The organism is Streptomyces sp. WM4235 (genome assembly GCF_001279725.1).
Taxonomy (GTDB): Bacteria; Actinomycetota; Actinomycetes; order Streptomycetales; family Streptomycetaceae; genus Streptomyces.
The window spans coordinates 1-101,114 of record NZ_LGDE01000101.1 but is presented as its reverse complement, the minus strand read 5'-3'; the positions used below and the strand labels follow the sequence as shown (position 1 = coordinate 101,114).

The window sequence follows — 101,114 nt, the reverse complement described above, 5'->3', positions numbered from 1 at the left end:
GGGCGGGCCCCCCCCCGGAAAGCCCGCCGGGGGGGGGGGGGGGGGGGCGGGGCCCCCCCCCCCCGGGCCCCGCCTGCGGGCCGGGCCACCCCGCCCCGAGCCCGCCTGTCGCGGCCGCCCGGCCCCGCCCCGAGCCCGCCGCCCGGCCCGGCCTGTCAGTCCTCGGCCGCGACCCGGAAGCGGATGCCCGCCTTCTGGAGCCGGTCCAGGAGCGCGTCGCCCATGGCCACCGCCGTGGTGAGCTGGCCCGAGGTGTCCGGCAGGGCGTCGTGGGCCAGGCAGAGCGCGGACTCCGCGAGCATCTTCGCCGTCTCTCCGTAGCCGGGGTCGCCGCCCGAGACCTCCGTGAACACCCGGCGGCCACCGCCCGTACCGACGAAGCGCACCGTGAACCAGCTGCGGGCGCGTCGTTCGGCGTCGGGTCCGCGGCCCGGTTCCCAGCGGCTCATCAGCCAGCGTCGGGCCGCCGGTACCTGGGCCAGGGCCGCCGTCGCGCCCACCGCCACCGATCCGCCCACCGCGACGGGCAGATGCTTGACCGAGGCGTGGTGCCGGTAGCGGAAGTCCGGCCCGTACCGTTCCAGGGCGGCCGCCGACCGGGCCACGATCGCCACGTCCAGGGTCGGCAGGGGCAGCGCCCAGGTGCCGGTCTCGCGGCTGTAGTGCGGGTGGCCGCCCGTGCCCCGTACCCGGCGCTCGGGCCGCCGCGGTTCGTGCAGCCGCCGCTCGCGGGCCGCGGCCAGGGTCTGCGGGCCCCGGCTCATGGCGGTGAGCGCGGAGGCCAGGGTGCCGCCGGACAGCATCGCGTTGGAGCGCATGAACCCGTCCACGCGCAGCGGCACCCCGGCCGGCAGTCGACCCACCGTGAAGTACGCGCCGAGGTCGGCCGGGATCGAGTCGAAGCCGCACGCGTGCACCAGCCGGGCGCCCGTCTCCCGGGCCCGCGCGTCGTGCTCGACGTACATCCGGTCGACGAACTCCGGCTCGCCCGTGAGGTCGACGTAGTCGGTGCCCGCCTCGGCGCACGCCGCGACCAGTTCCGCCCCGTACCAGACGTACGGCCCGACGGTGCTGGCCAGGACCCGGGTGGAGGACGCCAACTCCCGCAGGGTGTCGGGGTCGCCCGAGTCGGCGCGGATCAGTGGCAGGGCCGCGCAGGCCGGGTCGAGCGCGGCGAGCCGTTCGCGCAGCCGCTCCAGTTTGCCGAGGTCCCGCCCCGCCAGGGCCCACCGGCAGTCGGCCGGGGCGTTCGCCGCCAGGTACTCGGCGGTGAGTGCCCCGACGAACCCGGTGGCCCCGAAAAGCACGACGTCGTAAGCCCGTTCCGGATCGTGGTGCCGAACCCGCTCGTTCATGGACCGCTCCTCCCAGCTGGTGTCGGTGGCTGAGGCTAGCGTGAGGGACGGCTGTCCGTACGGGCAGGTACGCGCCGGGCGCGCATCGCGCGGATGCCCGGGGCCGCCTGCGGTGAGTGGAGGTGTCGGTGAAGGCTGCGGTGCGCAAGTGGGAGGCGGTGCGAGGGTTCGCCCTCGGGTTGCCGGAGGCCGTCGAGGAGTTCCCCTGGGGGCCCGAGGACGCCGTGCTGAAGGTCAACAAGAAGATCTTCGTCTTCATGGGCAACACGGACGGTCCGCCGGGCATCTCCGTGAAACTGAAGGACGAGGCGCTCCACGGGCACGCCATGACCGCTCCCGGGGCCGAGCCGACCGGGTACGGCCTGGGCCGGTCGGGATGGGTGTCCGTGCCGCTGGGGGAGAAGGGCGCGCCCTCGGTGGAGGTGCTGTGCGAGTGGGTGGAGGAGAGCTACCGGACCGTCGCCCTCAAACGGCACGTGAAGGAGCTGGACGCGCGAATCGAGGCAGATGGCTAAGCGCTTGCTCTTGTGCTGAGTGGAACGCGTTCCTAGCATCGCTGGTGTTACATCAGTTGTGTCACACCACGCACCAGGATGCTGGGGGCTCGATGGCAGCGACAGGTACCGGGCACGGGAGCGCCGAGGGGACCGGCGACGGTGGCCGGAACGGCCCGCTCGCGGGCGTGCGCGTCGTCGAGCTCGCCGGCATCGGGCCGGGGCCGTTCGCCGCGATGGTCCTCGCGGACCTCGGGGCGGACGTCGTCCGGGTGGACCGGCCCGGAGGCGGCGGACTCGCCGTCGACCCGGCGTACGACATCACCAACCGCAACAAGCGCTCCGTCCTGCTCGACCTGAAGTCCGCCGAGGGCCCGGCCCGTGTCCTGGACCTGGTCGAGCGGGCCGACGTGCTCATCGAGGGGTTCCGGCCCGGGGTCGCCGAGCGCCTCGGCGTCGGCCCCGACGCGTGCCTCGCCCGCAACCCGAGACTGGTCTACGGCCGGATGACCGGCTGGGGCCAGGACGGGCCGCTCGCGCACACGGCCGGGCACGACATCGCGTACATCGCCGTCACCGGCGCGCTCGGCATGATCGGGAACCCGGGCGAGCCCCCGGCCGTCCCCGCCAACCTCGTGGGGGACTACGCCGGCGGCTCCCTGTACCTGGTCATCGGGATCCTCGCCGCCCTCCGCCACGCGGGCACCCCCGACGGCACCGGACAGGTCGTCGACGCGGCCATCGTGGACGGCACCGCCCACCTCACCTCGATGATCCACGGGATGATGGCCGCCGGCGGCTGGCAGGACCGGCGCGGGGCCAACCTGCTCGACGGCGGCTGCCCCTTCTACGGCACCTACGAGACCTCCGACGGGCAGTACATGGCCGTCGGCGCGCTGGAGCAGCAGTTCTACGACACATTCGTCGACCTGCTCGGCATCGAGGACCGGGCCCCGGCCCGCAAGGACCTGGCCCGCTGGGGCGAACTCCGCGAGACGGTCGCCGCCCGCTTCAAGTCCCGTACCCGGCAGGAGTGGACGGCCGTCTTCGAGGGCAGCGACGCCTGCGTGGCGCCGGTCCTGTCCCTGGGCGAGGCGCCCGCGCACCCGCACCTCGCCGCCCGCGGCACCTTCACCGACGTCGGCGGGATCACCCAGCCCGCGCCCGCACCCCGCTTCTCCGCGACCGCCACGGCCGTCACCGGCGGGCCCGCCCTGCCGGGCGCGCACACCGAGTCCGTGGCGGCGGACTGGGACCTGCCGGCCCTGCTCGGGAAGGACGCCTGATGGAACTGTCCATGATGCTCGACTACGCGGGCGACCCGCGCCGGGCCGCCGACGAGGCGGCCGCGCTGGAGGCGGCCGGACTCGACGCCGTCTGGGTCGCGGAGGCCTGGGGCTTCGACTCGCCCACGATCATGGGGTACCTGGCCGCCCGCACCGAGCGGATGAGAATCGGCTCGGCGATCCTCAACGTCTACTCCCGCACCCCCGCGCTCATCGCCCAGACCGCGGCCGGTCTCGACGCGATCTCCGGCGGCCGGGCCCTGCTGGGCCTCGGCGCCTCGGGCCCGCAGGTGGTCGAGGGGTGGCACGGGAAGTCGTACGACAAGCCGATCGGCCGGACGCGCGAGACCGTCGAACTGTGCCGCCGCATCTGGCGCCGCGAGACGATCGACCACCACGGGATCACCGACATGCCGCTGCCGCCCGAGAAGGGCGGCCGACACGGCAAACCGCTGAAGATCCTCACCCGACCAAGGGGTACGTGCGCGAGCGCGTCGAGGCCTTCCGCGCCGCCGGCGTCACCATGCTCAACGTGACGCCCGTCGGACCCGAGCCGGCCCGGCTCATCGAGACCGTCAAGAACTGGCTGTGAGGAGCCCATCCATGAAGCGCCGGATCTTCGACGCCGACCACGAGGCGTTCCGCGACACCGTGCGCACCTTCCTGAACAAGGAGGTGCTGCCGCACTACGACGCCTGGGAGAAGGACGGCATCGTCAGCCGGGAGGCCTGGCTCGCGGCCGGCCGGCAGGGCCTGCTGGGCCTCGCCGTCCCGGAGGAGTACGGCGGCGGCGGCAACACCGACTTCCGCTACGCCGCCGTGATCGCCGAGGAGTTCACCCGGGCGGGCGCCGCCGGACTCGCGATCGGCCTGCACAACGACATCATCGGCCCGTACCTGACCTCGCTGGCCACCGAGGAGCAGAAACGCCGGTGGCTGCCGGGCTTCTGCAGCGGCGAGATCATCACCGCCATCGCGATGACCGAACCGGGCGCCGGCTCCGACCTCCAGGGGATCCGGACCACGGCCGAGGACGCCGGCGACCACTGGGTGCTCAACGGCTCCAAGACGTTCATCTCCAACGGGATCCTCGCCGACCTCGTGATCGTGGTCGCCAAGACCACCCCCGAGGGCGGGGCGCACGGCATGTCCCTGCTGGTCGTCGAACGGGGCGCGGAGGGCTTCGAGCGCGGCCGCAACCTCGACAAGATCGGCCAGAAGGCCCAGGACACCGCCGAACTGTTCTTCCACGACGTCCGGGTCCCGAAGGAGAACCTCCTCGGGGAACTCGACGGCGCGTTCGTCCACCTGATGACCAACCTCGCCCAGGAGCGGATGGGCATCGCGATGGCCGGCATAGCCGCCGCCGAATACCTGCTGGAGATCACCACCGCGTACGTCAAGGAACGCGAGGCCTTCGGCCGGCCGCTGTCCAAGCTCCAGCACATCCGGTTCGAGATCGCCGAGATGGCCACCGAGTGCGCCGTCACCCGTACCTTCCTCGACCGCTGCATCACCGACCACTCCAACGGGGAACTGGACCACGTCCACGCCTCGATGGCCAAGTGGTGGGCCACCGAACTGCAGAAGCGGGTCGCCGACCGCTGCCTGCAACTGCACGGCGGCTACGGATACATGACCGAGTACCGGGTGGCGCGGGCCTTCGTCGACGGCCGCATCCAGACCATCTACGGCGGCACCACCGAGATCATGAAGGAGATCATCGGCCGCTCCCTGCTGGGCTGACGCTCCCTTCCGACCGACCTCCCCGACCCACCCCTCCAGATCCTCGAAAGGCTTGACCAGTGAGCACCGAAGCGTACGTATACGACGCGATCCGCACGCCGCGCGGCCGCGGCAAGGCCAACGGCTCCCTGCACGGCACCAAGCCGATCGACCTGGTCGTCGGCCTCATCCACGCCCTGCGCGAGCGCAACCCCGGCCTGGACCCGGGCACCATCGACGACATCGTCCTCGGTGTCGTCGGCCCGGTCGGCGACCAGGGATCCGACATCGCCCGCATCGCGGCCATCGCCGCCGGGCTGCCGGACACCGTGGCGGGCGTCCAGGAGAACCGCTTCTGCGCCTCCGGCCTCGAAGCCGTCAACATGGCCGCCGCCAAGGTCCGTTCCGGCTGGGAGGACCTGGTCCTCGCCGGCGGCGTGGAATCCATGTCCCGCGTCCCGATGGCCTCCGACGGCGGCGCCTGGTTCGCCGACCCGATGACCAACTGGGACACCGGCTTCGTCCCGCAGGGCATCGGCGCCGACCTGATCGCCACCATCGAGGGCTTCTCCCGCCGCGACGTCGACGAGTACGCGGCCCTGTCCCAGGAGCGCGCCGCCGCCGCCATCAAGGACGGCCGCTTCGCCAAGTCGGTCGTGCCCGTCACCGACCGCAACGGCCTGGTCGTCCTGGACCACGACGAGTTCGTCCGCCCCGGCACCACGGCCGACACCCTCGCCAAGCTGAAGCCGTCCTTCGCGGACATCGGCGACCTCGGCGGCTTCGACGCCGTGGCCCTGCAGAAGTACCACTGGATCGAGAAGATCGACCACGTCCACCACGCCGGCAACTCCTCCGGCATCGTCGACGGCGCCTCCCTCGTCGCCATCGGCTCCCGCGAGGCCGGCGAGCGCAACGGACTCGCCCCCCGCGCCCGGATCGTCTCCGCGGCGGTGTCCGGATCCGAGCCCACCATCATGCTCACGGGCCCCGCCCCCGCCACCCGCAAGGCCCTCGCCAAGGCCGGGCTGAGCATCGACGACATCGACCTCATCGAGATCAACGAGGCCTTCGCCGGCGTCGTGCTGCGCTTCGTCAAGGACATGGGCGTCTCCCTCGACAAGGTCAACGTCAACGGCGGCGCCATCGCGCTCGGCCACCCGCTGGGCGCCACCGGCGCGATGATCCTCGGCACGATCGTCGACGAGCTGGAGCGCCAGGACAAGCGCTACGGCCTCGTGACCCTCTGCGTGGGCGGCGGCATGGGCGTCGCCACCATCGTCGAACGTCTCTGAACCGTCCCTGTATCCCAGACCCCGCCCCTGACACGGCCGACACGGAAGTAGCGAACATGAGCGAGTCCACCACGATCCGCTGGGAACAGGACGAGACCGGCGTCGTCACCCTCGTCCTCGACGACCCCGACCAGTCCGCCAACACGATGAACCAGGCCTTCAAGGACTCCATCGCGGCCATCGCCGACCGCGCCGAGGCCGAGAAGGACTCCATCCGCGGCATCGTCTTCACCTCCGCCAAGAAGACCTTCTTCGCCGGCGGCGACCTCAAGGACATGATCCGGCTCCGCCCCGAGGACGCCGGCCTGGCCTTCGACACCGGCACCGAGATCAAGCGCTCGCTGCGCCGCATCGAAACCCTCGGCAAGCCCGTCGTCGCCGCCATCAACGGCGCCGCCCTGGGCGGCGGTTACGAGATCTGTCTGGCCTCCCACCACCGCATCGCCCTCGACGCCCCCGGCTCCAAGATCGGCCTGCCCGAGGTCACCCTCGGCCTGCTCCCCGCCGGCGGCGGCGTCACCCGCACCGTGCGGCTGATGGGCATCGCCGACGCGCTCCTCAAGGTGCTGCTCCAGGGCACCCAGTACAACCCGCGGCGCGCCCTGGAGAACGGCCTCGTCCACGAACTGGCCGCCACCCCCGAGGAGATGCTCGTCAAGGCGCGCGCCTTCATCGACGCGAACCCCGAGTCGAAGCAGCCCTGGGACGTACCCGGCTACAAGATCCCGGGCGGCACGCCGTCCAACCCGCGCTTCGCCGCCAACCTCCCGGCGTTCCCCGCGAACCTCAAGAAGCAGCTGGGCGGCGCCCCCTACCCGGCGCCGCGCAACATCCTGGCCTGCGCCGTCGAGGGCTCCCAGGTCGACTTCGACACCGCGCTGACCATCGAGGCCCGGTACTTCACCGAGCTGGTCACCGGACAGACCGCCAAGAACATGATCCAGGCGTTCTTCTTCGACCTCCAGGCCGTCAACGCGGGCCGCAGCCGCCCGCAGGGCGTCGGGCCGCGCACGGTCCGCAAGGTCGCCGTCCTCGGGGCCGGGATGATGGGCGCGGGCATCGCCTACTCCTGCGCCCGCGCGGGCATCGACGTGGTCCTCAAGGACGTCACCGTCGAGGCCGCCGCCAAGGGCAAGGAGTACTCGCGCAAGCTGCTGGACAAGGCGGTCTCCCGGGGCCGGACCACCGAGGACCAGCGCGCCGAGCTGCTGGCCCGGATCACCCCGACCGGCGACGCCGCCGACCTCGCCGGCTGTGACGCCGTGATCGAGGCCGTCTTCGAGGACACCTCCCTCAAGCACAAGGTGTTCCAGGAGATCCAGGACGTCGTCGAGCCCGACGCGCTGCTCTGCTCCAACACCTCCACCCTGCCCATCACGGGCCTGGCGGAAGGGGTCTCGCGCCCCGTCGACTTCATCGGCCTGCACTTCTTCTCGCCCGTCGACAAGATGCCGCTGGTCGAGATCATCAAGGGCGCGCAGACCGGCGACGAGGCCATCGCCCGCGCCTTCGACCTGGTCCGCCAGATCAACAAGACCCCGATCGTGGTCAACGACTCGCGCGGCTTCTTCACCTCGCGCGTCATCGGCCAGTTCATCAACGAGGGCGTGGCGATGGTCGGCGAGGGCATCGAGCCCGCCTCCGTCGAACAGGCCGCCGCCCAGGCCGGTTACCCGGCCAAGGTGCTCTCCCTCATGGACGAGCTGACCCTGACCCTGCCCCGCAAGATCCGCAACGAGACCCGCAAGGCCTTCGAGGCCGAGGGCCGCGCCTGGGCCGAGCACCCGGCGGACACGGTCATCGACCGGATGGTCGACGAGTTCGACCGCCCCGGGCGCAGCGGCGGCGGCGGCTTCTACGAGTACGACGAGGCGGGCAAGCGGACCCGCATCTGGCCCGGCCTGCGCGAGCACTTCACCAAGCCCGGCGCCGAGATCCCCTTCGAGGACATGAAGGAGCGGATGCTCTTCTCCGAGGCGCTGGACACCGTCCGCTGCCTCGACGAGGGGGTGCTGACCTCGATCGCCGACGCCAACATCGGCTCCATCATGGGCATCGGTTTCCCGGCCTGGACCGGCGGCGTGATCCAGTACGTCAACGGCTACGAGGGCGGGCTGCCGGGCTTCGTCGCCCGCGCGCGGGAACTCGCGGAGAAGTACGGCGAGCGCTTCACCCCGCCGGCGTCGCTGGTGGCGAAGGCCGAGCGCGGCGAGACGTACGCCGACTGATCGGCCGCCGCGCGGCCCCGGGGCGACACCCCGGGGCCGCGCGGCGCGGACGTCCGCGGCGGCGCGTCGGGCATCCGCTCCGGGCGCCGCTCGCGTCAGGCGTCCCCGTGCGCGTCCTCGGATGCGTCCTCGGGTGCGGGGGAGTACAGGGAGGCGAACACGCCCCGGTGCGCGGCGCCGTCCGGCGCCGTCCACCCCGCGGTGACCCCTCCGGCGGCCTCGGCCGGTCCGGCGTCCGGCGCCAGTGGCGTCAGGACCCGCGCGACGGCGAGCCGGGTCCGCCCCGGGCCCGTCACCCGTACCTCCGTGTCCCGCGCGGAGTCGGACACCTCGGGGCGTTCCGCCGGGAGCAGCGCCGGGAGGCCCGGGCCGTCGAACCGGGCGGTGACGGACGGGTCGGGAGTGTCGGACTCGCTCTGCCGCTGCGGTACCGCCCGGCCCTGGAACAGGGCCAGCAACTCGCCGACGAGCACCGGGTCATGGGCCCCGTCGTACACCCAGCGGGTCCCGAGCACGCCGTGCTCGGAGGTGCCGATCAGGGCCGCGTCGGCGCCGTCGAGCGGCGCTCCCCGGTAGGTGAGGGGCACGTGGTACGCGATCGGGCGCTCGCCCGAGTCGTCGGTGACCACCATGAACTCGATGCCCACCTCGCCCGCGGGATCGTCGAGTCGGAAACCGCCGGCCCGTGCCAGGTCGGGTGCGGCGCCGGTGGGGAGGTACCACGGTCGGTCCGGCAGCCAGGCAGCCAGGAGCTCCAGTTTGCCGGGGCTCATCGTGGTCTTGTGGATGATCGCCATGCGTCCGAACCTACCCTTCCGGTTCGAACGCCGCCCGAAGTTCTTGCTTCAGTGAGCGTTGGAAGGCCGTCACCAGTGCCTGGACGACCATGGGTTGCATGTGCGCGGACAGCGCCTTCATGGACTCCACCCGTTCCGGATCGCTCTCGCCCTCGGTGAACGGACCCCACACCTCGTCCCGGAACAGCGCCGTCAACTCGTGGGCCGCGGTCCGCGCGTGCTCCAGCAACACGGTGCGGGCGGCCAGGATCGTCTCGTACGCGATCGGCACGTCCAGCAGCGCCACCCCGAGCCGCAACAGCCCCACGTCCACCCGGAAGCCCGCCGCGGTCGGCGCCAGCACGTTCATGGCGGTCAACCGGCGCAGGTCGCCGTCCGTCAGCGGCCTCCCGGCCCGCTTCTCCAGCTCCTCCCGCGAGGACTCCAACGGCGCGTCGGGCGCCCAGGTGGCCACCAACGCCCGGTGGATCGCCAGGTCGTGGGCGCTGAGGTCGTCCGGCAGCGCGTCCAGGTACCGCTCGATGGCCGACAGGGTCATGCCCTGGTGCTGCAACTCCTCGATCAGGGCCAACCGGGACAGGTGCTCCGGCCCGTAGTGGCCCACCCGACGGGGGCCGATCACGGGAGGGGGCAAAAGTCCGCGCGTGCTGTAGAAACGTACGGTGCGGACGGTCACACCCGCCCGGGAGGCCAGCTCGTCGACGGTGAGCGTGGGTTCCGGTGCCTGGGTGGTCATGGTCGCCGCCTCGCTCTCTGATCGGCACGGCCTGTTCGGCACGACCCGTTCATGCACAGCCTGCTTTCGGCACAGCCCTTTCGGTACCGAGGTTCAACAGTATTGCTGTCGCACCAACGATGTGAAACGGCCAGGAGCTGCCCATGACCACGAACCTGCGACTGCCCGGACGACCCGAGGAACTCACCCTCCCCGCCCTGCTGGCCCGCAACGCGGCCGAGCTCGGCGACCTGCCGGCCCTCTCGTGGCGCGAGGGACCCGGCTGGAAGACCCTCGACTGGAGCGAGGTCCGCCGCGAGGTCGCCGTCCTCGCCGCCGGCTACGCCGCCCTCGGCGTCGAGCGCGGCGAACACGTCCTGCTCATGATGGGCAACCGCCCCGAGCACTGGCTCACCGACCTGGCGCTCGTCCACCTCGGCGCGGTCCCCGTCACCGTGTACGGCACCTCCGCGCCCGAACAGACAGCCCACATCGCCCGGCACAGCCGGGCGCGGGTCGCCGTCGTCGAGGGCGCCCGCGAACTCGCCCGCTGGGAACCCCTCCTCGCCGACGACACCGTCCCCCTGGAGCGGCTCGTCGTCGCCGAGGCCGCGGACGCCGGCCCCCACCACACCTACGCCTCCCTGTACGCGGGCGGCGCCCGGCTGCACCGCGCCGACGCCTTCGAGAAGGCCTGGCGGGAGACCCGCCCCGAGGACCCGCTGACCGTCGTCTACACCTCGGGCACCACCGGCGACCCCAAGGGGGTCCGGCTCACCCACCGCAACATCGTGCTTCAGGCCGTGCGCCTGGACGGCAACGTGGACCTGCCCGAACACGCCGAGCACATCTGTTACCTCCCCTTCGCGCACATCGCCGAACGCGTCCTCGGCATCTACCTCCCCCTCCTGCGCGCCGCGCACGTGCGGCTCTGCGCCGACCCCACCGCCGTCGCCGCGGCCGTGCGCGAGCTGCGCCCCGTGCAGTTCTTCGGGGTGCCCCGGGTGTGGGAGAAGCTCGCCGCCTCCGTACGGGCCGTCCTCGCACAGCTCCCCGAGGAGCAGCGCCGCGCCATCGAGGCCGCCAACGACCTGGCCCGGGAGCGCGCCGGCCACCGCGAGCGCGGCGAGGAGGTACCGGCGGCGCTCGAAGCCTCGTACGCCGCCGCCAAGGAACGGGTCCTGGACCCGCTGCTGGGGATGGCCGGGATGGACCGGCTCGTCTGGACGGCCAGCGCCACCGCACCGATGCCGATCGACGTCGTCCGCTTCTGGGCCGGCTGGGGCATCACCATCATGGACGCCTGGGGACTCACCGAGACCGCCGGCGTGTGCACCGTCAACCGCCCGGACCACTTCCGGCTCGGCTCCGTCGGCCGTCCGATCGACGGCCTGGAACTCAGGCTCGCCGAGGACGGCGAGATCCTCACCCGCGGCGCCACGGTCTTCGACGGCTACCTGCGGCCCGACGGGACGGTGGAGAGCGCCGCCGACCCCGAGGGCTGGTTCCCGACAGGGGACATCGGCCGGCTCGACGAGGACGGGTTCCTCTGGCTGACCGACCGCAAGAAGGAACTGATCATCACCTCGAACGGCAAGAACGTCTCGCCCGCCCTGGTGGAGAACACCGTCAAGGAGCACCCGCTGATCGGCCAGGCCCTGGTCCACGGCGACGGCCGCTCCTACCTGGTCGCCCTGCTGGTCCTGGACCCCGAACTGACACCCGTCTGGGCGGCGGCCCGGGGCATCGAGGCCCCCACGCTCGGCGCGCTCGCCGAGCACCCCGCCGTCGTCGAGGAGATCGCCCGCGCGGTGACGGCGGCCAACGCCCGGCTCAACCGCACCGAGCAGATCAAGCGCTACCGGCTGCTGACCGGGGAGTGGGGCCCCGAGACCGGGGAGCTCACGCCCTCCCTGAAACTGCGCCGCCGGGTGATCCGCGAGAAGTACGGAGAGCTGATCGAGGGGCTGTACGAGGCCCCGTACGACACGCCCTGACCCGTACGGCCCGGCCCTGACCGGTGGGCGACCCCGCGCCCACGCCCACCGGACAGGGCGGGGATCGCCGGCCGGGGCCGCGGTCAGCGGCGGACCAACCGCCGCGGTTCGTCCAGCCACGCACGTTGGCCGTCGCCGTCCACGGTCACGCCGAAGCGAGTGATGTGCGGCCGGCCGCTGACCTCGTACCAGGTGTACGCCGCTGTCACCTCGGCCCACAGATCGCGCGGCCCCCACGAGGTGACCGCGTCGTCCTCCCACCAGTCGCCGTACCGGACGATGGTGGCCGACGTGCCGGCCTCGTCGACGAACTGGACCCGCCGCTCGTCGTCGTCGCCGCGGTGCGAGGAGGAGACGTCCGGGACGAGGAGACCCATGGCGAAGTCCTGGAGGTACCCGCCCGTCAAGGCCTGCGCGGGGTCGATCGGGGACCGCCGCCTCGTCGACTCCTCGGGGACGCGGAGGACGACGGCGGGCCGCTCGGAGCGGATCCACATGTACGCGGCCTCGCCGACGAACGCGCCCTGCGCCTTCGTGCCCGTACCGTCCACGCGGAGCCGCAGAAGCCCCGCGTTGCTGTAGGCCGTGCCGAACGGCGTCAGGATCACCCCGTCGGGCTTCGACTGCTCGATCCAGGCGTACGGCACCCGCCGTACGGCCGCCGTGTTGACGACCCGATCGAACGGCTCCCCGCCCGGGGCACCCTTCAGGCCGTCTCCGACGATCAGCTTCGGGTGATACCCGGCCGCCTTCAGGTTGGAGGCACCCGTGCGGGCGAGTACCTCGTCGACCTCGATGGCGACCACCCGGTCCGATCCGACCCGCTCGCACAGCAGGGCCGTGTGATAGCCGGAGCCGTATCCGATCTCCAACACCCTTGATCCAGAGTCGAGTTCGAGGTGGCCGAGCTTGCGCATGACGATGTCGAGGGCCGACACGGAAGAGGTGAAATCGCCCGCGGCCGACGCCGGCAGCCGTGCGCCGTCGTCCAACTGCGTGACCACGGACCGGTACGGGTCCCAGACCGCGCGATGCCAGGCCCGCGGATCCTCGTCGCGGTCGACGAACTGCCAGAGCCCCTCGGCGTCCCGCACGGGAAGCCACACGGCCGAGGGGACGAAGGCCTCCCGGTCCACGTTGTCGAAGGCTTGTGCCAGCCAGGGCTCACGCAACAACCCGCCGGTCGCCAGGGCCTCGCGGCAGGTCGCGCGGTTCACTTCTTGTCCGGGGGCGGAGAGGAGGGCTGGGGCGAAGGGCGGCCCCCGTCCGGGCTCGCCGGAGTGGGCGGGGGTGTCCACGGCTTGTCCGCCGGCGGACCGTTGTGCTTGCCCATGTTCTTCTCCCATCGTGGGGTGAAAGGTGCGAGGATGCCCGCCCGGTTGGGCGGGGCTCAGCGGATGCCGAGAAGGATCGCGGCGAGGAGACCGGCGACGATCGCGACGGACACGACCTGCCGCAGCCGCTCCGTCACCGGACCCCGCTCGACCGCCGCATGGCGAGGGCCGCGGCGAGGACGCGTGCGATGCGGGCCAGGTTCCGGGCGTGGTTCCAGTTCGCGTGGTCGGTGTCGCCACCCAGCGGGCCGACGTCGATGAAGTACGTCCACTCGACCAGGGCCGCTCCCACCCGCTCCGTTCGCTGATCGGCGGGCAGCGCCGTCACCGTGGCATGGAGGGTCTGCCCCGCGGTGATCAGATCGTCGACGAGACGGGCCACGCTCACGGCGTCGGGCCGATCCTCGTAGGAGGTCAGGGCCCTCGCGGCGAGTTCCTCGAAGTGCTGCGTGTCGTCGGGTGTCATGGGAGTGCTCCCTACCGTCGTCAGTGGGTGGTAGGACGACGGTAGGGCCGGCACCGGGAGAGCAGGGACACAGATTGTGCCCCCTTGATTACGCAGTCAACACGCCCAACCGGACGGCGAGTTCGGAGGCCCGTCGACGGCGCTGCGGAGACTTCGCCTCCGCCTCTTCCAGGATGATGCGGCGAGCATGCCCGTTGTACTGAATCGTCTCGGGCGCGGCCTCGTGGGCCTGCGCGAGCGTGGCCAGCGCCACGTCAGGCTGGCCGTCAAGGTGGTAGGCGCGTGCCTGCTCGATCCGGTGCCGGGCCCGGCGCGGTCGGGACGGGATTGTCTCCGCCTCCGCGCGAGCAGCCTGCCGCGCCGACTCCCCGCCCGCGTGCAACTCGACGGCCACGGTCACCGCGTGAGCGCCGATGACCGACCGGGAGAAGCTCGTCACGGGGTGGAAGTAGTCGAAGGGTAGGGACTCGGCAAGGGCGCGCGCGCTGTCCCAGTACCTCCATGCCGTGCCCGTCTCGCCCCGACGCGCGGCAGTGAGGCCGGCCTCGACGGTCAGCGCCCCCGCCACGGCCCGCACGTCCGCACCGGCGTCGGGAAGGAGAGGCGTCAGGTAGCGGAGCGTCTCCAGGGTGACGGCGTCGGCAGCGTCCAGGTGCGTGCTCTCGCGGTGGGCCTGCGTGGTCAGCCACGCGGCGAGACCGATGGCGTGCGGGTCCTCGGAGTCCTGGGCGGCCATCATGCCGCGCTCGGCCACACGCCAGACGAGAGGGGCATCGGGCTGGTAGGCGCAGAAGAACTGTGCAAGGAAGTAGACCTGTGCCAGCGAAGCCTGAGCGGCCTTCCTGTCGGCGACCGTGTCCGCCGCTCGGACCGTGGCCTGCGCGTCCTGGATGAGGTCCGGCAGCAGTGACCCGATGACGTCGCGGTGGTTCGGTGCGGAGTGCCGGGCCTGCCACGCTCGGGACAGGCGCGCGGACAGGTGCTCGGCAGACGGAGCCTCGCGAGTACCACCGAGCTGCAGTGTGTTGAGGGCCTCGCGGACGGCGGCGAACCGCGGGTGTCCGGGCCCGGTGAACAGTGCGATGTGGATGGACTGATCCCCCGTGAGGTCGGAGAGGTTTCCGACACGGAGTACTTCGGCGACGCGAAGGATGATCGGCAGAGCCGGAGTCTTCAGTCGGCCGGTCTCAAGGGCCTTGACCCACGATCCGGACCGGCCGACGAGGCCACCGAGTTGATCGCGGGTGAGCCCACGGCGGTTGCGGAGGATCTGCAGTCTCTGGCCGAAGGCCAACTGTTCGCGGTACGGGTCCGGAGTAGCATCGGTGGACATGGGCCTTGCCCCTCTCCTTGCAGCTCGACACTGACAGGGTAGGGGGCAGGGCAGCTCTCGTGTGATCCAGAATGCGCGAAAGCGCCCTGCCCGCCCGAAGGCGAGAGGGCGCATCGCCGGGCCCTGAATGCGCGGTTGCCGTGAGCCGGAGCCCACACCGCCGGACCGGAGCCTTGGGCCACCGCGCCTATCGGCCGATCGTCGGGTAGTGGTCCGACAGGTTGGTGTACGTGTACGACGTGCCCCAGCTGGAGACGGTCCAGGGCGCCGACTGCTCCTTCACCACGTTGTTCTCCCAGGCCGCCGGGCGGGCGTTGCCCTTGCGGTAGAGCACGTAGTCCAGGTCCTCGCGGGGGTCCGCCGGGTAGCGGTAGTTCGCGATGGAGTTCTGCGCCGTGTCGAAGGAGTACGGGTGGCCCGTGCGCGAGTCGGCGCCGGCCAGGTCCGCGTCCGCGAGCATCGAGTTGTACTCGGGGGTGTGGGAGTCGACGTTCATGTCGCCCGCGACGATGACCTGTTCGTTCGCCGGAATGTTCTTGCCGTCGAGGAACGCGTCGATGTTCTTGAACTGCCGGCTGCGCATCTGCGCCGCCTCGCCCGCGCCGCACCCCGGGTCGGTGGACTGGGCGTGGGTGCCTATCACGTGCACCCTCGCGCCGTTCACGTTCAGCACGGCGTACGCGAAGCCCTTGTTGGACCACCAGTCGGCGCCGCAGGCGTCCTTGTAGACGACCTGCTCCTTGCGGACGATCGGCCACTTGCTCAGGATCGTGACGCCCCCGTCCTCCGGGGTGGTGGCGGAGTAGGCGCCGCCCGTGGCGTCCCAGCCGCTCTTGCTCCGGCCCACGACCGGGGTCTGGTAGGGGTACCGCGCGGCCGAGTTGGCCTTCAGCGCGTCCGAGGCGCCGTTGTCGAAGGCCTCCTGGAGCACGACCACGTCGTGGCCCTGGTAGAAGGACGCCTTGGGGATCTCCGCCGCCCGGTGGTCCTGGCCCCAGTTCGGGTACAGGTTCTTGCTCATCAGGAACACGTTGTAGGTCAGAACGTCGAGCCGGGGGGTCGCGGCGCTCTCCGCGGCCGTGGCGGCCGGCGCGGTGGTGACGGCCAGCGCGCCGGCGGCGACCGCGGCGACGGCCGTGGCGACGGCGCGACGAGAGCGGGGCGAGATCTGCAGCATGGAGGTCTCCATCATTCCTGCGGGGGAAGATCGACGCCGTCATACAAGCAGCACCAGTTACCTCTGGGTAACACCCATGCAGAGACTTTCTGTCCGGGGGACGGCCGTCCGGTGCTCGCATACTTGTGTCATGAAGCAGACGGACCCCGCATCCCCCATCGGACCGACGGCCGCGCGCCGCCCCGACCCCGAGCCACCCGCGCCCGGCGGAGTGCTGTGGACCATCGCCGGAGACGTCCGCGCGCTGCTCATGCTCCCCGCCGCCTTCACGATGCAGGTCGCCCACCCGGCCATCGGCGCCGGCGTCGACCAGTACTCGGTCTTCCGCACCGACCCCTGGGGGCGGGGCGAACGCTCGCTGCGCTCGGTCCAGCTCTGGGTGTACGGCGGCGACGAGGCCGCCGCCGAGGGCCGTCGGGTGCGCCGCCTCCACAAGGAGATCCAGGGCACCGACACCCGGGGCCGGCGCTACCACTCGCTCGACCCGGCCTGCTACTCCTGGGTCCACGCCACCGGCTTCCCGGTCTACCTGTACGCCGGGCGGTACCTGCTGCGCCGCTTCACCCCCGCCCAGGAGCGGCAGCTCTACCGCGAGTGGCTCCAGGTCGGCCGGATCCTCGGCATCCACGACCGGGACATGCCCCGGACCATCGAGGAGTACTGGGTCTACTACCGCCGGATGCTGGCCGAGGAGATCGAGTCCACCCCGGTGGCCCGCGAACTGGTCGCCACCGACGTGCCCCTGCCCCGCCCCGAGGGCGGCTCGCCGGCGGTCCGGCTCCTGCTGCGCCTGACCTGGCCGCTCCTGCGGACGGTGTTCCTGCGCTTCCGTGCCTTCGTCACCGCCGGCTACATGCCGCCCGAGGCCCGCGCGGCCGTCGGGCTGGAGTGGACCCCGGCCCAGGAGCGCCGGCTGCGACGGTTCAGCACGGCCGTGCGGATCCTCGTACCGCTGCTCCCGGAGCGGCTGCGCTACCTGCCCATCGCCCGGGAGGCCCGGGCACGCCGACGCGCCGGCGCCCACTGAGGGACGCCGGCGCGAGCGGTCGACCGATCCCCGGGGATCGGTCGAGCGGGATCCCCGGGATCGGTCGAGCAGGACCCGGGGACAGCCGGGCCCGGCCCCGGGATCGACGGGATGTGGCTCAGTGGTCGTGGATCGAGTTCGTCGCGGCGATCTTCTTCCAGGACTTCGGCTCCACCGGCTCGACGGCCGGCGCCTTGAGCGAGCGGGCCGACGGGGAGGCGGCGGCCGGCGGGGAGGCGGCGGCCGGCGGGGCGAAGGCCGGCTTGCCGGGGGTGTACAGCCAGGTCTCGAAGAGCTGGGCGAGGGGCTTCTTGGAGATCTTCTCGGCGTAGCGGACGAAGTCCCCGACCTTCGCGTTGCCGTAGGCGCGCTCGGTCGGCCACCCCTTGAGGATCTGGAAGAACTTCTCGTCGCCGATCTCGTTGCGCAGCGCCTGGATGGCGATTGCGCCACGGTCGTACACGGCGCCGTGGAACTGGTTCTCCGCGCCCGGGTCTCCCGGCTTGACCTGCCAGAACGGGTCCTCGGCGGCGCGGGAGGCATACGTCCACTCGGCCAGCTCCTGCGCCGTGCCCTCGCCCTCCTTCTCCGACCACAGCCACTGGCTGTACCGGGCGAAGCCCTCGTTGACCCAGATGTCCTTCCAGTTGTCCACGGACACGCTGTCGCCGTACCACTGGTGCGCCAGCTCGTGGACGACCACCGAGACGTTCGAGCCGTTGGCGAACTGCCTCGGGCTGTAGAAGGGCCGCGTCTGGGTCTCCAGCGCGAATCCGCTGGGCACGTTCGGGACGTAGCCTCCCAGCGCGTTGAACGGGTACGGGCCGAAGACCCCCTCCAACCACTCCGCGACCTCGCCGGTCCGCTCCACGCTGGCGCGCGCCGCGCCGTCGTTGTCGCCGAGGTCCTTGCTGTACGCGTTCAGGATCGGCAGGCCGCTCGACGTCTTGTCGGTGGTGATGTCGAACTTGCCGATGGCGAGGGTGGCGAGGTAGGTGGCCTGCGGCTTGTTCGAGCGCCAGTTGTAGCGGGTCCAGCCGAGCTTCGACGTCTGCGACTGGAGCACGCCGTTGCTGATGGCCTGGGTGCCGTCCGGGACGTTGACGGACACGTCGAAGGTGGCCTTGTCGAGCGGGTGGTCGTTGCTGGGGAACCACCAGATCGCCGAGTCGGGCTCCTGGGCCGCCACGCCGCCGTCCGGGGTGCGCTGCCACGCCGACCAGCCGTCGACCTTGAACTCCGATGGCTTTCCGGCGTACTTGACGACGACACTGGCCTGCTTGTTCCGCTGGAGCGGCTGGGCCGGCGTCACCTCCAGCTCCTGGGTGCCGGAGGTGGCGAACTTCGCCTTCACGCCGTTGACCCGGATCTCGCTCACCTTGAGGCCGAAGTCGAGGTTGAAGCGGGACAGGTCCTGGCGGGCCGTCGCCAGGAGGGTGGCGGTGCCCTCCAGGAGGTCCGTCTTCGGCTGGTACTGAAGGCGCAGGTCGTAGTGCGAGATGTCGTACCCGCCGTTGCCGCTCGCCGGGTAGTAGGTGTCGCCGATACCCGCGGCGCCCGGGACGGAACTCGCCGCGGACGCCGGGATCACCAGCAGGAGGGAGGCGGCGAGCACGCTCGGGGCGATGACTTTCCGATGCACGAAGAGCTCCAAGGGGTAGGGGAGACAGTTCCGTTCAGGGGTCTCGTCGTTCGACCGTATTCACGCGCGGTGCCCCACGTCATGTCCATGGCCCCTGCTGTCACATGATCGCCATTCGGCCGTCACAGGTCGTCGATCGCGGACTCCGGCGTGTCGGGCGCCGCCCACCCGGCGGCGTCCACCCGGCGGCGTCCGGCCCGGCTCGGCCCGCTCACCCCGCCGGGGCGGTGCGAGCGCCTCGGCCCGCGGCCCCGCCGGCCCGCCGCGCGAGAAAGTCCGGAAAGGGTCGGGGCGCCACGGGACGGGGGAGCACCCGTGAGGCGGGCGGGGAGGAATCCGTTGGCGGGCGCCCCACCCACCACCTTGCGCCATACTAAGCAGTCGGTAATCTGCCGGGTATGACTCTTCCCCCACGCGCCGCCCGACACTGCTGGCATGCGGTGGTCAACCCCTTGCACGCCCTCATCTACTTCTCCCCGGACCTCGCGAAGGAGTTCGCCGCCCTCGGGGTCACCGACCGCGTCGCCGTCAACCTCGCCGGCCGGTCGGCCGCCATGGGCGCCGTCGGCCCCGGCACCGTGACCGCGACCTTCTACAACTACCGCCACGACCTCGTCGCCCGGCACCTGCCCGCCGTCTGGGACACCCTCACCCCCGAGCAGGCCCTCGCCGCCCGGCTCCGCGCCGCCGACTCCACCCTGCGCCGCCTCCTCGGCACCGAGACCATCGAGTCCGCGGAACTCGCGGAGACCGCCGACCTCGCCCTGTACGCCGCCGAGGGCTGCACCCGACACGCGCGCGTCCTGTACTCCGCACACGCCGACCTGCCCGTCCCCGAGGAACCGCACCTGCGCCTGTGGCACGCGGCGACCCTGCTGCGCGAACACCGCGGCGACGGCCACCTCGCCGCCCTGCTGCTCGCCGGCCTCGACCCCGTCGAGGCGCTGATCAGCCACACCGCGACCGGCCGCGGCATGACCCCGAAGTGGCTCAGGGCCACGCGCGGCTGGGAACCGGCCGACCTGGAGGCGGCGGCCGACCGGCTGCGGGCCCGCGACGTCCTCGACGCGGACAACGAACTCACCGCACACGGCAAGGCCGTACGGGAGGCACTGGAGGCCGACACCGACCGACTCGACGCCGCCCCGTACGAACACCTCGGCGCGAGCGGCCTGGCCCGCCTGGGCGAGCTCGGCGGAGCCCTCGCCGCGAAGGCCTTCGCGGCCGGCGCCTTCCCCCCGGACCTCATCGGCAAGGCCTGAGAGGAGAGGCGGCGACCGGCGCGGGACACGGCTCCCGGCGTCCGTCACCGGCACCTGCCACAATTGGCAGCCTTCCACGCATCCCATGCAGACGTACGAAGGCAGGCAGGACCGCACCGTGACGATGTCCATCGAAGGCAGGATCGCCGAGGAGCTCGGCGTACGGGAGCGGCAGGTCAAGGCCGCCGTCGAGCTGCTCGACGGCGGTTCGACCGTGCCGTTCATCGCTCGCTACCGCAAGGAGGCGACCGAGATGCTCGACGACGCCCAGTTGCGCACCCTGGAGGAGCGACTGCGGTACCTGCGCGAGCTGGAGGACCGCCGCGCGGCCATCCTCGATTCCGTGCGGGAACAGGGCAAGCTCGACGCCGAGCTGGAGGCCCGGATCAACGCGGCCGACACCAAGGCCCGGCTGGAGGACATCTACCTGCCCTTCAAGCCCAAGCGGCGCACCAAGGCGCAGATCGCCCGCGAGGCCGGCCTGGCGCCGCTCGCCGAGGGGCTGCTGGCCGACCCCTCCGTCGAACCGGCCGTCGCCGCCGCCGCGTTCGTGGACGCCGACAAGGGCGTCGCCGACCCGGCCGCCGCCCTGGAGGGCGCCCGCGCCATCCTCACCGAGACGTTCGCCGAGGACGCCGACCTCATCGGCGAGCTGCGCGAACGCATGTGGGGACGCGGCCGGCTCGCCTCGAAGGTCCGCGAGGGCAAGGAGGAGGCGGGCGCCAAGTTCGCCGATTACTTCGACTTCGCGGAACCCCTCACCGCTCTGCCCTCGCACCGGGTCCTGGCCATGCTCCGCGGCGAGAAGGAGGACGTCCTCAGCCTCGACCTGGAGCCGGAGGAGCCGAGCGACACGCCCGGCCCCTCCACGTACGAGGGCATGGTCGCGCGCCGCTTCGGCGTGGGCGACCGGGGCCGCCCGGGCGACAAGTGGCTCGCCGACACCGTCCGCTGGGCCTGGCGCACGAAGATCCAGGTCCACCTGGGCATCGACCTGCGGACGCGGCTGCGGGCCGCCGCCGAGGACGAGGCCGTACGGGTCTTCGCGGCCAACCTGCGCGACCTGCTGCTCGCCGCGCCCGCCGGCACCCGCGCGACGCTCGGCCTGGACCCCGGCTTCCGTACCGGCGTCAAGGTGGCCGTCGTGGACGCGACCGGCAAGGTCGTGGCCACGGACGTGATCCACCCGCACGTCCCCGCCAACAGGTGGGACGAGTCCCTGGCGAAGCTGGCCCGGCTGGCCAAGGAGCACGCGGTCGACCTGATCGCCATCGGCAACGGCACGGCCTCCCGCGAGACCGACAAGCTGGCCGGCGACCTCATCACCCGCCACCCCGAGCTGGGGCTGACCAAGGTGATGGTGTCGGAGGCCGGCGCGTCCGTGTACTCCGCGTCCGCGTTCGCCTCGCAGGAACTCCCGGACATGGACGTGTCGTTGCGCGGTGCGGTCTCCATCGCCCGCCGCCTCCAGGACCCGCTGGCCGAACTCGTCAAGATCGACCCGAAGTCGATCGGCGTCGGCCAGTACCAGCACGACCTGTCCGAGGTGAAGCTCTCCCGTTCCCTCGACGCCGTGGTCGAGGACTGCGTGAACGGCGTCGGCGTCGACGTCAACACCGCCTCCGCGCCGCTGCTCTCACGGGTTTCGGGCATCAGCGGCGGCCTCGCCGAGAACATCGTGGCCCACCGCGACGCCAACGGCCCCTTCCGCAACCGCAAGGGCCTCAAGGACGTGGCCCGGCTGGGCCCGAAGGCCTACGAGCAGTGCGCGGGCTTCCTTCGGATCCGCGGCGGGGACGACCCGCTGGACTCCTCCAGCGTGCACCCCGAGGCGTACCCGGTGGTCCGTGCGATGGGTAAGACGGCGGGCGGCGAGGTGGCGTCCCTCATCGGCAACGGCACGGTCCTGAAGTCTCTGCGGCCCGAGCAGTTCGTCACCGAGACCTTCGGGCTGCCGACCGTCACGGACATCCTGCGCGAGCTGGAGAAGCCCGGTCGCGACCCCCGGCCCGCCTTCAAGACGGCGACCTTCAAGGAGGGCGTCGAGAAGATCGGCGACCTGGCCCCCGGGATGATCCTGGAGGGCGTCGTCACCAATGTGGCCGCCTTCGGGGCGTTCATCGACATCGGTGTCCACCAGGACGGGTTGGCGCACGTCTCCGCGCTGTCGAAGACCTTCGTCAAGGACCCGCGGGACGTGGTCAAGCCGGGCGACATCGTCCGCGTGAAGGTCATGGACGTGGACATCCCGCGCAAGCGGATCTCGCTGACGCTGCGCCTGGAGGACGAGGCCGGGGCGGACCGTCCCGCCGGGGCGCCCCGGGACCGGGAGGAGCGCCGGGGCGGCGGCCGGCCCCCGCAGCAGCGGGGCGCGGCCCCGCAGGGCGGCCAAGGCGGCCAGAGCCGACGGGGCCAGGGTGGTCAGAGCGGTCAGGCGGGCCAGGGCGGTCAGGCGAACCAGGCCGGTCAGCGCCAAGGCGGCGGTCAGGGCCGGGGCGGTCAGGGCGGTCAGCGCCAGGGCGGCGGCCAGGGATCCGGAGCCCCGGCGCCCGCCAACAGCGCGATGGCCGACGCCCTGCGTCGGGCCGGCCTCACCGGCAAGGAGGAGCGCCGAGGCCGCTGACCGGGGCAGCGCGTGAGATCACGCGGAGGATGGCCGAATAGGTTCTCCACACGGGGACATACCTTGCCAAGCACCTCAACTGATCTGTAGGGATGGTGGAACGCCCGTTCGTGACGCGCGGACGGGCTTCCGCTTTTCCCCTCAGGGGCCGAACTCCTCGGGGCCGTCCCATGGCACAGGATGTAATGCCCATGCCCACGCACACCTATGAACGCTGCCCGAGAAAGGGTCCGAAGAGGGAAGACATGCCCTATCGGAATCTCAGCCTGCGCAAACGGTGCGAGAACATTCTCGGCCATCTGGATCTGACGCATCCTTTTTCACTCGACAGCCTGTGCGCCCGGATGGAGGAGCAGCGCGGCCGCCCGATCCGACTGCACCCGCTGCCCAAGGAAGCGGCCGAGTCCGGGGTCTGCGGACTGTGGGTGGGCACCGCCCGCGTCGACTACGTCTTCTACGAGGCCCAGACCACCCCCCTGCACCGCGAGCACATCGTGCTCCACGAACTGGGGCACATCCTCTTCGGTCACCACTCGCTGGAAGGCGAGGAGACCGACGGGCACGCCCCCGTGGTCCTGGGCCGCACCAACTACACCACGCGCCAGGAGCGGGAGGCCGAGATGCTCGCCAGCATGATCCGCATGCGCGCCGTCGGCCCCGGCCCGCGGCCCGGCACGGCCCACCGCGGCCCCCTCGCCCGGCTGGAGTCCGCCATGGGCTACGAACAGGGTGTGCGCGATGGCGGCTGAACTGACCGCCATCGGCGACTGGCTCGCCGTCCCCAGCGTGGTGATCCTGTGGCTCGCCGTCCTGCTGCGAGCCCCCGGCGCCCTGCGCTCCCCGCAACAGCGCGGCCTGTGGCTCGCCGTCGCCACCGCCGCCGCGGCGATGACCCTGAACCTCCCCGCGGTCGTCGCCTACGCGACGAGCCGCGACACCGCATACGCCCACACCATCGGCCTGGTGCGCAACCTCATCGGTGTCCTCTCCGCGGGAGCGGTCCTTTACTTCGTGGCAGCCGCCACCCGCGGCCGCAGGCTCCAACTCGCCGCCTGGATCGGCACGTCGGCCTGGCTCGCCACCCTGGTCGCACTCGACGTCGCCGCGCCCGAACACGGCACCCACGCCATGCCGCCGGTCGGGGATCCCGTACCGTCCCTCGCCTACTGGCTGGTGCTGATCTCCGCCCACCTCGTGGCCAACACCGTCTGCGTGTACGTCTGCCGGCGCTACAGCCGTCGGACCGAGAGCCGTGGACTCGCCCTGGGCCTGCGGCTGTTCGGCCTGGGTACCGCGCTGGCCGGCCTGTTCTGGTTCGCGTACCTCCTCAAGGCCCTGTTCGCCAACACCTGGGCCATGCCCGCCCTGCCGCTCATGATGAACCTGCACGGACTGCTGCGCGCCGCCGCGATCCTGGTGCCGACCCTCTTCGCGCTGCGCCGCACCACCGCCGACATCGCCACCGCCTGGCGACTGTGGCCCCTGTGGCGGGACCTGGTCCAGGCCGTGCCGCACGTGGTGCTCTCGGCCTCGCGGGCCGGGCGGGTCATGGAACTGCTGTGGCCGCCCATGCCGCGCCACCTGCTCGTGTACCGGAAGGTCATCGAGACGCGCGACGCCATCCTGATCCTCGGGGAGTACGTGGCCCCGGGCATACCGGAACTCGCCCGCAGCCACGTCGCCGAGAGCGGAATCCCCGAACAGCGGCGCACCGCGGCCGCGTTGGCGTGCGTACTCAAGGAAGCCCGACAGACCAAACTCGCGGGACTGCCCGGCCGGCAGCCGGGGGACACGGCGGTCCTGGAACTGCCGCCCGCGATCCAGACCTCCGCCGAGGCGGGCGACCTGGAGGAGGAGGCCCGCTTCCTCGTCGACGTCGCGGAGGCCTACGCCTCACCCTCCACCACCGGCTTCACCCCCTGACCCGAGCCGACCCGACCCGCCCCACCGACCGTTCGACGACACGGAAGTGACGCTCTCTTGACCACCGTTCTGATCACCGGGGCCAACGCCGGCCTCGGCGCGGCCTTCGCGCGCGGATTCGCCGCCAAGGGCTGCGACCTGGTGCTCGTCGCCCGCGACAAGGACAGGCTCGACGCCGTCGCCGCGGAACTCGGCCGGGAGTTCGGCGTGACCTGCGAGGTACTGCCCGCCGACCTGCTCGACGCCGAGGAACGCGCGACGGTCGAGGACCGCCTCGCGGACCGGGACCACCCCGTGGACATCCTGGTCAACAACGCCGGCTTCGGGCTGCCCGCACCCTTCCCGTACAGCCCGATCGCGGACGAGGAGCGCATGCTGGACCTCCTCGTCAAGGTCCCGCTGCGCCTCACCCACGCCCTCCTGCCCGGACTGCGCGAACGCCGCCGGGGCGCGGTGCTCAACGTCTCCTCCGTCGCGGGACTGCTGCCGACCGGGACGTACGGGGCGGCCAAGGCCTGGGTCACCGCGTTCAGCGAGTCCCTGCGCGTCGACATGGAGCCGTACGGCGTCCGGGTGCTGGCGGTGGTCCCGGGCTTCACCCGCACCGAGTTCCAACAGCGCGCCGGGATGGACGTCAGCGCCCTGCGCGAGGCCGTGTGGCTGGAGCCGGACGCGGTGGTCGCCAAGGCCCTGCGGGACCTGGCCCGCCGCCGTCCGGTCAGCATCACGGGCCGGCGCTACCAGGCGTACGCGCTCGCCGTACGCCACCTCCCGCGCGGGTTCGTCGCGCGGAAGATGGCCCGCGAACGGCGCGCCCCCGGGCAGGGCGCCGCGCGGTGAGACCCGCGGCCGGGGGGCCGGGCCGCGACCGGGCGCCCGGCCCCACCGGCGGGACGGCCCGGCGGACTACAGCTCGGTGACCCTGCCGTCCGCGACCTCCAGGCGGCGGGTCACCTGGACCGCCTCCAGCATCCGCCGGTCGTGGGTGACCAGCAGCAGGGTCCCCTCGTACGACTCCAACGCGGCCTCCAACTGCTCGATGGCCGCGAGGTCGAGGTGGTTGGTGGGCTCGTCGAGCACCAGCAGGTTCACCCCGCGACCCTGGAGCAGCGCCAGGGCCGCCCGGGTCCGCTCACCGGGGGAGAGGGTGGCGGCCGGACGCAGCACGTGCACCGCCTTCAGCCCGAACTTGGCGAGCAGGGTGCGGACTTCGGCGGGCTCGGTCTCCGGGACCGCCGCGCAGAAGGCCTCCAACAGCGGCTCGTCGCCCAGGAACAGTCCGCGGGCCTGATCGACCTCGCCGACCAGGACACCCGAACCGAGCGTGGCCGAGCCCGAGTCGGGAGTGAGCCGGCCCAGCAGCAGGGCGAGCAGGGTGGACTTCCCGGCGCCGTTGGCCCCCGTGATCGCGACCCGGTCCGCCCAGTCGATCTGCAGGTGCGCCGGACCGAAGGTGAAGTCCCCCCGCCGGACGCTCGCCTCGCGCAGGGTGGCGACCACCGAGCCGGAGCGCGGCGCCGCGGCGATCTCCATCCGCAGTTCCCACTCCTTGCGGGGCTCGTCCACCACCTCAAGCCGCTCGATCGCGCGCTGCGTCTGGCGGGCCTTGGAGGCCTGCTTCTCGCTGGCCTCGCTGCGGAACTTCTTGCCGATCTTGTCGTTGTCCGTGGCCTTGCGGCGGGCGTTCTTGACGCCCTTGTCCATCCAGCCGCGCTGCATCGCGGCCCGGCCCTCCAGCGCGGAGCGCTTGTCGGCGTACTCGTCGAACTCCTCGCGGGCGTGGCCGCGGGCCCGCTCGCGCTCCTCCAGGTAGGCGTCGTAGCCGCCGCCGTACAGGTTGACCTGCTGCTGTGCCAGGTCGAGCTCCAGCACCTTGGTGACGGTGCGGGTGAGGAACTCGCGGTCGTGGCTGATGACGACCGTGCCCGCGCGCAGGCCCTTCACGAACCGCTCCAGCCGCTCCAGGCCGTCGAGGTCCAGGTCGTTGGTGGGCTCGTCCAGCAGGAACACGTCGTAGCGGGACAGGAGCAGGGACGCCAGACCGGCGCGGGCCGCCTGCCCGCCGGACAACGCCGTCATCGGAAGGTCCAGGCCGACGGAGAGCCCGAGGTCGTCGGCGACCTCCTGGGCCCGCTCGTCGAGGTCGGCGCCGCCGAGGTTCAGCCACCGGTCGAGGGCCTCCGCGTACGCGTCGTCCGCGCCGGGCGTGCCGTCCACGAGCCCCTGCGTGGCCGCGTCCAGCTCGGCCTGCGCGTCGGCGACACCGGTGCGGCGGGCGAGGAACTCCCGGATCGACTCGCCGTCGCGACGCTCGGGCTCCTGCGGGAGGTGCCCCACGGCGGCGGCGGGCGGCGACAGCCGCAGCTCGCCCGTCTCGGGTGTGTCCAGACCGGCGAGCAGGCGCAGCAGGGTGGACTTTCCGGCGCCGTTGACGCCGACGAGGCCGATGACGTCCCCGGGGGCGACGACGAGGTCGAGATCGGCGAACAGCGTGCGCTCACCGTGCGCGGCGGTGAGCTTCTTGGCGACGAGGGTTGCAGTCATGATCTGCCGATCCTATCGGCGCCCGTACCCCGGCCGGCCGCTCGGTGGCCCGCCGGGTCAGGTACCCAGCACCCGCAGGCCCGCCCACAGCGCGGTGACCGCCGCCACGATCGCCGTCGGGGTGGTCAGCAGGCCCAGGCGGGTGAAGTCGCCCAGGGCCACCCGGTCCCCGTGCACGTGCAGCAGGCGCCGCCACAGCAGGGTGGCCAGCGAGCCCGCGTAGGTCAGGTTCGGCCCGATGTTGACGCCGATCAGGACCGCCAGCACCGGGCCCGCCCCGCCCGGGGCGGCCAGCGGGAGCAGGGCCAGCACGGCGGGCAGATTGTTGATCAGGTTCGCCAGCACCGCGGCCACGGCCGCGACCGCGAGCAGCGCCGGCAGGGAGTCGCCGGCGGGCAGCACCGCGGCCAGGCCGTCGCCGAGGCCGTGGTCCACCACCCCCACGACCACCACCCCCAGCGCGAGGACGAACAGGCAGAACGCGGGCGCGGCGGAGACCACGACCCGCCGGGGGGTCGTCTCCCGACGCCACAGCGCCCGTACGGCCAGGACCAGCGTGCCGGCCAGCGCCGCCCAGACCGGGCTCGCCCCCGCGAAGGAGGCCACGGCGAAGCCGGCCAGGGTCAGCGCGAGCACCACCAGCGCGAAGCGGGGCATCGGTGCCTCCTCGGCCGCCTCCGGCACGTGCTCCGGCGGGGCGCTCAGGTCGGCGCGGAAGTAGCGCCGGAACACCGCGTACTCCACGCCGATGGCCACCAGCCACGGCAGGGTCATCAGCGCTGCGAACCGGGTGAAGCTGAGGCCGCTCGCCGCGAAGGCGAGCAGATTGGTCAGGTTCGACACGGGCAGCAGCAGGGATGCCGTGTTCGCGAGGTGCGCGGTCGCGAAGACGTGGGGCCGGGGCCGTGCGCCGAGCCGGGCCGCCGTCGCCAGCACCACCGGGGTCAGCAGCACCACCGTCGCGTCCAGGCTCAGTGAGGCCGTGACCACGGAGGCGATGACGAAGACCCCGCCGAGCAGGGTCACCGGTCCGCGCCCGGCGGACCGGCGGGCCACGGCCGCGCCGGCGGCCCGGAAGAGCCCCTCGTCGGCGCACAACTGTGCGAGGGCCAGGATCACCGCGAGGAAGCCGACCACGGGCAGCAGTTCCCGGACCTGGGTCCACGCGTCGGCCGGCGGCACCACCCCGAGGGCGATGAGCAGGCCGGCCGCCGGCACGGCGGCCGTGGCCTCGGGCAGTCCGCGGGGGCGGACCACGGCGAAGGCCAGCACGGCGAGCAGCAGCGCGATCGAGAGGGATTCGGCGAGGACGGTGTTCAGGAGACTGCTCCGGGCGGTTCGGATGGTTCGGGCGGTTCGGATGGTTCGGGCCGGCGGGCGCGGCCGGCCATGACAACCCGGACAGGATCGCATCATCGCCGGCGGTGTCCGGATAGGTGGGATGCCCGTCATTGCGGCCATCACTCGCCGCGTCACACCATGGAGGCATGTCGTCGCGAAACGTGTTGGTCGTCCTCTACGACGGCGTGCAGAGCCTGGACGTGACCGGTCCGGTGGAGGTGTTCGCCGCCGTCGCCCGCTTCCCGGGCCGCCGCGGGTACGCCATCCGTACCGTCTCCCCGGGCGGGTCGGCGGTCCGCACGAGCAGCGGCCTGACGCTCGTGCCGGACGGGGACCTGGAGAGTGCCCGGCCCGACGAGGACACCACGCTGCTGGTGCCCGGAGGGCGGTACACGGGGGACTTCGAACCCCGGATCACCGAGTGGCTGCGCGTGCACGGGGGTCACGCGGGGCGCCTGGTGTCGGTGTGCACGGGGGGACTGCTGCTGGCCGAGGCGGGCCTGCTGGACGGGCGCCGCGCGACCACGCACTGGATGGTGTGCGAGCAGCTGGCCAGGGACCATCCGGCCGTCACGGTGGAGCCGGACCCGATCTACGTGCGGGACGGACGGGTCACCACCTCGGCCGGGGTCACCGCCGGGATCGACCTCGCGCTCGCGCTGGTCGAGGAGGACCACGGGCGGGACACGGCGCTCGTGATCGCCCGGCACCTGGTGGTGTTCCTGCGCCGCCCCGGCAACCAGGCCCAGTTCAGCGCCCAACTCGCGGCGCAGACCGCACGACGGGAGCCGTTGCGGGACGTACAGCAGTGGATCACCGAGCATCCGGACGAGGACCTCGGAGTGGAGGCGCTCGCGGCCCGCGCGGCCCTCTCGCCGCGGCACTTCGCGCGGGCCTTCCGGGCCGAGACCGGGGTGACGCCCGGACGGTACGTCGAGCGGGTGCGGGTGGAGCACGCGCGGCGTTTGCTGGAGGAGGGCGTGGAGGGCGTGGCGCAGATCTCGCGGGCCTGCGGATACGGCACGCCCGAGGCGCTGCGCAGAGCCTTCGTGAAGACCCTGGGCCAGTCCCCGGCCGAGTACCGACGCCGCTTCGGCGGAGCCCCGGCGTGACCGCGCGCCGCCGGGTCGACCACGAGTTTGCCGGGTGCGGGATCCCGCACCCGGACGATCACCGCTCAGGAGGAACCATGCAGATCGCCGTACTGCTCTACGACGGGTTCACCGCCCTCGACGCCATCGGACCCTTCGACACCCTCGGTCGCCTCCAGGGCGCCGAGACCGTCTTCGTCTCCGAGCGTCCGGGGCCCGTGCGCACCGACAACGGGAGCCTCGCGCTCGTCGCCGACAAGTCGCTGGGCGAGGTGACCCGCCCGGACGTCATCGTCGTGCCCGGCGGCCCGCACCCCGAGAAGCAGATGGGCAACCCCGCCGTGCTCGACTGGCTGCGCGCGGTCGACGCCGGCACCACGTGGACCACCTCCGTGTGCACGGGCTCGCTCCTGCTGGCCGCCGCCGGCCTGCTCGACGGGCGGCGGGCCGCCGGCCACTGGCTGTACCTGGACCGACTGCCGGCGTTCGGCGCCGAACCCACCGGGGAACGGGTGGTCTTCGACGGCAAGTACGTGACGGCCGCCGGGGTGTCCTCCGGCATCGACATGGGGCTCACGCTGCTCGGCCGGATCGCGGGCGACGAGTTCGCGCAGATCGTCCAGCTGATGACCGAGTATGATCCGCAGCCGCCCTACGACGCCGGTTCCCCCGAGAAGGCCCCGGCCGAGATCGTCGCGATGCTGCGCGGGCTCAACGCGTCGGAGGCGTCCAGGTGAAGACGGGGGTCCGGCGTTCCAGGAACGCGGCCACGCCCTCCGCGGTGTCCCCGCTGCCGGCCGCCTGCGCCGACCAGTGGGCGTCCCGGTCCTCGCGGCCGTTCGCGAACTCCTTCGCGGCGGCCTGGGTGAGCGGGGAGCGTGACGTCAGGATCCGGGTGAACTCGGCGACGCGCTTGTCCAGTTCACCGGCCGGCAACAGCTCGTCGAGGAAGCCGGTGCGCAGCGCCCGATCGGCGTCGATCAACTCGGCTGAGAAGAGCAGGTACTTGGCCGTCGCCGGTCCCACGAGAGCGGCCAACCTCCGTGTCGAGGAAGCCGGGTAGACGATGCCGAGCTTCGCCGGGGTCACCCCGTACGAGGAGCCCTCCTCGGCGAACCGCAGGTCGCACGCGGCCGCCAGTTGACTGCCGCCGCCCACGCAGAAGCCCCGGATGGCGGCGAGCGTGGGTTTGGGGAAGGCGGCCAGCGCCTCCTCGGCCGCGACGGCCAGCGCCTGCGGATCGTCGGATCCCGTCAGCGAGGAGATGTCGGCGCCCGCGCAGAAGGTGGCCCCGGCGCCGGTCAGCACGAGGACCCGTACGGCCGGGTCGGTCGCCAGGCCGGACAGCAGGCCCGGCAGGGCCCGCCACATGTCGGCCGTCATGGCGTTGCGCTTCGCGGGATGGGAGACGACGACGGTGGCGACCCCGCCGGCCACGCTGTGAAGGAGGGCTGCGTCCATGCGCCGGATGCTATCCCGGACCGTCGATCCCATGATCGGGGGAGTCGGTCCGGGCCACCCGGCCTGGTCGGGGAGGACGGGACGGCGGCGGGGCCGGGCGCGGCGGGCGGGACGAGGCGGGCGGGACGCGCGAGACGTCCGAGAAGAGCGCATCGGGAGATCAGGAACGGTCGCACAACTGACTCCGTCATACGCCATCGGTCAGAAAGCGTCCGATTGGCGCTGACTTATGGTCAGTGATGCGGTCCGGACCAGGCCGGTGCCCACTCTTGACGCGTGGAGACGATCGAGCGCGAAGACGGGGGTCGGAAGATGGACGACAGCGGGAACACCCCGCCGGCAGAGGGGGGTGAGCCGGAGGCTCCGGCCGACCCCCTCGCGTACGAGGGCGTGTGGCGATTCACCGCTCCCGCGGTAGAAGAATCCGTTCCTCAGGCTCGCCGGGCGGTCCGTGACCTGCTCGGCCGGCAGGGGGTGCCGGCCCATCAGGACCTGGTGTACTCCCTGCTGCTGATCGTCTCCGAACTGGTGACGAACTCCGTCCGGCACGCGGCCCTGCTCTCGCCCGAGGTCGCGGTCGAGGTCGCGGTGGGCCGCGCATGGGTACGGGTGGCCGTCGAGGACAACCACCCGTACCGCCCCAAAGCCCTTGAGGCCGATTTCGGCCAGACCGGCGGACGGGGCCTGCTGCTCGTCCGGGAGATCACGCTGGAGGCCGGCGGGGTCTGCGACGTCGAGCACACCTCGACGGGCGGCAAGGTGATCTGGGCGGCGCTGCCGCTGACCGTCCCCACCGGGCCGTCGACCCCCGCCCCGCACGTGTGACCCACTCGCGCGGCAGGCGCCCGCGCCCGTGCGCCGGCGAGGGGACTACCAGCCCGCGGCGTCCCCGGTCAGCTCGCGGATCGCGGGCCGGGCAGCGTCGAGCACGGTCATGAACCACGCCGAGAACGGCGCCTCGGCATGCCGCTTCACCAACTCGTCGGCGGTGACGAACGCCGTCTCCCCGACCTCTTCCGGATCGGGCCGCAGCTCAGCCTGGGCGAGTCCCACGAACAGGTGGTTGTACTCCTGCTCCACCAGACCCGACGCGGGGTCGGGGTGGTTGTAGCGCACCGTTCCCGCCTCGGCGAGCAGCGAGGGCGACAGCCCCAACTCCTCGTGGGTGCGCCGGGCGGCGGCCGCGAACGGCGACTCCCCGGGGTAGGGATGACCGCAGCAGGTGTTCGACCAGACGCCGGGGGAGTGGTACTTCCCCAGGGCCCGCCGCTGCAGCAGCAGCCGCCCCTGCTCGTCGAAGAGGAACACCGAGAACGCGCGGTGCAACAGACCGGGGGCCTGGTGGGCGGAGAGCTTCTCCGCCGTGCCGATGGTGTTGCCGGACTCGTCGACCAGTTCGAGCATGATCGCTTCTTGGATCCCGGTGCCGGTGGACGCGCTGTTCGCGGCGGTGGCTGGTGTGGTCGGCATACCCATCCTTCGCTTCGGACTTCGGCCTTCAAGTCTGCCGTACAAAAGCGGCTTGTCCCCACTTCGAACATCAGCGCACGTCCGCCCCCCGTCGCATGCTAGGCGGGCGACGGGGGGCGGATCGCTCGGGCCCCGGCCGGACCGGGCCGGGCCGCCGCGTCAGACGCCGAACGGCGCCGGATAGGCGATCGTGCCCGCGGGGATCGGCACGGTGTCGTCCAGCACGAGCGCCATCATCGCCTCGTCGGGCACCTCGAAGGGCGCCCGGATCCCGAACCGGGACGCCGGCACGAAACCGAAGCGCGCGTAATACGCCGGATGCCCGAGGACGAGCACCAACGACTCCCCGCGCCCGCGGGCGTCCGCGAGGAGCGCCCGTACGACCGCGCTGCCCGCGCCCGAGCGGTGGACCGCGGGGTCGGCCGCCACGGGTGCGAGCGCGAGCGCCGGTGCGCCGGACACCTTGCAGCGGGTCAGCAGGGCGTGCGCCGCCGGCGATCCGTCCGGGCGCTCGGCCACGTACGACAGCCCCGGCAGCCAGGAGACGTCCGCGCGGAGGGCGTCGACCAGATCCGCCTCCAGGGGGGTCTCGAACGCCGCCAGGTTGACTTCGCGCACCCCCGGGACATCGGCGGCGGTCTCCGGGCGGGCCGGCCAGGCACCGCCGTCCCCGGCGGTCACCGGGCGCAGGACGTAGCCCGTGTACCCGTACTCGTGCCCGTGCCGTTCCCGTACGTCGAGCTCCTCGCGCACCCGCTCGCCGAGCGGACCGTAGTACTCGGCCCAGTCGGAGTCGGGCTGGTGGTGGACGCCCGACACCCGGTACCCGGCGACCTGGACGGCCGCGAGGTTGCGGGCGGTGGAGCGCAGCGGGTACTGGGGGTCCCAGAAGGCGCGTGCCCCCGCGGACGGCTCCTCGACGGTCCACTCGCACTCCGTCACCACGAGGGCGCCGCCGGGTGCGAGCAGGCGCTTCCACGACGCGAGCGCGCGGTCGAAGCCGACGATGTAGGCCGAACCCTCGGCCCAGACGAGGTCGAAGGAGCCGTCCTCGCAGGTCAGCGCGCCCATGTCCGCGTTGACGGCATGGACACGGTCGCCGAGCCCGCGGGCCTCGGCCGCCTCGCGGAGCTCGTCGAGGAAGCCCTCGTACAGATCGACCGCGGTCACCTCGGCGCCCGCCTCGGCGGCGAGCAGCAGCGCGCTGCGGCCCGGACCGCAGCCCAGGTCCAGGACCCGGGGGCGCTCGGGCAGCGGCCCGCACAGGGACAGCAGGTGCCGGGTGGTCGCGTCGGAACCGGGGGACTGCCGGGGCAGGCCGCGGTGGAGCGTGAGGAAGGCCTCACGGAAAGCGGGGTCGCCGAAGTCGGCATCGCCGAAGTCGGGTGTGGAAGAGGAGGAGCCGGAAGGAATGGAACCGGTGTGGTCGGTCAACGTGAACCCTCGGAACGGGGGCTCCGGCTGACGGGGCCGATCGGGGTGATCAGGCCTGGCCGGACGCCCGGAGGAAGACGGGGATGTGTCGGAGCGCGTCGCTGCCCTCGGCGGCGACCTCTGCGACGGTCATCAACCCACCTCTTTCTCGTCCGGTTCCGGTGCGGGACGTGTGCGCGAAGGTCGTACACGTCTGCGAGAAGCCTAACAGTCACGCGGTTTGTGATCCCCGAGCGTTCTCGTCGATGATGATCGCCACGGGGCCTCCCAGCCCGGGAACATTCGGCTTGTCGGAGCGCAAACGGGTGGTGAACCCCCGCTTCCATTCATCCGATAGCCTCTGCCGACGTGCCGCCGCCCCACGCGGCGGCCGTCCCGTGTTCGCTGCAAGGAGTGGGTTCGACTGCCGACCGTCATCCTCACCGGCCTGCCGGTCCCCGGATCGCCGCTCGCCGACGAGCTGCGCACGTTGGGCTTCGACGTCCGCTCCGTCACCAGGCCCGAGGACACCGCCACCGCGCTGGCCGACGTGCCGACCGAACAGCGGGTGGCCGTCGTCGACAGCGCGTTCGTCGGCCACGTGCACGCCCTGCGGCTCGCGCTCACCGACCCGCGCTTCGACGCCTGCGCCGTGACCGGCGCCTTCGCCGTCCAGGCCGCTGCCCGCGCCGCCCTGGACCTGGCCGCGGCCCTCCCCGAGAACGGCGCCGGCCCCTACCCCGACCGGCTCGCCGCCGCCGTCGAGGCCGCCGGGATCCCCGTGCAGCGGCCCGAGCTCGGCACCCTGGTCGCCGCCGTCCCCGCCGCCGGCCCGGAGCGCGCGAGCGCCGTCGCCGCCGTCGCCGCCGTGGACGACGAGGCCGTGCGGCTGCGGACCGCCGTGAAGTCCCGCGACGGGTTCTTCACCACCTTCTTCATCAGCCCGTACTCGCGCTACGTCGCCCGCTGGTGCGCGCGCCGCGGCCTGACCCCCAACCAGGTCACCACCGCCTCGCTGCTCACCGCGCTCGTCGCGGCCGGCTGCGCGGCCACCGGTGACCGCTGGGGCTACGTCGCGGCCGGTGTTCTCCTCCTCCTCTCCTTCGTACTGGACTGCGCCGACGGGCAGCTCGCCCGCTACTCCCTGCAGTACTCGACGCTGGGCGCCTGGCTCGACGCGACCTTCGACCGCGCGAAGGAGTACTCCTTCTACGCGGGCCTCGCGCTCGGCGCGGCCAGGAACGGCGACGACGTCTGGGCCCTGGCCCTCGGCGCGATGATCCTCATGACCTGTCGGCACATCGTCGACTTCTCCTTCAACGAGGCGAACCACGACGCCACGGCGAACACGAGCCCCACCGCCGCCCTCTCCGACCGGCTCGACAGCGTCGGCTGGACGGTCTGGGTCCGCCGGATGATCATCCTGCCGATCGGCGAACGGTGGGCGATGATCGCCGTGCTGACCGCCGTCACCACCCCCCGGATCGTCTTCTACGCCCTGCTCATCGGCTGCGCCTTCGGCGCGCTGTACACCACCGCGGGCCGCGTGCTGCGCTCGCTGACCCGCAAGGCGAAGCGCACCGACCGCGCCGCCCAGGCGCTGGCCGACCTCGCCGACTCGGGCCCGATCGCGACCCTCACCGGCCGGATCGTCGGCCGGATGGCGCCCGGCGCCGGCATCGCCGCCGCCCTCGTCGGCTCGGTCGCGCTGCTGTGGACGGCCTGGGCGTACGAGTTCGGTGCCCGCCAGGTCGTCATCGCCGCCGTCTTCTACGCGGTCCTCGCCGGCGCCGCCGTCGCCCGCCCCCTCAAGGGCGCCCTCGACTGGCTCGTCCCGCCCGTCTTCCGGGCCGCCGAGTACACCACCGTCTTGATCCTCGCGGCCAAGGCGGACGTCCCGGGAGCCCTCCCGGCGGCATTCGGACTGGTCGCGGCGGTCGCCTACCATCACTACGACACGGTCTACCGCATCCGCGGTGGCACCGGGGCGCCCCCGCACTGGCTGGTGCGGACGATCGGCGGGCACGAGGGCCGGGTGCTGCTCACCGCGGCACTGGCCGCCGTCCTGGCCGAGCGCCCCGCGGACTTCCCCGTCGCGCTCACGGTCACGGCCGTGTTCGTGGCACTCGTGGTGCTCTCGGAGAGCATCCGGTTCTGGGTCTCCTCCGGAGCACCCGCCGTACATGACGAAGGAGAACCAGCATGATCGGCCTTGTACTCGCTGCCGGTGCCGGACGCCGTCTGCGTCCCTACACCGACACCCTGCCCAAGGCCCTCGTGCCCGTCGGTCCCGAGGGGGACGAGGAGAGCCTGACCGTCCTCGACCTCACCCTCGGCAACTTCGCCGAGGTCGGACTGACCGAGGTCGCGATCGTCGTCGGCTACCGCAAGGAAGCCGTGTACGAGCGCCGCGAGGCCCTGGAGGCCAAGTACGGCGTCAAGATCACGCTGATCGACAACGACAAGGCCGAGGAGTGGAACAACGCCTACTCCCTGTGGTGCGCGCGTGACGTCCTCAAGCGCGGCGTGATCCTCGCCAACGGCGACACCGTCCACCCGGTCTCCGTCGAGAAGACCCTGCTGGCCGCCCGAGGCCAGGGCCAGAAGATCATCCTCGCCCTCGACACGGTCAAGCAGCTGGCCGACGAGGAGATGAAGGTCATCACCGCCGACGGCCAGGGCGTGCGCAGGATCACCAAGCTGATGGAGCCGTCGGAGGCGACCGGCGAGTACATCGGCGTCACCCTGATCGAGCCGGAAGCCGCCGAGGAACTGGCGCGGGCGCTCCAGACCACCTTCGAGCGCGACCCCGACCTCTACTACGAGGACGGCTACCAGCAGCTCGTCAACGACGGCTTCACCATCGACGTGGCCCCCATCGGCGACGTCAAGTGGGTCGAGATCGACAACCACGACGACCTCGCCAAGGGCCGGACCATCGCATGCCAGTACTGACGCGGCTGATCCCCTCGCCCGTCGTCGTCGACATCAGCTGCGGCGCGATGGACGACCTGGCCGGCCTCCTGGCCGACCAGCGCGTCTCCGCGTCCGGCAAGCTCGCGATCGCGATCAGCGGGGGATCCGGCCAGGTGCTGCGCGCCAAGCTGGAGCCCGTCCTGCCGCACGCCGACTGGTACCCGGTCGTCGACGGCACCATCGACTCGGCGGTCAAGCTGGCCGACGACATAAAGGGCCGCCGCTACGACGCGGTCGTCGGACTGGGCGGCGGCAAGATCATCGACGTGGCGAAGTACGCCGCGGCGCGGGTCGGGCTGCCCATGGTGGCCGTCGCCACCAACCTCTCCCACGACGGCATCTGCTCGCCGGTGTCCATCCTGGACAACGACAACGGCCGCGGTTCCTACGGCGTCCCCATGCCGATCGCGATGGTCATCGACCTCGACGTGATCAAGGACGCCCCGGCCCGCTTCGTCCGCGCGGGCATCGGCGACGCGATCTCCAACATCTCGGCCGTCGCCGACTGGGAGCTCTCGCACCGCCTCAACGGCGAGCCCGTCGACGGCCTGGCCGCCGCCATGGCCCGCACCGCCGGCGAGTCCGTGCTGCGCCACCCCGGCACGGTGGGCGACGACGAGTTCCTGACCGTGCTCTCGGAGGCCCTCGTGCTCTCCGGCATCGCCATGTCGATCAGCGGGGACACCCGCCCGTCGTCCGGCGCCTGCCACGAGATCAGCCACGCCTTCGACCTGCTCTACCCGGGACGCTCCGCGCTCCACGGCGAGCAGGTCGGCATCGGGGCGGCCTTCGCCATGCACCTGCGGGGAGCCAAGGAGCACTCCGCGCTCTTCGTCGAGGTGCTGCGCCGCCACGAGCTGCCCGTGCTGCCCGAGGAGATCGGGTTCAGCGTGGACGAGTTCGTCGCGGCCGTCGAGTACGCCCCCCAGACCCGACCGGGACGCTTCACCATCCTGGAGCACCTCAACCTGTCCGCAGCCGAGATCAGGGATGCTTACGCCGACTATGTCCAAACCATCCGTAGCTGAACTCCGGCCCGTCGTTCACCCGCCGGGCGTCAAGGATCGACGCAGCGGCGAGCACTGGGGCGGACGCCTCTACATGCGCGAGATCTCCCTGCGCATCACCCGCGTCCTGGTCTCCACCAAGGTCACGCCCAACCAGCTGACCTACGTGATGACCGTGGCCGGAGTCCTCGCGGCCCCGGCCCTGCTGATCCCGGGCATCTGGGGCGCCGTCCTCGGCGTGATCATGGTCCAGCTCTACCTGCTGCTCGACTGCGTCGACGGCGAGGTCGCCCGCTGGAAGAAGCAGTTCTCGCTCTCCGGGGTGTACCTGGACCGCGTCGGCGCCTACCTGTGCGACGCCGCGGTGCTGGTCGGCTTCGGCCTGCGCGCCTCGGACCTGTGGGGCAGCGGGCGGATCGACTGGCTGTGGGCGTTCCTGGGCACCCTGGCGGCGCTCGGCGCGATCCTGATCAAGGCCGAGACCGATCTGGTCGGCGTCGCCCGGCACCAGGTCGGCAAGGCGCCCGTCAAGGAGGAGGCGTCGGAACCGCGCTCGTCCGGCATGGCGCTCGCGCGCCGGGCCGCCGCCGCGCTCAAGTTCCACCGGCTGATCCTGGGCATCGAGGCCTCGCTGCTCATCCTGCTGCTGGCCGTCGTCGACCAGGTCCGCGGCGACCTGTTCTACACCCGGCTCGGCGTCGCCGTGCTGGCCGGCATCGCCCTGCTGCAGACCCTGCTGCACCTGGTGTCGGTCCTGGCCTCCAGCAGGCTCAAGTGACGACGCCGATGCGGCTGGGCGCCGTGATCATCACCATGGGCAACCGTCCCGACGAGCTCAAGGCGCTCCTCGACTCGGTGGCGCGCCAGGACGGCGCCCCCGTCGAGGTCGTCGTCGTCGGCCAGGGCGTCAAGGTCACCGGCCTGCCCGAGGGGGTCCGTACGGTCGACCTGCCCGAGAACCTGGGCATCCCCGGCGGCCGCAACGTCGGCATCGAGGCCTTCGGCCCCGGTGGCACCGACGTGGACGCCCTGCTCTTCCTGGACGACGACGGGCTGCTGGAACGCACCGACACCGCCGAACTGTGCCGGCAGGCCTTCGCCGAGGACCCCTCGCTCGGGATCGTCAGCTTCCGGATCGCCGATCCGGACACCGGCGAGACCCAGCGGCGCCACGTGCCGCGGCTGCGCGCCTCCGACCCCATGCGTTCCTCCCGCGTGACCACCTTCCTGGGCGGCGCCAACGCCGTCCGCACGAGGGTGTTCGAGCAGGTCGGAGCGCTGCCGGGGGAGTTCTTCTACGCCCACGAGGAGACCGACCTGGCCTGGCGGGCACTCGACGCCGGGTGGCGGATCGACTACCGCGCGGACATGGTGCTGCTGCACCCGACGACGGCTCCGTCCCGGCACGCGGTCTACCACCGTATGGTGGCTCGTAACCGGGTGTGGCTGGCCCGCCGGAATCTGCCCGCCCTCCTGGTACCGCTCTACCTGGGCGTCTGGATGGCCCTGACGCTCCTGCGCAAGCCGTCGGGACCGGCCCTCAAGGCCTGGTTCGGCGGGTTCAAGGAGGGCTGGACCACCCCGTGTGGTTCCAGACGCCCCATGAAGTGGCGTACGGTCTGGCGGCTGACCCGGCTCGGCCGACCACCTGTCATCTGACAAGCTCGCGTCTGGGAGCATGGGGCCTGATCAAGGGCCCCGTACTCCGGGTCCGATCCCCCCTTCTGCCGCATCTTGAAGACGGAAAGTTTCAACTTGTGAGTGACACAACCCACGACGGCGCCCTCGCCACGAGCAAGCCGCCGTCCGAAGACGCGGGGCTCGCCCCCGCGGAGCTCGCCAGGAAGTACGGCCTGTCCGTCAGCGGAGCCCGGCCCGGCCTGGGCGAGTACGTGCGGCAGCTCTGGGGCCGACGTCACTTCATCATGGCCTTCTCCCGGGCCAAGCTGGTGGCGCAGTACAGCCAGGCGAAGCTCGGGCAGATCTGGCAGGTGGCGACCCCGCTGCTGAACGCCCTGGTCTACTACCTGATTTTCGGCCTGATCCTGAACGCGGGCCGGGGCATGGAGAAGGGCGTTTACATCCCCTTCCTGGTGATGGGCATCTTCGTCTTCACCTTCACCCAGAACTCGGTGATGGCGGGTGTCCGCGCGATCCCCGGCAACCTCGGTCTGGTCCGCGCCCTGCACTTCCCGCGCGCCTCGCTCCCCATCTCCTTCTCGATGCAGCAGCTCCAGCAGCTGATGTACTCGATGATCGTGGTGGTCATCGTCGCGGTGGCCTTCGGCAACTACCCGCAGTTGTCGTGGCTGCTGGTCATCCCGGCGCTGGCGCTGCAGTTCGTCTTCAACACCGGGCTGGCGCTGGTCTTCGCGCGGATGGGGTCCAAGACCCCCGACCTCGCGCAGCTGATGCCGTTCATCACGCGCACGTGGATGTACGCCTCGGGTGTCATGTTCTCGATCAACGAGATGCTGAAGGACAAGCCGGCCTGGATCGCGGACGTCCTCCAGTGGAACCCCGCGGCCATCTACATGGACCTCGTCCGCTTCGCGCTGATCGACGGCTACGGCCCGGAAAACCTGCCGCCGCACGTCTGGGGCTTCGCGGTCGGCTGGGCCGTTCTCACCGGCATCGGCGGCTTCGTGTACTTCTGGAAGGCTGAGGAGCGTTACGGCCGTGGCTGAGATCAAGAAGGGGCACGTCCCCACCGTCATCGCCGACGAGGTCCACATCGTCTACCGGGTCAACACCGGCAGCTCCGGCAGGGGCAGCGCCACGGCGGCGCTGAGCAAGATACTCCGCCGGGGCAAGGGCGACTCCCCGGGCGTGCGCCGGGTCCACGCCGTACGCGGCGTCTCCTTCACCGCGTACCGCGGCGAGGCCATCGGGGTCATCGGCTCCAACGGTTCCGGCAAGTCCACCCTGCTGCGCGCCATCGCGGGGCTGCTGCCCTGCGAGTCCGGCAAGGTCTACACGGACGGCCAGCCCTCGCTGCTGGGCGTCAACGCCGCACTCATGAACGACCTGACCGGCGAACGCAACGTCGTCCTCGGCGGTCTGGCGATGGGCATGACGCGCGAGCAGATCAGGGAGCGCTACGACGACATCGTCGACTTCTCCGGGATCAACGAGAAGGGCGACTTCATCTCCCTGCCGATGCGCACGTACTCCTCGGGCATGGCGGCACGCCTGCGTTTCTCCATCGCCGCGGCCAAGGACCACGACGTCCTGATGATCGACGAGGCGCTGGCGACCGGTGACCGCAAGTTCCAGGTCCGCTCGGAAGCCCGTATTCGCGAGCTGCGCGAGACGGCCGGAACGGTGTTCCTGGTGAGTCACAACAACAAGTCCATCCGCGACACCTGCGACCGCGTGCTGTGGTTGGAGAAGGGTGAGCTGCTGATGGACGGGCCCACCGAGGAAGTCGTCTCGGCATATGAGAAGGCCACCAGTCACTGACAGGACGAGGTGCCTGTCAATGCCCGGTAATACCGCAGGCCCCTGCCGCTCCGTGCGGCGGGGGCCTTGGTGTGACGGCGATTATTTCCGCCCTCCGACATTTGCTCGCGAAGCGAATACCCGATAGGCCTCCGCGACGTTGTACAGCGTAAGCTGGGGCAGTTCTCGATCACATCAAGAGGGGACGTTTCCCCACAGCCGAATGGCCGGGGGTACCCCGGGTAAAGTCCGGCGGCGTGTCCGAAATAGGATGCCTTGGGTCGGCAGTGTAGAACGGGAGATGTGACGGCAATGGCTACGGGAATTCTCCGGCCCCCAAACACTGTGGCCGTCCCCGCCCCGGGCGGCGGGCGGTGAGCCCCGGGCACGGTATCCGTGGTCGACGGCACCCGGTCCCCGCGACGTCCGACGCCCACACGAGCCTCACGCTCGACAAGGCCCGGACGGAGAACTTCCCCGTCGCCCCCGCCTTCCTGCCCCGCGCCTGGCGCGACGGGCTGACGGCGGTGTACGGCTACGCCCGACTCGTCGACGACATCGGCGACGGCGACCTCGCCCCCGGCGGCCACGACGCCGTCCTGCTCGGCCTCGACCCGGAGGCCTCGGACGACCGGCTCGCCATGCTCGACGCCTTCGAGGCCGACCTGAAGCGCGTCTTCGCGGGCGCCGACGGCCCCCCGCGGCACCCCCTGCTGCGGGCCCTGCGGCCCGTGGTCCGCGCGCACGACCTCACCCCCGAGCCCTTCCTCGGTCTGATCGAGGCCAACCGTCAGGACCAACGGGTCGCCCGCTACGAGACGTACGGGGACCTGCTCGCCTACTGCGAGCTGTCCGCGAACCCCGTCGGCCGCCTCGTGCTCGCCCTCACCGGGACGGCGACCCCCGAGCGGATCCGACGCTCCGACGCCGTCTGCACCGCACTCCAGATCGCCGAGCACCTCCAGGACGTCGCCGAGGACCTCGGCCGCGACCGGATCTACCTCCCGGCCGAGGACATGCGCCGCTTCCACGTGTCCGAGGTCGACCTCAAGGCCCCCACCGCAGGAGCGTCCGTACGCTCCCTCATCGCATTCGAAACCGTGCGCGCCCGGGACCTCCTGAATGAAGGCACCCCCCTCGTGGGTAGCGTCCACGGCAGGCTCCGACTGCTGCTCGCGGGGTTCGTGGGGGGCGGGCGCGCCGCCCTGCGAGCCGTCACCGACGCCGGTTTCGACGTACTTCCCGGCCCGCCCAAGCCCACCGGGAGCGGCCTGCTCCGCGAGGTGGCCGCCGTCCTGCGCACAGCGCCGAGAAAGGGGTGAGCCCCAACGTGGAGGGCCCCACACACGCGTCCACACCGTCCGCGCCGGTCCAGGCCGCCTACGGCTACTGCGAGGCAGTCACCGGCTCGCAGGCCCGCAACTTCGCGTACGGCATCAGGCTGCTGCCCAACGACAAGCGGCAGGCCATGTCCGCGCTGTACGCGTTCTCGCGCCGCGTCGACGACATCGGCGACGGCACGCTGGCGCCCGACGCCAAGCTGGTCCGGTTGGAGGAGACCCGCGCCCTCCTGGGCCGGATCCGCGCCGAGGAGATCGACGAGGACGACACCGACCCCGTCGCCGTCGCCCTCGCCCACGCCGCGCGCCGCTTCCCGATCCCCCTGGGCGGACTCGACGAACTCATCGACGGCGTCCTGATGGACGTGCGCGGCGAGAGCTACGAGACCTGGGACGACCTCAAGGTCTACTGCCGCTGCGTCGCGGGCGCCATCGGACGCCTCTCGCTCGGCGTGTTCGGCACCGCCCCCGGCGCGCACGACGCCGAGCGGGCCGGCGAGTACGCCGACACCCTCGGCCTCGCCCTGCAACTCACCAACATCCTCAGGGACGTTCGCGAGGACGCCGGCAACGGACGCACCTACCTCCCGGCCGAGGACCTCGCCAAGTTCGGCTGCTCCGAGGGCTTCCGCAGCGAGCGGATGTCCGCCGGCGCCGACTTCGCCGGCCTCGTCCACCACGAAGTCCGGCGCGCCCGCGCCCTGTTCGTCGAGGGCTACCGACTGCTGCCCATGCTCGACCGGCGCAGCGGTGCCTGCGTCGCCGCCATGGCCGGCATCTACCGCCGCCTCCTCGACCGCATCGAGCGCGAGCCCGACGCCGTGCTGCGCGGACGCGTCTCGCTGCCCACGCACGAGAAGGCGTACGTCGCCGTACGCGGCCTCTCCGGCCTCGACGCCCGGACCGTCTCCCGGCAGAGCACCAGGAGGCGGCCTTGACGGCGCGGGCCGGCCTCGACCGCGACGGCCGCGCCCGGACCGGGGCAACCCCGCCGCCGGCCGGGGCGTCTGACGAGGTAATGGACCGGACCAATGGGGCCCCGAAGGTCGACGAGGAGGACGCATGACCGCCAACCACGCGGTGGTCGTCGGCGGAGGCCTGGCCGGTGTCACCACCGCCCTGGAACTCGCCGACGCCGGCATGCGGGTGACCCTCCTGGAGAGCCGCCCCCGACTCGGCGGACTCGCCTTCTCCTTCAAGCGCGGCGAGCTGACCGTGGACAACGGCCAGCACGTCTACCTGCGTTGCTGCACCGCCTACCGGTGGTTCCTCGACCGCGTCGACGGCGCCGCCCTCGCCCCCCTCCAGAACCGGCTCGACGTACCCGTACTGGACGTCGCGCACCCCCGGGGGCCGCGCCTGGGCAGGCTGCGCCGCAGCGCCCTGCCCGTGCCCCTGCACCTGGCCTCCTCCCTGGCCCGCTACCCGCACCTCACCCTCGCCGAACGGGCGAGCGTCGGACGCGCCGCCCTCGCGCTGCGCCGCCTCGACCCCGCCGACCCGGCGCTCGACGGCGTGGACTTCGCGACCTGGCTCGGCCGTCACGGCCAATCCCCGCGCACCATCGAGGCGTTGTGGGACCTCGTCGGCATCGCCACCCTCAACGCCACCGCCGACCAGTCGTCGTTGGGGCTGGCCGCCAAGGTCTTCAAGACCGGCCTGCTGTCTGAGAACGGCGCCGCCGACATCGGCTGGGCCCGCGTCCCGCTCGGCGACCTCCACGACGTCCTCGCCCGCAAGGCGCTCGACGCGGCCGGCGTGCGCACCGAGCTGCGGACCCGCGTCACCTGCCTGTCGCGGCTGGAGTCCGGCAGTTGGCGGGTCGACACCGAGAGCGAATCGCTCGACGCGGACACCGTGGTCCTGGCCGTCCCCCAACGCGAGGCGCACGCGTTGTTGCCGCCCGGGGCCCTCGCCGACCCCGACAAGCTCCTCGACATCGCCACGGCCCCCATCCTCAACGTCCACGTCGTCTACGACCGCAAGGTCCTCAGGCAGCCCTTCTTCGCCGCGCTCGGCACCCCGGTCCAATGGGTCTTCGACCGCACCGACGCCTCCGGGCTCACCGACGGCGGCCAGTACCTCGCCCTGTCCCAGTCGGTGGCCCAGGACGACATCGACGAACCCGTCTCGGTCCTGCGGGCCAAGTACCTGCCCGAGTTGGAGCGACTGCTGCCCGCCGCACGCGGCGCGAAGGTACGGGACTTCTTCGTCACCCGGGAGCGGACCGCGACCTTCGCCCCCACCCCCGGAGTCGGCCGGCTGCGACCCGGTGCCCGGACCGACACGCCGGGACTCTTTCTCGCCGGTGCGTGGACCGCCACCGGTTGGCCCGCGACCATGGAGAGCGCCGTCCGAAGCGGACTGGCCGCGGCACACGCCGCGCTCGCCGGTCTCGACCGCCGGCGTGAACACCCGCTGCGGGAGGCGGTATGACGAGCATCGACACCACCGCCGCAGCGCGCGCAGCACGTACACGTACAGGAACCAGAGGAGAGCCAGTGAACCCGGGGAATCCGGCTGTCGAGAACGCGGATGCCAGTGTGGGCACGGCCGGTGGGGAGAAGGCGGACACCGTCGCCCTGCTGGAGCGTGGCCGCGCACTGTCCACGCCCGTGCTCCGCGCCGCCGTGGAACGGCTCGCATCGCCCATGGACACCGTCGCCGCCTACCACTTCGGCTGGATCGACGCCCACGGCAACCCGGCGGACGGCGACGGGGGCAAGGCGATCCGCCCCGCCCTCGCCCTGCTCTCCGCGGAGGCCGCGGGCGCCGCGCCCGAGGTCGGCGTCCCGGGAGCCGTGGCCGTCGAACTCGTCCACAACTTCTCGCTGCTGCACGACGACCTGATGGACGGCGACGAGCAGCGCCGCCACCGCGACACCGTGTGGAAGGTGCACGGCCCGGCCCTCGCGATCCTGGTCGGCGATGCCCTCTTCGCCCTCGCCAACGAGGTCCTGCTGGAACTGGGCACCGTCGAGGCCGGACGCGCCACCCGCCGGTTGACCACCGCCAGCCGCAAGCTCATCGACGGCCAGGCCCAGGACATCTCGTACGAGCACCGCGAGCGCGTCAGCGTCGAGGAGTGCCTGGAGATGGAGGGCAACAAGACCGGCGCCCTGCTCGCCTGCGCGGTCTCGATCGGCGCGGTGCTCGGCGGCGCGGACGACCGCACCGCCGACAAGCTGGAGGAGTACGGCTACCACCTCGGCCTCGCCTTCCAGGCCGTCGACGACCTGCTCGGCATCTGGGGAGACCCGGAGACCACCGGCAAGCAGACGTGGAGCGACCTGCGTCAGCGCAAGAAGTCCCTGCCGGTGGTCGCCGCCCTCGCGGCAGGTGGCCCGGCGGCCGAGGAACTCGGCGAGTTGCTCGCCGCCGACGCCAAGAGCAACGACTTCGAGAACTTCTCGGAGGAGGAGTTCGCGGCGCGCGCCGCCCTGATCGACGCGGCCGGCGGCCGTGAGTGGACCGCCGAGGAGGCGCGCCGCCAGCACACGATCGCCATCCGCGCGCTCGATGACGTCGACATGCCGCAGCGGGTACGCGAACAGCTCGTCGCCCTCGCCGACTTCGTCGTCGTGCGCAAGAGGTGATCGCCACCCGTACGTGGATATGAATCGCGAGTCGCCGGCCGGCGCCGCCAACCGACGGGCATCACGCCCGGGCGCGCACCGGCCGACGGCAGACCCCAGCACAGCAGAGGACACTGCAACGTAAGGGGAAGCCATGACAGCGACGACCGACGGTGGTGCGGGTTCCCGCGGCACCGAAGCGGACCACGGCACCGCGACACACATCGCGGCCGCCACCACGGGGCCGCCTGGCCCTGCACCGGCCGGGGTCCGGGAACGGCCGGGCCCCGGGACACACCCCGGCCCGACGCCGACCGGATCCGCGCCAACGACCGGATCCGCGCCAACGACCGGGTCCCCGAAGCCGGGTGGGGCCGAGGACGCACGGGAAGCCGTGGCGCGCGCCGTCCACCACCTGCTGGGCCGCCAGGATCCGGCCGGCTGGTGGAAGGGCGACCTGGAGACCAACGTCACCATGGACGCGGAGGACCTGCTGCTGCGGCAGTTCCTCGGCATCCGGGACGAGGCCACCACCCGGGCCGCGGCACTCTTCATCCGCGGCGAACAGGAGAGCGACGGCACCTGGGCCACCTTCCACGGGGGCCCGTCCGACCTCTCCGCCACCATCGAGGCGTACGTGGCCCTGCGCCTCGCGGGGGACGACCCGGACGCCCCGCACATGGCCCGCGCCTCCGCCTGGATCCGGGGCCACGGAGGCATCGCGGCCGCCCGGGTCTTCACCCGGATCTGGCTGGCGCTCTTCGGTTGGTGGAGCTGGGACCACCTCCCCGAACTCCCGCCGGAGCTGGTCTTCCTCCCGTCCTGGATGCCGCTGAACATCTACGACTTCGGCTGCTGGGCCCGCCAGACCATCGTTCCGCTCACCGTGGTATCCGCACTGCGGCCGGTGCGCCCGGCGCCGTTCGCGTTGGACGAACTGCACGCCGACGCGCGGGCGCCCTTCCCCGCGGTGAAGCTCGCCGCGTTGGCGAGTTGGGACGGGCTGTTCCAGCGGATGGACAAGGCCCTGCACGTCTACCGGCGTTTCGCACCGCGCCGGTTGCGCGAGGCGGCGATGGCCGCCGCCGGCCGGTGGATCGTCGACCGTCAGGAGAGCGACGGCTGTTGGGGCGGCATCCAGCCCCCCGCCGTGTACTCCGTGATCGCCCTGCACCTGCTCGGCCACGACCTACGGCACCCGGTGATGCGGGCGGGGCTGGAGTCCCTCGACCGGTTCGCCGTGTGGCGCGAGGACGGCGCCAGGATGATCGAGGCCTGCCAGTCACCTGTCTGGGACACCTGTCTCGCCGCCATCGCGCTGGCCGACGCGGGCGTCGCACCCGACCATCCGGCCCTCGTCAAGGCGGCCGACTGGATGCTCGGCGAGGAGATCACCCGGACCGGTGACTGGTCGGTCCGACGCCCCGGACTCGCCCCCGGTGGCTGGGCGTTCGAGTTCCACAACGACAACTACCCCGACATCGACGACACGGCCGAGGTGGTCCTGGCCCTGCGCCGGATCCGCCACCCCGAGCCCGCGCGCGTCGAGGCCGCCATCGCCCGGGGGGTGGCCTGGACGCTCGGCATGCAGTCCCGCAACGGGGCCTGGGGCGCCTTCGACGCCGACAACACCAGCCCGTACCCGAACAAGTTGCCCTTCTGCGACTTCGGCGAGGTGACCGACCCCCCGTCGGCCGACGTCACGGCCCACGTCGTGGAGATGCTCGCCGTCGAGGGGAAGTCCGCCGAGCCGCGGACCCGTCGCGGCATCGCCTGGCTGCTGGCCGAACAGGAGCCGGAGGGAGGCTGGTTCGGCCGCTGGGGCACCAACTACGTGTACGGCACCGGATCGGTGGTCCCCGCCCTGACGGCCGCCGGGATGCCCCTCTCGCACCCCGCGATCAGGCGGGCGGCGGGCTGGCTGGAGACCGTACAGAACGAGGACGGGGGCTGGGGCGAGGACCAGCGGTCCTACCACGACCCGTCATGGGCCGGGAAGGGCGCCTCCACTCCCTCGCAGACCGCCTGGGCGCTCATGGCGCTGCTGTCGGCCGGCGAGCGCGACGGCGCGGCCGTGGAGCGGGGCATCGCCTACCTGGTCCGCACCCAGGAGGAGGACGGCTCCTGGGACGAGCCGTACTTCACCGGCACCGGCTTTCCCTGGGACTTCTCCATCAACTACCACCTGTACCGGCAGGTCTTCCCGCTCACCGCCCTCGGACGCTACCTGTACGGCGAACCCTTCGGCCCCGACGGCCGGTCGGGCGGACCGACCGGGGCCCTCGCGCGGGAGGCCCGATGACCGCGGCCCGGTCGCCCCGGGCCGATCCCGCGCTGCTGGTCGCCTGCGCCCTGCGCATCGAACGCCTGGCCCTGCGCGGCGGCGGCGAACGCGGCTCGCCCGCCCCGTACACCGTCCTGCGGACCGGCATGGGCCCGCGCGCCGCCGACGCCGCCGTCGGCCGGGCGCTCGCCGGCCCGGGGATGGAGCGGGCCGCCGTGCTCGCCACCGGCTTCTGCGCCGGGCTGGTACCCGGCATGAACCCGGGCGACCTGGTCGTCGCCGAGGAGACCCGGGACTCCCGCGGCACCGTCGCCTGCGACGGCACCGCCCTGCTCGCCGAGGCACTGGCCCGGGCCGTTCCCGGCCGGACCGTGCACCTCGGCGCGTTGACCGGATCCGACCACGTGGTCCGCGGCCAGGAGCGCGCGCACCTGCGCGCCACCGGCGCCGTCGCGGTCGACATGGAATCGGCGGCCACCCTGTGGACCGCAGCCCGCGGCCCCACCGCCGAACCCGGCGCGAACCGCCCGGTTGCGGCCGTCCGGGTGATCGTGGACGCTCCGGAGCACGAGCTCGTCCGTATCGGCACGGTACGCGGAGGAATATCGGCTTTCCGCGTGTTGCGTGCCGTACTGCCCGCGTTTCATGACTGGCACCGTTCTTTGCTGCTCCCCAGGAGGTGAGCCAGATGGCCATGCCGTTGCGACAGTCCATCAGGGTCGGGACCTATCTTCTCGAACAGAAGCTCCGCAAGGTCGAGAAGTTCCCTTTGATCGTCGAACTGGAGCCGCTCTACGCCTGCAACCTGGCCTGCGAGGGGTGCGGGAAGATCCAGCACCCGGCGGGCGTCCTCAAGCAGCGCATGCCGGTCGCCCAGGCGGTCGGCGCCGTCCTGGAGTCCGGGGCGCCCATGGTCTCCATCGCCGGTGGCGAGCCCTTGATGCATCCGCAGATCGACGAGATCGTCCGTCAATTGGTGGCCAAGCGGAAGTACGTCTTCCTCTGCACCAACGCGGTGCTCCTCCGCAAGAAGATCGAGAAGTTCACCCCGTCCCCCTATTTCGCCTTCGCCGTGCACATCGACGGCCTGCGCGAGCGACACGACGAGTCGGTGGCCAAGGAAGGCGTCTTCGACGAGGCCGTGGCGGCCATCAAGGAGGCGAAGAAGCGCGGATTCCGGGTCACCACGAACTCCACCTTCTTCAACACCGACACCCCCCAGACCATCATCGAGGTGCTGAACTACCTCAATGACGACCTGGAGGTGGACGAGATGATGATCTCGCCCGCCTACGCGTACGAAAAGGCGCCCGACCAGGAACACTTCCTCGGAGTGGAACAGACCCGCGAACTCTTCAAGAAGGCCTTCGCGGGCGGAAACCGGCGCCGCTGGCGGCTCAACCACTCACCGCTCTTCCTGGACTTCCTGGAAGGCAAGGCCGATTTCCCCTGCACCGCGTGGGCCATTCCGAATTACTCCCTCTTCGGTTGGCAGCGCCCCTGCTATCTGATGAGCGACGGATACGTCCCCACGTACCGGGAGCTGATCGAGGACACCGACTGGAGCAAGTACGGCCGGGGCAAGGACCCGCGCTGCGCGAACTGCATGGCGCACTGCGGCTACGAACCCACCGCCGTCCTCGCCACCATGGGCTCCCTCAAGGAATCCCTGCGCGCGGCCCGGGAGACCATCGGCGGCAGCCGGGGCACGTCGGCATGAGCGCCGGCCACGTGGGGGAGGGCGGCCGGGGCACGGGCTTCGACCTCGGCGCCCTGCTGGCCGAACGCGGTGGAGAGCGGTACGAGCTGCACAGCCGTTACCTCAACCACCAGTTGCCCCGGATGCTGCGCACCATCGGCTTCGACAAGGTCTACGAGCGGGCCGAGGGAGCCCACTTCTTCGACGCCGAGGGCAACGACTACCTGGACATGCTCGCCGGGTTCGGGGTGATGGGGCTGGGCCGCCACCACCCCGTGGTCCGGCGCGCCCTGCACGACGTGCTGGACGCGCAGCTCGCCGACCTCACCCGCTTCGACTGCCAGCCGCTGCCCGGACTGCTCGCGGAGAAGCTGCTGTCGTACAGTCCGCACCTGGACCGGGTCTTCTTCGGCAACAGCGGCACCGAGGCGGTGGAGACGGCCCTGAAGTTCGCCCGGTACGCCACCGGGCGGCCCAGGGTCCTCTACTGCGACCACGCCTTCCACGGCCTCACCACCGGCTCGCTCTCGGTCAACGGGGAGGACGGCTTCCGGGACGGGTTCGCCCCGCTGCTGCCCGACACGAGGATCGCGCTGGGAGACCTCGCCGCGCTGGAGCGCGAACTGCGGCGGGGCGACGTGGCCGCCCTCGTCGTCGAACCGATCCAGGGCAAGGGCGTGCTGGCCGCCCCGCCCGGGTTCCTGCTCGCCGCACAGGAACTGCTGCACCGGCACAAGGCGCTGCTGATCGCGGACGAGGTGCAGACCGGCCTCGGACGTACCGGTGACTTCTACGCCTATCAGCACGAACCCGGCGTGGAACCGGACCTGGTGTGCGTCGCCAAGGCCCTGTCCGGGGGGTACGTGCCCGTCGGCGCCACCCTCGGCAAGGACTGGATCTTCAAGAAGGTCTACTCCTCGATGGACCGGGTCCTGGTGCACTCCGCCAGCTTCGGATCCAACGCACAGGCGATGGCGGCCGGACTGGCGGTGCTCTCCGTCATGGACGACGAGGCACTGGTGGCCCGCGCGCGAACGACGGGCGACCTGCTGCGCGGGCGGCTCGCCGCGCTGGTGGACGAGTACGAGCTGCTGCACGAGGTGCGCGGTCGCGGCCTGATGATCGGCATCGAGTTCGGGCGACCGTCCTCGCTGGGGCTGCGCAGCCGTTGGACGATGCTCCAGGCGGCCCGCAAGGGGCTCTTCGCGCAGATGGTCGTGGTGCCGCTGCTCCAGAAACACCGGATCCTCACCCAGGTCTCCGGGGATCATCTGGAGGTCATCAAGCTCATTCCGCCGCTGATCGTGGACGAGCGGGACGTCGACCGGTTCGTCGGCGCCTTCCGTGAGGTCATGGACGAGGCGCACGGCGGGGGCGGGCTGATGTGGGAGTTCGGCCGGACACTGGTGAAGCAGGCCGTCGGCAACCGCTGACGGCCCGCTTCCACCCGGCGGTGTCCGCCGTCGACGGAATCAGACCGGCTCTTCCAGGAGCCGGTCACGCAGCCGGTCGAGGGTCTCGGGCGTCAGCCCGAGACCCTCCGTCAGATAGCCGTCCACCCCGCCCCAGGTCTCGTCGACGACCTCGAACGCGGCGCCCAGGTACTCGGCGCGGGCGTCGAAGAGCGGGGCGAGCAGGGCCATGACCTCGGGCGAACGGGCCTCGGGCGCGTCGCTGCCGCGGCGGACCCGGTAGCGGTTGTGCGGGGCGTTCGACTCCAGGTAGTCCGCCACGATCACCTCGCGTTCCACCCCGAGCGCGAGCAGGGTGACGGCGATCGACAGGCCGGCCCGGTCCTTGCCCGCCGCGCAGTGCATCAGGGCGGGGAGGCTCTCCTCGGCGAGGGAGCGGACGACCCGACCGTGTTCGACGGTCCGGTTCCGGATGATGCCGCGGTAGGAGTTCTCCATCCGGGCGACGGCCTTTCCGTCACCCAGTACGGCATTCAGCTGGTCGAGGTCGCCGTCGCGGACCATCGTCCAGAACTCCCGACCGTCGGCGGGGTCCGAGAGGGGGATGTTCACGTTCCGGACTCCGGGCAGCTCCACGTCCTGCCCTTCCAGCGCGTGATCGGCGTCGTTGCGGAAGTCGAAGACCGTGTGCAGTCCGAGCGATACGAGGAACTGTGCATCGGTTTCGGTGGCATGTGCGAGATGTCCGCTTCGGAAGAGTCGTCCTGACCTGACCCTCCGTCCGTCGGTGGTCGTCAGCCCGCCCACGTCACGGAAGTTGCGCACTCCGGACAGTTCGGGCGTCGCGGACGGGGTTCGGGGTATCTGCCGGGTCAAGGGGGTTCCTCCGCGTCGTCGTGAGGTGTCCGAATTACACTACTTGGGAACAACTTGCCATAAGCGGCGGCGAGATCGCGCCAGGCTCCGTGAGCCAGATCATACGGTGACCGTGCGTGCCTGATCACGAAACTCGAATTGCCATGTGGCGAGGGTTGTTGATGGCTCGGAATGGACAGAGGGTGACGGGAATTTCGTCGTCCCCCCATGTCTGGGATTCCGTCAGGAAATTCATGGCTTGTTGTGTACGGCAGGACTCGATTACCTTCGCGATCGATCCGGGTGGACCGCCTAATCCTGCCGCCGCCCGGGAACCCCACCCGACTATTCACGCGCGCGGCAGGAGCGGGGGAACCAGGTAAGCCGCCGTTCCGGGCCTCGTCTCCGGGACGGCTAGGGGTGAAGCAGCGCTTCGGCCGTCGTCACCGACGCCGATGCGCGGCCGGACATCTCCAGTCCGAACCCGACAGCTCACCTCGCAGGCGTCGGAGAGGAATTCGCCATGCCCGCAAAGGGTAAGCACCGCCGTCCGAAGACCAGTTCCCTGTCCCGCGGGTTCGCCGTCGCGGGAACCGGTGGTGCGGCTCTCGCCCTGCCGCTGATCGGAGCCGCCGGTGCCCACGCGGCCGGCGCGCCCGCGGCGGCCCCCGCCGCCGCGCCCGTGTCGGCCCCGGACGCGGCGCCCGTGTCGGCCCCGCAGTCCCCGGAGTCCTTCCAGGCCCCCCAGGCCGCTCCCGTCGCCGCGAAGGCCTCCCCGACCGTCTACACCGTCGTGTCGGGCGACTACCTCTCGAAGATCGCCGCCGACCGCCGGATCTCCGGTGGCTGGGAGCGGCTGTACGCCGACAACCGGCAGGCCGTCGGCTCCGACCCCTCGATGATCCACCCCGGCCTGAAGCTGACCCTCGGCGCGGCCGCACCCGCCGCCGAGTCGGCCCCCGCCCCGGCCCGCCCGTCGCAGTCGCAGTCGCGCTCCGGCAAGGCCGCCGCCGCCCCCGCTCCGAAGTCGCCCGACCGGTCCTCCGGCGCCGCTCAGGCCGGCTCCGACGACGGCTCCGCGACCAAGACCCCCGCCAAGCGGCCCGCGGCCTCCGGCGGTCAGGGCGGTGACACCTCCGGCGACACCTCCGCGAACGCCGGTACGGGCACCGGCTTCGTCGCCCCGGTCGGCGGCGGGATCTCCACCCAGTACCGCGCCTCCGGCGCCATGTGGTCCTCCGGTTACCACACCGGCGTGGACTTCATCGCGAGCTCCGGCACCACCGTCAAGGCCGTCGGCGCGGGCACCGTCGTCTCCGCCGGATGGGGCGGCGCGTACGGCAACGAGGTCGTGATCCGGCACGCGGACGGCAAGTACTCGCAGTACGGCCACATGTCCTCGCTGTCCGTCTCGACCGGCCAGAGCGTCACGCCCGGACAGCGGATCGGGCTCTCCGGCTCCACCGGCAACTCCTCCGGCCCGCACCTCCACTTCGAGATCCGCACCGGTCCGTCCTACGGCTCGGACGTCGACCCGCTGGCCTACCTCCGCTCGAAGGGCGTCAGCATCTGACGCACGACCCGCAGGAGCACGGACACGCGTGAGGCCGGGACCCGAGGGGGTCCCGGCCTCACGCGATTCTTATTCCGCGTATGCATGGTGGGATAGATCACGGTCCGTCAACCCCTCATTACGTTGGCGTAGGTCGGCCGCGGGGGTGAAGGATGTCGAGCTGTGGCAGCGACGAAGACGACACTCAAGACCATCGGCTCGTACGCGGCGATCGGGGACAGCTTCACCGAGGGCGTGGGGGACCCGGGACCCGGGGATTCACATCTCGGCTGGGCCGACCGGCTGGCCGTACTCCTGGCCGATCGGCGCGAAGAACACGATTTCCGGTACGCCAACCTGGCCGTGCGCGGAAAGCTCCTCGACCAGATCGTGGCCGACCAGGTACCCAGGGCCAAAGCCCTCGCGCCGGACCTGGTCACCTTCTGTGCGGGCGGCAACGACATCATCCGGCCGGGCAGCGACCCGGACGCCACGGCTGAGCGATTCGAGGCGGCCGTGGCCGACCTCGTGGGCTCCGTCGGGCAGGTCATGATCACGACCGGATTCGACACCCGGGGCGTACCGGTCCTGCGGTACATGCGGGGCAAGATCGCCACGTACAACGCACACGTGCGGGCCGTGGCGGACAAGTACGACTGCCCGGTCCTCGACCTGTGGTCCCTGAAGTCCGTACAGGACCGACGGGCCTGGGACGGCGACCGACTGCACCTCTCGCCCGAGGGCCACACCCGCGTCGCGCTGCGCGCCGCGCAGGTGCTCGGCCTGGACGTGCCGACCGACCCGGACCAGCCGTGGCCGCCGGAGCGACCGCGCGGATCGGTGGACGTGACGCGGGACAACATCCAGTGGGCGCGCGAGCACCTGGTCCCCTGGATCGGCCGAAGGCTGCGCGGGGAGTCCTCCGGGGACCACGTCGAGGCCAAGCGCCCCGACCTGCTGCCCCTGTAGGACCAGGGCTGGAGGACCAGGCCCGTGGGAACCGAGCCTGTAGGACCGAGGGGGATCCGCCGGCCGGGTCGCGGGAGGGCGGGCCCGGGGAGCCGGTCGGTGCCGAGCGGAATCCTTCGGGGTCGGTGCGCGTTGGGATGGTCGTAGACGTACGACCGTCCCGCCCCGATCCACCCTGGAGGCGCCTTGACCGGCTCCCGTCCCCTGCGTCCCCGGCTGCGCGCCCTGCGGCCCGAAGCCTTCGGCGCGGATCCGTCAGGCGCGCGCCTGGAGCGGATCCGCCGCTCGCCGAACTTCGCCGACGGCGTCTTCCAGAACCCGGTCGGCGCCCGGACCAGGCCCTCCGGCTCGATGGCGGAGTTCGCCAAGATCTACTTCCACAAGGAACAGCGGATCAGGCGAAGCCCCTCCGGCGCCGTCCCGGTCTATCCGACGACCCTCGCCGAACTGGCGAAGCCGCCGCTCAGCGGGTTGCGCCTGACCTGGATGGGGCACTCCAGCGTGCTCGCCGAGATCGACGGCCGCAGGGTGCTCTTCGATCCGGTGTGGGGCGAGCGGTGCTCCCCCTTCCCCTTCGCCGGACCCAAGCGGCTGCACCCCGTGCCCGTACCGCTGGCCTCCCTGGGCGAGGTGGACGTGGTCGTGATCTCGCACGACCACTACGACCACCTCGACCTTCCGACGATCAAGGCCCTGGCCGGTCGGGACATCGTCTTCGCCGTCCCGCTGGGCGTCGGAGCCCACCTGGAGCGCTGGGGAGTCCCCGCCGACCGGATCCGCGAGCTCGACTGGAACGAGACCACCGAGGTCGCCGGGCTCTCGCTGACGGCCACCCCGGCCCGGCACTTCTGCGGTCGGGGGCTGCGCAACCAGCAGTTCACCCTGTGGGCCTCCTGGGTCGTCGCGGGGGAGCGGCACCGGATCTACCACAGCGGTGACACCGGCTACTTCCCCGGCTTCAAGGAGATCGGCGCGACGCACGGTCCCTTCGACGCCACGATGATCCAGATCGGCGCGTACTCCGAGTACTGGAGCGAGATCCACATGACGCCGCAGGAGGGCATGCAGGCCCACCTGGACCTCCAGGGCGGCATCCCGCACGGCACGATGCTGCCCATCCACTGGGGCACGTTCAACCTGGCCCTGCACCCCTGGGACGAACCCGGCGAGGGCACGGTGACCGCCTCCCGGGAGACCGGCTCCGCCATCGCCCTGCCGGTACCGGGCCAGCCGTTCGAACCGGGCGCCTCCGACGCGCCGGTCGAACCGTGGTGGCGGCCCTTCGTCGCCGCCGAACCCGCCCCCGCCCCCGCGACGACGGCCGCGCCGGCGGCCCCCGCGCGAACCGCGTCGGCCCCGGCCGTCACCGGCCGGGAGGAGTCGGAGGCCGTCGGGTCGTAGCTCTTTCGCCACCCGGGGCCCGGGGCGGCCCCGGTCCTCGCCGGGAGCGCGGGCGCGCGCTCGGACGGCGTACGCCCCGTCCTGCCCGGGCGTATGCGCTCCCGGCGGATTCGGGCTGTCGTACGAGCGCTCCGTCGCAAGCGGGAAGCACCCCCGCCAAGTTCCCCGACTGACGGTCCCGGGCGGGAGAGTGCGGTCTAGCGTGGGTATCCGGTGATCAACGCCGGGCCTCGGCACATCCGGGGGCCCGGGCCCCACGTACCGAGGACGCCGATGTCCGGACTTCGCGCCGCCCGCCACTCCCCGTCGAGACACGCCGCCACCGGTCCCGGCCGGCAGATACGCCCCCAGATGCTCCGCGCCACCGTCCTGCCCACCCTCGCCGCGGGACTCAGCGGCGCGGCCGCGGTGATCTTCACGCTCCAGCTCGGCGGAGGCGCCGGCGACCGGGACGTTCGTCTGTGGCCGGTCCTCGGCGGCTGCGCCCTGCTCGTGGTCGGTGCCCTCGCCGCGGCCCTGCTGGGCGGGCAACGCGCGGCGAAAGCCGTCCGCGACCGATGCGAGGCCCTGCGCCGCTCCAGCGTGCGCGGCCGGCAGGAACTGCGGACGGCCGCCGAACGGCTGGAACGGGGCGAGGCCGCGGCCCGCCCGGTACGCGGCGGACCGAGCGGGCCGCCGCCGCACACCGACCCGGCGGGGGTGGACGAGTTCTGGCTGCTCTCCCAGGAGCTCCGGGGCGCCCGGGAACAGGCGCACACGACCCTCGTCCGGCTGGCCGGCCCGGTCACCCCGTCCGACAGCGACCGCAAGGTCGAGGTCTTCGTCAACCTCGCGCGCCGCCTCCAGTCCCTGGTGCACCGCGAGATCGCCCTCCTCGACGACCTGGAGGACACCGTCGAGGACCCCGACCTGCTCAAGGAGCTCTTCCACGTCGATCACCTCGCCACCCGGATCCGCCGCCACGCCGAGAACCTCGCCGTGCTCGGCGGCGCCCCCTCCCGGCGCCAGTGGACCCGCCCCATCGATCTGGGCGAGGTGCTGCGCTCCTCCGTCGCGGAGGTCGAGCAGTACACGCGGGTGAAGGTGGTGCCCCCGGCGGGCGGCACCGTCCGGGGGCACGCCGTCGCGGACGTGGTGCACCTGCTGGCCGAACTCGTCGAGAACGCCACCGTCTTCTCCGCCCCCGACACCGACGTGACGGTGCGCGCCGAGCGCGTGACCGCCGGGGTCGCGGTCGAGGTGGAGGACCGGGGACTGGGCATGCCGGTCGAGGAACAGCACCGGATGAACGCCTTGCTGGGCGATCCCGACCAGGTCAACGTCCGGCACCTGCTGGCGGACGGTCGGATCGGCCTGTTCGTGGTCGCGGCGCTGGCCCGGCGGCACGGGATCGCCGTCGAGCTCAAGTCCAACATCTACGGCGGGGTGCTCGCCGTGCTCGTGTTGCCGCAGGAGCTGTTGGGCGCGCAGGCCCCGAGCGCCGCCGACGTGCTGGGGGGCGGCTCCCGGGCCGGCTCATGGGGATCCGGCGACATGGACCCGATGTTGCCGCCGGCGCCCGTACGGGTGTCCGCCCAGCCGTACCCGTCCGAGAGCCTCGCGTCCGAGGGCCAGGGGGCCGAGAGGTACGCGTCCGAGGGCCACCGGTCCGAGTCCGTCGGCCCGCGTCCGGCCGTGTCGACGTGGGACCCGTCCCTGCCGGGGTACTCGGCTCCTCCCGTCCCAGCGGGCGATCCTGAACCGACGCGGGCGGAGTTCGTGCCGACCGGGGTCGTGTCGACGGGGGCGGTGCCGCCCGAGTACGCGGCCGAGGCCGCCGGGGTGTTCCTCGGCACGGTCGTCCCCGCCACCGGGATCGGCGCGGACACGGATCCGCCGCCACTGCCCCGACGCCACGCCCGCCCCCATCCCGTCCCCGAGCCCGGCGAGGCCGCCGGCCCCGGTCGTGCGCCCGATGCCGAACCGCCCGTTCACGACCCCGGGTTGATGGCGGCCTTCCAGCGGGGCTTCGGTCTCGCCCGATCGGAGGGGCCCGCATGACCGCGATCCCCACCCCTCGCACCACCCCCACCCCACACCTCGGCAAGGAGCACACCCCCATGGGCGGCGAAGTGGCGACGAAGACAGTCAGGCTCTCCGATCTCGACTGGCTGCTCAGCGGGCTGGTCCAGCGGGTGCCGTACACCCGCGGCGCCGTCCTGCTCACCGCGGACGGACTCGTCACCTGCGCGTACGGACTGGACGCCGACGACGCCGACCACATGGCGGCGCTGGCCTGCGGGATCTACTCCCTCGGGCGCGGGGCAGGTGCCCGGTTCGCGGGCGGCGCGGAGGTCCGGCAGGTGGTGGTCGAACTGGACACGGCCCTCGTCTTCGTGTCGGCAGCCGGCTCCGGAACCTGTCTGGCGGTGCTCGCGGACGGGGAGGCCGACGCCGGGGTCCTCGGCTACGAGATGGCGATGATGGTCAAGAGCGTCCGTCCGTACCTGTCGGCGACGCCGAGGCGGCCCGTCGCCGCCGACGCGGAGCGATGAGGACCCGCATCGGGGGGACGCTGATCGGGGGGACGCGCACCATCGGCGCGGGACGGGACACCCCGTGGCTCGACGACACGGCGGGCCGGGTGACGCGCCCGTACACCGCGAGCGGCGGGCGGACCCGACCGGCCGTCGCACTCGATCTGCTCTCGCTGGTGACGGCGACCGGCGTACGCCCGCGTGCGCCGCTCGGACCAGAACACACCCTCGTCCTGCGCCTGTGCGCGGGCGTGGCGGCGGTCACGGTCGCCGAGATGGCGGGACACCTGCGGCTCCCGACGGCGGTGGTGAAGGTACTGCTCGGCGACCTGCTCGAACACGGGGCCGTCACGGCGCAGGCGCCGCGGCACCTGGACGGCGCCGCACTGATCGCCGACGACCAGACCCTGCTGCGGGCGGTCCTCGAAGGACTGCACCGCTGCCTGTGACGACCGACCCGGCCCCGCCCGCTCCGCCGTCAGGCGGTCACGGCCGGGGCCGGGTCGGGCAGCGCCACCCGCGCCGCCCGACCCATCACGCTCTCGGATCCGGGGGAACCGCATGACCCTGTACGCATCGACCGGCCGGCCGCTCCTCACCCCCGTGGACCGGGAGGCGCCCGCGCGCACCCCGCGCCTGCGTGAACTGGGCCTGGGGGAAAGGGCGGACCGGGAACTGGACGCCTTCGCGCAACGCGTCGCCGAGACACTGGAGACGCCCTACGCGGGCGTCAACTTCATGGGGGAGGAGCGGCAGTTCTTCGCCGGACTGCACCGCAGGCCCGACGCCCCGCGGCGCGGCTATCCGGCGCGCTCCCTGCCCCGGGACCACGGGTACTGCCCGCACGTGGTCGTCCGGCGGCGGGCGCTGGCCCTGGAGGACGTACGGGACTTCGCACGCTTCGCCGGGAACGCCGTCGTGGACGGCAGCGGCGTACGGTCCTACCTGGGAGCCCCGTTGACGGACCGTCGGGGGTTCGTCCTGGGGACGGTGTGCGCCGTGGACCTGGTGCCGAGAGGCTGGGGACTGGAGGGACTGGCGACGCTGAAGGGCCTCGCGGCGGAACTGATCGAGCTGGTGCACACGCGCGAGGACCGACAAGGCACCCCCTAGGCTCCCGGCCTCAGGCGCGGGGGTCGAGGAAGGCCGCGATCCGCTTCCGCAGTCCGGCGGGATCCAGCCCGTGCGCCGAGGTGTGTTCGTCGATGGTGCCGTAGCGGCGGAGTTCGGCCCGCGAGACGCCGAGGCCCAGGACGCGGTGGGGGAGATCGGCGAGGGCGTCGTTGGCGGCGGCCGTGGACGTGCCGGCCAGGTACGGCTCGACGAGCACGACGTCGGCCGGCCCGGAGCCGACGGCCGCGCGCAGCGCCGCGTCGTCGAAGGGCCGCACGGTCGTCGCGTAGAGGACCGTGACGTCCATGTCCCGCGTCGCGGCCAACACGTTGTCCAACAGCGGTCCGACGGCGAGCACCACGCCGCCGCTGCCCTGGCGCACCGTCTGGAAGCCCAGGCCGGAGAAGGGGCGCGACCGGCTGTTCTCCTGTGCGGAGAGCCGGACGTACACCCGGTCGTCGCCGGCGGCGTAGGCGTGGCGCAGGAGTGCCTCGGCCTCGTCGGGATGGCCGGGCACGTGGATCGTCCAGCCTTCGAGCGTGTCCATCAGGGCGACATCGCCCGGTGACATGTGGGTGAAGCCGCCGGCGGGCCAGTCGTAGCTCGCACTCGCGCTGACCAGCACACCACCGGTGCCCTGATGCCCGAAGTCCAACTTGACCTGCTCGAACGGCCGCTCCACGAGGAAACTCGCGAAAGTGTGCATGATCGGGCGCATCCCGGTGAGGGCCAAACCTCCACCGACGCCCACGAGCAACTGCTCACGGATCCCCACGTTGACGACCCGGTCCGGGTGACGTACCCGGGCCGGACGGAATCCGTCCATGGTGATCTCGGCGAGTACGAGGGCCAGCCGGGGATCCTCGTCGAGCAGCCGTGACGTGACCGCGATGAACCGTTCCCGCATGGTGTCCATGTTCTTCCCTGCCCCTTGGTTTCTGCTTCTCACAGGACGTCCGATCCGGATGTCTGGTCAGAACTTCTTCTCGACGCGTGCGACGACGGCATGCGGTCGACCCGGATGCGGCAGGGTGAAGGCCGCGTGCAGGGCCTCGTGGTCCCGTCCGTCGACGGTGACCGCCGACCAACCCGCCGCCTCGAAGCGAGAGGCGATCCCGCCCGGCCATCCGTGGGTCGCGGAGTCGTTGTCGATCACCACCGTGTGCAGCCGGTCCAGGCCGGCCGAACCCGCGTGGGCGAGCGCCTCGTGGTTGCTGCCCTCATCGAGCTCGGCGTCCCCGATCAGCACCCAGACCGCCTGTTCGTCCAAGCCCTGCGCCCGCAGCCCGAGCGCGCTGCCGACCGCCAGGGGCAGGCCGTGCCCGAGCGAACCGCTGCCGATCTCCACGCCCGGAATCAGGGTGCGGTCCGGGTGGTGGCCGAGTGGAGAGTCGTACGAGCCGAACCCGCTCAGCCACTCGACGGGGAAGAACCCCTTGGCGGCGAGCACCGCGTAGTAGGCCATGGGTCCGTGTCCCTTGGAGAGCAGGAACCGGTCCCGCTCGGGATCCCGGGCGGATGCGGGCCCCACCCGCAACACCCGGTCGTAGAGCACCCACAACACGTCGAGCGTGGACGTGGCGGCGGGTCCGTGCTTCTCTGCCCCGGTCATGAGGGCGATGAGCCGGCCCAGGTCTTCGTGGCGGAGCCCGGTGTCCGCGGTTGCCTGTGTCATGCGTCCAACCGTGCAACCTCAAGTCGACTTGAGGTCAAGCGGTCGTCACGGCAACCGTCCTGCCGGCTGTCGGGCGTCCGTGCGGCGTCCGGGGGTCGGGCCCGGGGGTCGGTCCGTGGATCGGGTCCGGGAAAGGTGCGCGCGACCACCCTCCGAAGTGCGGTATTGTTCTCGTGCCAGTTCAACCAGGGGAAACCCCCAGGTCAGCGGGCATCGGGACGTGGCGCAGCTTGGTAGCGCACTTGACTGGGGGTCAAGGGGTCGCAGGTTCAAATCCTGTCGTCCCGACTAGAGGTTCGCCTCGTGGTCGTAGATCAGAGCCCTGCCTCACTTCGGTGAGGCAGGGCTCTTGTCGTTCCCTGGGGGTGGCGTCACATTTCGACGGCGCAGGGCGGCGAGGGCTCCTCGACTTCGTCCGGACTCGCATTCAAGCGGGCGAATGCATGGGCGCGTTACATGCATTTGCGTTCGGGGGAGGGGAGGATAGGTCTTCCCGCTTCGGCGCACTAGCCGACGTAGTGTCCCATAGGGCAATGGGTTTCTTCTGGATCCATGGAGCGATTGCATGTCGGGCATATTTTGACGCGACCCGAACTCGTCCCATGGAGCACGCCAAAGAACTCCTTGAGTGATCGGCCTGCTTTTCGTTGGGCCTTGGGTATGGTTTCAAAAGGACTTCGCTTCACCGGTGCACTGTCGACTTCTGGCGGAGGAGGCCTCTTGCCGAGGAGCAGGTCCCTGAGTCCCATTTCTTCCTCCTGGAGTCGCCGTAAGGGCGCCAAGCGTCGAATGGCTACCGGCGAATGCTTGGTCATACCCGGGGTTGTGACCCCATGGGCAAATCCATCACGATGCCAAGTTCGCCTTCGCCCTTTGCGTCCCGCTCATCACCTGGTTCGCTCCCCTCCCTTCCACAGGGTGCAGTGGGGAGCCTTCTCTCCGCCTCGGAAGTCGTCGGGATCTTCGTTCGTGACGATGACCGTGTCGAGCTTCTTCTTGTCGATGCCTTCGGGCCAGCAAGTGTGCCCGTCCACCTTCGCTCCCTTGAACGAGGTTTTATCGCCGTTGACAACTGCGAGGGTGAGATTGGCGCTCCTCAGATCGGCCCTGTCGAGGTTGGTGCCTATCAGGCTTGCTTCGTAGAGGTTGGCCCCGATCAGGTTCGCGCCCTGCAGATCGGCGCCCTCGAAGTGAGATCGCTCCAGGTATGTATCCTGAAATTGACCGTTCTGTACTTTGACCCCCCTGAAATCCGCGTTGTGCATCAGCTTGCCGCTGAAATTGATCCCCTCGATATTGCGATTGCCGGGGGTGAACCCTGGCATGGCCTCGACGATTTCAACGTTCGCGCGCCACGTCGCATACTTCTGGCTCTCCTCGATCTGCTTGTCCAGAAAGAGAGCCGACACTCCGATCGCGATGCCGGTAATCAACCCGCCCCCGATGCCGGCCAGCACTTCAATCCTGGGTTCACGCTCCGGCTCCCTGACGGCCATACGCCAAGCAAAGACCGCACCCGCCGCGCCGAGAATACCGAGCAGAATCAGAAATCCGAGCAGAGCCCACGCTATGCCAGGCATGAGGTCATCCCCAATACGATGGATCGGGCGAAAACGCCTCACTTCCTCTGTACCCCTGCTCCCGAGAGATCGCAAGCGCTACGCCCCGAGTGGAGCGATTGTTGAATCTTCCTGGTTTACCCACGTGCCGGGGAATGGTTGAAGACGGCAGTTAATTTGCTGTCATCCCGAGCCGGGCCCAGTGAACAGAATGGGGATTCGGTGCCGCGCTTCGCGGAACTGTGGCGGGCTGTCCAGAATGGATCCGGGGTGCCACACCACCCCGCGGGTGGGCCTGGGGTAGGCGCTGCCCGTCCGAGGGTGCCTGGTGGCCTCGCGTGATGATCGGCATGCGGCAGGGCCCTGGTGCGCGCCCACCACTCACGGTCATCGGCCGGTAACGGCAACGCTCAACGGCTGATGGTCCCTTCGTCCCGCCCGAGGGGCCGCGTGTGCCGGTCATCGGTACGCCATGGGTGGGGGTGATGACGGGCGACGGGCGAGGCGCTCGCCACATTCGAGCCACCTGCCATCGGTGATGTGTACCAGCTCCGTTAACATGTTCGAGCAGACAATGATCACAGGTCTTATTTATATAAATCGGCTGAAAATTGATATCTAGGGTGTCGCGATCCGTTTCGCGAAGAGGTGACGGAATCGGGTTCGCCGGGTGGCGTCGGCCGCGGGTCCTGTTGTGGACCGCGGTGAGTGTGATCGCCCTCGGTTTCCTCGTGGCGCTGGAGATCGCCGCGCGCCACTACGGCGTGCCCGGTCCGGTGACCGTTCAGGCGCGCGAGGTGATCTTCGCGCCCCAGTCGGGGACAGTGCTGTACGCCAGCATGACCTTGATGCTGGTGGTGCTCACCTGGCGGCAACGGTTCATCGCGGTCGGCACGGCGATCGGCATCGACCTGGTGTTCTGGCTCGTGCGGTGGCTGGTCGGCGCCCACATGATGTTCGGCAACGGTGCGCTGTGGGTGACCCTCGGCTGCGCCGTCATCGCCGTCACGCGCCGCACGGGTCGCGAGCGTGCCCTGCTGCTCAAGGGCGTCGGGCTGGCCCTGCTGCTCGTGGCCGGTCGCAAGACCGGGTACACCTGGCTGCTGATCACGTCCAAGACCCGCCCGATGGTCCTCGACCAGTACGTGGCGACCGCCGATCACGCGCTGGGCAACCCGTCCTGGGTCGTGGGCCGTCTGGTCGAGGCCACCGGCGCGGTCGGCGCCCACGTCCTCGACTGGGTCTACATCCAGCTCGCGGTCGCCGCGGTCGCCGTCGCCCTGTACCAACTGCGCAACGTGCGGATCGAGCGGCGCTTCCCGAGCCACCACCTGGTGCGCACGTTCCTGGTCATCGGCCTGCTCGGGCCGGGCATATACATGATCTTCCCCGTGGTCGGGCCCATCTTCGCCTACGGCGCCGACGGCGGTCAGTGGGCGTTGGCCGACCTGTGGCCGAACACCCCGCCGCCGCTGGGCGTCCCGCAGGAGATGCCCTTCGACGAGTTCACCCCGCGCAATTGCATGCCCAGCCTGCACACGGCATGGGCCACCGCGATCTTCATTCATTCCCGCAAGGCCCCGCGGGCCCTGCGGTTCGCGGGCACGTTCTGGCTGATCGCGACGCTCGGCGCCACGCTGGGCTTCGGTTACCACTACGGCGCGGACATCATCGCCGGCGTGGTGTTCACGCTCACGATCGAGGCGGGGCTGCGTTCGCTCGCCCGCGGCTGGGACCGGTCCGGAGCCCTCCTGGTCGCCCACGGTGGCGCGGTGTTCGTCGCGCTCCTGGTGTCGTACCGCTACCTGTCGACGGAGATGGCCGGACACCCCTGGGTGTTCGGACCGTTGCTCCTCCTCGCGACGGGCTCGGTGATCTACGCCTACGTGCGCACCACCAGGTCGTGGGAACGGACGACCCCGTCGGCGCGCATCCCGGAACAGCGACGCGAACCCCAGCCCGAACTGGTCTGACGCGTCTCGGGGCGGCTCTGCCGATGCCCGGGGCCGCGTCCGGATCCCGCCGCGCTCCCGGCCGCCGCGCGTGCCGGTTCAGGACGCCGGTTCGGGCCGCCGGCCCAGGTACCGGTTCAGGTACCGGTTCAGGTACCGGTTCGGGCCGTGGCGAGGCCGCCGGGCAGGGGTTCCCGCCGCGCCCACCAGGTCTCGGGGACGCCGGCGGTACCGGTGCGCGCGGCGACCGTGCCGCCGCTGATCGCGCAGTTGGTGTCGATGTCGCCGAGACCCTCCGCGGTGGTCCACAGCGCGTCGAGGAGGCTGTCCAGGTGCCGGGCCGCGGACCACAGGGCGAAGGGCACCGTGTCGCTCGCGCGGATCAATCGGCCGTTGCCGAGCACGTCGGCGGCCTCGGCCGGTGCGGTGCCGGCGGGCAGCCCGGCGGCTCGGCGCAGGCCCGCCGCCACCTGACCGGCGGGTGTGAGCGCGGCCACCTCGCGGAGGAAGGTCGACGCCTCGGGAGCGGGCCGGTCCCGGCCGCGCGCGGCCAGGGCGGCGGCCACGGCCACCGCCACGGCGCCCGCGATGGCCTCCGGGTGGGCGTGGGTGACCTCGGCCGACAGGACGGCCTGATCCATCACCTCGTCCAGGTCCTCGTGGAACCATGCGCCCAGGGGCGCCACCCGCATCGCCGCGCCGTTGCCGAGGCTGCCCTGACCGTTGAAGAGGTTCCTCGCCTCGGTGCGCCAACTCTCCGGCCGTTTCGCGAGTTCCGGGAGGAGTCGGCGCATGCCGTTGCCGTAGCCGCGGTGGGCGTCGGCCACGTAGGCCGCGCCGAACGCCTCCGCCAACCGGTCCTGCCGCACCGTGCCGTGCTCCCTCAGGACCCGCAGCACCGACACCGCCATCGCCGTGTCGTCGGTCCAGCGCCAGGTCGGCTCCTGTGGAGTGCGTCGCGCCCGGATTCCCTCGATCGCCGAATCGCCGGGTCGGAACCACGGAAACCACAGTTCCCCGAAGGCGTCACCGAGGGCCAGGCCGTCGAGGGCGTCACGAGCGGCGTCCGCGGGTGTCGTCATGACGTGCATGCTGCCGGTACGACCGCCCCGCGCGCAGGAGTTTTACCCGTCCCGGCCCCGCCCCCTGCCCGGGCCGTGTTCCCCGGGGCTGTCCGGGGCTCAGGTGCCGGCCAGGAGGAGCCCGCCCATGGTGACCATCGTCGCCGCGACCAGGCCGTCCAGGACCCGCCAGGCCGAAGGCCGGGCGAGGAGACCGCTGAGCAGCCGTGATCCGTAGCCGAGCGCGCTGAACCACGCCAGGCTGGCCAGGACGGCGCCGCCACCGAACGCCCAGCGCAGATCGCCCCGGTCCGCCGCGAGGGAGCCCACGAGCAGGACGGTGTCCAGGTAGACGTGCGGGTTGAGCCAGGTCATCGCCAGGCAGGTCAGCACGGCCGTGCGGGCGGATCCGGGGGCCGTGCCCGAAGTGGAGAGCGCGGCCCCCGGATCGGGTCGCAGCACCCGGCGGGCCGCGAGGATCCCGTAGCAGATCAGGAAGGTGCCACCGGCGATCCCGACGGCGGTCAGCGCGGCCGGCCAGGCGTTGACGAAGGCCCCGACCCCCGCGACGCCGAGCAGGATGAGGAGCGCGTCGGACAAGGCACAGATGGCCACCACCGCGAGGACCGATTGGCGGCGTGCTCCCTGGCGCAGGACGAACGCGTTCTGGGCGCCGATGGCGACGATGAGGGAGAGACCGGTGCCGAAGCCCGCGAGACCCGCCGTGGTGATGCCGTGTGTCATGGCTTCGACCGTATGCAGGCGCGTCGGTTCAGTACAGCTAAAGTTTTTTACGTACCCTTAGCGCTCGTGATGGAAGAACTTCCCCTGGAGCAGGTGCGGACCCTGCTCGCCGTGGTCGACGAGGGCACCTTCGACGCCGCGGCCGCCGCCCTGCACGTGACCCCCTCCGCGATCAGTCAGCGCGTGAAGGCCCTGGAACAGCGCACGGGCCGGGTGTTGCTGATGCGCACCAAACCCGTACGGGCGACGGAGTCCGGGCAGGTGGTGATCCGGTTCGCCCGCCAACTGGCCCGGCTGGAACGGGACGCCCGCGCCGAACTCGGTCTGGGCGCGGACGAGGAGCGGGAGCCGGTCCGCCTGCCCATGGCGGTCAACGCCGACTCGCTGGCCACCTGGCTGCTGCCGGCGCTGACCCGCGTGCCCCGGGATCCGCCCGTCTGCTTCGAGCTGCACCGCGAGGACGAGGGTCACACCACGGCGCTGCTCCGGGAGGGCCAGGTGATGGCGGCGGTCACCTCCACGCCGGACCCGGTGGCCGGGTGCACGGTCCGGGCGCTCGGGCTGGCGCGCTACCTGCCGGTGGCCCGGCCCGATTTCGCCGCCCGTTACCTGACCGGGCCGTTGGAGCGGGACCTGCGGGAGGCGCCGGTGATCGTCTTCGACCGGCGCGACGAGCTCCAGGACCGGTTCGTGCGGACCCTGGCGCGCGGCGCCGGCTCGGGGGCGGGGGCGAGTTCGGTCCGGCACCACGTGCCGACCTCGGAGGGATTCCGCGACGCCGTGGCCGCCGGCCTGGGGTGGGGGCTGGTCCCGCAGGCGCAGGCCGACCCGCTCCTGCGGGCCGGGGAACTGGTGCTGTTGACGCCGAAGCGGACGATGGACGTGCCGTTGTACTGGCAGCAGTGGAAGTTGGACTCGCCCGCGCTCGCGGTGGTCGCGGAGGTGATCGCGGAGGCCGCGAGGGAGGCACTGTTGCCTCCGGCGCGCTGAGTCGGGCAGGTCCTACGCTGTCGACATGGAGTCCTACACGATCGGCCAGGCGGCGCGATTGCTCGGGGTGAGCGTCGACACGGCGCGCCGCTGGGCCGACGCCGAACGCTTTCCCACCCGTCGGGAGGGCTCGCGGCGCATGGTCCAGGGCCCGGACCTGGCGGCCTTCTGCGTGCGGGTGGCGCAGGAGGGTGACGAAGACGAGGGGGCCGCGTACACCTCCGCCCGCAATGCCTTTCCGGGCATCGTCACCGCCGTGAAGCTCGGCACGGTGGACGCGCAGGTGGAGATCCAGGCCGGACCGCACCGGGTCGTGTCCCTGCTGACGCGGGAGGCGGTGGAGGAACTGGGACTGGAGGTCGGCGCGAGGGCGGTCGCCCGGGTGAAGTCGACCAGCGTGTTCGTCGACCGGGGTTGAACCGCGCGGCCGGGTCGGGGCGCGCCCGGTGGTCGGTCGGCGGGGCACCGGGGGTGAGGGTGTGTCACCCACGCCTGGTAACTTCTACAGTGTTGTAGAAACAAGCCGACGTATGGAGCTCTCATGGCCCTGTGGGACCGCATCAAGGAGTCCGCATCGACGATGCAGACCCAGCTCGTGGCGACCAAGAACGACCTCAAGAGCGGCGCGTTCCGCGACGCGAGCATGGCGATGTGCGCGTTGGTCGCCGCCGCCGACGGGACCATCGATCCCGACGAGCGCAGGCGCGTGGCGCAGTTGATCGCCGGCAACGAGGTGCTGCGGAACTTCGACGCCGACGACCTGCGCCGCCGGTTCGAGGCGAACCTGACCAAGCTCACCACCGACTTCGACTTCGGCAAGGTCAGCGTGCTCCAGGAGATCGCCAAGGCGAAGAAGAAGCCGACCGAGGCGCGCGCCGTGGTGCAGATAGGCATCGTCATCGGCGGGGCCGACGGGGACTTCGACAAGACCGAGCAGGCCGTGGTGCGCGAGGCCTGCTACGCGCTGGACCTGCCCCCGCACGAGTTCGACCTCTGAGTCGCCCCGCGCCCTTCTCCGGCGCGCCCGCGCCCCGCCGGTGACCTCAGAGTGCCGTGGCGGTTCGCAGGACGCAGATCAGGGTCACCGCCGAGTTCGCGGAGGAGAGCGCCGAGACCGTCGTGCCCGCCGCCGCGCTCCAAGTGGCCAGCCCGGCCGCCGTGCGCAACGGGGGCCAGACGAGCGCAGGCGGGGCCGGGGACAGCAGTGCCGCCACACGGCGCGGCACCGGCCCGGCCGTCGCGGCGGGGAGCCCCGGGGGAGTGGTCGGGTGAGCAGGGCGGCCTTGCCGATGGCCGTGGCGACCGTACGGCGATTGCCCACCCGGGCCGCCGCGGCCTCGTCCGCCCAGCGCTCGGCCGTGTACGCGACGGCCGAACACAACGGCCGCAGGAAGGGGTTGGCGCAGGCGGCGAGCCGCACCACGGTCAGGAACCGGTGGTGACGACCGGCGAGGTGCGCCCGCTCGTGGGCGAACAGCGCCCGCCGCTCGGCGGGGTCGAGTGCCGACAGCAGGCCCGTCGTCACCACGACGCGGCCACCGTGCCGGCCCGGGCCGGGCAACGCGTAGGCGTACGGTTCGGCGGCCGGCAGCACCACCACCGGCCCGTCGGCCAGTCCCGCGAGCGCGCGCCGACAGTCGCGCCGGACCCGGCGAGCGCGCCACACGGCGGCCGCGGCGGAGCCGAGCACGGCCGCCAGCGCGGGGATCGCCGCGGGGCCGGCCACCTCGTCGTAGGGGAGCGCCGCGCGCACCTCGGGGTCCGACCAGGCGTCGGGCAGCGGATTGCCCGGCAGTTGGGCGGTGCCCACCACCATGAGCAGGGCCAGGCACAGGGTGCTGCACAGGGCCAGCGCGCCGGCCGCGCCGGTCAGCAGCCAGGTGGCGGTGCGCGGGTGCAGGTGCTGCGCGGCCGGCTGGGCGAGCGGCCAGGCGGTCAGGGGTAGGACCAGGGGAAGGAAGACGAGCAGGCCCATCGGTGTCCCGTCCCGTCAAGCCCGGGTCGGGTCGGAGCCGGGGGATCCGCCGCCCGGCACCTCACCCCCGAGCAACTCGCGCAACAACCGTTCGTCGTGGGGCGACAGCGCGGTGACGAAACTGGCCAGCACCGCGTCACGGTCCGCTTCCCCGTCCAGGACCTTGCGCATCCGCAGCGCGGCCAGCCCCGCGCCGTCCGCGACGGGCGTCCAACGGAACGACCGGCCCGACCGCTCCCGCTCGACCGCGCCCTTGTCGTGCAGGCGGGTCAGGATGGTGATCACCGTCGTGTAGGCGATGCCCCCGCCGATCCGCTCCTGCACCCAGCCCGCGGTGGCGGCCTCCGGGGACTCGCCGAGCGCGGCCAGCACCTGGGCCTCCAACTGCCCCTGGGCCCGACGCCGGGACGGGTGCGGGCCGGCGGAGCCACCCTCGTCGTGGTCGTTCATGCCCTCCGCCTTCCGGTCCGCGTCCCGACTGTCGCGGGGAGGTCATCGTACTGACGCCCCGAGGCGGCCACGGTCGCCCCGGCGGGGTTCGCCGTGCCGCGCCGGGGCACCCGCGGTGTCACACGGCGTCGCCGGCCCGGTCCGGTGGCCTCCGTCGCGGGTGATGTCCCGGTGCGGTGGTGTCCTGGATCGGGCACCGGCACGGCGGTGGCAGACTGGCGGCTGATCCGCCGAAGGGGAGTACGTCCTTGTCCATGTTCAGCAACCTGCGCCGGGCCGTGCGCCGCGGCTATCGGCGGGCCGTCGACCTCAGCCACCCGGCCCGCTCCCCTCTCGGCAGCGCGGTCGTCAACTGCCTCGTCTACCGCGACGGCCTCCGCCAGGAGGACTGCGGGGAGGTCGACGAGGCGCTGCGCCGGGTCCGCAAGAACGGCGAGGGCTTCGTGTGGGTCGGCCTGCACGAGCCGAGCCAGGAGGAGATCACCGGGCTCGCCGGGCTGTTCGACCTGCACCCGCTCGCCGTCGAGGACGCCGTCAACGCCCACCAGCGGCCCAAGGTGGAGCGGTACGACGACACCCTCTTCGCCGTGTTCAAGACTGTTCGCTACGTCGAACACGAGGAGTTGACCGCGACCAGCGAGGTCGTGGAGACCGGCGAGTTGATGGCCTTCGTCGGCGAGGACTTCGTCCTCACCATCCGGCACGGCGGCCGCGGCACCCTCGGCCCGGTCCGTGAGGCCCTGGAAGCCGCCCCGGACCAACTTGCCAAGGGCCCGGCGGCCGTGCTGCACGCCATCGCCGACCATGTGGTCGACGACTACGTGGCCGTCACCGACGCCGTGCAGAACGACATGGACGCCGTCGAGACCGCGGTGTTCAGCGAGTACGGCGGTCGTGGCGACGCCGGGCGGATCTACCAGCTCAAGCGCGAACTCCTCGAACTGCGCAGGGCGGTGGCGCCCCTCGGTCGACCGCTGCACCTGCTGGCCACGGAGCCGATACCGCTCATCCCGCCCGACGTTCGCGCGTACTTCCGCGACGTGGCCGATCACCTCACCCGCGCCACCGAACAGATCGGCGCCTACGACGGACTCCTCGACTCCGTCCTCCAGGCCCACCTCGCGCAGGTGACCGTGGCCCAGAACGAGGACATGCGCAAGATCACGGCCTGGGCGGCGATCGTCGCCGTGCCGACCATGGTCTGCGGGGTGTACGGCATGAACTTCGACCACATGCCGGAGCTGCACTGGACGTATGGATATCCGCTGGTGCTCGCGGTCATGGCGATTGCCTGCCTCGTGATCCACCGGGGGTTCCGGCGCAACGGCTGGCTCTGACCCGGCGGGACGGCCCGACGGCGGTTCGCGGGCGGGCCGTGTACCGGGGCCAGGGGCCGTGCGCGGAGCCAGGCCCCCGCAGGTCAGGACCCCGCGCGCCGAACACCGCGATCGGTGCGCGGGGACTCCTCCCGACACCTCGGTGCCCGGCGCGGCGAAAGAGCCGCGGACACCGGGCCGGACCCCGTGGTGTCCGGCCAGTCAACCAGGCCGGCAGAGGTCGCCACGACTGGTGCCCGACACGGAAAAGCCGCCGGTGAAAGGCTCGCGACCTGGTCGATGATCCGAACCGGCCGGCCGCTCGCCGGCGTCAACCGGCCAGACTCATCAGCATCACCGGATCGGACGTCGGCCGGGGCGATCCGCCCGCCGGCTCCAGGGTGACCCCCACCGCGGTGGCCCGACCGACCGGCCCGGTCATCAGGGTGCTCCCGTCGCCGCCGAGCAGGCCCGCCGGTCGCATCCCCGGACCGTCCGCGAACCAGAGCTGGTACGTCTTGCCCGCCGGGGCGGGCGCCATCCCGGAGCCGACGAACGCGGCCCGGTTCCGCTCCGCGCTCACCACCACCGTGCCCTTCGCGCCGGACGCCGTGCGACCCACCACCGTCCGGGCGTCCGGGGCGGTGATCACGTCCGTCAGGTTCTGCAGTTCGCGCAGCTCCCGGCCGGCCTGGACGGCCTGGTCCCGCTGCCACACCGCCGTGCCGCCCAGGGCGAGCGCCCCGGCCAGACAGGCCGCGAGGGCCATCGGCAGGGCGCGCCTGCGCAGGCTCGGGATGCCCCGGCGGGCCGGAGGCAGTTGCCGCACCGTGTCGATCCGGTCCAGTACGTGCGCGCGCATCGCGGGTGGCGGAGGCAGGGCGGTCGCCGAGCCGAGCCGGGCGGCCGTCGCGGTGAACTCCCGTACGTCCTGAGGACACAGCGCGCACCGGGCGAGGTGGTGCTCGAAGGCGGTCCGTTCCTCGGAGTCCAGGGCGTTCAGCGCGTAGGCGCCGGCGAGGGCGTGCATGTGGTCGGTCCCGGTGCTCATGCGTTGACCCCCATGCAGTCGCGCAGGCGGATCAGGCCGTCGCGCAACCGTGTCTTGACCGTGGGCAGCGGGGTGCCGAGGGTCTCCGCGACCTCGCGGTACGTCAGCCCGCCGTAGTAGGCGAGGCTGACGGCCTGCCGCTGCAGTTCGGTGAGGCCGCGCACGCAGCGGCGCACCTGCTCGCTCTCCAGCCGCACCTCCACCTGCTCGCTCACCTCGTCGTAGGGGCGCGTGTGCTCCCGGGCCGCGTTGTCCTGCTCGCGGGCCGCCGCCGCCTGCGCGGAGCGGACCCGGTCCACCGCGCGCCGGTGCGCGATCGTCATCACCCAGGTCATGACGCTGCCCTTGTCGGAGCGGTAGCGCGCGGCCTGCCGCCAGACGTCGATCAGGACCTCCTGCGCCACTTCCTCGGACTGCGCCCGGTCCCGCAGGACCTTGACGACGATGCCGTAGACGGGACCCGCGACCACGTCGTAGAGCGTGGCGAAGGCGTCCTGGTCGCCGCGGGCGATCTGGTCCATGAGGGTGGGCAGGTCGGGGCCGGGCTTCTCCCAGGCCGCGCCGAAGGTCACCGGTTGCCGCACGAGAGCCCCTTTCGCCCGAGGAGCCGGCCGTTTCGAGTACAGGTCATGGCGGGGGCTTCCTTCGGGGGCGGCGACGACTGACAGGGGTGACACATGGAGGGTTTCGTAGCCGGGGCCCTCATGGATTGGTTTGCTCCGGAACTGACAACAAGGCTTCTCCGCGCCTCGAATATCTGGTAGGAAAGTTTCCTAACCGAATCGGGAAGCCTCAACCATCGCATGGAGGCCTTGTGTTCACCCCCCAACGCAAGAACCGGACCGTCGCGCTCGGCGCCCTGCTCGGCGCCGCCCTGCTCGCCGCCCCCGTCGCGGCCCACGCCACGGCGGCCCCGGCCACCGCACCCGCCGCCTCCACCGCGGCGGCGGCGACCGGACTCGACGACCCGGCGAAGAAGGACATCGCCATGCAGATCGTCTCCAGCGCGGAGAACTCCTCGCTGGACTGGAAGGCGCAGTACAAGTACATAGAGGACATCGACGACGGCCGCGGCTACACCGCCGGGATCATCGGGTTCTGTTCCGGCACCGGCGACATGCTGGACCTCGTCGAGTACTACACGCAGGTCAAGCCCGGAAACGTGCTCGCGAAGTACCTTCCGGCGCTGCGCAAGGTCGACGGGAGCGATTCGCACGCCGGCCTCGATCCGAACTTCACCAAGGACTGGGCCAAGGCCGCCCAGGACACGGAGTTCAAGAAGGCCCAGGACCACGAGCGCGACCGCGTCTACTTCAACCCCGCCGTCAAGCAGGGCAAGAGCGACGGTGTCGGCACCCTCGGCCAGTTCGCCTACTACGACGCCATCGTCATGCACGGCGACGGAAGCGACTCCACCAGCTTCCGCAACATCCGCAAGCGCGCCCTGACCAAGGCCAAGCCCCCGGCCCAGGGCGGCAACGAGACCACCTGGCTGAACGCCTTCCTCGACGCCCGCGTCTGGGCGATGAAGCAGGAGGAGGCCCACAGCGACACCAGCCGCGTGGACACCGCCCAGCGGGTGTGGGTCAAGAAGGGGAACCTGAACCTCGACACCCCGCTCGACTGGAAGGTCTACGGGGACCCCTTCCACATCGGCTGACCCTCCCGCGCACCCCGCGCCCCCCATCCGGCGCCCGGCACCCCGCGGCCCGGGACGGCCCCTCCCCGTCCCGGGCCGCGGTCGTGCGTCCGGGCCGGCGGCGCCGGGTGACGCGTGTCTCCCCCGGGTTCCGGCAGGGGGCTGTCCAGACCGGTCCGATCACGAGATATCTTGATGTCGAGCAATGTTGCAGACGAGAGACGCAGACTGTGGAGCGGAGCATCCGGTGACTGACTCGACCATCATCTACACGCACACTGACGAGGCCCCGGCCCTCGCGACGTATTCCTTCCTGCCTGTGATCCAGGCATACGCGTCGACGGCCGGTGTGAATGTCGAGACCCGTGACATCTCCCTGGCCGGTCGGATCATCGCCAGCTTCCCCGAGCACCTGGAAGAGGGCCAGCGCATCGCGGACGCCCTCGCCGAGCTGGGCGAACTGGCGAAGACCCCGGGCGCCAACATCATCAAGCTGCCCAACGTCTCGGCCTCGATCCCGCAGCTCAAGGCCGCGGTCGCCGAACTCCAGGGCCAGGGCTACGCGCTCCCGGACTACCCGGACGACCCGAAGAGCGACGAGGAGCGCGAGATCCGCGCCCGCTACGACAAGATCAAGGGCAGCGCCGTCAACCCGGTCCTGCGCGAGGGCAACTCCGACCGCCGCGCCCCCGCCTCGGTCAAGAACTACGCCAAGACCCACCCCCACCGCATGGGTGCCTGGACCTCCGAGTCGAAGACGAACGTCGCCACCATGGGCGCCGACGACTTCCGCTCCACCGAGAAGTCCACCGTGATCACCGAGGCCGGCACGCTCCGCATCGAGCACGTGGCCGCCGACGGCACCACCACCGTCCTGCGCGAGTCCGTACCGGTCCTCGCCGGTGAGGTCGTGGACGCGTCCGTCATGCACGTCGACGCGCTGCGCACCTTCCTGAACGCCCAGATCGAGCGCGCCAAGAACGAGGACGTGCTGTTCTCCGTGCACCTCAAGGCCACGATGATGAAGGTCTCCGACCCCATCGTCTTCGGCCACGTGGTCCGCGCCTTCTTCCCGAAGACGTTCGCCCGCCACGGCGAGACCCTCGCCGCCGCCGGTCTGTCCCCCAACGACGGCCTCGGCACCATCCTCAACGGCCTGGGCGCGCTGCCCGACGCCGCCGCGATCAAGGCCTCCTTCGACGCCGAGCTCGCCGAGGGCCCCGCCCTCGCCATGGTCGACTCGGACAAGGGCATCACCAACCTGCACGTCCCCTCCGACGTGATCGTCGACGCCTCCATGCCGGCGATGATCCGCACCTCCGGTCACATGTGGGGCCCCGACGGCGCCGAGGCCGACACCCTCGCCGTCCTCCCGGACAGCAGCTACGCCGGTGTCTACCAGGCCGTCATCGACGACTGCCGCGCGCACGGCGCCTTCGACCCGTCCACGATGGGCTCGGTGCCGAACGTCGGCCTCATGGCCCAGAAGGCCGAGGAGTACGGCAGCCACGACAAGACCTTCGAGATCGCCGCCACGGGCACCGTCCGCCTCGTCGACGCCGAGGGCAACGTGGTCCTGGAGCAGAAGGTCGCCAAGGGCGACGTCTTCCGCGCCTGCCAGACCAAGGACGCGCCGATCCAGGACTGGGTCAAGCTCGCCGTCACCCGCGCCCGCGCCTCCGGCGACCCGGCCGTCTTCTGGCTGGACGAGGGCCGCGCGCACGACGCGCAGCTGATCGCCAAGGTCAAGACGTACCTCGCCGAGCACGACACCGAGGGTCTGACCATCAAGATCCTCCCCCCGGTCGAGGCCACCGCCTTCTCCCTGGAGCGCATCCGCCGCGGCGAGGACACCATCTCGGTGACCGGCAACGTGCTGCGCGACTACCTGACCGACCTCTTCCCGATCCTGGAGCTGGGCACCAGCGCCAAGATGCTGTCGGTCGTCCCGCTGATGAACGGCGGCGGCCTCTTCGAGACCGGCGCCGGCGGCTCCGCCCCGAAGCACGTGCAGCAGCTCGTGAAGGAGAACTACCTGCGCTGGGACTCCCTCGGTGAGTTCCTCGCGCTGGCCGTCTCCTTCGAGCACCTCGCGACCACCACCGGCAACGCCCGCGCCCAGGTGCTGGCCGACACCCTGGACCGCGCGACCGGCACCTTCCTCAACGAGGACAAGTCGCCGAGCCGCAAGCTGGGCGGCATCGACAACCGCGGCAGCCACTTCTACCTCGCCCTGTACTGGGCGCAGGAGCTGGCCAAGCAGACCGACGACGCCGAGCTGGCGACCGCGTTCGAGGCGCTCGCCAAGACGCTGGGCGAGCAGGAGGGGACCATCGTCTCCGAGCTCATCGCGGTGCAGGGCTCCCCGGCCGACATCGGCGGGTACTACCAGCCCGACGCCGCCAAGGCCTCGAAGATCATGCGCCCGTCCGAGACCCTGAACCGGGCGCTCGCGATCCTGGGCTGACGCCCACGGCGTGTCCGCCGACGCCCCGACCGGGACCTCCCGGCCGGGGCGTCGGCGCGTCCGGACGCCGGCGACCGTATTCCGGTTGTGAAGGGGGTCCGCACACGGCTAGTAATACGGGGTGATCACTGGACAGCTGGCCGGACTGCGCGCCCGCCACCCCGACGACGTGGCGACCCTGCACGCCGGGCTCTACGAAGACGTCCCGAACCACTCCCGGTCGGACTCGCGTCCCTGGCGCCCGCTGACCCTGGCGAGCGGCCACTCCCTCTACGAGCCCGACGGGCCCTCCGACGACGGCAAGGCCGCCTTCTCCGTGGTCGACCTGGCCACCGGCGAACTCGCCGGCGAGGCCCTGTTGTGGGGCATCGACCCGCACAACCGGGGCGCCCACCTCGGGATGTCCCTCCTCCCCGGTGCCCGCGGCCGCGGGATCGGCGCGGAAACCGTACAACTGCTGTGCCACTACGGGTTCACCGTGCGCGGTCTGCACCGGCTCCAACTGGAGACCCTCGCCGACAACCCGGCGATGATCCGGGCCGCACAGAGCGCGGGCTTCCAGGTCGAGGGCACCCTGCGGCGCTCCGCGTGGGTGTACGGGGCCTTCGTCGACGAGGTGATCCTCGGGCTGCCCGCCGACGAGTGGGAACGCCCCTCCTGGCAGAACTGATTCGCCCCTCACGAACCCGCCGGGTGCGTTAGCCTGCCGCCGGTGAGCTGGGGGGAGAACTGGTGGCTCGTCGAGACGACACGTCCTGCGCCGGAATCGGGTGCGTGGGGTATCTGCTGCTCAACCTGGTGGTCATCGTCGGAGGGCTGCTCGCCACACCGGTGCTGATCCCCGACCTCATGGCCCTGCAGGACCCGCCGGTACGGGCGGAGGGACCCGGGGCCTGGGCGATCCTGTACGGCATACCCGTCGTGGTCGCGCTCGCCGTCACGGCCCTTGCCGGTCGGGGCGCGGCCTTCGCGTGGTGGCGGTTCCTGGCCCGGGCCGCCCTGCTCCTCGCGGCCGTCGCGGGCGCCGTGCTCTACACCGGGCACCGGGTGGCGGGCATCGAGTCGTGGAACGCGCGGGGCGCCCTGACGAGCGGCGCCGCGGGCCTGGCCGCCCTCGCCGTGTACCTGGGGATACGCCGCTGGGACCGCACGCGCGGGGCGCGGCCCCGGGCCGGGGAGATCTGGCTGGCCATGGTGCCGCTGCGGGAGGACCCGTCGCGGCACCTGCGGCACTACTGCGTGGTCCTCGCCACCGGACGCGGCCGCGCCGAGGTCGCGCAGATCACCACCAAGGACAAGGACGGCCGACGTGACCACGTCCGGCTCCCCAATGACGGCTGGGACGAGGTCTCCGGCCGCCCCCACTGGGTGGAGATCGGCCACGAGCCCCGGGTCGTCAGCTACCGGAAGTTCCTCGCGTCCCGGCCGCAGGGCCGCTGCCCGGACGCCGTCTGGTCCCAACTCCGGCCCCGGCGAGCGGTGTCGGCCCGCCCCTCGGCACCCGCGTCGCGGATGTGGGACCGGATCCGCGGGATCTGACCCGGGTCACCGGACGCCGGTGTGGACATCGGCCGCCACGCGGAAGCCGATGTTGCCCGCGGAGCTGTCCGGGGTGTTGCGGGTACGGGCCGCGACGCGGTAGCGGTTGCAGTACGAGTCGTGGCACATGTGCGAGCCGCCGCGCATCGCGCGCTCCGGGCCGGCCGCCGAGAAGCGGTCCGCGGACCACTCCCACACGTTGCCGACCGTGTTGTACAGGCCGTGCCCGTTGGGGCGGAAGGACTTCGCGGGGGCCGTACCCGCGTAGCCGTCCGCGCGCGTGTTGTGCCGGGGGAAATCGCCGTTCCAGATGTTGCACATGTACCGCCCGTCGGGCCTCAGTTCATCTCCCCAGGGGTACCGCCGCCCCTCCAGCCCGCCGCGCGCCGCGAACTCCCACTCGGGCTCCGTGGGCAGCCGGGTGCCGGACCAGGCGCAGTAGGCCCGGGCGTCGTTCCACGACACGTGCACCACCGGATGGTCCTGCCGTGCGGCGAACGAGGAACCGGGTCCCTCGGGGCGGCGCCAGTGCGCGCCCTCGACCGCCCGCCACCACGGGGTGCCGGCCACCGCAGGCGACCGCGCGCCGAGTTCGGGCGTGAGGAACCCGGCGAAGACGAAACTGAATCCGAAGGACTCCGCCTCCGTGACGTGCCCGGTGGCCTTCACGAACGAGGCGAACCGGGCGTTGGTGACGGTGGTCGGGGCGATGCGGAACGCCCCGACCACCGCCTCCCGTACCGGCCCCTCGCCATCCGCCGGGAAGCCGTCCGGGTCCTCGGTGCCCATCAGGAACCGGCCGCCAGCGAGTTCCACCAGGTCGCGCGCGGCCCGCTCCGCCGCCGGGTCGGCCCGCCGCGCCGGCGGCGGCGGTCCGAGCGCGAGCACGGTGGTGGCGGGTTCGCGGCCGGGGGCGCAGCAGGACTCGGTCGGCACGGGCATCACTCCTGGGTGGGCGGAACGGGCGGGGGCGGGGCTCAGCCGGCGCGGTCGGCGGCCAGCCGCGCCGCCAGCGCGGGGACGCCGAGGGCCTGCTCCTGCGCGGGTGTGGCCTGGTACAGCAGGTTCTTCAGCTGGTACGGGTCGGCGGCCAGGTCGTAGTACTCCCGGAAGGTGACCTGGCCGGTACCGGACACGGCGCCCGTCGCGTCGGTGTGCAGGTCGTAGTACTCCGTGTATTGCTTGTCCTTGGCCACGTACGAGGCCCAGGACTTCGGCCCCTCGGCGCCGGTGCCCTTCTTCCACCACTGGACGAGCAGGTGGTCCCGGGACTCGGAGCCGAGCAGGGACCGCCCGTCCTGACCGGCGGGCCGCGCGACGCCCGCGGCGTCCAGGATCGTCGGCGCGATGTCGATGTTCGCGACGATGCGGTGGTCCTTGGTGCCGCCGCCGAGACCGCCGGCGGGCCAGGACAGGTAGAAGGGGACCTCGTGGGCGGGGGAGTAGGGCACCGACTTCTTGGTCCAGCCGTGGTCCGCCCACGTGTAGCCGTTGTCCCCGGTGAAGACGACGAGGGTGTTCTCCAACTGGCCCAGCGCGACGAGCTTGTCGTGGATGGCCCGCACCGCGTCGTCCACCGAGAGCAGGCTGCGCAGTTGGCGCTTGCGGGTCTCGCGGCCGTCGTCGAGGGTGGACGTCGCGTCGCGGATGTAGGCGGGCTTGTCCGACCGGTCGTCCTCCGGGACCGAGGGGCGCCCGTTCCAGGCGGGGACGGGCGTTTCGGTGTACTTCGGTGCGGGCGTGTTCGGCGCGTGCGAGGCGTACGGGGTGACGTACGCGAACCAGGGCCGGCTGTCGGTGGTCGACTTGTCGAGGAAGGCCAGCGTCCGGTTCTTGACGATGTTGGTGGTGTACCCGGGGAGCTGCTGGACGGTGCCGTCCACGTTCCAGCGGGCGTCGTTGTATCCGGGCTGGAGGAGGGCGAACTCCTCGAAGTGCGGCGGATCGTCCGCGAGGGTCCAGGAGTTGAGGTACTTGCCGAACAGCCCCGTGCGGTAGCCGGCCTGCTTGAGGTGGCGCTGCACGGTGGTCGACTGGTCGAGGCTGTACGAGGCCGAGTTGTTGCGCACGCCGTGGTGGTGCGCGTGCCGTCCGGAGAAGATGGAGGACCGGGACGGTGCGCACAGCGGGGTCGCCGCGTGCCCGTGGGTGAAGGTGACGCCGTGGCCCCCCAGCCACTCGATGGTCTTCGGTATGGCCCAGTCGGTCTGCTTGGGCTGGTCGTCGGTGACGATGAGCAGGATGTTGGGGCGTGCCGCGGCCGGCGAGGCCGCCGCGTCCCGGGCAAGGGCCGGGGTGGCCGCGGCGGCCGCCACGGCCGCCGCGCCGGCGAGGAAGCCGCGTCTGCCGACGGGGTAGTTCCGGGGTCCGCTGGTGTGCTGCTCGCTCACGAGGGTCTCCTGTACGCGCGGGGGAAGGTGACGTACGTACGCGGGGCTCGCACCGGACCTCACGGCCCGCCGAACCCGCAGGTCAGACCCTAGAATTCGAGCAGCCGCGACTCAATGCCCGCCGCATGGCAGTGCTGTGGCAGTGCTGTGGCGCGAACATGGCGGCGCTGTGCCGCGCACGTGACGGGCCGGCGCGGCAGCCGTGGGACCCCGATGTGCCGTCAGGGCCTCAGAGGCGGTGGACCCGGCCTTGTCCGACGGCCAGCGGATGGCGCCCGGCGGCCAGGATCCGCAGTCCGGGCGCGACGGCGAGAAGCTCGCGCAGCCAGCGCAGGGTGTCGGCCGTCAGGTGGTCGACGCCGTCCAGGACGAGGAGCATGTCCCGCTCCGCGAGCCGGGAGGCGGCGTCGCGCGTGCCGCAGGGCAGGAAGGGCATGCCGGGTACGCAGCCCAGCGCGGCCACGAGCTCAGGTACGCCACCGGCCTCCGCGACGGTGACCACGGCCACGCCGTCGCAGAAGTTGGACGAGAGCCGCCGTGCGACGTCGCGCACCAACAGGCTGCGCGGCGCGCGGAACCGGCCGGTCACGGTCAGCACGCGGCCCCGTCGGACGGCGGTGAGCAGCCATGACAGTTCCGTCGATGTCATCGGCAGTGTCCCGGCCGGTCGAGATTCCCCCATCGGCACGATGCCCCCCATTGCATGCGTGACCAGGCGCGGCAAGAGGCGTGCTTCAGACCGCATGCCGATGATTATGCGCCAGTTTCATGGCAAGACCAGGGGAATGTCTCATTCCGCCGAATGGTTCGTACGCCGGCCGTGGCCCACCCCCGCACGGCCGGCCATCACCCGCCCCCGGAGCGGTCCACGACGTGCGTGACGCGCGTCGGCCGGATGGTGGAGGGTCGGTAGACGACGCACGCGGCGGGAAGCCCGGCGAGGGGAACACGGCGGGCCAAGGCCCAGGTGGGCAACGCGCGCGTCCGCCGTCCCGGGCGCGCCCGCCGGCCGGCGGACGGGCGCGGTGCGTTGCGGACGTGTTCGCGGGGACGCGGGACCCGCCTGCGGCCGGGGCGCGCCAAGGCCCCTGAAGCGGAGGCCGTGTTGGCCAAGGCAAAGCGGTCGGCGTAGTTCCCGTGGTCCCCGTGACGTACGTGCCGGACCCCCGCCCCTCTGGAACGGTTGTTTGACAGCCGGGAATCGGCTCTACTGCTGTGCAGCCCCGCAGCCGGGGCATATTCCGGGGAGGGGCACACATGAGAGCGGACCGGCGGGCAGAGCGGGATCCACGACCCGCGTCGCACCGACGCCGTCCCCGCTTCCGGGGGCGCAGACCGCTGCTGACGTTCCTGATGTCGGCCTTCCTGCTCGTCGGCGTCTGCGCCGCGACGGGCATCGCCTGGGACCCCTTCACCGCCGACGCCCACCAGTACCGTGCGACGCCCGAGATCGACGCGCCCCGGACCATCGCCCCCGGCGGCGATCCCTCACCCGAGGCGTCCCGCACGCCCGGGGCCACACCGAGCCCGAGCGGATCCCCCGCGGAGTCCGAACGGCCGACCCCCCGGGGGCAGGTGGACACCGGAGGCACCCGCTCCGCGGGAGCCCTGCCCTTCGACATGCCCCGACCGGCCTCGCTGCGCTCGGGCTCCGCCGGCAAGAAGCTGGTGTTCGCCCACTACTTCACCCCGTACCCGCTGTCCCTCGACAACGCGAGCGCGGACGTCGACTACTACACCCGCAACTACCTCGAACCCGAAGGGGAGAGCGGCAAGCACGAGCGCTACGGCGGCCTGCTGCGCGACCGCCCGCTGCCCGTCCCGCCCAAGGGCGGCAACTGGGAGTACGCCAACCTCCAGCAGGAGGTGCGCACCGCCCGCGCCGCCGGCATCGACGGATTCACCCTCGACATGCTCTCCCTCTCCGGCAAGAACTGGGAGCGCTCCAACCTCCTGATGGAGGCCGCCCGTTCGGTCGCCCCCGACTTCAAGATCATGCTGATGCCGGACATGACCTCGCTGAAGACCGACGACCCGGGCGTACTCGCCGACGCCCTCGCCGCCCTCGGCAAGAGCCCGGCCGCCCACCGGCTCGGCGACGGGCGCCTCGTCGTGTCGCCCTTCAAGGCCGAGGCCAAGAACGTCGCCTGGTGGACCCGGGTGATCGACAACCTGAAGTCGAAGCACGGCATCCGCACCGCCTTCGTCCCCCTCTTCCTCGACTTCGGCGCCAACGGCGCGGCCTTCGCACCGATCAGCCACGGCTTCTCCGAATGGGGCAGCCGCAGTTACGTCGGCCAGGAGAGCTCGACGCGCGACGCGCGCCGGGCCCACGAGATGGGCAAGATCTGGATGCAGCCCGTATCCGTCCAGGACGCCCGCCCCAACCAGGGCATCTACGACGAGGCCGGCAACACCGCCACGCTCCGGTCCACATGGACGCACGCCATCGACGACGGCGCCGACTGGGTGCAGCTGACCACCTGGAACGACTACTCCGAGGGCAGCCAGTTCGCACCGTCCCTGCACAACGGGTACGCCTACCTCGACCTCACCTCGTACTACCTGACCCGGTTCAAGACGGGCAGTTGGCCGCGGATCGTCCGCGACACCCTGTACCTCACGGCCCGCACCCAGTTCGCCGCCGCCGACCCGACCGGCGACCAGTCGCTGGTGATGTCGCTGCGCAGGGGCAGCGCGGCCCCCCGGGACACCGTGGAGGTGCTGAGCTTCCTGACGGGGTCGGCGAAGATCCGTACGACCGTCGGCGCCGCCAAGGACTCCCACGAGGCCCCGGCCGGACTCCACACCGAACTGCTGCCGCTGAAGACGGGCGTCAGTTCGGCGGAGGTGGTGCGGGCCGACCGGACCGTGACGGAGGTCGAACTCCCCTACCCGGCCGACCACAAGGTGGAAGTCCAGGACCTCCAGTACTACGCGGCGACGAGCGGCCGGGAGTAGCCCGGCCCGGGGCCTGCGCCACGCGCGCGGGCCGGAGCCGCGATCCGCCGGCGGCGGGGCGGTCTTCGGCCAGGGGGCGCCTTCCGACCGCGGGGCGGTCTTCCGGTCCGGACCCGCCCCGGGAGAGGATCGGCACACCAGCCGACCCCACTCACGGAGGCCCAGTGACCGAGCCGAAACGCCCGGCGGAGTTCCCCGGCGGGCGCGCCCTGTTCCGGCTCGACCCCGACGTGGCGCACCTCAACCACGGATCGTTCGGAGCCGTGCCGGTCCCCGTGCAGCAGGCGCACGCCGCACTCCAGGCAGAGGTCCACCACGACCCCGACGTGTTCTTCATCGGCGTGCCGGAACGCATCGCCGACGCCCGCGCCCGGGTCGCCACCCACCTCGGCACCGAAGCGGACGGCATCGGCTTCATCGCCAACGCCACCGAGGGCGCGAACCTCGCCCTCGACGCCGTCACCCTCGCCGACGGCGACGAGATCCTGGTCACCGACCACGGCTACGGCACGGTCGTCGAGGCGGCGGCCCGCCGCGCACCCCTCACCACGGTCACCCTCGACCCGTACCTCCCCGACGAGGACGCCGTACGGGAGACCGTGCTCGCCGCACTCACCCCCCGCACCAAGGTGGCGGTCCTCGACCACGTCAGCTCGCCGACCGCCCGGCTCATCGCCGGCCCCGCGCTCCTCGCCGACCTCGCCGCCCGCGGCGTCACCACCATCGTCGACGGCGCCCACGCCCCCGGCATGCTCGCCGACCCGCTGGCCGGCGGCGCCGACTTCTGGTTCGGGAACCTGCACAAGTGGGGGTACGCACCCTCCGGCAGCGCCGTCCTCGCCGTCGCCCCGCGCCACCGGTCCCGGATCCGGGCCCTGGTCCCCTCGTGGGAGGACCGGCACGGCTTCCCCCGCTCCGTCGAGAACCGGGCCACCGCCGACTACACCGGCTGGCTGGCCGCACCCGAGGGCCTGGACCTCCTCGAACACCTCGACGCGGCCGCGGTGCGGGCCCACAACGCCGCGCTCGCCGCCCACGGCGCCGCCCTGCTCGCCGAGCTCCCCGGGCTCACCCCGCTCCCGCACACCGAGGGGCTCGCCATGCGCGCCCTGCGCCTGCCGCCGGGCATCGCCGAAACCCAGGAGAGCGCCCGCGCCCTGCGCGAACGGATCGCCGCCGAGCTGCGCGTACGCGTACTGATCTGGCCCTGGCCGGGCGGCGGCGGCATCAGGGTCTGCGGCCAGATCTACAACCGGCCCGAGGAGTACGAACGCCTGGCCGCCGCCCTGCCCGACTACCTCAAGGGCGCCTGAGCAGGTACGTGTCCATGATCCAACCCTTGCGGGCGCGGGCCTCGGTCCGCAGCTCCTCGATCCGCCCGGCCACCTCCGCCAGCTTCCCCGAGACCAGGATCTCGTCGGGCGTGCCGACGTAGGCGCCCCAATGGATGTAGAGGTCCTGGTCGAGGTGGGCCGTGAAGGCGTGCCGCGCGTCCAACATCACCACCACGTCGTCCACGTCCTGCGGCCAGCCCTCCGCGAGCCGCCGCCCGGTGGTGATCTGCACCGGGCGCCCCACCCGGTTCAAGGTGGTCCGGTGCCGGGCGAGCAGGGAGGAGATGCTGCTGATGCCGGGGACCACCTCGTGGTCGAAGGCGACCCGACCCTTCTCCAGCACCTCGTCGAGGATCGCGAGCGTCGAGTCGTACAACGAGGGGTCGCCCCACACCAGGAACGCCCCGGTCTCGCCGTCCGCCAGGTCCTCGGCGATGAACCGCTCGAAGATCTCCGCCCGGGCGCTGCGCCAGCCGTCCACGGTCGGGGCGTACTGCGCCGGCGTGCGGTCCCGGTCCGGGTCACGCCCCTCCACCAGCCGGTGGCCGGGCCGGGCGTACTCGTCCAACATCGCCCGCCGGAGCCCGGTCAGGTCCGACTTCTCCTCGCCCTTCTCCAGGATGAGGAATGCGTCCGAAGCGCCGATCGCCTTGACCGCCTGGAGGGTCAGGTGGTCCGGGTCGCCCGCGCCGATGCCGATCACGTAGAACTTCTTCACCCGGCTATTCTGCCCGTCATGCGCGCCGCCCTGTTCGTCACCTGCGTCAACGACGCGCTGTACCCCCGAACCGGCATCGCCGTGGTCCGCCTCCTGGAGCGGCTCGGCGTCCACGTGGACTTCCCCGCCGCCCAGAGCTGCTGCGGACAACCGCAGTACAACACCGGCTACCGCCACGAGAGCGAACCGCTGATGCGGCGCACCGCCGAAGCCTTCGCGGGCCACACCCACGTGGTCACCCCCTCCGCTTCCTGCGCCGCCATGATCCGCGAGCACTACCCCCGGATCGGCCGCAGGGCACGGGACGAGGGACGCGGCCCGGAACTGGCCCGGCTCGCCGACGACCTCGCACCCCGCGTGTACGAGCTGACCGAGTTCCTGATCGACGTCCTCGGCGTGGTGGACGTCGGCGCGTACTTCCCGCACACCGTCACCTACCACCCCTCCTGCCACGGCCTGCGGATCCTCGGCCTCGGGGACCGCCCCCGGCGGCTGCTGGCCGCCGTCAAGGGCCTGGACCTGGTCGAACTCCCCGGGGCCGAGGAATGCTGCGGCTTCGGCGGCACCTTCGCCGTCAAGAACCCGGACGTGTCCGCCGCGATGGGCGCCGACAAGATCCGCAGCGCCGCCTCCACCGGCGCCGAGGTGCTGTGCGGCGCCGACAACTCCTGCCTCGCCCACCTCGACGGGATGCTCCGCCGCCGTGACGTCCCGCCGCGCGCCCTGCACCTCGCGGAGATCCTCGCCGCGACCGAGGAGGACCCCCTGCGATGACCGCCATCCCGCTCGGCATGCCCGCCTTCCCCACCGCGGCGCGCGACGGCGTGCACGACGAGGTGCTGCGCGCCAACCTCCGGCACGCCACGCACACCATCCGCGACAAACGGGCCCGCGCCGTCGCGGAGTTGGCGGACTGGGATCGGCTCCGCGAGGCCGGCAAGGCGGTCAAGGACCACACGCTCCGCCACCTCGACCGCTACCTGCTGGAGTTGGAGGAGTCCGTCACGGCGGCCGGCGGCACCGTCCACTGGGCCGCCGACGCGGACGAGGCCAACCGGATCGTCACGGCACTGGTCCTGGCCACCGGCGAGCGCGAGGTGGTCAAGGTCAAGTCGATGGCCACCCAGGAGATCGGCCTCAACGAGGCCCTGGAGGCGGCCGGGATCGCCGCGTACGAAACCGACCTGGCCGAACTCATCGTGCAACTCGGCCACGACCGGCCCTCGCACATCCTGGTCCCCGCCATCCACCGCAACCGGGCCGAGATCCGGGACATCTTCCGCACGGAGATGGCGAGTTGGGGCAGACCCGCACCGGACGGTCTCGGCGACGACCCGCGCGAACTCGCCGAAGCGGCCCGCCTGCACCTGCGGGAGAAGTTCCTGCGCGCCAAAGTCGCCGTGTCCGGGGCCAACTTCATGGTCGCCGAGACCGGCACCATGGTCGTCCTCGAGTCCGAGGGCAACGGCCGGATGTGCCTGACCCTTCCCGACACCCTCATCTCGGTCGTGGGCATCGAGAAGGTGGTGCCGACCTTCCGGGACCTGGAGATCTTCCTCCAGACGCTGCCGCGCTCCTCCACGGCCGAGCGGATGAACCCCTACACCACCATGTGGACCGGCACCACTGACGGCGACGGCCCCACCGCCTTCCACCTCGTCCTCCTCGACAACGGCCGCACCGACACCCTCGCCGACGCCGTCGGCCGCCAGGCCCTGCGCTGCATCCGCTGCTCCGCCTGCCTGAACGTCTGCCCCGTCTACGAACGCGCCGGCGGCCACGCCTACGGATCCGTCTACCCCGGCCCGATCGGCGCCATCCTCAGCCCCCAACTGCGCGGCACCGCAAGCGAGATCGACGCCTCGCTGCCCTACGCCTCCACCCTGTGCGGCGCCTGCTACGAGGTCTGCCCCGTCGCCATCGACATCCCCGAGGTCCTCGTCCACCTCCGCGAACGCGTCGCCCAAGGCGGCCCCGTCACCCGCGAGGGCATCCGCGTACGCATCCGTCCCGCCCGCGGCCACACCGCCGAACGCGCCGCCATGCGGGCCGCCCGCCTCCTCCTCGACCGCCCGGGCGCCCTCCGCGCGGGGGAGCGGCTGCTGTCCCGCGCCCGCCGCCTGCGACCGCGCCGACTGCCCGGGCCCGGCCGGGCCTGGACCGACAGCCGCGAGCTGCCACGCCCGCCCGCCGAATCGTTCCGCGACTGGTGGACCCGGGAACGCGGCGACCGGGGAGAGGAACACCGATGAGCACCAGGGACCTCATCCTGGGCCGCATCCGACGAGCCGTCGACGGCCCCGACACGGAAGTTCCCCGGGACTACCTCCGCGAACACGGCGCCCGCACCCCCGAGCAGAGCGCCGACCTGCTCGCCGCCCACCTCACCGAGTACCGGGCGACGGTCCACCGCGCCGACGAGGACGACCTGCCGCCGCTCCTGGCGCGACTCCTCGCCCGACGGGGCTCCGCCACCGTGCTCGTGCCGCCCGACCTGCCCCCGCACTGGCTCGCCGACGCCGACGTGACCCTCGTCCACGACCTGGCCGCGTCCACCCCCCTCGAACTCGACGGCGTGGACAGCGTCGTGACCGGCTGCGCCCTGGCCGTCGCGGAGACCGGCACCCTCGTCCTCGACGCAGGCCCCGAGCAGGGCCGGCGTCGGATCACCCTGATCCCCGACCACCACGTCTGCGTCGTGCGGATCCCCGACCGACTGGTGGACTCGATCCCGCAGGCCCTGGACCGGCTGGACCCCACCCGCCCGCTGACCTGGATCTCCGGGCCCTCGGCGACCAGCGACATCGAGCTCGACCGGGTGGAGGGCGTACACGGCCCCCGGACCCTGGAGGTCGTCCTGCTCGGCGGCTCCGCACAATAGGACCCATGTCCGCACACATCGCCCTCACCGCCCTCGTCGTCCACGACTACGACGAGGCCATCGACTTCTACACCCGCGCCCTCGGCTTCACCCTCGTCGAGGACACCGCCCGACCGGACGGCTCCCGCTGGGTCGTGGTCCGCCCGCGCGGCGCCACCGAAGCGGCCCTGCTGCTCGCCCGCGCCAAGGACGAGGCCCAGCGTTCCCGGGTCGGCGACCAGACCGGCGGACGCGTCGGGTTCTTCCTCCACACCGACGACTTCGCGGGCGACCACGCCCGGATGACCGCCGAGGGGGTCCGCTTCCTGGAGGAACCGCGCCACGAGACGTACGGCTCCGTCGCGGTCTTCGAGGACCTGTACGGCAACCGCTGGGACCTGCTCCAGCCGGCGTAGCGGTCGGGCACGGGACGGTCAGGCCGCCGGCGGTCCGTCCGGGGTCGCGGCGAGCCGGGGTGCCTCGGCCGCCGCGTCCACCACCGCGCCGCCCTCGACCCGGCCGGCCAGCGCCCGCGCCCACCCCACCAGCCCCGGCAGGTCGATCCCGTACGGCGCGTCCAGCCCGGCCAGGACGTCCGCGCCGCGCCGCAACAACCGGGCCCCGCCGGTGGCGTTCCCCCGCGCCGCGTGCGTGAGCCCCACCGCCAACTGGGCGAGGCCCCGCCACAACGCCGCCTCCGCCGGCGGACCCGACTTCCAGGCGTCCTCGAACACCTCGTGCGCGTGGAAGGGCATCCCCGCGTCCAGCAGCCGCTGCGCCTCCGCGACCGTCGCGGCGGGCGTCCGCACCACCCCCTCGGGCTGCCGCCCGACACCCGGCGTCCCGTACGGCAACGGCCGTCCGAGTCCGTCCCGCGGCCGCGCGCTCCGCGCCCGCCCCTCGCCATCCCGATCCCGTGCGTTCACCCGGACATCCTCTCTCCCGCCGATCACCGGTGCACGCGTACCCCTCGGCGTGGGGTAATGTTCTGCATGTGCCCGGCCACGAGGGGGAAACCCCAGGTGGAAGGCGCAAAGCAGAACGGGACGTGGCGCAGCTTGGTAGCGCACTTGACTGGGGGTCAAGGGGTCGCAGGTTCAAATCCTGTCGTCCCGACTCGACAGAGTCGTGAAGCAGAGGCCGTATCGGATTCATCCGATACGGCCTCTCTTTCGTTCTCCGCCGGCCGTCCCCGGTCCGCCGCACTCCTTGCGCCTCTCGCTCCGCGCCCGGTCAAGTGCTCTGACCCGGGCGGCCGTTCGGGTGGGGCGGGGGCGTGCCGGCCGGGCGGCACGGGCGCCGACGGGGCGGTGTCCTCCTCCGCGTACGGTGTGGTTCCCGACCGGTTGCGGGGATGTGCCCGCCCGGTCCGACAGACTTCATGCCTTGGCGCGTATCCCGGCGGTATCGGGGCAGGCGCATCGGCAGCGGGACGGAAGGATGATGGCGGATGGTGCCGGGAGTGGAGAAAGAGCGGTTCACCGTGGCGGAGCGGGCCACGGACGGCGCTGTGATCCTGGCTCTCACCGGGGAGCTGGACCACGACACGGCCCAGCCCCTGCGGGATGCCCTCGACGCGGCGATCACCCCGGGCGTCCGCCTGCTGGTGGATCTCTCGAAGCTGGAGTTCTGCGATTCCACCGGTCTGAACGTCCTGCTGCACAGCAGGATCACGGCCCAGGAGGCCGAGGGCACCCTGGAGCTGGCGGGCCTGACCGGACCCGTCGCACGGATGTTCCGCATCACCGGCGCGGACGGGGTCTTCCCCGTACACGCCGACGTGGAACAGGCGCTCAGCGGTCGACAGCCCGGCTAGGCCGTCGACACCCGACGGGCCGGACGCCCGACGGTTCGCACAGGAACAGAGACACGGACACGAGGAGTCTGAGCGCCATGGAGCAGCGTGGGTCGTCCGACCGGACCTGGCTCCTGGAGCTGGCGGGCGCCCGGAACCCGGTCACGCGCAGCCGGGACTTCACCCGCATGGCGCTCGACACCTGGCGGTGGCCGCAGGAGGCGACCGATGACGTACTGCTCCTGGTGTCCGAGGTCGTCTCGAACGCCTGTTTGCACGGTGGAGGGCCGGGCGTGCTCGTCCTCGACCGCACGCCTGAGCGGCTGCGGATAGAGGTGACCGACGGCAATCCGGCCCCGCCGGTCCCGGTGCCGGCGGGCTCGGCGGCACCCGGGCGGCCCGGTGGGCACGGGATGCTGATCGTGGAACGGCTCGCCCGGTCCTGGGGTTCCCGACCGGGCCCGGACGGGAAGTGCGTCTGGCTGGAGGTCGGGCCCGACGGAACGGACGGCCCCGGCGGCGGGCCGGTCAGTCCCGCGGGGTGACGGCGTCCGGGGCCGCGCTCGACTTGTGGTCGTCCAGGGCCGCGATGACCTCGGCGGTCGCGCTCACCCGGCCGATGCGCGGGAAGATCTTGCCGAAGGTGTGGGCGTGCGCGTCGGGATCCGTGTCGGCCGTGGCGTCCTCGGCGAAGACCAGCTCGTAACTGTGCTCCCAGGCCGAGCGGGCCGTCGACTCCACACCGATGCTGGTGGAGATGCCGGCGAGAACGATGCGGCGCACGCCCCGGCGGCGCAGTTGCAGATCGAGTTCGGTGCCGGTGAACGCGCCCCAGTGCCGCTTGGTGACGATCACGGTCCCGAGCGCCGCCAGCTCGGCCGGGATCTCCGAGAACGAAGCGGGAGGGACCGAGGCCGGGCCGGGCCGGTCCACCCGGCGAACGGGCAGGTCACCGCCGTCCGGGGACCAGGCGACCCGCACCAGCACCACCGGCAGCCCCCGGGCGCGAAAGGCCTCGGCGAGGGCGATGCCGTTCTTCAGGACCTCGGGGGCCGGCCTGGTCGTGGGCAGGGCGAGGATTCCGTTCTGGAGGTCGACGAGAACCAGCGCCGTGGCGGAATCAAGGGCCGGATCGGGCTCGGGGCGTGCGGGGGACGTGGGCGCGGTCATGGGGTCGCTCTCCTCGGGTCGTGGGGTGTTCAGTCCCCGGCCAACCGCCGCAGCAGTGGTACGACATCGGCCACCATCCGCTGCTCCGCCGGACTCAGCCGCTCGACGATCAGCTCGGCGAGCCGGCCGTGGCCCGCCTCGCGGCGCTCGCTCACGAGGGCCCGGCCCTCGGGGGTGAGCGAGATCGGCAGCCTGCGCCCGTCGGTGGGGTGCGGGGTGCGGACGACGAGGCCCTCGGCCTGCAGGGAGTTCACGGTGGCGATGACGGACTGGGGGCGGATCTTCTCCGCCCGGGCCAGCTCCGACGCCGTGCAGGGCCCGAGCCGGTCGAGCCGCTTGAGCACGGACATCTGCGACAGGCTGATCCCGCCACCGGCGGCGGCCCTCATCTGCCGCACCAGCATGCCGAGCGCGAGTTCCAGTTCCTCGGCCGTGTCACGGAGCCGAGGGGCTCGGGGGGTGGCGGACGGATCGGGGGACATGTCGCCACGTTAGGGACATACAGTCAAACTTACAAGGTGACCTTATGGCTTTTCGGGCGTGTGGCCCGCGGACCCGGCGGGCTCGGGCAGGCGCCGGGCCAGGGCCCACGCCAGGAGCGGCAGGACGATCAGCGGCAGCAGCGCGGTGCGCAGTGAGGAGGCGTCGGCGAGGGCGCCGATCAGCGGGCTCGCCACCCCGCCGATGCTGACCGTCAGGCCCAGGGTGACCCCGCTCGCGGTGCCCACGCGGGTCGGCAGGTAGTCCTGGCCCAGGGTGACCTGGAGCGAGAACGGCACGTACAACGCGGTGGCGGCCAGCGCGGCGCACCCGTACACGAGGGGCAGCGGCAGGAACAGGATCCCCGCCACGGCGGGGACGGCGGCGGCGTAGGCCCGGCGCACGGTGGGCACCCGGCCCCAGCGCGCGGCGAGCCGCCCCCCGAGCAGGGTGCCGCCCGCGCTGCCCGCGAACAGGGCGAACAGGGCCACGGACCCGGCGCTCGCACCGCCCCCGCGCTCACGCACGTACAGCGCGATGAAGGTGCTGAGCCCGACGAAGACGACCGAGCGGACGACCACGACGAGCGACAGGCGCAGGAACGCCCGCCGGTCCTCCCGTGCCCGCGCGGCGCCCGGCACGGCGGGGTCGCTCGTACCGGCCCGCTTCCGGGCGGACGGCGGCCGGTTGAGGAACACGCCCACGACCGCCGGCAGCGCCAACAGCCACCATCCGGCCGGGCCGGACACCGACAGCGCCGCGAACACCAGCAGCGGCGCGCACGCGAAGCCGATGTTCCCGCCGAGGGCGAACCAGCTCATCGCGGCGTGCCCGTCGCCCGGCCAGGTGCGCACGAGACGAGCCGCCGCCGGGTGGTACGCGGCCACCCCGAGCCCGGACACGGCGACCGCCGCCAGGGTGGCGCGGTACCCGGCGTCCAGACCGACGAGCGCGATCCCGACCCCGGCGGCCCCCGCGGCCACCGGGATCAACCAGGGCACGGCCCGCCGGTCGGTGAGCGCCCCGAACAGCGGCTGCGCCACGGAGGAGAGGAGGGACGCGGCGAGGACGATGCCGGAAGCGGCGGCGTAACCGTAGGCCCGCTCGGAGACGAGAAGGGGCACGAGAGCGGAGACCGCGCCCTGATAGACGTCCACGCAGGCGTGACCGGCGGAGAAGCCGGCCACGCGCAGGCGGCCGGGCGTAGGTCGGGGTCGGTGGGGCACGGAGGGTGTCGCGATCGATGTCACCGATCGAGAATCTCCCGGAGGCAGGGCATCCCGCTTCCGATAAAATGCCCGGTGATGCAGAAATTCCGCCAACCCGACGCGGAGCACCGGCCGCGGGCCCTGACCAACGTCAACCGGCTCGACACCCACGTCGGGATCCCCGCGCACCACCACGACGATCACCAGATCGCCTACGCGGGCTCCGGGATGCTCTCCGTCACCACCGACGCCGGCACGTGGGTCGCGCCCACCACCCGCGCGCTGTGGATCCCGGCCGGGACGGTCCACGAGCACCGCGCGTACGGGCGGACCGACCTGCACTGCGTGGGCCTGCCGACCCGCCACGCGCCGCTGCCCCCGGACCGGCCGGCGGTGATCGCGGTGGGACCGCTGTTGCGGGAACTGATCCTGGCCTACACCCGCGAACCGGACGACGGGAGCCCGGCACGCCGCCGCCTGCTGGTGGTGCTGCTCGACCGACTGCGGGTCTCGCCGCTCCAGCCCCTGCACCTGCCCGCGCCCACCGACCCCCGACTGGCGGCGGTGTGCGCGGTGCTGGAAGCCGATCCGGCGGACGGGCGGGGACTGGCGGCGCTGGGAGCGGCGGCCGGCGCGGGAGCGGGGGAACGCACGCTGAGCCGGCTGTTCCGCGCCGACCTGGGCATGACGTTCCCGCAGTGGCGCACGCAGCTGCGGCTGCACCAGGCGCTGCGATTGCTCGCGGTGGGAACGCCGGTGACCGACCGCAGTGGCGCACGCAGCTGCGGCTGCACCAGGCGCTGCGGTTGCTCGCGGTGGGAACGCCGGTGACCGCGGTCGCGCACCGCTGCGGCTGGTCGTCCGCGAGCGCGTTCATCGACGTGTTCCGGCGCGCCTTCGGCCACACACCGGGCACGCACCTGTAACCGGCCCGCGGGCCGGTCCGGCCGCGGGCGCCGGTCGGCGGGTCTCGGCGCGCCCGTGGGGTCAGTCGGCGCGGCGGTCGTCGAAGTCGACGGACAGGCGGGGCCAGGCCGCGGCGAAGCCGGCGAGCTGCTCGACGACCAGATCGCACGCGGTGTCGGGCGTGGCCGCCGGTCCGGCGGGGCGGAAGTGGACGACCGTGCCCGTGGTGCCGTCGTCCGCGATCGGCGTCAGACCGGTCGCCGGCACACCGTGCTCGTAGCGTTGGCTCCAGGCTCCGCCCGCACGGCGGTTGGTGTGGACGAGCCACTCGCTCAGCGCCGCGACGACGGACATGCCCCGGCGGGGATGCCCGTCGGGCAGCGACTCGGCGTCGGGGTGGTCGAAGAACCGCAGGTCCTTCGTCGCCATGACGGGCTTGCGCACCGGCCGGCCGTGCTCGTCGAAGCGGGTGTCGGTACCCCGCCCGTCGTCCGCGACGGACACCGACCCGTCGGGGTGGAGCGTCACGGTGCAGCGGCCCGCGCCCCTGTACTCCGCCTCGTCCGCCGCATAGGCGAGGACCTCCAGGACCAGCTGCCGTACCCCGCCGGGAGCGAGGCCGGCCGGGTCCCGGCGGATCAGGGCGAGGTGCTCCGGATCCACGGAACTCGCCCAGTCGTGCGTGGTGTTGCGCCATGACGCGCTCGAACCATTCATCACGGAAGTATGCAAGACCGTGTCGTGGACATGGGGGTCTCCCCATCGCGAGGGTGTCCGGGTCGACCGACACCATCGCGATGATCTTCCGCGAGGCGGACCACACTCCATACTGACCGGTATGAAGAGCGAAGACGCCACAGACGAGACGGTCCTGATCGAGATCGACGGCCATACCGGGGTGATCACCCTCAACCGGCCCAGGGCCCTCAACGCGCTCACCCACCCCATGGTGCTGCGGATCACCGAGGCGCTGACGGACTGGGAGCGGAATCCCGGTGTGACCCAGGTCCTCCTGCGTGGCGCCGGCGAGGCGCCGGCGAGCGTGGGCTGTGTGCGGGCGGTGACATCCGGGCCATCCACGACGATGCCAAGGCCGGCGGTACGGCGTCGGCGGACTTCTGGCGGGACGAGTACCGGTTGAACGCGCTCATCGCCCGCTATCCCAAGCCGTACGTGGCGTTGATGGACGGCATCGTGATGGGTGGCGGAGTCGGGATCTCGGCCCACGGCAACGTCCGCATCGTCACCGAACGCTCCCGCGTGGCGATGCCCGAGACCGGCATCGGCTTCGTCCCGGACGTCGGCGGCACCTACCTCCTGGGTCGCGCCCCCGGGGAGTTGGGCCTCCACCTGGCCCTGACCGGAACGGCCGTCGGCGCGGCCGACGCCCTGTTGTGCGGGCTCGCCGGGCACTTCGTCCCCGCCGGGCGGCTGCCGGAGTTGACCGCCGAACTCCTCCTCGCCCCGGTCCACGAGGTGCTTCCCCACCACGTCGCCACGCCCGGACACGCCGAACTGGCCGAGCACCGGCGGTGGATCGACCCCTGCTACGCGGCCGACACCGTGGAGGAGATCGTCGAAAGGCTCCTCGCGGCGAACGAACCCGAGGCCAAGGCGGCCGCCGAGACCATCCTGACCAAGTCGCCCACCGCCCTCAAGGTCACCCTGGCCGCCGTGCGCCGGGCGCGCGAACTCGGGCCCCTCGAATGGGTGCTGGAGCAGGAGTACCGGGTCTCCTGCAACGCCCTGGCATCGCCCGACCTGGTGGAGGGCGTCCGAGCCCAGGTGATCGACAAGGACCGCAGGCCCCGTTGGTCGCCCGCCACCCTCGAAGCGGTCACCGAGAGCGACGTGGCCCGCTTCTTCGCCCCGCTCGGGGCGGATCGCGAACTGATCTTCCCGGAGGCGCGGGACGAGAGCGTCACCGGCTGAGCGAGTCGGGCCGCCGCCTCCCGCGCACGGCGGTGGGCGGCGGCCCGACATCCCACCCTGCCGTCAGGAGCCGACGTACTCCCGCAGGTGACGTGCCGTCAATGTGTCGGCATCCGATACCAGTTGGGCCGGAGTGCCCTCGAAGACCACGCTGCCGCCCGCGTGGCCGCCGCCCGGACCGATGTCGATCAGCCAGTCCGCGTGGGCCATCACCGCCTGGTGGTGCTCGATGACGATGACCGAGTTGCCGTCGTCCACGAGGCGGTCCAGCAGGGCGAGGAGCTTGTCGACGTCGGCCATGTGCAGGCCGGTCGTCGGCTCGTCCAGGATGTACGTCGAGGCCTTCTCCGCCATGTTGATGGCGAGCTTGAGCCGCTGGCGCTCGCCTCCCGACAGGGTGTTCAGCGGCTGCCCGAGCCGCAGGTAGCCCAGCCCCACGTCCGCGAGCCGGCCCAGGATCGCCCTGGCCTGGCCGGTGGTGAAGAACGCGTGCGCCTCCGTCACCGGCATGTCGAGCACCTCGCTGATGTTCTTGCCGCGCAGCCGGTACGTGAGCACCTCGGGCGTGAAGCGCCTGCCCTCGCACTGCTCGCAGACCGAGGCCACCCCGGCCATCATCGCCAGGTCGGTGTAGACGAGACCGAGACCGGTGCACTTCGGACAGGCGCCCTCGGAGTTGGCGCTGAACAGCGCCGCCTTGACCCCGTTGGCCTTGGCGAAGGCGGTGCGGATCGGGTTGAGCAGGCCCGTGTACGTGGCCGGGTTGGAGCGGCGCGAGCCCCGGATCGGCGACTGGTCGGCGACCACCACCCCGTCCCGTCCGGAGAGGTAGCCGTGGATCAGGGAACTCTTGCCGGAGCCCGCGACGCCGGTCACCACCGTCAGTACGCCCAGGGGGACGTCCACGCTGACGTCCTTGAGGTTGTGCAGGTCGGCGTCCTTGACGGACAGGTGGCCGCGCGGGGTGCGCACGGGCTCGCGCAGGGCGGCCCGGTGTTCGAGGTGTCGGCCGGTGAGCGTGTCGGAGGCGCGCAGTCCGGCCACGTCCCCGCTGTAGCAGAGCCGCCCGCCGGCGGTGCCCGCCCCCGGGCCGAGGTCCACGACGTGGTCGGCGATGGCGATGACCTCCGGCTTGTGCTCCACGACCAGGACGGTGTTGCCCTTGTCGCGCAGCCGCAGCAGCAGGTCGTTCATGCGTCGGATGTCGTGCGGGTGCAGGCCGGTGGTCGGCTCGTCGAAGACGTAGGTGATGTCCGTCAGCGAGGAACCGAGGTGGCGGACCATCTTGACGCGCTGGGCCTCGCCGCCCGACAGGGTGCCGGAGGGGCGGTCCAGGCTCAGATAGCCGAGGCCGATCTCGACGAGGGAGTCCAGCAGGTCCCGCAGGTTGGCGATCATGGGGGCGACGGCCGGATCGTCGATCCGCCGGACGAACGCGGCCAGATCGCTGATCTGCATGGCCGAGCAGTCCGCGATGTTCGCCCCGTCGATCCGCGAGGACAGCGCGGCGGCGGAGAGCCGGGTGCCCCCGCAGTCGGGGCAGTCGGCGAAGACCACGGCCCGGTCCACGAAGGCCCGGATGTGGGACTGCATGGCCTCGCGGTCCTTGGCGAGGTAGGTGCGCTGGATCTTGGTGATCAGGCCCTCGTAGGTGAAGTTGTTGGAGCCCACCTTCACCTTCACCGAGGGCTTGTGCAGGAAGTCGGCCCACTCCCGCTCGGTGAAGTCCTTGAGCTTGGTGTCGGGGGAGTAGAGGCCGGAGTTCGCCATGACCTGCCAGTACCACGAGTCCACGGCGAAGCCGGGGACGGTGATCGCGCCCTCGTTGAGGGAGAGTTCGCGGTCGACGAGCTGGTCGACGGCGATGTCGGAGACCTGGCCGATGCCCTCGCAGCGGGCGCACATGCCGTCGGGGGTGTTGAAGCTGAAGGCGGTGGACGTGCCGATGTGCGGGACACCGAGCCGGGAGAAGACGATCCGCAGCATCGTGTAGGCGTCGGTGGCGGTGCCCACGGTGGAGCGGGAGTTGGCTCCCATCCGCTCCTGGTCGACCACGATCGCGGCGCTGAGGTTGTGCAGTCCGTCCACGTCGGGGCGGCCCAGGCTCGGCATGAACGACTGGATGAACGCGGTGTACGTCTCGTTGATCATGCGTTGGGACTCGGCGGCGATGGTGCCGAAGACCAGCGAGGACTTGCCGGAGCCGGAGACCCCGGTGAAGACGGTGAGGCGGCGCTTGGGGATGTCGAGCGAGACGTCCGCGAGGTTGTTCTCCCGGGCGCCCCGGACCTGGATGACCTGGTGGGCGTCGGCGGCCGCGATGGGCTGAGAGGTCACGGGGGCTCCTACTGGTGGGTGTCGGCCGGCTCGTCGGCGCCGGGGGTGGTGATCCAGTCGACGAGTTCGATGATCACGCCGTTCGGGTCGGTGACCTGGAACAGCCGTTCGCCCCAGGGCTCTTCGCGCGGCGCCATGGTGATGGGGACGCCCGCCGCGCGCAGTCGTTCGTGCTCGCGCGGCAGATCGGTGACGGTGAACACCAGGATCAGGCCGGCCGCGCGCTCGTCCCGGAAGCCCTCGGGGAGGAGTTCGAGTCCCCGGCGCAGGAAGATCACCTGCGGGCCGTCCGGGTGGGCGAGCGAGACGAATCCGTCGGCGGACATGGCCTCCCGGAAGCCGAAATGACTGGTCAGAAAGGTCGCGGAGGCGGGAACGTCGTCAACGTTGAGGGATATGGCGGAACTGGCGATCTGCACGGAACTCCTCGCGTCTCGATGGCTCGGCTTTATATTGTACATAGTAGTCTGTACGCCGTAGAGAGATTCTGACGCGGGCTGGAAGGAGCCGGGCATGGCGAAGGACCGGAGCGGTGCGGGCGACCCCGTCCGCACCCTGGAACTGCTGTGGAGGGAGCCCGGGCAGGGGGCGCCGAGCGGGCGGCGCGGCCCCCGCCAGGGACTCACCGTCGACGCCGTCGTCGAGTCCGCGCTCGCGCTCGCGGACGAGGAGGGCCTGGCGGCCCTCACCATGCGGGCCCTGGCCGGCCGGCTGGGAGTGACCCCGATGACCCTCTACACCTACGTACCGGGCAAGGCGGAGCTGCTCGACCTGATGCTCGACGAGGCGTACCGGCGCATGGCGCGCCGTGACACGCGCGCCGACGACCCCTGGCGGGCCCGGGTCGCACGGGTCGCCGACGACAACCGGGACCTGTTCCTGCGCCACCCGTGGATCGCCGACCTCCCGGTCACCCGACCCCCGCTGGGCCCCGGAGTGATCGGCAAGTACGAACACGAACTGGCGGCGTTCGACGGCATCGGCCTGACCGACGTCGAGATGGACGCCGCCCTCACCCACCTGCTGGGCTTCGTGCACGCCAACGCCCTGGCCGCCGCCGACGCCGCGGCCCACAACGACCGGCAGAGCGACGACGAGTGGTGGGCCGTCAGCGCCCCGCTGCTGGAGCGGGCCATGGACGCCGAGCGCTACCCGCTCGCCGGACGCGTCGGCAGCGCCGTCGGCGGCTACCGGCCCGAGGTCGTGTGGGACTTCGGGCTGCGCTGCGTCCTCGACGGGCTCGCCCGACGGGTGGAGGGGCGGCGGGACCCGGAGTGAGGGGGCCCGACGCTCAGCGGTAGCCGGTGGTGTCCGCCGGGCGGTCCGGGTCCTGGACCTCGACCATGTACCGCCAGGCGTCCGGCCGGCTGCCGTCCAGGTCAGTGAAACCGTAGACCCGGGCCAGCTGCCCGCTGGAGAGGGACTGCCCGTTCCAGCGCGACACCTCGGGGTCGGCGGCGAGCGCGGCGACCGCGCGACCGACGTAGGCGGGGGTCTCGGAGATCCCGAAGTGCGGGACCCTCTCCAGCGCGTCCCGCCAGTTCGCCTCGGTCACGCCGAAGTGCTCCAGCATCATCTCCGACCGCAGCCAACCCGGGGTCAGCGCCACCGCCGTCGCGCCGCGCGGCCCCAACTCGTGGCCGAGGGCGAACGCCATCCGCAACACGGCCGACTTCGCGATGTCGTAGAAGAACGACACCCGGTAGCGGCTCGCGTTGTACTCGGCCGTCCCGTCCGTCATCTCCACCACCAGCCCGCCCGGACCGCGCAGCAGCAGCGGCAGCGCGTGATGGCTGGTGATCGCGTGGGTCTCCACCGCGAGGCGCATCAGGCGCAGCCCCTTGTCGAGGTCGTGCTCCCAGACGGTGCTCTCCCACTCGAAGAGCAGCTCGCCACCCCAGATGTCGTTGACCAGGACGTCCAGCCGGCCCTGCTCGGAGTCGATCCGCCGGACCAGCGCCTCGACCTCCTCGGACACCAGATGGTCCGCCACCACCGCGATCCCGTGACCGCCGGCCGCCGTCACGAGCGCGGCCGTCTCCTCGATCGTCTCCGGCCGGTCGTACTCCGACCGCTTGCCGGTCGTGCTGCGCCCCGACACGTACACGGTCGCGCCCCGCGCGCCCAGTTGCACCGCGATGCCCCGGCCCGCGCCCCGTGTCCCGCCCGCCACCAGGGCGACCTTGCCCCGGAGGGTCTGCTCTGCGTCCGCCATGCCCCGAGCCTACGACGCCGCGTCGCGCGGGGCGCGGCGATCGGCGGGCGCGGCGTCGGGCCCCGGCGCCACCCCGGCGGGGGGATCAGAACCAGTGGAGGGTGAGGGTGAAGGTGGTGTGGGTGGTGGCTCCGGTGGGGTCGGTGGCGGTGGCGGTGATGGGGTGGGTTCCGGTGGTCCAGGGTTTGCCGGTGATGCGGCCGGTGGTGGGGTCGAGGGTGAGTCCCCAGGGGAGTGTGGTGGTGGTGTAG

At 72.0% G+C, this 101,114-nt stretch carries 91 protein-coding genes, 2 tRNA genes, 3 pseudogenes and 1 riboswitch; of the genes and pseudogenes, 60 read left to right on the top strand and 36 right to left on the bottom strand.

Annotated features, from left to right (window positions below; all coding sequences use genetic code 11):
* Positions 1-155: 155 nt before the first annotated feature.
* Complete coding sequence (locus ADK55_RS10485) at positions 156-1,355, bottom strand: saccharopine dehydrogenase family protein (RefSeq protein ID WP_053677300.1); 1,200 nt, start codon at positions 1,353-1,355, stop codon at positions 156-158.
* Between the two features lie 116 nt (positions 1,356-1,471).
* Between ADK55_RS10485 and ADK55_RS10480 the strand changes: the two genes are divergently transcribed.
* The 6 genes from ADK55_RS10480 to ADK55_RS10455 all read left to right on the top strand — a co-directional run bounded on the left by ADK55_RS10480 (position 1,472) and on the right by ADK55_RS10455 (position 8,383).
* Positions 1,472-1,870 (top strand): MmcQ/YjbR family DNA-binding protein, encoded by a 399-nt coding sequence (locus ADK55_RS10480; protein WP_053677298.1) that lies wholly within the window; start codon positions 1,472-1,474, stop codon positions 1,868-1,870.
* 92 nt (positions 1,871-1,962) lie between these two features.
* Positions 1,963-3,135, top strand: coding sequence for a CaiB/BaiF CoA transferase family protein (locus ADK55_RS10475; protein ID WP_053677296.1), 1,173 nt, complete (start codon positions 1,963-1,965; stop codon positions 3,133-3,135).
* Positions 3,135-3,671 carry an LLM class flavin-dependent oxidoreductase gene (locus ADK55_RS10470; protein ID WP_420713614.1) on the top strand — a complete coding sequence of 179 codons (537 nt, stop codon included), beginning with the start codon at positions 3,135-3,137 and terminating at the stop codon, positions 3,669-3,671. The genes ADK55_RS10475 and ADK55_RS10470 overlap by 1 nt, the downstream gene beginning before the upstream one ends.
* Before the next feature lie 67 nt (positions 3,672-3,738).
* Positions 3,739-4,881: an acyl-CoA dehydrogenase family protein gene (locus ADK55_RS10465; RefSeq protein WP_053677294.1), complete on the top strand. Its 1,143-nt coding sequence runs from the start codon at positions 3,739-3,741 to the stop codon at positions 4,879-4,881.
* A 59-nt stretch (positions 4,882-4,940) separates the two neighbouring features.
* Positions 4,941-6,155 carry an acetyl-CoA C-acetyltransferase gene (locus ADK55_RS10460; RefSeq protein WP_053677291.1) on the top strand — a complete coding sequence of 405 codons (1,215 nt, stop codon included), beginning with the start codon at positions 4,941-4,943 and terminating at the stop codon, positions 6,153-6,155.
* A 56-nt stretch (positions 6,156-6,211) separates the two neighbouring features.
* The gene (locus ADK55_RS10455; RefSeq protein WP_053677289.1) at positions 6,212-8,383 is read left to right on the top strand and encodes a 3-hydroxyacyl-CoA dehydrogenase NAD-binding domain-containing protein; all 2,172 of its coding nucleotides are present in this window, start codon (positions 6,212-6,214) and stop codon (positions 8,381-8,383) included.
* A gap of 95 nt (positions 8,384-8,478) precedes the next feature.
* Here ADK55_RS10455 and ADK55_RS10450 read toward each other — a convergent pair whose 3' ends face one another.
* Positions 8,479-9,180, bottom strand: coding sequence for a maltokinase N-terminal cap-like domain-containing protein (locus ADK55_RS10450; protein ID WP_053677287.1), 702 nt, complete (start codon positions 9,178-9,180; stop codon positions 8,479-8,481).
* A 10-nt stretch (positions 9,181-9,190) separates the two neighbouring features.
* Complete coding sequence (locus tag ADK55_RS10445; protein ID WP_053677285.1) at positions 9,191-9,916, bottom strand: MerR family transcriptional regulator; 726 nt, start codon at positions 9,914-9,916, stop codon at positions 9,191-9,193.
* Positions 9,917-10,059: 143 nt separating this feature from the next.
* On the opposite strand from ADK55_RS10445, the gene ADK55_RS10440 reads away from it, so the two are divergent.
* Entirely contained in the window at positions 10,060-11,892 is a 1,833-nt protein-coding gene (locus tag ADK55_RS10440; RefSeq protein ID WP_053677284.1) for an AMP-dependent synthetase/ligase, read from the top strand.
* Between the two features lie 83 nt (positions 11,893-11,975).
* Here ADK55_RS10440 and ADK55_RS10435 read toward each other — a convergent pair whose 3' ends face one another.
* From ADK55_RS10435 to sph, 4 genes are all read right to left on the bottom strand, one after another.
* The gene (locus ADK55_RS10435; protein WP_053677281.1) at positions 11,976-13,109 is read right to left on the bottom strand and encodes a protein-L-isoaspartate O-methyltransferase family protein; all 1,134 of its coding nucleotides are present in this window, start codon (positions 13,107-13,109) and stop codon (positions 11,976-11,978) included.
* Positions 13,110-13,359: 250 nt separating this feature from the next.
* A complete protein-coding gene (locus tag ADK55_RS10430) occupies positions 13,360-13,692 on the bottom strand; it encodes a DUF6415 family natural product biosynthesis protein (RefSeq protein ID WP_053677279.1) in 333 nt (110 codons plus the stop codon).
* An 88-nt stretch (positions 13,693-13,780) separates the two neighbouring features.
* The gene (locus ADK55_RS10425; RefSeq protein ID WP_053677277.1) at positions 13,781-15,025 is read right to left on the bottom strand and encodes a helix-turn-helix domain-containing protein; all 1,245 of its coding nucleotides are present in this window, start codon (positions 15,023-15,025) and stop codon (positions 13,781-13,783) included.
* Positions 15,026-15,212: 187 nt separating this feature from the next.
* Positions 15,213-16,202: a sphingomyelin phosphodiesterase gene (gene sph / locus ADK55_RS10420; RefSeq protein WP_053677320.1), complete on the bottom strand. Its 990-nt coding sequence runs from the start codon at positions 16,200-16,202 to the stop codon at positions 15,213-15,215.
* A gap of 130 nt (positions 16,203-16,332) precedes the next feature.
* Here sph and ADK55_RS10415 point away from each other — a divergent pair, with 130 nt between their 5' ends.
* A complete protein-coding gene (locus ADK55_RS10415) occupies positions 16,333-17,229 on the top strand; it encodes an oxygenase MpaB family protein (protein ID WP_053677275.1) in 897 nt (298 codons plus the stop codon).
* A 118-nt stretch (positions 17,230-17,347) separates the two neighbouring features.
* On the opposite strand, the gene ADK55_RS10410 is transcribed toward ADK55_RS10415, so the two are convergent.
* The gene (locus ADK55_RS10410) at positions 17,348-18,871 is read right to left on the bottom strand and encodes a M1 family metallopeptidase (protein WP_053677318.1); all 1,524 of its coding nucleotides are present in this window, start codon (positions 18,869-18,871) and stop codon (positions 17,348-17,350) included.
* A 398-nt stretch (positions 18,872-19,269) separates the two neighbouring features.
* On the opposite strand from ADK55_RS10410, the gene ADK55_RS10405 reads away from it, so the two are divergent.
* From ADK55_RS10405 to ADK55_RS10385, 5 genes are all read left to right on the top strand, one after another.
* Complete coding sequence (locus ADK55_RS10405; RefSeq protein ID WP_053677273.1) at positions 19,270-20,133, top strand: SCO6745 family protein; 864 nt, start codon at positions 19,270-19,272, stop codon at positions 20,131-20,133.
* Between the two features lie 118 nt (positions 20,134-20,251).
* Positions 20,252-22,756, top strand: coding sequence for a Tex family protein (locus ADK55_RS10400; protein ID WP_053677271.1), 2,505 nt, complete (start codon positions 20,252-20,254; stop codon positions 22,754-22,756).
* Between the two features lie 245 nt (positions 22,757-23,001).
* On the top strand, positions 23,002-23,505 hold the full coding sequence (locus ADK55_RS10395; protein WP_063839496.1) for an ImmA/IrrE family metallo-endopeptidase: 504 nt from the start codon (positions 23,002-23,004) through the stop codon (positions 23,503-23,505).
* Positions 23,495-24,679, top strand: coding sequence for an MAB_1171c family putative transporter (locus tag ADK55_RS10390; RefSeq protein WP_053677266.1), 1,185 nt, complete (start codon positions 23,495-23,497; stop codon positions 24,677-24,679). Before ADK55_RS10395 ends, ADK55_RS10390 begins: the two co-directional genes overlap by 11 nt.
* 57 nt (positions 24,680-24,736) lie before the next feature.
* Positions 24,737-25,519, top strand: a complete 783-nt coding sequence (locus ADK55_RS10385) for an SDR family NAD(P)-dependent oxidoreductase (protein ID WP_053677264.1) — start codon at positions 24,737-24,739, stop codon at positions 25,517-25,519.
* 66 nt (positions 25,520-25,585) lie between these two features.
* On the opposite strand, the gene ADK55_RS10380 is transcribed toward ADK55_RS10385, so the two are convergent.
* Both ADK55_RS10380 and ADK55_RS10375 read right to left on the bottom strand, forming a co-directional pair.
* Positions 25,586-27,223, bottom strand: coding sequence for an ABC-F family ATP-binding cassette domain-containing protein (locus ADK55_RS10380; protein ID WP_053677263.1), 1,638 nt, complete (start codon positions 27,221-27,223; stop codon positions 25,586-25,588).
* A gap of 57 nt (positions 27,224-27,280) precedes the next feature.
* On the bottom strand, positions 27,281-28,543 hold the full coding sequence (locus ADK55_RS10375; RefSeq protein ID WP_053677317.1) for an ArsB/NhaD family transporter: 1,263 nt from the start codon (positions 28,541-28,543) through the stop codon (positions 27,281-27,283).
* 167 nt (positions 28,544-28,710) lie between these two features.
* On the opposite strand from ADK55_RS10375, the gene ADK55_RS10370 reads away from it, so the two are divergent.
* Together ADK55_RS10370 and ADK55_RS10365 are read left to right on the top strand one after the other, a co-directional pair.
* The gene (locus ADK55_RS10370) at positions 28,711-29,676 is read left to right on the top strand and encodes a GlxA family transcriptional regulator (protein ID WP_053677261.1); all 966 of its coding nucleotides are present in this window, start codon (positions 28,711-28,713) and stop codon (positions 29,674-29,676) included.
* 77 nt (positions 29,677-29,753) lie between these two features.
* Positions 29,754-30,392, top strand: coding sequence for a DJ-1/PfpI family protein (locus ADK55_RS10365; protein ID WP_053677259.1), 639 nt, complete (start codon positions 29,754-29,756; stop codon positions 30,390-30,392).
* On the opposite strand, the gene ADK55_RS10360 is transcribed toward ADK55_RS10365, so the two are convergent.
* Positions 30,367-31,116 (bottom strand): enoyl-CoA hydratase/isomerase family protein, encoded by a 750-nt coding sequence (locus tag ADK55_RS10360; RefSeq protein ID WP_053677258.1) that lies wholly within the window; start codon positions 31,114-31,116, stop codon positions 30,367-30,369. The genes ADK55_RS10365 and ADK55_RS10360 overlap by 26 nt on opposite strands.
* A gap of 312 nt (positions 31,117-31,428) precedes the next feature.
* On the opposite strand from ADK55_RS10360, the gene ADK55_RS10355 reads away from it, so the two are divergent.
* Complete coding sequence (locus tag ADK55_RS10355; RefSeq protein WP_371591610.1) at positions 31,429-31,941, top strand: ATP-binding protein; 513 nt, start codon at positions 31,429-31,431, stop codon at positions 31,939-31,941.
* A 45-nt stretch (positions 31,942-31,986) separates the two neighbouring features.
* Here ADK55_RS10355 and idi read toward each other — a convergent pair whose 3' ends face one another.
* Positions 31,987-32,586: an isopentenyl-diphosphate Delta-isomerase gene (idi, locus tag ADK55_RS10350; protein ID WP_053677254.1), complete on the bottom strand. Its 600-nt coding sequence runs from the start codon at positions 32,584-32,586 to the stop codon at positions 31,987-31,989.
* 159 nt (positions 32,587-32,745) lie between these two features.
* Positions 32,746-33,999 (bottom strand): bifunctional class I SAM-dependent methyltransferase/N-acetyltransferase, encoded by a 1,254-nt coding sequence (locus ADK55_RS10345; protein ID WP_078998747.1) that lies wholly within the window; start codon positions 33,997-33,999, stop codon positions 32,746-32,748.
* A gap of 424 nt (positions 34,000-34,423) precedes the next feature.
* On the opposite strand from ADK55_RS10345, the gene ADK55_RS10340 reads away from it, so the two are divergent.
* The 15 genes from ADK55_RS10340 to ADK55_RS10270 all read left to right on the top strand — a co-directional run bounded on the left by ADK55_RS10340 (position 34,424) and on the right by ADK55_RS10270 (position 51,754).
* Positions 34,424-36,205, top strand: a complete 1,782-nt coding sequence (locus ADK55_RS10340) for a DUF5941 domain-containing protein (RefSeq protein WP_053677252.1) — start codon at positions 34,424-34,426, stop codon at positions 36,203-36,205.
* On the top strand, positions 36,202-36,954 hold the full coding sequence (locus ADK55_RS10335; protein ID WP_053677250.1) for a sugar phosphate nucleotidyltransferase: 753 nt from the start codon (positions 36,202-36,204) through the stop codon (positions 36,952-36,954). Before ADK55_RS10340 ends, ADK55_RS10335 begins: the two co-directional genes overlap by 4 nt.
* Positions 36,942-38,003 (top strand): iron-containing alcohol dehydrogenase family protein, encoded by a 1,062-nt coding sequence (locus tag ADK55_RS10330; protein WP_053677248.1) that lies wholly within the window; start codon positions 36,942-36,944, stop codon positions 38,001-38,003. The genes ADK55_RS10335 and ADK55_RS10330 overlap by 13 nt, the downstream gene beginning before the upstream one ends.
* Entirely contained in the window at positions 37,981-38,760 is a 780-nt protein-coding gene (locus ADK55_RS10325; RefSeq protein WP_078998740.1) for a CDP-alcohol phosphatidyltransferase family protein, read from the top strand. The genes ADK55_RS10330 and ADK55_RS10325 overlap by 23 nt, the downstream gene beginning before the upstream one ends.
* Before the next feature lie 8 nt (positions 38,761-38,768).
* Positions 38,769-39,641: a glycosyltransferase family 2 protein gene (locus ADK55_RS10320; RefSeq protein WP_053677244.1), complete on the top strand. Its 873-nt coding sequence runs from the start codon at positions 38,769-38,771 to the stop codon at positions 39,639-39,641.
* Between the two features lie 98 nt (positions 39,642-39,739).
* The gene (locus tag ADK55_RS10315) at positions 39,740-40,669 is read left to right on the top strand and encodes an ABC transporter permease (protein WP_053677242.1); all 930 of its coding nucleotides are present in this window, start codon (positions 39,740-39,742) and stop codon (positions 40,667-40,669) included.
* Positions 40,662-41,444, top strand: coding sequence for an ABC transporter ATP-binding protein (locus ADK55_RS10310; RefSeq protein WP_053677240.1), 783 nt, complete (start codon positions 40,662-40,664; stop codon positions 41,442-41,444). Before ADK55_RS10315 ends, ADK55_RS10310 begins: the two co-directional genes overlap by 8 nt.
* A gap of 371 nt (positions 41,445-41,815) precedes the next feature.
* Complete coding sequence (gene hpnC / locus ADK55_RS10305) at positions 41,816-42,745, top strand: squalene synthase HpnC (RefSeq protein ID WP_053677313.1); 930 nt, start codon at positions 41,816-41,818, stop codon at positions 42,743-42,745.
* Positions 42,742-43,701 (top strand): presqualene diphosphate synthase HpnD, encoded by a 960-nt coding sequence (hpnD, locus tag ADK55_RS10300; protein WP_371591479.1) that lies wholly within the window; start codon positions 42,742-42,744, stop codon positions 43,699-43,701. The genes hpnC and hpnD overlap by 4 nt, the downstream gene beginning before the upstream one ends.
* A 124-nt stretch (positions 43,702-43,825) precedes the next feature.
* On the top strand, positions 43,826-45,199 hold the full coding sequence (gene hpnE, locus ADK55_RS10295; RefSeq protein ID WP_053677238.1) for a hydroxysqualene dehydroxylase HpnE: 1,374 nt from the start codon (positions 43,826-43,828) through the stop codon (positions 45,197-45,199).
* A gap of 65 nt (positions 45,200-45,264) precedes the next feature.
* Positions 45,265-46,359, top strand: coding sequence for a polyprenyl synthetase family protein (locus ADK55_RS10290; RefSeq protein WP_371591480.1), 1,095 nt, complete (start codon positions 45,265-45,267; stop codon positions 46,357-46,359).
* A 133-nt stretch (positions 46,360-46,492) separates the two neighbouring features.
* Positions 46,493-48,640, top strand: coding sequence for a squalene--hopene cyclase (shc, locus tag ADK55_RS10285; protein WP_078998738.1), 2,148 nt, complete (start codon positions 46,493-46,495; stop codon positions 48,638-48,640).
* Positions 48,637-49,305, top strand: coding sequence for a 1-hydroxy-2-methyl-2-butenyl 4-diphosphate reductase (locus ADK55_RS10280; protein ID WP_053677235.1), 669 nt, complete (start codon positions 48,637-48,639; stop codon positions 49,303-49,305). Before shc ends, ADK55_RS10280 begins: the two co-directional genes overlap by 4 nt.
* A gap of 5 nt (positions 49,306-49,310) precedes the next feature.
* A complete protein-coding gene (gene hpnH / locus ADK55_RS10275; RefSeq protein WP_053677232.1) occupies positions 49,311-50,342 on the top strand; it encodes an adenosyl-hopene transferase HpnH in 1,032 nt (343 codons plus the stop codon).
* Positions 50,339-51,754: an aspartate aminotransferase family protein gene (locus tag ADK55_RS10270; protein WP_053677230.1), complete on the top strand. Its 1,416-nt coding sequence runs from the start codon at positions 50,339-50,341 to the stop codon at positions 51,752-51,754. Before hpnH ends, ADK55_RS10270 begins: the two co-directional genes overlap by 4 nt.
* A gap of 39 nt (positions 51,755-51,793) precedes the next feature.
* Here ADK55_RS10270 and ADK55_RS10265 read toward each other — a convergent pair whose 3' ends face one another.
* On the bottom strand, positions 51,794-52,609 hold the full coding sequence (locus ADK55_RS10265) for a tyrosine-protein phosphatase (RefSeq protein WP_053677228.1): 816 nt from the start codon (positions 52,607-52,609) through the stop codon (positions 51,794-51,796).
* 311 nt (positions 52,610-52,920) lie between these two features.
* A riboswitch (cyclic di-AMP (ydaO/yuaA leader) is annotated at positions 52,921-53,107 on the top strand.
* Positions 53,108-53,111: 4 nt separating this feature from the next.
* Between ADK55_RS10265 and ADK55_RS10260 the strand changes: the two genes are divergently transcribed.
* The 7 genes from ADK55_RS10260 to ADK55_RS10230 all read left to right on the top strand — a co-directional run bounded on the left by ADK55_RS10260 (position 53,112) and on the right by ADK55_RS10230 (position 60,139).
* Positions 53,112-54,161, top strand: a complete 1,050-nt coding sequence (locus tag ADK55_RS10260) for a M23 family metallopeptidase (RefSeq protein WP_053677226.1) — start codon at positions 53,112-53,114, stop codon at positions 54,159-54,161.
* A gap of 162 nt (positions 54,162-54,323) precedes the next feature.
* Entirely contained in the window at positions 54,324-55,109 is a 786-nt protein-coding gene (locus ADK55_RS10255) for an SGNH/GDSL hydrolase family protein (protein WP_053677224.1), read from the top strand.
* Between the two features lie 186 nt (positions 55,110-55,295).
* Positions 55,296-56,510 carry an MBL fold metallo-hydrolase gene (locus tag ADK55_RS10250; protein ID WP_053677221.1) on the top strand — a complete coding sequence of 405 codons (1,215 nt, stop codon included), beginning with the start codon at positions 55,296-55,298 and terminating at the stop codon, positions 56,508-56,510.
* Between the two features lie 273 nt (positions 56,511-56,783).
* A complete protein-coding gene (locus tag ADK55_RS10245; protein WP_063839495.1) occupies positions 56,784-58,550 on the top strand; it encodes a sensor histidine kinase in 1,767 nt (588 codons plus the stop codon).
* Positions 58,551-58,609: 59 nt separating this feature from the next.
* On the top strand, positions 58,610-59,044 hold the full coding sequence (locus ADK55_RS10240) for a roadblock/LC7 domain-containing protein (RefSeq protein WP_053677308.1): 435 nt from the start codon (positions 58,610-58,612) through the stop codon (positions 59,042-59,044).
* Complete coding sequence (locus tag ADK55_RS10235) at positions 59,041-59,475, top strand: DUF742 domain-containing protein (protein WP_420713613.1); 435 nt, start codon at positions 59,041-59,043, stop codon at positions 59,473-59,475. The genes ADK55_RS10240 and ADK55_RS10235 overlap by 4 nt, the downstream gene beginning before the upstream one ends.
* Positions 59,476-59,587: 112 nt before the next feature.
* Positions 59,588-60,139: a GAF domain-containing protein gene (locus ADK55_RS10230; protein WP_053677219.1), complete on the top strand. Its 552-nt coding sequence runs from the start codon at positions 59,588-59,590 to the stop codon at positions 60,137-60,139.
* A 10-nt stretch (positions 60,140-60,149) separates the two neighbouring features.
* Here the strand turns inward: ADK55_RS10230 and ADK55_RS10225 are convergent, their stop codons facing one another.
* Positions 60,150-61,055, bottom strand: coding sequence for a transketolase family protein (locus ADK55_RS10225; RefSeq protein ID WP_053677218.1), 906 nt, complete (start codon positions 61,053-61,055; stop codon positions 60,150-60,152).
* A 57-nt stretch (positions 61,056-61,112) separates the two neighbouring features.
* Entirely contained in the window at positions 61,113-61,814 is a 702-nt protein-coding gene (locus ADK55_RS10220) for a thiamine pyrophosphate-dependent enzyme (protein WP_053677216.1), read from the bottom strand.
* A 214-nt stretch (positions 61,815-62,028) separates the two neighbouring features.
* Between ADK55_RS10220 and ADK55_RS10215 the strand changes: the two genes are divergently transcribed.
* Positions 62,029-62,102 (top strand) — tRNA-Pro (locus tag ADK55_RS10215).
* Positions 62,103-62,701: 599 nt separating this feature from the next.
* Here the strand turns inward: ADK55_RS10215 and ADK55_RS10210 are convergent.
* Positions 62,702-63,394 carry a pentapeptide repeat-containing protein gene (locus tag ADK55_RS10210; protein WP_053677214.1) on the bottom strand — a complete coding sequence of 231 codons (693 nt, stop codon included), beginning with the start codon at positions 63,392-63,394 and terminating at the stop codon, positions 62,702-62,704.
* 635 nt (positions 63,395-64,029) lie between these two features.
* Here ADK55_RS10210 and ADK55_RS10205 point away from each other — a divergent pair.
* Positions 64,030-65,346 carry a phosphatase PAP2 family protein gene (locus ADK55_RS10205; RefSeq protein WP_386936568.1) on the top strand — a complete coding sequence of 439 codons (1,317 nt, stop codon included), beginning with the start codon at positions 64,030-64,032 and terminating at the stop codon, positions 65,344-65,346.
* A gap of 128 nt (positions 65,347-65,474) precedes the next feature.
* Here the strand turns inward: ADK55_RS10205 and ADK55_RS10200 are convergent, their stop codons facing one another.
* Both ADK55_RS10200 and ADK55_RS10195 read right to left on the bottom strand, forming a co-directional pair.
* On the bottom strand, positions 65,475-66,407 hold the full coding sequence (locus tag ADK55_RS10200; protein ID WP_053677304.1) for an ADP-ribosylglycohydrolase family protein: 933 nt from the start codon (positions 66,405-66,407) through the stop codon (positions 65,475-65,477).
* A 99-nt stretch (positions 66,408-66,506) separates the two neighbouring features.
* Positions 66,507-67,130, bottom strand: coding sequence for a LysE/ArgO family amino acid transporter (locus ADK55_RS10195; RefSeq protein ID WP_053677210.1), 624 nt, complete (start codon positions 67,128-67,130; stop codon positions 66,507-66,509).
* 69 nt (positions 67,131-67,199) lie between these two features.
* Between ADK55_RS10195 and ADK55_RS10190 the strand changes: the two genes are divergently transcribed.
* The 3 genes from ADK55_RS10190 to ADK55_RS10180 all read left to right on the top strand — a co-directional run bounded on the left by ADK55_RS10190 (position 67,200) and on the right by ADK55_RS10180 (position 69,117).
* Complete coding sequence (locus tag ADK55_RS10190; RefSeq protein WP_053677208.1) at positions 67,200-68,120, top strand: LysR family transcriptional regulator ArgP; 921 nt, start codon at positions 67,200-67,202, stop codon at positions 68,118-68,120.
* Between the two features lie 25 nt (positions 68,121-68,145).
* Positions 68,146-68,538 (top strand): TOBE domain-containing protein, encoded by a 393-nt coding sequence (locus ADK55_RS10185; RefSeq protein ID WP_053677206.1) that lies wholly within the window; start codon positions 68,146-68,148, stop codon positions 68,536-68,538.
* A gap of 123 nt (positions 68,539-68,661) precedes the next feature.
* Positions 68,662-69,117 (top strand): tellurite resistance TerB family protein, encoded by a 456-nt coding sequence (locus ADK55_RS10180; protein ID WP_053677204.1) that lies wholly within the window; start codon positions 68,662-68,664, stop codon positions 69,115-69,117.
* A 46-nt stretch (positions 69,118-69,163) separates the two neighbouring features.
* Here ADK55_RS10180 and ADK55_RS10175 read toward each other — a convergent pair.
* Positions 69,164-70,095, bottom strand: a pseudogene (locus ADK55_RS10175) (M56 family metallopeptidase).
* Between the two features lie 15 nt (positions 70,096-70,110).
* Entirely contained in the window at positions 70,111-70,545 is a 435-nt protein-coding gene (locus ADK55_RS10170) for a BlaI/MecI/CopY family transcriptional regulator (RefSeq protein WP_053677202.1), read from the bottom strand.
* Positions 70,546-70,799: 254 nt separating this feature from the next.
* Here ADK55_RS10170 and corA point away from each other — a divergent pair, with 254 nt between their 5' ends.
* Entirely contained in the window at positions 70,800-71,882 is a 1,083-nt protein-coding gene (gene corA, locus ADK55_RS10165) for a magnesium/cobalt transporter CorA (protein ID WP_053677200.1), read from the top strand.
* 310 nt (positions 71,883-72,192) lie between these two features.
* On the opposite strand, the gene ADK55_RS10160 is transcribed toward corA, so the two are convergent.
* Both ADK55_RS10160 and ADK55_RS10155 read right to left on the bottom strand, forming a co-directional pair.
* Positions 72,193-72,912: an anti-sigma factor gene (locus ADK55_RS10160; RefSeq protein ID WP_053677198.1), complete on the bottom strand. Its 720-nt coding sequence runs from the start codon at positions 72,910-72,912 to the stop codon at positions 72,193-72,195.
* The gene (locus ADK55_RS10155) at positions 72,909-73,496 is read right to left on the bottom strand and encodes a sigma-70 family RNA polymerase sigma factor (RefSeq protein WP_053677196.1); all 588 of its coding nucleotides are present in this window, start codon (positions 73,494-73,496) and stop codon (positions 72,909-72,911) included. Before ADK55_RS10155 ends, ADK55_RS10160 begins: the two co-directional genes overlap by 4 nt.
* A 230-nt stretch (positions 73,497-73,726) precedes the next feature.
* Here ADK55_RS10155 and ADK55_RS10150 point away from each other — a divergent pair, with 230 nt between their 5' ends.
* From ADK55_RS10150 to ADK55_RS10135, 4 genes are all read left to right on the top strand, one after another.
* Positions 73,727-74,572, top strand: coding sequence for a chitosanase (locus ADK55_RS10150; RefSeq protein ID WP_371591486.1), 846 nt, complete (start codon positions 73,727-73,729; stop codon positions 74,570-74,572).
* 226 nt (positions 74,573-74,798) lie between these two features.
* Positions 74,799-77,018 carry an NADP-dependent isocitrate dehydrogenase gene (locus ADK55_RS10145; RefSeq protein WP_053677194.1) on the top strand — a complete coding sequence of 740 codons (2,220 nt, stop codon included), beginning with the start codon at positions 74,799-74,801 and terminating at the stop codon, positions 77,016-77,018.
* A gap of 121 nt (positions 77,019-77,139) precedes the next feature.
* A complete protein-coding gene (locus ADK55_RS10140) occupies positions 77,140-77,688 on the top strand; it encodes a GNAT family N-acetyltransferase (RefSeq protein ID WP_053677192.1) in 549 nt (182 codons plus the stop codon).
* Positions 77,689-77,750: 62 nt separating this feature from the next.
* Positions 77,751-78,557 (top strand): hypothetical protein, encoded by an 807-nt coding sequence (locus tag ADK55_RS10135; RefSeq protein WP_159041347.1) that lies wholly within the window; start codon positions 77,751-77,753, stop codon positions 78,555-78,557.
* A gap of 6 nt (positions 78,558-78,563) precedes the next feature.
* Here ADK55_RS10135 and ADK55_RS10130 read toward each other — a convergent pair whose 3' ends face one another.
* From ADK55_RS10130 to ADK55_RS10120, 3 genes are all read right to left on the bottom strand, one after another.
* Positions 78,564-79,499, bottom strand: coding sequence for a formylglycine-generating enzyme family protein (locus ADK55_RS10130; RefSeq protein ID WP_053677188.1), 936 nt, complete (start codon positions 79,497-79,499; stop codon positions 78,564-78,566).
* Positions 79,500-79,534: 35 nt separating this feature from the next.
* Positions 79,535-80,947 carry a sulfatase gene (locus ADK55_RS10125; RefSeq protein WP_053677186.1) on the bottom strand — a complete coding sequence of 471 codons (1,413 nt, stop codon included), beginning with the start codon at positions 80,945-80,947 and terminating at the stop codon, positions 79,535-79,537.
* 229 nt (positions 80,948-81,176) lie between these two features.
* A complete protein-coding gene (locus tag ADK55_RS10120) occupies positions 81,177-81,596 on the bottom strand; it encodes a hypothetical protein (protein ID WP_053677184.1) in 420 nt (139 codons plus the stop codon).
* Between the two features lie 608 nt (positions 81,597-82,204).
* On the opposite strand from ADK55_RS10120, the gene ADK55_RS10115 reads away from it, so the two are divergent.
* Both ADK55_RS10115 and ADK55_RS10110 read left to right on the top strand, forming a co-directional pair.
* The gene (locus ADK55_RS10115; protein WP_053677183.1) at positions 82,205-83,908 is read left to right on the top strand and encodes a glycoside hydrolase family 71 protein; all 1,704 of its coding nucleotides are present in this window, start codon (positions 82,205-82,207) and stop codon (positions 83,906-83,908) included.
* Positions 83,909-84,072: 164 nt separating this feature from the next.
* Positions 84,073-85,221 carry an aminotransferase class V-fold PLP-dependent enzyme gene (locus tag ADK55_RS10110; protein WP_053677181.1) on the top strand — a complete coding sequence of 383 codons (1,149 nt, stop codon included), beginning with the start codon at positions 84,073-84,075 and terminating at the stop codon, positions 85,219-85,221.
* Here the strand turns inward: ADK55_RS10110 and cobF are convergent.
* Positions 85,208-85,960, bottom strand: a complete 753-nt coding sequence (gene cobF, locus ADK55_RS10105; protein ID WP_053677179.1) for a precorrin-6A synthase (deacetylating) — start codon at positions 85,958-85,960, stop codon at positions 85,208-85,210. The genes ADK55_RS10110 and cobF overlap by 14 nt on opposite strands.
* A gap of 18 nt (positions 85,961-85,978) precedes the next feature.
* Between cobF and ADK55_RS10100 the strand changes: the two genes are divergently transcribed.
* The 4 genes from ADK55_RS10100 to ADK55_RS10085 are packed head-to-tail and all read left to right on the top strand — an operon-like array spanning position 85,979 to position 89,236.
* A complete protein-coding gene (locus ADK55_RS10100; RefSeq protein WP_053677177.1) occupies positions 85,979-86,734 on the top strand; it encodes a (Fe-S)-binding protein in 756 nt (251 codons plus the stop codon).
* Positions 86,731-88,212 (top strand): lactate utilization protein B, encoded by a 1,482-nt coding sequence (locus ADK55_RS10095; protein WP_053677175.1) that lies wholly within the window; start codon positions 86,731-86,733, stop codon positions 88,210-88,212. The genes ADK55_RS10100 and ADK55_RS10095 overlap by 4 nt, the downstream gene beginning before the upstream one ends.
* The gene (locus tag ADK55_RS10090) at positions 88,209-88,841 is read left to right on the top strand and encodes a LutC/YkgG family protein (RefSeq protein ID WP_053677173.1); all 633 of its coding nucleotides are present in this window, start codon (positions 88,209-88,211) and stop codon (positions 88,839-88,841) included. Before ADK55_RS10095 ends, ADK55_RS10090 begins: the two co-directional genes overlap by 4 nt.
* Positions 88,842-88,846: 5 nt before the next feature.
* Positions 88,847-89,236 carry a VOC family protein gene (locus ADK55_RS10085; RefSeq protein ID WP_053677171.1) on the top strand — a complete coding sequence of 130 codons (390 nt, stop codon included), beginning with the start codon at positions 88,847-88,849 and terminating at the stop codon, positions 89,234-89,236.
* Between the two features lie 18 nt (positions 89,237-89,254).
* Here the strand turns inward: ADK55_RS10085 and ADK55_RS10080 are convergent, their stop codons facing one another.
* Positions 89,255-89,746: a DUF309 domain-containing protein gene (locus ADK55_RS10080; RefSeq protein WP_053677169.1), complete on the bottom strand. Its 492-nt coding sequence runs from the start codon at positions 89,744-89,746 to the stop codon at positions 89,255-89,257.
* 116 nt (positions 89,747-89,862) lie between these two features.
* On the opposite strand from ADK55_RS10080, the gene ADK55_RS10075 reads away from it, so the two are divergent.
* The 3 genes from ADK55_RS10075 (at position 89,863) to ADK55_RS10065 (ending at position 91,160) form a co-directional block, all read left to right on the top strand.
* Positions 89,863-89,936, top strand: a tRNA-Pro gene (locus tag ADK55_RS10075).
* Between the two features lie 334 nt (positions 89,937-90,270).
* A complete protein-coding gene (locus tag ADK55_RS10070) occupies positions 90,271-90,636 on the top strand; it encodes an STAS domain-containing protein (protein ID WP_053677167.1) in 366 nt (121 codons plus the stop codon).
* A gap of 77 nt (positions 90,637-90,713) precedes the next feature.
* On the top strand, positions 90,714-91,160 hold the full coding sequence (locus tag ADK55_RS10065) for an ATP-binding protein (RefSeq protein ID WP_053677165.1): 447 nt from the start codon (positions 90,714-90,716) through the stop codon (positions 91,158-91,160).
* Here the strand turns inward: ADK55_RS10065 and ADK55_RS10060 are convergent.
* Genes ADK55_RS10060 through ADK55_RS10050 form a run of 3 tightly spaced genes read right to left on the bottom strand, consistent with a single transcriptional unit; the run spans position 91,144 to position 93,452 of the window.
* Positions 91,144-91,785 (bottom strand): hydrolase, encoded by a 642-nt coding sequence (locus ADK55_RS10060; RefSeq protein ID WP_053677163.1) that lies wholly within the window; start codon positions 91,783-91,785, stop codon positions 91,144-91,146. The two genes, ADK55_RS10065 and ADK55_RS10060, sit on opposite strands and share 17 nt — an antisense overlap.
* A gap of 29 nt (positions 91,786-91,814) precedes the next feature.
* Positions 91,815-92,267, bottom strand: coding sequence for a MarR family winged helix-turn-helix transcriptional regulator (locus ADK55_RS10055; protein ID WP_053677160.1), 453 nt, complete (start codon positions 92,265-92,267; stop codon positions 91,815-91,817).
* A gap of 42 nt (positions 92,268-92,309) precedes the next feature.
* Positions 92,310-93,452 (bottom strand): MFS transporter, encoded by a 1,143-nt coding sequence (locus ADK55_RS10050; protein WP_053677158.1) that lies wholly within the window; start codon positions 93,450-93,452, stop codon positions 92,310-92,312.
* A gap of 117 nt (positions 93,453-93,569) precedes the next feature.
* Here ADK55_RS10050 and ADK55_RS10045 point away from each other — a divergent pair.
* Positions 93,570-94,399, top strand: a pseudogene (locus ADK55_RS10045) (AraC family transcriptional regulator).
* A gap of 61 nt (positions 94,400-94,460) precedes the next feature.
* On the opposite strand, the gene ADK55_RS10040 reads toward ADK55_RS10045, so the two are convergent.
* Positions 94,461-95,096 carry an ATP-binding protein gene (locus ADK55_RS10040; RefSeq protein WP_234349986.1) on the bottom strand — a complete coding sequence of 212 codons (636 nt, stop codon included), beginning with the start codon at positions 95,094-95,096 and terminating at the stop codon, positions 94,461-94,463.
* Between the two features lie 121 nt (positions 95,097-95,217).
* Here ADK55_RS10040 and ADK55_RS10035 point away from each other — a divergent pair.
* A pseudogene (locus ADK55_RS10035) lies at positions 95,218-96,311 on the top strand (enoyl-CoA hydratase/isomerase family protein).
* 63 nt (positions 96,312-96,374) lie between these two features.
* On the opposite strand, the gene ADK55_RS10030 reads toward ADK55_RS10035, so the two are convergent.
* Together ADK55_RS10030 and ADK55_RS10025 are read right to left on the bottom strand one after the other, a co-directional pair.
* A complete protein-coding gene (locus ADK55_RS10030) occupies positions 96,375-98,648 on the bottom strand; it encodes an ATP-binding cassette domain-containing protein (RefSeq protein WP_053677155.1) in 2,274 nt (757 codons plus the stop codon).
* A gap of 8 nt (positions 98,649-98,656) precedes the next feature.
* Positions 98,657-99,067, bottom strand: coding sequence for a VOC family protein (locus ADK55_RS10025; protein WP_053677154.1), 411 nt, complete (start codon positions 99,065-99,067; stop codon positions 98,657-98,659).
* Between the two features lie 94 nt (positions 99,068-99,161).
* Here ADK55_RS10025 and ADK55_RS10020 point away from each other — a divergent pair, with 94 nt between their 5' ends.
* Positions 99,162-99,926: a TetR/AcrR family transcriptional regulator gene (locus tag ADK55_RS10020; protein WP_053677152.1), complete on the top strand. Its 765-nt coding sequence runs from the start codon at positions 99,162-99,164 to the stop codon at positions 99,924-99,926.
* A gap of 13 nt (positions 99,927-99,939) precedes the next feature.
* On the opposite strand, the gene ADK55_RS10015 is transcribed toward ADK55_RS10020, so the two are convergent.
* Together ADK55_RS10015 and ADK55_RS36230 are read right to left on the bottom strand one after the other, a co-directional pair.
* Entirely contained in the window at positions 99,940-100,863 is a 924-nt protein-coding gene (locus tag ADK55_RS10015; RefSeq protein WP_053677150.1) for an SDR family oxidoreductase, read from the bottom strand.
* A gap of 85 nt (positions 100,864-100,948) precedes the next feature.
* The coding region (locus ADK55_RS36230; RefSeq protein WP_199826457.1) for a putative Ig domain-containing protein at positions 100,949-101,114 on the bottom strand (166 nt) is incomplete at its 5' end.

Bases quoted from the DNA above. Each gene is read 5' to 3' on its own strand.
- ADK55_RS10390 (WP_053677266.1), top strand. From the start codon at position 23,495: ATGGCGGCTGAACTGACCGCCATCGGCGACTGGCTCGCCGTCCCCAGC.
- ADK55_RS10060 (WP_053677163.1), bottom strand. From the start codon at position 91,785: ATGACCGCGCCCACGTCCCCCGCACGCCCCGAGCCCGATCCGGCCCTT.
- ADK55_RS10040 (WP_234349986.1), bottom strand. From the start codon at position 95,096: ATGAATGGTTCGAGCGCGTCATGGCGCAACACCACGCACGACTGGGCG.
- ADK55_RS10325 (WP_078998740.1), top strand. From the start codon at position 37,981: ATGTCCAAACCATCCGTAGCTGAACTCCGGCCCGTCGTTCACCCGCCG.
- ADK55_RS10085 (WP_053677171.1), top strand. From the start codon at position 88,847: ATGTCCGCACACATCGCCCTCACCGCCCTCGTCGTCCACGACTACGAC.
- ADK55_RS10415 (WP_053677275.1), top strand. From the start codon at position 16,333: ATGAAGCAGACGGACCCCGCATCCCCCATCGGACCGACGGCCGCGCGC.
- ADK55_RS10470 (WP_420713614.1), top strand. From the start codon at position 3,135: ATGGAACTGTCCATGATGCTCGACTACGCGGGCGACCCGCGCCGGGCC.
- ADK55_RS10090 (WP_053677173.1), top strand. From the start codon at position 88,209: ATGAGCACCAGGGACCTCATCCTGGGCCGCATCCGACGAGCCGTCGAC.
- ADK55_RS10355 (WP_371591610.1), top strand. From the start codon at position 31,429: ATGGACGACAGCGGGAACACCCCGCCGGCAGAGGGGGGTGAGCCGGAG.
- ADK55_RS10070 (WP_053677167.1), top strand. From the start codon at position 90,271: ATGGTGCCGGGAGTGGAGAAAGAGCGGTTCACCGTGGCGGAGCGGGCC.
- hpnH (WP_053677232.1), top strand. From the start codon at position 49,311: ATGGCCATGCCGTTGCGACAGTCCATCAGGGTCGGGACCTATCTTCTC.
- ADK55_RS10095 (WP_053677175.1), top strand. From the start codon at position 86,731: ATGACCGCCATCCCGCTCGGCATGCCCGCCTTCCCCACCGCGGCGCGC.
- ADK55_RS10230 (WP_053677219.1), top strand. From the start codon at position 59,588: ATGACCCTGTACGCATCGACCGGCCGGCCGCTCCTCACCCCCGTGGAC.
- ADK55_RS10445 (WP_053677285.1), bottom strand. From the start codon at position 9,916: ATGACCACCCAGGCACCGGAACCCACGCTCACCGTCGACGAGCTGGCC.
- ADK55_RS10425 (WP_053677277.1), bottom strand. From the start codon at position 15,025: ATGTCCACCGATGCTACTCCGGACCCGTACCGCGAACAGTTGGCCTTC.
- hpnE (WP_053677238.1), top strand. From the start codon at position 43,826: ATGACCGCCAACCACGCGGTGGTCGTCGGCGGAGGCCTGGCCGGTGTC.
- ADK55_RS10015 (WP_053677150.1), bottom strand. From the start codon at position 100,863: ATGGCGGACGCAGAGCAGACCCTCCGGGGCAAGGTCGCCCTGGTGGCG.
- ADK55_RS10395 (WP_063839496.1), top strand. From the start codon at position 23,002: ATGCCCTATCGGAATCTCAGCCTGCGCAAACGGTGCGAGAACATTCTC.
- ADK55_RS10240 (WP_053677308.1), top strand. From the start codon at position 58,610: ATGGGCGGCGAAGTGGCGACGAAGACAGTCAGGCTCTCCGATCTCGAC.
- ADK55_RS10200 (WP_053677304.1), bottom strand. From the start codon at position 66,407: ATGACGACACCCGCGGACGCCGCTCGTGACGCCCTCGACGGCCTGGCC.
- ADK55_RS10440 (WP_053677284.1), top strand. From the start codon at position 10,060: ATGACCACGAACCTGCGACTGCCCGGACGACCCGAGGAACTCACCCTC.
- ADK55_RS10190 (WP_053677208.1), top strand. From the start codon at position 67,200: ATGGAAGAACTTCCCCTGGAGCAGGTGCGGACCCTGCTCGCCGTGGTC.
- ADK55_RS10430 (WP_053677279.1), bottom strand. From the start codon at position 13,692: ATGACACCCGACGACACGCAGCACTTCGAGGAACTCGCCGCGAGGGCC.
- ADK55_RS10270 (WP_053677230.1), top strand. From the start codon at position 50,339: ATGAGCGCCGGCCACGTGGGGGAGGGCGGCCGGGGCACGGGCTTCGAC.
- ADK55_RS10020 (WP_053677152.1), top strand. From the start codon at position 99,162: ATGGCGAAGGACCGGAGCGGTGCGGGCGACCCCGTCCGCACCCTGGAA.
- ADK55_RS10195 (WP_053677210.1), bottom strand. From the start codon at position 67,130: ATGACACACGGCATCACCACGGCGGGTCTCGCGGGCTTCGGCACCGGT.
- ADK55_RS10280 (WP_053677235.1), top strand. From the start codon at position 48,637: ATGACCGCGGCCCGGTCGCCCCGGGCCGATCCCGCGCTGCTGGTCGCC.
- ADK55_RS10450 (WP_053677287.1), bottom strand. From the start codon at position 9,180: ATGGCGATCATCCACAAGACCACGATGAGCCCCGGCAAACTGGAGCTC.
- ADK55_RS10475 (WP_053677296.1), top strand. From the start codon at position 1,963: ATGGCAGCGACAGGTACCGGGCACGGGAGCGCCGAGGGGACCGGCGAC.
- ADK55_RS10330 (WP_053677248.1), top strand. From the start codon at position 36,942: ATGCCAGTACTGACGCGGCTGATCCCCTCGCCCGTCGTCGTCGACATC.
- ADK55_RS10220 (WP_053677216.1), bottom strand. From the start codon at position 61,814: ATGACACAGGCAACCGCGGACACCGGGCTCCGCCACGAAGACCTGGGC.
- ADK55_RS10260 (WP_053677226.1), top strand. From the start codon at position 53,112: ATGCCCGCAAAGGGTAAGCACCGCCGTCCGAAGACCAGTTCCCTGTCC.
- ADK55_RS10100 (WP_053677177.1), top strand. From the start codon at position 85,979: ATGCGCGCCGCCCTGTTCGTCACCTGCGTCAACGACGCGCTGTACCCC.
- ADK55_RS10370 (WP_053677261.1), top strand. From the start codon at position 28,711: ATGTCGTCGCGAAACGTGTTGGTCGTCCTCTACGACGGCGTGCAGAGC.
- ADK55_RS10405 (WP_053677273.1), top strand. From the start codon at position 19,270: ATGACTCTTCCCCCACGCGCCGCCCGACACTGCTGGCATGCGGTGGTC.
- ADK55_RS10130 (WP_053677188.1), bottom strand. From the start codon at position 79,499: ATGCCCGTGCCGACCGAGTCCTGCTGCGCCCCCGGCCGCGAACCCGCC.
- ADK55_RS10120 (WP_053677184.1), bottom strand. From the start codon at position 81,596: ATGACATCGACGGAACTGTCATGGCTGCTCACCGCCGTCCGACGGGGC.
- ADK55_RS10465 (WP_053677294.1), top strand. From the start codon at position 3,739: ATGAAGCGCCGGATCTTCGACGCCGACCACGAGGCGTTCCGCGACACC.
- ADK55_RS10360 (WP_053677258.1), bottom strand. From the start codon at position 31,116: ATGGACGCAGCCCTCCTTCACAGCGTGGCCGGCGGGGTCGCCACCGTC.
- ADK55_RS10335 (WP_053677250.1), top strand. From the start codon at position 36,202: ATGATCGGCCTTGTACTCGCTGCCGGTGCCGGACGCCGTCTGCGTCCC.
- ADK55_RS10455 (WP_053677289.1), top strand. From the start codon at position 6,212: ATGAGCGAGTCCACCACGATCCGCTGGGAACAGGACGAGACCGGCGTC.
- ADK55_RS10245 (WP_063839495.1), top strand. From the start codon at position 56,784: ATGTCCGGACTTCGCGCCGCCCGCCACTCCCCGTCGAGACACGCCGCC.
- shc (WP_078998738.1), top strand. From the start codon at position 46,493: ATGACAGCGACGACCGACGGTGGTGCGGGTTCCCGCGGCACCGAAGCG.
- corA (WP_053677200.1), top strand. From the start codon at position 70,800: ATGTTCAGCAACCTGCGCCGGGCCGTGCGCCGCGGCTATCGGCGGGCC.
- ADK55_RS10235 (WP_420713613.1), top strand. From the start codon at position 59,041: ATGAGGACCCGCATCGGGGGGACGCTGATCGGGGGGACGCGCACCATC.
- ADK55_RS10210 (WP_053677214.1), bottom strand. From the start codon at position 63,394: ATGCCTGGCATAGCGTGGGCTCTGCTCGGATTTCTGATTCTGCTCGGT.
- ADK55_RS10170 (WP_053677202.1), bottom strand. From the start codon at position 70,545: ATGAACGACCACGACGAGGGTGGCTCCGCCGGCCCGCACCCGTCCCGG.
- ADK55_RS10160 (WP_053677198.1), bottom strand. From the start codon at position 72,912: ATGAGCACCGGGACCGACCACATGCACGCCCTCGCCGGCGCCTACGCG.
- ADK55_RS10365 (WP_053677259.1), top strand. From the start codon at position 29,754: ATGCAGATCGCCGTACTGCTCTACGACGGGTTCACCGCCCTCGACGCC.
- ADK55_RS10380 (WP_053677263.1), bottom strand. From the start codon at position 27,223: ATGACTGCAACCCTCGTCGCCAAGAAGCTCACCGCCGCGCACGGTGAG.
- idi (WP_053677254.1), bottom strand. From the start codon at position 32,586: ATGCCGACCACACCAGCCACCGCCGCGAACAGCGCGTCCACCGGCACC.
- ADK55_RS10320 (WP_053677244.1), top strand. From the start codon at position 38,769: ATGCGGCTGGGCGCCGTGATCATCACCATGGGCAACCGTCCCGACGAG.
- ADK55_RS10185 (WP_053677206.1), top strand. From the start codon at position 68,146: ATGGAGTCCTACACGATCGGCCAGGCGGCGCGATTGCTCGGGGTGAGC.
- ADK55_RS10065 (WP_053677165.1), top strand. From the start codon at position 90,714: ATGGAGCAGCGTGGGTCGTCCGACCGGACCTGGCTCCTGGAGCTGGCG.
- ADK55_RS10225 (WP_053677218.1), bottom strand. From the start codon at position 61,055: ATGGACACCATGCGGGAACGGTTCATCGCGGTCACGTCACGGCTGCTC.
- ADK55_RS10485 (WP_053677300.1), bottom strand. From the start codon at position 1,355: ATGAACGAGCGGGTTCGGCACCACGATCCGGAACGGGCTTACGACGTC.
- sph (WP_053677320.1), bottom strand. From the start codon at position 16,202: ATGCTGCAGATCTCGCCCCGCTCTCGTCGCGCCGTCGCCACGGCCGTC.
- ADK55_RS10115 (WP_053677183.1), top strand. From the start codon at position 82,205: ATGAGAGCGGACCGGCGGGCAGAGCGGGATCCACGACCCGCGTCGCAC.
- ADK55_RS10180 (WP_053677204.1), top strand. From the start codon at position 68,662: ATGGCCCTGTGGGACCGCATCAAGGAGTCCGCATCGACGATGCAGACC.
- ADK55_RS10055 (WP_053677160.1), bottom strand. From the start codon at position 92,267: ATGTCCCCCGATCCGTCCGCCACCCCCCGAGCCCCTCGGCTCCGTGAC.